Below are 113749 nucleotides of genomic sequence, written 5' to 3' on the forward strand. Positions count from 1 at the left end.
GGAAACGCCCGGTCCCATTCCGAACCCGGAAGCTAAGCCCTCCAGCGCCGATGGTACTGCACTCGACAGGGTGTGGGAGAGTAGGACACCGCCGAACACAATTTCCCAGAACACCCCCAGACCACCCGGTCCGGGGGTGTTCTGCATTTCGAAACCACCAGACACCGCGCCGTCTCGCACACGGTCGCACCCCGGACACCTACCATTTCCCACGCACTCGGCGAACGCGCGCGCATTCGCGGAACGGCGACCACCACCGCAGCCGGCATCAGCCTCCACCCGACCCGATGAGCTCACACCCACAGGGGGGGGCAAACGCGCGCGCAGTCGCCATCCGCGCGCAGAATCTCAGGCCGATCACTGACCATTTCCCGCGCACCTGACGAAGGCGCGCGCATTTGCCATCCGCCGAGGGCTGAACCCAGTACCCCGCATCGTGCCCCGGCCTGTCTTTGTGGGCTCCCACAGGATTGTGTGGCACAGTCGATGTCGATGAAACTCGCCGTCGTTCAGAAGCGTGTCAGCAGAATCCTGCTCGATTTCGATCTGAGTATCGAATTCGACAACGGTGCCAGCATTGCCTTCAGCGAGGTGATGATCGACGGACTCACTGTCGACGAGGACAATCAGTTCGAGGGTCTACGAGCGCTCGCGACACTGCACGGTCTTGTATGCGACGACGCAGACTACGACGAATCCGGTGTTCTCCGTCTTACGTTCGAGGGCCGGCAGACAGTGGTGGCCAGTCCGCGAGACGAGGTCGAATCCTGGGAGTACACGGGTGCGGACGGCTCGACAGTGGTGTGTGGACCGGGAGGGGCTGTCGATTCGTGGCCCGCACCCGAGCATCCGAAGTCGGTGGCCCCGGCCGTCGAGAGGCTTCCTTCCATCGGTGCGACCGTGGTTCGGCTCTCGACCGGCGACGACCCTGCCGTCGAATTCTCGGATGGAACCAAGCTGTTCTTCGACCTCTCCCTCGACGCCGGGTACCTCGTGTTGCGGGAGAGTGTGACGTCGAGTTCCCTCGCCGACAGCGTCGCTGCTGCACAAGGAGATTGGGTCGTCGAACTGTCCTCGGGGCACGTGATCTTCTACCGACCGCGCACTACGTAGGGTCTCCCGAACTGGGTCTCGACACCGGGTGAGTACAGAACCGAGTCCGGTCGCCGGGTACTGACGCCGGGTAGGCCTGCCGCTGCCACGAGCTCGTCGGAGCAGTGGGTGAGTTCTGCGTCGACCAAGGGCCAGTGCCGGTGGACGTTCGGGACGTACAGCAGGCGACCGGCCAGTGAGGTGTGCAATCCCCAACGCGCGGTGAGGAACACCGCGAGCGGATCCTCGGACAGGTCGCGTGATCCTCTGACGACGCCGAAGTCGGTGGTTGCGCCGCGGTGTGGGGGAGCGAGCCGTTTGCTGCGGTAGCCGATCGTGGTGCTGTCGTCGGCGATATCGATCGAGGACCAGCGGTACGGAATGCGAGCAGCGTTGGTGCCCAGCACGACTGCGAGTCTGGTTGCTTCCAGGGATCGGAACACGACGCCGCGTCGCCCCTCCGCGTCGACCGAGTACAGCCGAACGTTGATCTCACCGAAGGTGCCGAAGTACGGGACGGGGTGACGGTAACCGAGGCCGGCACCGACCATGTGGAAGCCGATCAGCCCAACCCACGACGAGCCGTCGTATTCGTCGGGTACGCACCCTCGGGGCAACAGCGGGGCGACGTCGGAACTCGGAACCCGCCAGTGTAGAAAGACCAGCCGTTCCCATCGCTGATCCATCACGATCGGACGAGGCAGTAGCGGTGGCCGCGGCCAGAGGCGTCGGGCATCGTCTCGGTTCATGATTCGAGCCTAGGCGCGAGGCGTCAGGAGGCGGTGAATCGGGCGTGCACGCTCGCCGAGATGGTGATGTTCTCCGGCTTGAGTGCAAATCCGGTAGGCGCTGATTTCGCGGCGAACATACGTGCCGAGGATTCCGGTCCACCGCTCTCCGCGAACCCTGGCAGCAGACCGGGATCGGCCACCGCGACAGCGTGCACGCCCGATCGTCCCAGGCTCGACGCGTAGGCCTCGGCCTTCGAGACGGCGTCGCGCACAGCGAGTTCCCGGACCGCCAAGGTGTGAGCGGTTCTGCTGGATTCGGTGAGGTCCCAATCGAAGTGGTCGATCGACACTCCCTCGAGTGCTGAGGCTGCGTAGACGAACGCGTCCACCAGATCGAGCTGGCTGAACTGCACTTCCACTGACGCCTCGGCTTGATAGACGTACGGTAGTTGCTCTCCGTCGTGGTTGAACGGGCGCTGGCGCGAGTGGCGCACCTGGTCCACCGACCATCGATCGATGGGTCCCCCGTCACTGTTGTAGAGCGGCTCGACCAGTCTGGTGAGCTCCCGGACGAGTTGCTGAGCAGGCTCGGATGCGGACTCTGCAGTGCGACCGTCGGTGCGGACGGTCAGCGCGAGTGTGCACTGTTCGGGTGGGTAGGTGGCTGCGCCGTGACCGACGACGGTGATGTCGAGTGCTTCGGGGCTCATGACACTCAGTGTTGCATCCGGGTCGGGCGGTTTTACCGAACCTGAACACTGCTGGCCGACGCGTCGAGGGAGGAGGACAATCGCGAACATGCTTCCCGTTCTCGATCTCGGTCTGGCCGACCACGACCCCCGCGCGTTCCAGTTGTCGCTGCGCGAAGCAGCTCACGGGTCCGGCTTCTTCTATCTCGTCGGACACGGGATCGAGATCGAACGAATGCACGAGGTACTGCGCCTCGCGCGAGAGTTCTTCGCCGTGCCGGACGGTGTGAAGGAAGAAATCAGTCAGCTGAATAGCCCGCATTTCCGCGGCTACTCCCGGGTGGGTGGCGAGCTGACCAACGGCCGGGTGGATTGGCGAGAGCAGATCGACATAGGTCCCGAACGCCCGGCGATCGAGGGAGCCGAAGGTTACTGGAACCTTCAGGGCCCCAACCTGTGGCCGTCGCAGCCGGCCGGGTTCCGAGAGACGTTCGAGCAGTGGGAGCAGTCCGTGTCGGGTCTCGGGCTCCGGTTGCTCCGGCACTGGGCGCAGTCATTGGGTGCGCCCGAGAACGTGTTCGACGACGCTTTTGCCACTGCGCCCGCGACGCTGATGAAAGTCGTGCGTTATCCGGGCACTGCTGATCACTCGCAGGGCGTCGGAGCGCACAAGGACTCCGGGGTGTTGACGTTGCTGCTCGTCGAACCGGACTCGGCCGGTCTGCAGGTGGAGACGACCGCCGATTCGTGGATCGACGTACCGCCGCTGGACGGAGCATTCATCGTCAACATCGGCGAGTTGTTGGAGGTTGCGACCGGCGGCTACCTACGTGCGACGCGTCATCGGGTGGTCGCGCCGGGACCCGACACCGACCGGATATCGGTGCCACACTTTCTGAGCCCGGCCCTCGATGCCGTCGTCCCGGTGATCGAACTGCCGACCGAATTGGCGCGGCAGTCACGAGGAGTCGAGAACGATCCTGCCAACCCCATCTACAGCACCTACGGCGAAAACGCGTGGAAGTCCCGTACGCGAGCACATCCCGACGTGGCACAGTTGCACCACGGCATCGTTCCGGCCGGTCGGCAGTCTGCCTACTGATTCCTACTGTGGCCCTGACGTGATGCGCGAAACTGCGCCCATGCTCCGGTGCACCACAAGGCCCATACGATCAGCAGTGGCTGGAACAGCAAACGGATCCCTCGGGCCGTATCTGAGTCGAGGCCGAACGCGTCGGTGTGCGTGACGAACTGCGAAATGTTGCCGGGAAAGACCGCGACGAAGAACGCCGCGACCACCCAACCGATGACCGGTGCGCGAGCGGTCCAGAACAGCAGCGCCAGGCCGAGCGCGATCTCGACGACACCCGACGCCAGCACGACGAAGTCGGTACTGATCGGAACCCAGGTCGGCACCTGGGCGGTGAAGGTGCTCCTCGCCCAGAAGAGATGACTGAGTCCGGCGAAGACGAGGAACGCTCCCAGTACTACTCGTCCGATGGTGCGAGAAATCGATTTCGTCATGGCGTCATGAGACACCACGGGCACACTGAGCACTATGACCGGGAGTACACCGACCGACCCAGCGCGGCACCGATGGGTACTGCACGTCGACCTCGATCAGTTCATCGCTGCCGTCGAAGTGCTCCGCAACCCGGACCTGGCGGGTAAAGCCGTCGTGGTCGGCGGTAGAGGAGATCCGACCGAGCGTGGGGTGGTGTCGACGGCCTCGTACGAGGCGCGTGCGAAGGGGGTCGGATCCGGAATGCCACTACGCGTCGCCGCGAAGAAGATCCCGGACGCAGTCTTCCTCCCCGTGGACAAGCCGGCGTACGACGAGGCCTCGGCACTGGTGATGGACACTCTGCGGTCGTTGGGATTCGTGGTCGAGGTGATCGGATGGGACGAGGCGTTTCTCGGTGTGGAGACCCACGACCCCGAGGGCGTGGCAAAGACCGTCCACGACGCGGTGTTCGACGCGACGGGGCTGCATTGCTCGGTCGGCATCGGGGACAACAAGTTACGAGCCAAGATCGCCACCGACTTCGACAAGCCTCAGGGCATCTACCGGCTTACGCAGGACAACTGGTTCGAGGTGATGGGCGATCGCGGTACCGATGCGTTGTGGGGGATCGGCAAGAAGATCTCGAAGAGGCTGACCGCCCTCGGCATCTCGACAGTCCGAGAACTGGCCGATGCCGAGGACGCGGACCTCGCCGCAGCGTTCGGACCGAAGATCGGTCCGTGGCTCGGTACCAAAGGGCGAGGTATCGACCTCGCACCGGTGACGTCCGAGCCGTGGGTCGCACGGTCGCACAGCCGTGAGGTCACGTTCCAGACCAACGTCGCCGATTGGGCGATCGTCCGAGACGAGGTCGCCGCGTTGACGTCGAAGGTGCTGGCAGACATCGAAGCCGAGAACCGGCCGGCCGTGCGAGCGGCATTGAAGATCCGCTACGCGCCGTTCGAGACCCATACCGTCAGTGCACCGATCATCGGAGCGCCCACCTTCGATCCGGAGATCCTGACCTGGGCCGCGGTGGCGCTCGTCGACCTCCTCGACCATACGAGAGAGGTTCGACTGATCGGCGTCCGGCTGGAAATGACTCCGCCGCAACCTCTCTGACTACTTGCGGCCCGCCGCCCAGCGCAGTCCCCAACCGTACTTCTTGTCGAGGTCGGCTTGGCTGCCCTGGATGTACTCGACTTCTCGGGTGACCGTGATACCGGCAGACGTGTTCTCCAACAATGCGATCGAGCAGATGCGCGCAGAGTTCTCGGCCGAGTCGAGGCGTACCTCGACCTGTGGTCCGCTGGTCGGGTACAGCGTCACCACTCCGTCGACTGCGGCCCAGTTCGGTGCGCCGTCGTAGATCATCGCGAAGATCAGGATGCGGGCGAACTTCTCGGGGTGGGCAAGATTGATGTGCATGTTCTCGCCGCCGCTGACCGAGCCGGAGCGGTCGTCGCCGTCGAGCGCGATGAACGGGGCATCCTGCAGCGAACCGAAGCTGTTGCCGAGCGCTTGGACCACGCCCTTGGAGCCGTCGCGCAGTTCGTAGAGGCACCCGAGGTCGAGATCCACACCGCCGGAGCCGTACGACGCAGCAGCCAGCTTGGCCAGAAAGCCCTTCTTCTTCGGCTGCGCTGCGGGTGCCCCGGACGACCAGTTGAGGTTCACCCGCATGGAGCCCTGCTTCTCGCCGGACTTGGTGAGGCTGATGGTCGGCGATGCCTTGGACAGCGTGACTTTGCTCAGACTGACGGGTGCTCCGGCTTGCTGCGCGGGATTCTGCCCCGTAGAGGGCTTGCGGGTGTAGTCGATGGCCATGGTGGAGCCTTCCGGGCGGGGAGGTGCCGGATCGCGATGTCCGGTTTGGGCGGTGTGTCGACAATAACCGCACGACCGACGAGCGCGGTGCCCGCACCGACCTCGGGTTCCCTGCCGATGAAGATCTACGGGCGCGGCACGTTACGCAGATTCGACTTGGCCATCCGAACGGCCTCGCCGACACCGCCGTTGAGCACGACCTTGCTCATCGCGAGTGCGAATCCCTTGATCTGCTCGCCGGTGATGGTCGGCGGGACCGAGAGCGCGAGCGGATCGGTGATCAGCTGTACCAGTGCCGGACCGTCGACGGCGAACGCGGTCTCGAGTGCGCCGCGGATGTCCTCGGGCTTCTCGACGCGTTGTGCATGGATACCCGCAGCCGCCGCGATGCCGGTGTAGTCGACCTGCGGGACGTCGACACCGAAGTCGGGCAGACCGTCGACGAGCATCTCGGCCTTGACCATGCCCAGTGTCGAGTTGTCGAACAGCACGATCTTGACCGGCAGCTTGTACATCGCGACGGTCAAGAGTTCGGAGAGCAGCATCGAGAAGCCGCCGTCGCCCGAAATCGACACGACCTGGCGGCCCGGATTGGCGAACTGCGCACCGATGGCGTGCGGCAGGGCATTGGCCATCGACCCGTGCAGCATCGACGCAACGAATGCCCTTCTACCCGTGGGGTTGATGTAGCGCGCGGTCCACACATTGCACATGCCGGTGTCGGTGGTGAACACGGCGTCGTCGGCGGCGAGGTCGTCGAGTACCGACGCGGCGTACTCGGGGTGGATGGGGACGAGCTTCTCGGCGTTGCGGGTGTACGCACCGACGGTCTTGCCCATCAGGTCGTTGTGCTTGTCCACCCACTTCTCGACATAGCGGCGATCGGCCTTGCGAGTGACCAACGGCTGCAACGCATTCAGGGTCGCCCGAACATCACCGTGAATCGGGTACCGGACCGAGGTCCGACGTCCCAGCTTCGTGGGGTCGATGTCGATCTGCGCGGTGGTGACGCCTTCGGGGAGGAACTGCTGATACGGAAAGTCGGTGCCGAGCAGGATGAGTAGGTCTGCGTCGTGGATCCCGGCGTGCGCAGCTCCGTAGCCCAGCAATCCCGTCATGCCGACGTCGTACGGATTGTCGTACTGGATGAACTCCTTGCCACGCAACGAATGTCCGATGGGAGCGCCGATCGTGTCGGCGAACGCGACCACCTCGTCGTGAGCGCCCTTGACCCCGTACCCGGCGAAGATTGCCACCTTCTCGGCGTCGTTGATGGCGTCGGCCAGCTTCTGGATGTCCGCCGCGGGTGGTGTGACGACCGGTGTCGAGGGAATGGCGATCGGGTCCATCGTGCCTGCGGCCGACAACTCGGCGATGTCGCCGGGAATCGTCAGAACCGATACCCCGCCGCAGGTGACAGCAGCGTTGATCGCCGCACGGAACACCCGGGGTGCCTGCTCGGCAGTGGAGACGAACTCGTTGTAGAGCGAGCATTCGCCGAAGAGACGGTCGGGGTGCGTCTCCTGGAAGTAGCCCGATCCGATTTCGCTGCTGGGAATGTGCGACGCGATCGCCAGAACCGGTGCGCCCGAACGATGTGCGTCGTACAGGCCGTTGATCAGATGTAGGTTTCCCGGTCCGCACGAACCAGCGCAGACGGCGAGTGTGCCGGTGGTCTGCGCATCGGCCGACGCAGCGAACGCCGCGGCTTCTTCGTGGCGTACGTGAATCCAGTCGATGCCGCCCTTGGCCGATCCTCCGGTGCGACGCACTGCGTCGACCACCGGATTGAGACTGTCGCCGACGATGCCGTAAATGCGTTGTACGCCGGCGTCGACGAGTCCTCGAACGAGCTGATCGGCCACTGTGGTGGGCATTGATTCTCCTCAACTTTGCGACGCGATGTTCTCCGATGTTCTTCGGCCGCGTCTCGTCGACGGCTTCCCTGTGCAGAGGGCCTGCCAAACATCCTGGGAGCGCACACGGGAGCCGTCAAGCGAAAAGTGCTGGTAGATGCTGTGGCGATCTCCGTCACGTCGGGATATTTCAGGCAACACCCATAGATGACGGCGGTTATCCGCCTACCGACTAGCTTCGGTGAACGCAGCCCGGGCGATGGTGGAGATCTAGCTGCGTACCGCGTTCGAGATTCTGTCGACGACCATCGCAACGGCACTCGGAACCGGCTCGATGACGTCCACGTCGGTGCGCAGCGCCAGCCGCCGAGCCGAATCGCTCAACGGTCCGCCGCCGATGACGACGGCGCTCGCTCCGGCTGCCACTGCTGCATCGACCGCCGTTCCCAGTTCGTCGACGCTCGACGCGAGGTCCTCGGCCAGGACCAACGGCGATGACGCGGTGAGGAACACACCCGCAAAATCGCCGTCGGGCACGGTGGCACGAGTCAGTGCTTCGAGTTGGCCGGCGAGATCGGCTGTGGTGGTGGCGATCGCGAAGCGGCGACCACCACGTGCGGCGTGCAGGATTCCTGCCTCTCCGATCCCGACGACCGGAATGTCGACGAGGGCTCGGAGTTCGGCCGCACCGGGATCACCGAACGCGCCGACGATCACAGCGGCGGGGCCATGGTGCTCGATCGCGTCGAGGGCCGCCGCTACGACTTCCGGTCCTGCAGCCCGCAGCTGTTCGGTGCCGGTGATCATCGCCGGTCCGGTACCCGCGGTGATTCCGATGACGGTGAATTCCGTGTCGTGGAGCCAACGTCGAGCAACGTCGACGAGCAGCTGCGTCGTTGCAGTGTTCGAGTTGGGGTTGACCATGAGAATCTTCACTGCTCAGCCATCTTCCGGCATGGGTTGTCCGAAGGTCTCTTTCGGGAACTGCACGGCAATGCCGCACACGATGAACAGGCCGGCCAGCATCGCGAACATGGCACCCACGCCGGACGAGTCCAGTACGGCTCCGGCAATGAGCGGGAACAGTCCGCCGGAGAGGGAGCCCAGCGCCAGGATCACCGACGTCGCGAGGCCACGGATTCGCGTGGGGTACTGCTCGGGCGCGAACAGCCAGATCGTCGTGTTGAGGATGATGACCGAGAAATTGAACAGGGCACCGAAGACCAGTACTAGGCCGATCGACGTTGCGAAGAAGCCGAATCCGAGCCCGGCGACGATCCCGAGAACGGCACCACCGGTCAGTGTCACCTTGCGGGGGAGTTTGCGGGCGATCAGTGCGGCGGTCAGCGCGCCGATGAGCGATCCGGATTGCATCACGAGGGTGTACCAGAGCGCACTCGAGATCGACATTCCCCGCTCGGTCAGAATGACGGGAATGAGTGTGAGCATCGAGATCTGCGCTGCGTAGGACATGCAGACGGCAATGCCGAGGGCGAGAGTGCTTCTGCGGTAACGCCGCCCGAACATTTCCGTCCACCGTGCGCGCGGTACGGCGGGATCGTCGACCGAGGTGTCGACGTTCAAGTACTGAACCTCGGAGTCGAGCGTGCCGCGAAGCTTGCCTTGCGCCAAGCGGTTGATGACGGTATTGGCCTCGGCCACACGGCCTGTCGCGGCGAGGAAGCGAGGCGTTTCCGGAAGCGAACGGCGGTAGAACACGACCGCGAGTGCGGGCAGTACGAGTAGACCGAACAGCCATCGCCAGCGGTCGTCACCGGTGAAGATTGCGAAGACGATGACCCCGAACAGTGGGGCGAGCATGTTGCCCAGACCTGCAGCTGCGACGTTGATCATGCCGACCGCGGTACCGCGATGCTTGGCGGAGAAGAATTCGGAAAGCATGATCACCGCTACGGCGATCTCACCGCCGAGTCCGAGCCCGACCAGGAATCGAGCGCCCACCAGCACCTCGTAGTTGGGCGCGAACGCGCACAGCAGCGAGCCGAATGCGAAGACGAGAAGGTTTGCGCCGAGGAGGGTTCGGCGACCGAAGCGGTCCATCACCGCTCCGGCCAGGATGCGCCCGACTGCGACGGCGGTGAACGTCGCGGTGTTCAGCAGCCCGATCTCGGTTCCGCCGAGTCCCCAGGATTCACGCAGGAGCGGTCCGGTGATACCGACGGCATTCTGTTCGATGGCGTCGAAGAAGACACCGAACAGGACCATGGCGACGATGCCGAAGTGCGCTGTGGTGAGGCCGATCTTCGAGTACGACGCCTCGATCTGTTCGCTGAGGCTGCCGGCCTCCGGTGGCGGGTCGATCGGTGACGGCTTCTCGTTCGTGGTCGGGACGCTCATCCCAGTGCCTCTCGCTCAGTGGTATACCAACAGCGGAGAATTTACGGAGCATTGCGCCGCGACAGGTTTCTGGGCGGTAACACTTGCGTTTCCAGATCCTCTCACCTGCTCCTTTCTGTCGAGGTGATCATTGGGCAAAGTCCGCCGATGACCCCTGTGGATACGCGGTATACCTGCGGGTCGCTGGTATACAAGCATCATGGCATCCACGGAAGGTCGCGAATCGCTGTCGCGTTCGGTGTTCGACGCGATCAGAACACGCATCCTCGACGGCCGCCTCCGACCTGGTGAAACGCTGAGCGAGCGCAATCTGGGTACCGAGCTGCAGGTGTCGAGGGTGCCGATTCGTGAGGCACTTCCATTGCTCGAAGCAGCCGGGTTGGTGACGCTGTCGCCGAGACGCCCTGCCGTGGTGACGGGAGTGACCAGAAGTTCGGTCGACGAGTTGTACGACATCAGGTCCGCACTCGAGCCGCTCGTTGCTCGCCGAGCAGCGTCCGCTGTGTCGGCGGGAGCGGACTCGTCATCGTTGGTCGACGCCGTGTCCCGTGCAGGTGCCGCTCTCGAGCGGGGCGATCTACTCGACTTCCATCACGCGAGCTCCGGAGTGCACTCGGGGATCGAGGAATTGTCCGCCAACCGACTGTTCCCGGTCATCATGGAACCACTGCGGGAGCGCAGTAACCGACTCAACATGGCCAATCTCGAACGAGATCCGTCGCTGCGCCACGGGGAGCATGTCTCCCTCGTCGACGCCATCGCCAAGGGGGACCCGGAGTTGGCGGCCGCGGTTGCGTTCGCACACGTGGAATGGGGCAGAGCGCGAACGTTCGAGACTCTGGCGCAAGTTCCGGGCTACGACCCACAGCACTGAGCCGACCGAGCCGTACTCATCGCGATGCGGTCAGTCGGGACACCCGTACGGCCCCGGCGGTCCCGAGGATCAGCACGCCGGTTGCGACTGCGAAGGCGATCGAATAGGAGTCGCCGATCGCAGGTGCAACGATCAGCGGGCCGAGAACCTGCCCGACGCCGTAGAACGCAGTCAGTGTTGCTGCGGTACGCCCGATGGGCAGTGTCTGGGCGGTGCTCATCGTCAACATCGTGATGCCCATGAACGTTCCGCCGAACAGCAGAGCCGAGAACACGGCAGCAACGGTGTTCCCGGTCAGAGCGGGGAGCACCGCTGCGATCGACTGCAACGCGAACGCTGCCACCAGGGCGTTGCGCGAGCTGGTTCGGCGGGCGACTGCCTGCCACAACACACTCGCCGGTACCGCGGCGAATCCGACGACGATCCACACCGCCGGACCCACCGATGTGCTGCCGTGGCCACCGACCGCCGCCACGAGGAACGTACCGACGATGATGTAGCCGAGACCTTCGAGGAAGTACGCGAACAGCAACGTCCGCCATACGGTCCGGGTCCTGCGGTCGATGTCGCCGGGTTCAGCCCGCGCTGCGGGCTCGGGATGCACCCGTAGCGTCCACGCCGGGGCGATGAGGACCGTTGTCAGGAGCGCCGAGCACACCCACAGCGCCTCCCATGACAGGTGCGGTCCGACGAGCAGGGTCAGAATTCCCGACGCCGCGATGCCTGCGCCGACACCGCCGAACGCGATACCGGGGGAAGCGCCGTCGGCGCGATGCTTCGTGACGGTGCTCGCGCACGCGATGAAAACCGCTGCGCTCGCCAGGCCCGCCAGAAACCTCAGTGCGGAGAACGCGGCGGTGGAATGGGCAGCGGCCATGGCCAACTCGCTCGCGACGAGTATGACTGTCCACAGACGGAACGATGTCGTCGTGTTGATCGACGGGCGCACGGACAACACGATTGCGCCGACGAGGTAGCCGGCGTAGTTCGCGGTCGCGATGACGGCACCGCTGCTCGGCGTGACCTCCGATGCATCGACCATGATCGGCAGCAGCGGCGTGAACACGAATCGTCCGACACCCATCGCGGCCGCGAGTCCGGCCGCGGCAGCGAACGACAGTCGACGGCCGTTCATGGCGAGCACCCCCCTATATCGTTAGCCGGGCCAACGGTACCCGCCGCATTCACGACCCCGGAATCGGACCGTACGGAACCGATCCGAGCCCACAGGCGTCAAACCCCATGACGCCGAAACACCGGGCGTCGATACGGTGCGACTCGGGGGAGCGTCATGACAGTGAATGTGGATCCAGTGATCCTGCGGCAGTTCTCGAATATGTTGTCGGCGACCGGCGGCGTGATCCGTGAGTTGGATGCTCTTGCTCCGTTCCGTGAATCGGAGAATGCGTTGCTGGGTAGCGACTTCCACGCAGCTTGCGCGGCGGCGGCGGCTGCAGCGGCCGGAGCTGTTGCAGCTCTGGCCGGGCGCGCGGAATGCGTCGCAGACATCGCCCGCGGCGTCGCGCAGAACTACGAGATCACCGACGACGAACTCGCCCGCCGGCTCGATGCGATGGACCGGCCGAAATGACCCCGACGGTCCCGCATGTCGCGGGGTGGGAGCCGGAGTCCATGCGCAAGACGATGATCGAACTGTCGGAGATCGTCGAGCGCGTCAACGGCCAGCGCACCGGAGTGCTCGAGGAGCAGGACGCGTTGGCCGAGACCTGGACCGGCGAAGCAGCCGACGCCGCAGCCGAACGCGTGGTGACCGAGTGCTCCCGGATGGGCTCGGTGTGCAGTGAGATCGATTCTCTTGGAAAGGCATTCGAGAGCGCAGCCGGAATCGTGGAAGCCGCAAAGGCGCACCTGCAGGCGCAGGTGTCGGCGGCGACGGCCAGCGGGTTCGCCGTACGAGCCGACGGTGTGGTGGATCCCGAGGGAATGATCGCGCTGATCCCCGACGGGCTCGGCGAGGAAAAGGCGCGCCAGGCCGACGAACTACGCTCTGCTGCAGCACAATTGACACGAGACATCCAGGGGGCGCTGTCGCAGGCCGAGCGCGCTGCGATCGACGCTGCGCAGCAGTTGGCCGAACCCACGAAGCACTTGGCCGAGCTCGCGCTCGGCAGCGCGACCGGGAACGTCGTGGAGAATCCGGACGGATCGTTCTCCTGGATGCCGGACTGGCCCAGCACCGTGGCCTCGTCGGTGATCTCGGGTATGAGCGACGTGACGAGAAGGGTGCTCGAATTGCCCGGTGTCGATTCCGTCGACGATGTTGCCAAGAACATCGGACGCGGTCTGGGAGTGTTCGGTTCCGTGGCCGGAGCGATCCCCGGAATCGCCGACAATATCGACGACGGCATGGACCCGACCGAAGCCGTCATCGTCGAGGCCACACCGATTGCCGCGGGAGCAGTTACGACCTGGGCGTTCGGTCTCCTGGGTGGCATGGCGGGTTCCGTCGTTCCGGGACCTGGGACCGCGGTCGGCGCTGCTGCCGGAATCGCACTGGGTGGACTCGTCAGCTATGGAGTAGACAAGCTGTTCGAGGCGGCGGGAAAATGAGCGAATGCAGGGACGGTCGGACGCCGCAGCGTGAGGACGTGCTGAGCAAAAGCGTGGTAGGACAGAAGTATCCACTGTGGGTGAGAACGTGGCGCAGTGTTCACCTGGGGTGGCTCGTAGCTCTCGGCGTTCTGTCTGCCGTCCTTGCGGCGACAATCGTGACTTCCGGGCTGCTGAGAACAATCGACGCGGACACACTCCTCTTCATGTCGTGGCTGACGTTGCTGATGCTCTTGCCGCTCTCCCTCGCAGTATTGTTGTCCGGCATCGGATCTGCCCGGCTTTCACGTTTCGTGCGACCGGTGAACGTCGCCGGAGTCGGCCGAGGCGTGGCAGTGCCGGGGCGGGGAAATGTGTTGTACCGCAGCGGAATACTTGCATTCGCGTTGGTGGCCGGCGTGTCTTACGTCCAATGGAGAGCAGACGAACCCGTAGGTGCTGCGCGTCACCAGCTGAAGATCGTAGTCATGTCGCACTTCGGCGCTCCGATATTGCTGCTGTTCTTCGCCCTCAGTGTGTTGATCGTCAACCGGACCAGAATTTCACTGCATCCCGATGGCATTGTGGAAGAGATCCATCGTCGCCGCGGGTGGAAGGTCACCACAGCCGTCACGGTCGTGCCGTGGGACGGGATCGTCGAGCTGCAACCGCAGACGCATCCGAATCCGGCCCTGTCACATCCGCACTGGTACCCCACTATCCGAGTCGCGTACCGTGCAGCCGACAGCGAATCGGATCAGGAACTGACGCTGATGGTGTGCGAGAAGAAAGTCGAGCCCAACTCGTTGTATGCCCTGTTGCAATGGTGTCGCGACAATCCCTGGGCTCGTGCGCAACTGGGCCACGACGACGCGCGTGAATTGCTGCGTCCACCCGGTCTGGTCGAGCGCATCCGAGCCGACCGCGCCGCGTCGACCTCCGCTGGAAGGGCTGCGGTCCGGTGACGGTTGCAGAAAGGACGATACAAACCTTTCTCCACGAGGAGGGTGTCGAACTGGTGCCGGTGCACCGCGACGAGTGCGACCGGTTCGGGCTCGAGCTCTCGACGCAACCAGACTGGGAGGTCGTTGCCGAGCACCTGTTCCCGCACGCCACCGCGGTGCTGTGCTCGCCGGCCAACACAGTCGACGGATTCGTTCCGAACGTGGTGGTCCTGGTCGGCAAGCTCAGTCGATCGGTTCATCCGGAATCGTTGCTGGACTGCGGCTTCGGTGACTCCCGGGCGCTGCCCGGATGGGTCGAGATCGGTCACGACCGAGACCCGTTCCGTGCTCTACCGGCAGTCTCGATCGCAGGTCGCTACGACTGCGACGGCCGGTTGCTCTTCGCCCGGACCCGCTACGTCGTGGTCCACCACATCGTCGATCAGTATCTGATTCAGGTGACGGTCACCGTGCCGGATTCGCTACGGCAGAAACTGTCCTGCGCCGCGGACGAACTGATCGAGGACATGCGTATCGGGCGACGCTAGTGCCTGGGCAGCTGGAGCAACAGTGCCGCCACGTCCTCCGTCGCACCGAGGGCATCGACGATGTGTTCGAGAACGGTGGTATCGGATTCGCCGACCAAGCGAGAGATCTTGGCTCGCAGCGCGGCGTAGTCCATCGGGAAATGGTCGATGTCGCCGACCGGATTAGGGGTGGTCGCGGAGACCGAACTTCCGTCCTCGAATTCGATCGTCACCTCGGCGGCTCGACGCTCGGGCAGTAGAGCATCCAGTTCGGGGGACGACGCGACGTCGACTCGAGCGCTGAACAACTCGGCCGACGCGAAAGTCGCACCTCGGGGATCGAGCGATTCGACGTCTATCGCGTCGGACACGAATGCGGCGGACACGACGAACGGCAGCGAGAACATAGCGCCCAGCCTGCTGGAAGGATGTCGGCGAAACAGTGGTTCTGCCAACGAATGCGTGCGCACCCGCACACGTTCGATGTCGTCTGCGAACCATTCGGCATTCGAGCGCAGGCTCTGCACGGTGTCGACGGCGGCGTGCGTGTACGAGCAGCTCGCGTGCTGCTTCGTGTAGCCCTCGAGCGTGAGCCATCGATCGCCGAGGTCCTCGGTCAGTCGGGCGATGTTCAATGTCCCGACGATCGCACCCAAGGTGTGCTCGATGGCACCCGAGTTGTGCACCACCCCCGATCGGGCCAGCCTGGCCGCGTTCAAGCCTGCCCGCGCTGCACCGCCGATCCACAGGTTGCGGGAGAAGTTTCCGTCGAGGACCACTGCCCACGGTGCCACCTGCACCAGGGCAGACGACGAGTCGATCGCCGCGGCAACCTCGCTGGCTCCGGCACCGTGGATGAATGCCGCCGCCGTGGCTGCACCGGTGGCACCCCAGTGGCCATGGGTGTGCCAGGAGCTGTTGCGGCTCAGTGCCCAGCCGAATCGAGCGGCGACTTCGTATCCCGCCACGATGGCCGTCAGAAAGGTCGAACCCGAAATCGGCGTCGGTGCCAGTCTGGTGGCAGCGATGGCCGCGGGGAGCACGTGCGCAGCAGGATGACCGGCGGCGTACTTGTTGCCCTCGTCCAGTTCGAGGCAACACGATGCGATCGCGTCGAGCTCGGACGCAGTGTCGACCGTAGTGCCTACGCTCCCGCCGATCGGGTGCGTCGATCCAGTTTCTGCAGTCCAGTTCCTTCGCAATTCGACCATCTCGGCGGAGCGGGCACCGGCGAGCGTGACACCCAGCAGATCGAACAGGATCAACCGGGCCCTGTCGTTCAGCGGTGCGGGCAACGGTGCGCCCCTGAGATCGACCATCACGGCAGCCAGGCGCTCTACCGCGGCAATATGTTCCGTTGAGCGAAACGAATTGGAGCCATTCATTCGTGGACTGTAGAAGGTTGCAAATCGAAGAGTCAATGATCGAGACGGGTAGGCGGAGGACTGCTACGCTCATCCTGCCGCCGGTGCACTTCTCGGAAGCCTCCAAGCGTTCCGGCTAGCGAAACGACATCACGCTGGTGTGAGGTGACTGCTCAGCGTCGAACGAGGAGATGAAGCAATGTCCGATCAACTTCTTCGTGCCGTCCAGGGGGGCGTGCACGCAGTCGATCTCGGTAGGCAACTGAGGGTCGGCATGCCGCAGTCACCCAATCATCCGCAGTTCTGGCACACGTTGCCGCGCAGGCACGGTGATATGACCCGAGCGGATGGCGGCAGTGCCGCGAACGACATGATCACCACCGGAACGCATGTGGGTACCCATATCGACGCTCTTGCTCACGTCAGCCAGGACGGGAAACTGCACGGCGGGGCCGACGCAGGTCAGTCCTGCCTCGGTGGGAAATACGTCGAACACGGAGTACACACCATCGAGCCCATGATCCGCCGCGGTGTGCTGCTGGACATTCCGAGGCTCCTTGGTGTCGGCCGCTGCGAGGGTGGATACGAGATCACCGTCGACGATCTCGAATCGGCATGTGCAGCAGAGGGTGTCGAGATCGGGGCCGGCGATGTCGTCTTGATTCGCAGCGGCTGGGGGCAGTTGTTCGCCGAAGGGCTGCCCTACGTCGGCGGACCGTCCGGTGTTCCCGGAGTCGGAGAAGCAGGCGCGCAGTGGCTGGCGGACAGAGGCGTACACGCTGCAGGTGCCGACACGATCGCGTTCGAGCGGCTCGCTCCCGGCAGTGGCCACGGTCTGCTACCTGCGCATCGAGTTCTCCTGGTGGAGAGCGGAATTTACATCATCGAGGCGCTCGACCTCGAAGAGCTCTCGCAGCAGGAACTCTTCGAGTTCACGTTCCTCCTCGTGCCGCTGAACATCTTCGGCGCAACGGGTTCGCCGGTCCGGCCGTTGGCGGTGAGGTCCGCATGACCGAACGCACACTCGCGCAGCACATAGCGCATTTCGCCGCGACCACCCGCTACCACGATCTCCCCGAGGCAGTCGTCGCCTCTGTGGGGATGCGAGTTCTGGACACACTCGGAATTGCAGTGGCTGCCACCGACCTCGATACCAGTCGGGCCGCGACCGCGTGGGCACGGGAGCAAGGTGGGTCGGCAACGGCGTCCGCCGTCGGACTCGATGTTGCACTCCCGCCTGCCATGGCCGCCTTCGTCAACGGCGTGCTCGCGCACTCGCTCGATTTCGACGACACCCATCTGCCGTCGATCCTGCACCCGAGTGCCAGCGTGGTGCCTGCGGCACTCGCGGCCGCTCAAGAGCACGGAGCCGACGGCCGAGAACTCGTGCGTGGCATCGCGATCGGGCTGGAAGTGTGTGTGCGAATCGGCATGGCGGGGTTCGATCCGGAGACCAAGAATTCGGTGTTCTTCGAGCACGGTCAACATGCCACCTCGATCTGCGGTGCCATGGGCAGCGCCGTGGCTGCAGCCGTCATCGGTGGTGCATCCGAGGAACAGATCGTGGACACGATGGGTATCGCAGCCTCGATGGCGTCGGGCATCATCGAGGCCAACCGCACCGGCGGAACGGTCAAGCGTATGCACTGCGGATGGGCGGCGCACTCCGCTCTGTCTGCAGCCGGGCTTGCGCGACACGGGATCACGGGACCGCCGACCGTCCTGGAAGGACGGTTCGGCTTCTTCCAGGCCTGGTTACACGAACCGGGCCGAGCCGACGAAATCCTGAACGGCCTCGGCTCCGAGTGGGCTGTTCCCGGAATCTTCTTCAAGCCGTACCCGGCCAATCACTTCACCCATGCTGCGATCGACGCGGGAGGAGCCCTTCGCGCGCGTGGAATCGGTCCGGAGCAGATCGAGAAGCTGGAGCTGGGGGTACCTGCGGCGAACCTGCGGACGATCGGCGAACCCATCGACGTCAAGCGCACGCCCGCGACCGGATACATGGCTCAGTTCAGCGGCCCCTACGCGGTTGTGGTCGGGCTGCTGGGCGGGGGAGGACTCGGTGCCGCGCTCGAGGACTACACGGACGAGTTGGCGAAGTCGGCGGATCGACGTGCGCTGATGGCCAAGGTCGACGTGGTGCCGGATGCCCGGTGTGATGCCGTTTTCCCCCATCAGTTCCCGGCGGTGCTGACCGCAACACTGACCGACGGAACGGTCGTGGTCGAAGAGGTGTTGACCACGCGCGGAGGACCAGAACGGCCGCTGTCGTTCGGTGAGGTCTCGACCAAGTTCACCAGCAATGCCGGGCCGTTCCTCTCCGACGTCGAACTGAAAGAATTGGCCGGTCGATGCGATCGGCTCGGGGACCTGACCGACATCGGAACACTGCTTGCTCCGTTGACCGATCTGAAATCGACCACGCAGCAATAGGACAGTCCTCGGGCACCGTCCACTCGTATGGCGGTGCCCGAGCTGCAGTGCGACCGGCTCAGGCCCGGGCGAGGATTTCCCGCGCGCCCCGTACCACTGCTTCGTCGACGAATCTGCCGTTGTCGTCGACGGTCGGACCACCCTGGGCCACGTCGTACAGTTCCACCAGTCGACGGGCTGCAGCCACGTCGTCGATCGACGGCGTGAGTGCGGCATTGATGATCGGAACCTGGCTCGGGTGCAATGCCGTCCGGCCGCGGAAACCCATCTGCACGAAACGTGCTGTGGTGGTGACGAATCCGTCCAGATCACGGAAGTCGGTCGACGTCGGAGCGATCGGTGCGACCAATCCCGCTGCAGCGCAGTCGATCACGACGTTCAACCGAATGGCGTCGATCATCGATTCGGTGTGCTCCGATCGTGTGATCCGCAGGTCGGCGAGGAGGTCGACCTCGCCGACCCCGAAGGTTCGAACCCTGTTGCATCGAGCCATCTCCGGCACAGCGCGCAAGGAGTGAGCTGTTTCGATGAGGCCGATCAGCTCGATGTCGGGGAGATTGCGCATGTCGAGGAATCGGTCCGCACGTGTCAGGGACTCGGTCGAACACTTCGCCACCATGATGCCGGTGACTCCGGTTCCGGCGACGGCCTCGAGATCCTGCGTCATGAACTCAGGGGTGACCCGAATCCAGATCTGGGTGTCGGTGGATGACCTCGACGCCAACCACTGTGCGACCTCGTTGCGCGCTCGGTCCTTGTCCGGCAGCGGAACTGCGTCCTCCAAATCGATGATCACCGCGTCGGTCTCTCCGCGCACCGCCTTGTCGAACAGCTGCGGCTTGTTCGCGGGGACGTAGAGGAACGATCGGGCGGATGTAGGGATCATCGGGCTGCTCGCGCTTCCAGGATGGTGGTGATCGATCGAGCCGCGGCGACGACCTGGCCGGCGTGGACGATGTGCTCGTCGTCCGCTGAGGAGGAGTAGCGAAAGGCCGGACCGGACGAGCTGACCGAACCGAGGACGTGGCCCGCGGCGTCGAAGAAGGGAGCGGCGATCGATGCTGCACCGGTATTGCGCTCGTTCGTCGAGGTCGCGTACCCGTTGGTGCGGATGTCGTCGAGGCGAGCGCGGAAGCGGGTCTCGTCGGCGTCAGGGGTGGTGCTGCGGAGTTCCTGGAAGGCTTCCTCCGCGAATCGGTCGGGGAGGAACGCCAGGATCGCTCGGCTCGACGCTCCCGAGTGCAATGCGTACTGCGGGCCGATTTCGACGACCATCTTCACTTCCTGCGGGCTCTCGTACTGATCGAGATAGACGCGGCGGTGCCCGACGAGTACCGACAGCGTGGCAGTTTCACGTGTGTTCGCACGGAGCGCACGCAATACCGGAGCGGCGATGGACCGCACGTCGAGTTGGCTCCAGGCCTTGGTTCCGAGTCCGATCGCGGCGGGACCGAGGGAATACGTCGACTCGCCCGCGACGGGCTGCACGATCGACCGCGATGCGAGCGATTGCAGAATGCGGTGCACCACAGCCTTGCTCAGCCCAAGCGTTCGAGCGATTTCCGATACGCCGAGTGCGCGATCGGATTGGGCGAATGCGATGAGCACGTCGGCGACACGATCGGCCGACTCGGTGCCGGTCGATGTCTCCAGTACTGGCCTGCTGACCATAAGTGCCACCTTTCGGATGTGCATGCGTTCCGCTGAGCGAACCATACCCGTAACAAGAATTTGACGGAAGAGCCTGTTCTGAGCCCGTGATGCGTGCCATACTCGATTCCAGCGAGATCAATCATCAATCTGATGGTGCGCTCAGCGGAACGGTTGGTTCCGCCCAGTGGTTCGACTCGGCGCCGGTAGGCGCGGAAGGCAGATTCGACAATGAAGAAGCTCGTAGGTGTGCTGACGGCCGTTGCCGTCGTGGGTGCTGCAGCGTGTGGTTCGTCCACCGGTTCGGACGACTCCGGCCCCATCAAGATCGGATCGGTTCATCCCACCACCGGAGCGCTGGCAGGTGTGGGCGGTCTGATGAACGACGGTGCTGCACTGGCGGTGGCCGATATCAATGCAGCAGGCGGCATTTCGTCCCTCGACGGTCGGCAACTGGAGTTGGTATCGGGTGACAGCCAGGGCAAAGCAGAGGTCGGACAGAGCGAGGCGCAGCGACTGATCGACGACGGCGCGGTGTCGCTCATCGGCACGTACCAGAGCGACGTCACTCAGAATGTCGCCTCTGTCGCCGAACGATCGCGGGTACCGCTTGTGATCGACGTGGCGGTGGACGACAAGATCCTGGACCAGGGGTACCAGTACTCCTTCCGCATGCAGCCGAACGCCTCCAGCATGGGAACCGACGGTGCAAAGGCGCTCGCCGCGATCGAAGAGCAGACCGGTCAGGCCATCGATCGAGTCTCCTACCTGCACATCGAAGGATCGTTCGGCGACAGTGTCTTCAACGCATTCGAGGCCGAGGCTGCGAACCAGGGAATCTCGTCGGTGCAGGAAATCACCTATCCTGCAACGAATTTCTCCGACGCCACCACACAGGTGCGTGAGGCTGCAGTATCCAACCCCGACGTCATAGTCGCCACCGGCTACTACCCGGACGGTCTGTTGATCGCCCGCGCCGTCGAGCAGCTGAATCTGAACGTCAAGGGTGTCTACGGAATTGCCAACGGCGCGTTCGACGACAGCTCTTTTCCCGGCGACGCAGGTGCGGCCGGCGACGGTGTGTTGAGCGCCAACTACCACTTCGACGCCACCAGCGACCGCGTCACCGACATTCGTACGCGGTTCGAGGCCCAGTACGGACGCCCGATGGAGACGGCAGCGATGCTGTCCTACCAGGCGGTCGAGGTCATCGCGGCGGGTCTCAACGACGGAGCCTCCAGTGACCCGGAAGATCTGCGCGAGGCGATTTCCGGCGTCTCGATCGACGACCCGCTCCTCGCGTTCAGCGGACCGATCGAATTCGACGAGACCGGTCAGAACAAGAACGCAACCGTCATTGTCATGCAGGTCCGCGACGGTGCAATCGCACAGGTCTTTCCCGAGGAGTTCGCAACGGACGCAATCGAATTCCCCGTGGGAGCCGGCCAGTGACGGCGGCTACCTCGACTGCGGAGAAGACGGGTAAGCGAGGTCTGGCCGGGATCGACCCCGGCATCCCGGTCGCAGCAGCGATCGTCGTCATCATGGCGGTGATCTACCTCGTCGGTGGTAAAGATCAGGGCTTGGTCACGCAGTCGGTCGTCTCCGGGCTTCTGCTCGGCGGCGTGTACGCACTGATCTCGGTCGGACTGACGCTCATCTTCGGCGTTCTCGGCATCGTGAACTTCGCTCAGGGCGCGATGCTGACGATGGCGATGTACATCGTGTACGCGCTATCCACTGCCGGGTTGCCGGTCTACGTCGCGACGCTGCTGGCAGTTCCGGTGATGTTCCTGTTCGGCATGGTCGTTCAGGCAACTCTGCTGACGAAGCTGACCATCAGTGGCAGCCACGACGGCCCTTTGCTCGTCACCCTCGGCCTGTCTCTGCTCATCATCAACGTGCTGCTGATGATCTTCGGCGGGCGACCACAATCGGTCCAGGCACCGATCGACGGTTCCCTCGACGTTCTCGGTGCGGTGGCGTCGTGGCCGCGCGTGGTGGCGTTCATCGGTGCCGCTCTGGTCGCCGTCGCGCTCAGCGCGGTGCTGAAGCGGACGCCGCTCGGATTGTCCATTCGCGCAGTCGCATCCAACTCCGAAGGCGCGAAACTCGTGGGCGTCGACATCGGCAGGGTCTATGCGCTCACCTTCGGTATCGGTGCCGCGTGCGTCGCCGTCGCCGGCGGGTTGATGACACCGTTCACCAGTCTCACGCCGTCGGTCGGAGAACAGTTCACCATCCTGGCGTTCGTCATCGTGGTTCTCGGTGGACTCGGAAGTGTCGTGGGAGCGATGGTCGGTGGCCTCGTCATCGGCCTCGTGCAGACCGTCGGTGCGCTGTATCTACCGGGAACAGGCTCGCTGATCCTCGTCTTCGCGGTGTTCGTCCTCGTCCTGTTTCTCAAGCCCGAAGGATTGTACGGAGCTCGCCGATGACAACGACAACAAGCGCACCCACTCCGGTGCAGCACGATCCACGGTTGAAGGACACCTGGCTCCGACGCCAATTGATCACGCTCGCCATCGGTTTCGTCGTGGTTGCGGCATTGCCGCTGATGCTCGGTGAGCAGGCACAGACCGTTGCCGTTCGCACGCTGATCTTCGCCGTGATGGCCGTGGCGTGGAACATCATGAGCGGGTTCGGTGGCATGTTCAGTTTCGGCCACGCCGCCTTCTTCGGAATCGGTGCCTATACCGGTGCGTATCTCTTGGTCGAACGCGGCGTCTCGCCGTGGATCTCGATGATCCTCGCGGCGATCATCTCGGCGGTGGTGGGAACGCTCATCGCCTACCTGTGTCTGCGCTACCGATTGGCCGGGTCCTACTTCGCATTGGCCACATTCGCCTTCGCGCAGATGTTCCTGCTGCTGGTGCAGAACCTCGAAGTCTTCAACAAGACCGAGGGATTCAACGTGCCGATCCTGCCACGGGATTCGTGGTGGATGCTGCAGTTCGAAAAGGGCAGCCCCAACTACGTCTGGATTCCACTCGTCATTCTGGCCCTCGCCGTTCTCGGCACGATCTTCTACACCCGTTCGCGGGCCGGGCAGTTCGTCCAAGCCACCCGCGACGACGAAACCGCCGCAGCCTCACTCGGTATCGACACGATGAAGTACCGGTTGATCGCCGTAGCGGCGAGTTGTGCGCTGACCGCCGTCGCAGGTGTCTATTACACGCAGTACTACTTCTTCGTCGGACCGGAGCAGGCCTTCGGTTCGGCGGTCTCCGTCGAAGCGATCGTTCCGGCCGTCATCGGTGGCATCGGCACGATCTGGGGACCGGTCATCGGTGCTGCGGTGATCGGGCCGCTGTCCGAGTTGATCAACGAACTGCTACGAAACCCACCCGCCTTCCTCGAATTCCTGCAGGGAACAATCGGATTGGACGTTGCCGCGTACTCGGTGATTCTGATCGCGATCGTGATCTTCCTACCCAAGGGAATCTTCGGCACGATCCGTGAGAGGTGGAACCGATGAGCCTGTTGAGCATCGAGAACCTGAGCAAGTCGTTCTCGGGTATCCATGCGGTGCGCGATGTCAGCCTCGATGTGCCCGAGCACGAATTCCTCGGGATCATCGGCCCCAACGGGGCAGGTAAGACGACCTTGTTCTCCTTGTTGTCGGGTGAACAGCCACCGACCACGGGCCGAGTGATCTTCGACGGTACCGACATCACGGGTTGGCCGGCCAGCAAGATAGCGCGCGCCGGACTGGTCCGCACGTTCCAACTGATGCGCCCGTTCGAGTCGATGTCGGTGTTGGAGAACGTCACCATCGCCGCGTTGTCGAAGCGCAAGTCACGCAGGGATGCGCGGCGTCATGCCCTCGATGTTCTCGATCGTGTGCAGTTGTCCGATCAGGTCGGCGGCAAGGTCTCGGCCATGTCGACCGCGGGATTGAAGAGACTCGAGCTCGCGCGCGCACTGGCCATGGAGCCGCGCGTCGTGCTCCTCGACGAGGTTCTCGCCGGGCTGGTCCCAGCCGAGCGTGCACCGATGATCGAACTGCTGCGCACAGTGCACCAGGAGGGCCAGACGGTGCTGTTCGTCGAGCACATCATGGCCGCGGTGATGGCCCTGTCCGAGCGCCTGGTGGTCATGCACGAAGGTGCCGTGCTCACCTCGGGTGACCCACGCACGGTGGTTGCCGACGACCGTGTCGTCGAGGCGTACCTCGGTGAGGAGAAAACAGCATGATGCTCGAGATCGACAACCTGCACGCCGGATACCGTCGTCTGGAAATCCTGCACGGGCTGAACCTCGCGGTCGACCGACACGAGATAGTCTCTTTGATCGGTGCCAACGGGGCAGGCAAGACGACGACGCTGCGCGCACTGTCCGGTATGGTCTCCACCTCCGGCGGTACGATCATGCTGGACGGCAACGCCATTCACGGAATGCGGGCGGATCGAATCGTCCGGGCAGGACTCGTGCACGTCGCACAGGACCGAGCTCTGTTCGGCAGTCTCACCGTCGCCGACAACCTGGAGATGGGTGCGTACACCCAGAAGCGCAGCGGCGTCAAGGAATCCCTCGACCAGGTCTACGCACTGTTCCCGATTCTCGCCGAACGACGAGAACAGCGGGCCGACACCATGTCCGGCGGTCAGCAGCAGATGCTCGCCATCGGTCGCGCGATGATGTCGAAGCCGCGAGTTCTGACGCTGGACGAACCGTCGGTCGGGCTCGCTCCCAAGCTCGCTGCTCAAGTGCTCGACGCTATCGTGCGAATCCGTGATTCGGGCGTGACCGTGCTGATCGTCGAACAGAACGCCGCACAGGCACTCGCGATCTCCGATCGCGCTTACGTCATCGAGAGCGGATCGATCGTGTTGACCGGCACCGGATCCGAATTGGCACACGACGAGCGGGTCAAAGCTGCCTACCTCGGTATTTAGGAGTTCACTTCACATGCATCTCTTGGCCTTCACCCCGATCGACGTCGACGCGGCAGAATTGCAGCGGCGCCAGGGTCGGTACGACCACCTTTCTCCCGCAGGGATCACCGTCGAGCTCCGCAACATCGGGTCCGACGCGCCGAGCGCACTGGACACCGAACGTGACGTCAGACGGTCGGAGGAGGTGCTGTCTGCTGCATTTCGGTCTGTGCACGACACGGAAGCGGATGGGTTTCTGCCCGACTGCGTGCTCGATCCCTGTGCCGAAGAGGCGGACTCGTTCATCCGGCCCCTCTACGGCCTGACCCGGCTGACGGCATCGTTCTACGCGTCCCAGGGGCATCGAATCGGCGCGCTCGCCCGCAACGATGTGATCGCTGCGGAGATGGATCGCCGGCTCGCGTTCTACGGGGTCGTCGCCGAGGCAACCCAGGTACTCGGGCTCGGTGTGCACGATATCGCCGACACCCGGGCCTGGGGGAGAGCGGTCTCGGAGCACGCGAGGAAGCTCCGGTGCACCATCGCAATCAATGCGTGCTCGGCCGTCGATCTCGTCGATCCACCCGCGTCGCCGCAAGTGGTGGACCCGACCGCCACTGCGCTACGGCTACTGGGTCTGCGATCCGAACTGCAGGTGTCCGCGTGAGCGAGGACGGCCCGGACCTGATCGTGGCCGGCGCGGGCGGCGGCCTCGTTGCTGCGCTCCGCGCCGCCGAGCTCGGCCTCGACGTGCTGGTCGTCGAGGCCAGTGCGCACTTCAAGCGAGGCAACAACACCGCGATGTCGACCGCGATGATTCCCGGCGCGGGGTCACGATGGCAGCGGGAGGCCGGAATCGAGGACTCGCCGCAGCAGTTCCTCGACGACGTGATGCGCAAGACGAAAGGCAGTGCAGACCATCGGCTGGCGTCGGCGCTCGCCGAAGTCAGTGCCACTTTGGTCGAGTGGCTCGCCGATCACGTCCGACTGCCGCTCTCTCTCGTGACCGACTTCTCGTACCCGGGGCACTCGCAATTGCGTTGTCACACAGTCGAAGGCCGCCACGGTAGTGGGATGCTCGAGCACCTCGCGCGAGCGGTCGCCGACGAGCCGCGCATCGATATGTTGACACCCGCGCGACTGACCGACGTGTCAGTCGATTCCGACGGGGTTGTCGACGGAGTGACGATCACGATGCCCGACGGCAGCGTCGACGTCGTTCCTACCCGTGCAGTTCTGTTGGCCACCAACGGCTACGGTGCCAACGCGGCCATGGTGGCGGAGCACGTACCGGAGATCGCCGCTGCGAGGTATCACGGCAGCGAGCACTCCGCGGGCGATGCGCTCACCATCGGCCGTCGTCTCGGTGCCGAGTCGGCGTATCTCGATGCCTACCAGGGGCATGCTGCACTGTCCAAGCAGGCCACGACGCTCGTCGGATGGGCGACGGTGATGCACGGCGGCATCGTGCTCGACACCTCCGGACGCCGGTTCGGTGACGAGACGACAGGTTACTCGGAGTATGCGGCCATTCTGGCCGCCAGACCCGGATCCGAGGGCTGGGTCGTCATCGACCGGTCGATCTACGACAAGTGCATGTCGTTCAAAGACTTCCAACAGACCGTCGACTCGGGTGCGGCAGTATGGGCCGACGATATGGACGGCCTGGCGGCCGCAACGGGGCTCCCACCTGCGGCGGTGGTGGAGGAACTCACCGCTGTGCAAAGGTATGCCTCGGGAGAGGCCTCGGATCCGTTCGGCCGCAGCTCATTCGAGCACACGCTCACCGGTCCGTATGCAGCCATCAAGATCGTGCCCGCCTTGTTCCATACGCAGGGCGGGCTCGTCGTGGACGAGAACGCACGTGTTCTACGAACCGACGGCTCGGCGATCACCGGCCTGTTCGCCTCGGGCGGTGCCGCGATGGGCATCTCCGGCCACGGTGCTGCCGGGTACCTCGCCGGTAACGGATTGCTCCCGGCACTCGGACTGGCCTACCTCGCGGCAAGCTCACTCAGAATCAACGAACTCTAGTGAAGAAATTCGAAAGGACCATCATGTCAACGCTTTTGATCACCAATGCGCGCGTAGTCCGGCCAGGATCCGACGCCCCCGACGAGGGTGAGTTTCTGGATCTGCTGATCGAAGACGGCAAGTTCACCCGTATCGAGGCGAACATCGATGCAGGATCCGCAGAGACCGTCATCGACGCTGCCGGCAAGGTCGCATTCCCCGGTGTGGTGGACGCACACCAGCACTGGGGTATCTACAACTCGCTCGGCGACGATGCCGAGACCGAGTCGCGGGCGTGTGTCCAGGGCGGCGTGACCACCTCACTGTCCTACATGCGGACTGGCCAGTACTACATGAACACGGGTGGTTCCTACGCCGACGTGTTCCCGAAGGTTCTCGACGCCACCGAGGGGCGCCCGTACGTGGACTACGCGTACCACCTCGCGCCGATGTCCAAAGAACACATCGACGAAATCCCCTCGCTGATTGCCGATCACGGCGTCACCTCGTTCAAGATCTTCATGTTCTACGGCAGCCACGGGCTCCACGGCCGGTCGACCGATCAGAGCGAATTCCTCATGACTCCAGAGGGGGAGCGCTACGACCTGGCGCACTTCGAGTTCGTCATGCGCGGCATCCAGGCTGCCCGAGAGCAGATGGGCGACAAGGCCGATCACATCTCGCTGTCGCTGCACTGTGAGACCGCCGAGATCATGAGCGCGTACACCAAGATCGTCGAAGAAGAAGGCACCCTCGAGGGCCTGGCTGCGTACAGCGCGTCACGGCCACCGCACTCGGAGGGCCTCGCCGTCACCATCGCGTCGTTCCTGGCCGACGAGACGCAGCTGCCCAACATCAACCTGCTGCACCTGTCCTCGCGCAAGGCGTTGACTGCGGCGATGCGGATGGCAAAGGCGTTCCCGCACGTCAACTTCCGCCGTGAGGTCACGATCGGGCACCTGTTGGCCGATATCGACACCGCATACGGTCTCGGCGGCAAGGTCAACCCGCCGCTGCGTCCGCGCGACGACGTCGAAGCGCTGTGGGAGCACCTGCTCGCAGGTGACATCGACTGGGTCGTCAGCGATCATGCGTGCTGCAAGGACGAGAAGAAGTTCGCCGAGGACCGCGGCGACATCTTCGCCGCGAAGTCCGGCTTCGGGGGTGCCGAGTATCTGCTTCCAGGGCTGGTCAGCGAGGGACGCAAGCGCGGCCTGAGCTGGCGGCGTATCGCAGAGCTCACTTCGCTCAACCCGGCCCGACGCTACGGCCTACCGGGTAAGGGCGACATCGCCGTCGGGATGGACGCAGATATCGCCCTGATCGACCCGGACCGCACCTGGACCGTCCGTCCGGAGGATTCCGAGTCTGCGCAGGAGTACACACCATTCGAGGGATTCGAGCTAGGTGCCAAGGTGACCGACACGTTCGTCCGTGGTCAGCGGGTACTCGCCGATGGTGCCGTCTCCGGTGCGCCCGCCGGCCGCTACCTGCACCGCCCGTACCTGTGACGGGGCCACTGGAGGGCATCAAGGTACTCGACATCTCGACGATTCTCGCAGGCCCCCTCGTCGCGCAGATCCTCGGCGACTTCGGGGCAGAGGTCATCAAGATCGAGCACCCCACCAAGCCGGACGGTATGCGCGGGCACGGCTTGGACAAGGACGGTCACCCGCTGTGGTGGACGATGATCGGGCGGAACAAGCGCACGGTCACCCTCGATCTCGGAAACTCCCGAGGCGGAGCCATATTCCGACGCCTGGCCGCAGAAGCCGACGTGGTGGTCGAGAACTTTCGGCCGGGAACCCTCGAACGCTGGGGGCTGGGATATGACGTTCTCTCCGAGCTCAACCCTGGTCTGATCCTGTTGCGTGTCACCGGCTTCGGCCAGACCGGACCGTACGCGACCAGACCGGCCTTCGGAACGCTCGTCGAATCGATGAGTGGTTTCGCGCACCTGACCGGCGAAGCCGATGGGCCGCCGACGCTTCCGGCGTTCGGCTTGGCCGATTCCCTTGCCGGGATCGCGGGCTCGTCGGCCGTGTCGATGGCTCTACTGCACCGCACCAACAACGGCGGCAAGGGGCAGCAGATCGACCTGGATCTGTTGAGCCCCATCATGGCTGCGGTCGGGCCGGGCGTCATCTATGCCGATCAACTGGGCATCGATCAGGAGCGAACAGGGAACCGGTCGAGCAACAACGCGCCCCGCAACCTGTACAAGACCGCAGACGGGTATTGGTTGGCGATCTCCACGAGCGCCAACTCGATAGCCGAACGTGTGCTGGTGCTGGTGGGTCACCCCGAGGTGCTGGACGAACCGTGGTTCGCCACCGGGCGTCAGCGCGCCGCCCACGCCGACCTTCTGGACGAGTACGTCGGCGGCTGGATTGCCAAGCGGACCAAGGACGTGGTGATCGACGAGTTCGAAAAGGCAGGAGCGGCAGTCGCTCCCGTCTACAAGCCGAGCGACCTGTTGTCCGATCCGCAGGTGAACGCCATCGAGATGGTGACGACCGTCGAGGACGACGACCTCGGCCCCGTGCGCATGCAGAACGTCATGTGGCGGATGGGTGGCAGTCCCGGCCGGATCAGATACACCGGCCGCAAGCACGGTGCCGACACCGACCAGGTGCTCACCGAAATAGGGTGCAGCGCCGACGAGATCGAGGCCATGCACCGCGACAGCATCGTGTAGAGCGCGGCGGGTGGTCGCGGTGTCCGGTCACCCGCCGAGTTCACTCGGGAATCTGCTGCACCACGGCGGCGACGGCTTCCACCTGGTCCGCGATCCGTGGCCCCCATCTACTCGACAGGTCCTCGTCCATCGGGAAAATCCTGCCGTCTCGGACGGCGGTCATCGAACTCCACCCCGGTCGAGCCGCGACCGATTCGGCTGTGACACCACAGCACTGGGCGTCGGCGAGGAACACAATATCGGGATCCGCGGTGATCACCGACTCGGCGGACAGCTGCGGGTAATCACCCGCCCCGGATCCGTCGGCGATGCTCTGCAGACCGAACAATCCGTAGATCTGGCCGACGAAGCTCTGGCTGCTCACGGTGTACAGGGTGTCGTCGAGTTCGTGGAAGTACGTCAACGGCTGATCGCGTGTCGGCACGCTCGCGACGGCAGCATCGATGCGGTCACGCATCTGCGCGACCACCGCATCACCTTCGGCGTCGTGCCCGGTCGCGTCTGCCACTTGTTCGATCTGCGAGTACGCGTCGTCGAGGCTCGTCGCGGCCGGGACCAGCAGCGTCGGAATGCCTGCCTCGGCCAGGGTGGACGTCACCAGGCCGAGGTCGGTGGAGGTGATCACCAGATCGGGGTCGTACGCGACGATCGCCTCGAGGCTCGGCGTCAACGCAGACAGCCCGGTCTTCGGGGCATCGGCGGGATAGTCCGACTGATCGTCGACGGCCGCCACCTGCTCACCCGCTCCGACGGCGTACAGGGTCTCTGTCGCCGTCGGGCTCAGAGAAACGATCGAACGGGGCATCGCGTCGATGGTGACGGTCTCGCCGTCCGAGCCCGATGCGATCGTCCTCGGGAACTCCCCGCTCGACGCCGTGGTGGAGGAAGCGGTCGGCGGGGAGTCCGTGGTCGTGTTGCCGCATCCGGTCGCGACCAGCGCGATGACCGCGAACCCGGCTGAGATCATTCGTGCCGATCGACGCTGCACTGCCACTCCTGTGTTTCCGGTGCCTCTTGGAGCGCCAACACTATCGGGTCGCGGTCAGCGACCCAGGCTCCGTGCCAGGTACGTGCCGGTGTGGGTGTCGGAGACCACCAACTCGTCGACGGTTCCGGTGAAGGTGATCAGTCCGCCGTTGTGTCCGCCGTCGGGGCCGAGGTCGATGACCCAATCGGCCGCGGCGATGACGTCGAGGTTGTGTTCGATGACGATCACCGACCTGCCCTCGTCCACCATTCCGGACAGCAACGCAATCAGGTTCGACACGTCCGACGGGTGCAGACCGGTCGTCGGCTCGTCGAGTACCAGCACCGGCGACGACCCGACCAGTTCGGTGGCGAGCTTGAGCCGTTGCCGCTCTCCGCCGGAAAGCGACGACAGATTCTGGCCGAGCGAGAGGTAGCCGAGCCCGACATCCCGGCACCGGCGGAGGATGTCACGGATCTTCTTGACCTCGAAGAAGTCCTGCGCGTCCTCGACGGACATCTCGAAGATGTCGGCGATGCTGACGCCGTCGACGGTATGCCGGATCGCACCCGACCGAAAACGCCTGCCCTGGCACGTCTCACAGGTGCTCGTCACCGGGTCGGTGAACCCGAGATCGGTGAAGATGACCCCGCTGCCCTGGCAGTCGGGGCAGGCGCCGTCGGAGTTGGGCGAGAACAGAGACGGCGGCTGGCCGGTCTTCTTGGCGAAGTATGCGCGGATCGGGTCGAGCAGACCGGTGTACGTCGCGGGGGAGGAGCGGCGCGAACCGCGGATGGGTGCCTGGTCGATGATGACGGCGTCCGGCGCTGCCTCCCGGAGGTGGCCGTGGATGAGGCTGGATTTGCCGGAACCGGCGACCCCGGTGACGGCGGTCAGGACTCCGAGCGGGACGTCGACGCTGACGTCGCGCAGATTGTGGGTGTTTGCTCCGGTGATGCTCAGCCAACCCGAAGGGGTACGGGGAGTGCGCAATTCGACGCCCTCGCGACGCAACGCGGCACCGGTCCTGGTGTCGGCGCGGCGGAGTTCGTCGTAAGTGCCCTCGAACACGACTGTGCCGCCGGCCTTTCCCGCGCCTGGGCCGATCTCGACGATCCGATCGGCGATCGCCATGACCTCGGGGTCGTGCTCGACGACGAGGACGGTGTTGCCCTTGTCGCGCAGCGCGAGCAACATGTCGTCGAGGCGGTGGACGTCGCGGGGGTGGAGGCCTGTGGTCGGCTCGTCGAACACGTAGAGCATGTCGTTGAGGGTGGCGCCGAGGTGGCGCACCATCTTGATGCGCTGGGATTCACCGCCCGACAGCGACGACGTCGCCCGGTCCAGGCTGAGGTAGCCGAGACCGAGATCGACGAGTCTTCGCAGTTGCGTGACGATTTCGGCTGTGACGGTGCCCAAGCCGCCGATCTGCCACCCGTCGATGTGGTCGGCGAGTTCGGACACCTGCATCGCGAACGCGTCGGGCAGAGACAGGCCTTCGAGCGTGGCGCCGCGGATGGTCTCGTTGTAGCGGGAGCCGCCGCAGGACTCGCAGACACCGCGCGTGACGATGCGCTCGAACGCGAGCTTGGCCTTGCCTTTGAGGGCATCGGCGTCCTTGGTCAGGTAGCTGCGTCGGAACCGGGACACGATTCCCTCGTAGCTCTTCATCACGGCGTCGGGGTTCAGCACCTCGACCTCGCCGGGCTTGGCGTCGAAGAAGATGTGGCGCTCTCGGGCGGAGTACTGCTCGATCGGGACGTCGAGATCGAACAGGCCCGAGTCGGCGAACACCCGATACGGCCATTTGCCGACCTCGAAGTCCGGGTGCCGGAACGGCCCCTCGCGCAGGGACTTCGACTCGTCTACCAGTTCGCCGATGTCCACGACCTTCGCCTCCCCGAGCCCTTCGCACTCGAGGCACATGCCGGCCGGGTCGTTGAACGAGAACGCGTTCGCGAACCCGATCGTCGGGGTGACGCCGCGGGACCAGAGCATGCGCAGCCAGTCGCCGATGTCGGTGATGGTGCCGACCGTCGACCGCGGGCCACCGAACAGGCGCTTCTGGTCGACGATCACGACGGCCGACAGGTTCGCGATCAGATCGGCGTCGGGGCGACCGTAGGACGGCAGGAAGGTCTGGGCGAACGCGGTGAACGTGGAGTTGATCTGCCGTTGCGCTTCGGCAGCGATGGTGTCGAACACGAGTGACGACTTTCCCGACCCGGAGACGCCCGCGAACACGACGAGCGATCGCTTGGGCAGGTCGAGGTCCACGTCGCGGAGATTGTTCTCGCGTGCTCCGCGAACGATGATCGTGGACAGTTCGTTGCTGGATGGCTGGACTGGGGTGGTCGGCTGGGCCTGGGTCATGTGCGCTGAGGTCGCCTTTCGCCGCCCCCGACGCTGGTTCGTCCGGGGCCGACGCAGTCTACCGTACGGTGTACGGACATGCTACCGGTGATACGAGTGAAGGGATCGGCGGTCGGTCGGTTCGATGTTCGTGATGCTTGTTCTGGCGGCAGCCCGCAGCGCCGATCGGAGCAACTGTCGATCTAGCTGCGAAGGCTGTGCTTGCCTGCTGGAGCCGGTTTCTGCTCGATCGAGCTGTACGCGAGGTGGCCGCCGATGAGGCCGCCGACGCTCGCTGTGGCGAGACCGGCTGCAGCCAGGGCCTTGGCGATGCCATCGGTCTGTTTCCGGCGACGTAGGTAGGAGCCGAGAAAGAGGAAGACGCCGGTCGCGTTGGAGGCCGCGTGGATGATCCCGACTCGTCGCTGGCGGGGGTTCATCGTCAACCAGTCGGCCCATCCGGTGGCGATGGCGGCCGGCGCGGACACGAGCCCGATGGAGATCACGAGCTTGCTTGCTCTCGACTGGTGATTCAGCAGGTCGAGAGCAACGGCGCTGGTCCAGCTGCCGATGGTGACGTTGACCAGAGCCGGGTGGATGGGGTGGCCGATCCACTGTCCGCGGAGCGCGCCGCCGACGGTGCTGTCGTCGAGTGCGGGCTCGAGGACGTCGTTGATCGCGTTGCTCGCTCCGTCGAGGAAAGATGCCGATTCGAGGCTGTCGAGTGCTTGCTTGAGTGTCATACGTTGCCGCATGCCCCGCTGACGCCGCGCGAACCGTAAGGGCAGCCAAACACGGGACGAGATGCTTGGACGTCCTATAACGTCGGGTGATGAGCAGCGGAACACGAGTGAACACCGTCGACGGCGTCCTGCGGCGGTCGGCCGCGAAATTCCCCGACCGTCTCGCCGTGACATTCGAGGGACGCAGCCACACCTACGGAGAACTCGATACCGCCGTCACCCGCGCCGCCCGACGACTGATCGCGTTGGGGTTGAACAAGGGTGACCGCGTCGCGGCGTACGGCGTCAACTCGGATGCGTACGTTGTTGCGTTTCTCGCCTGTGCGCGAGCCGGATTGGTGCACGTTCCGATCAACTACGCGCTGGTGGGCGACGAATTGCAGTACATGCTCGATCAGTCGGGCTCCCGCGTGGTGCTCGTGGATCCGGCTTTGACGGCCACCCTCGACTCCGTTCGTGCAGACCTGACGATCGAGCACGTGGTTTCCCTGCCCGATGTACTGGGCACGGACGGCGACGGCTCCGAACTCGAACCCGCCGCCGATTCGACCGACCTCGCTCAGTTGCTCTACACCTCCGGAACGACGTCGAAACCCAAGGGCGCGATGATGTCTCACGGAGCGCTCGTCGCTGAGTACGTCTCGTGCGTCATCGCGCTCGGGTTCACCCAGGACGACGATCCACTGCTCGTGATGCCGATGTATCACTCGGCTGGGATGCACGTGTTCATGCTGCCGTATCTGTCGGTGGGTGCCACGGTCCGCTTGATGCGCAGGCCGGACGTTCCGGAGATCCTGCGCCGCATCGAAGAGGAGAAGATCAAGTCTCTGTTCCTGGCCCCGACGGTGTGGGTTCCGCTCGCCAATCACCCCGACCTGGCCACGCGCGACCTGTCGTCGCTGAAGAAGGCACAGTACGGTTCGTCGATCATGCCTGTCACCGTTCTCACTCGGCTACGTGAGCGGTACCCGGACATCGAGTTCTACAACTGCTTCGGGCAGTCCGAGATCGGTCCACTGGCAACGGTATTGCAGCCCGAGGAGCACGAGGCGCGGCCGGCGTCGTGCGGCCGTGCGGTGTTCTTCGTCGAGACCCGTGTCGTCGATGCCGACGGCAACGACGTGCCGGACGGCGAAGCCGGAGAGATCCTCTACCGTTCTCCTCAGCTGTGCGACGGCTACTGGGACAAGCCGGAGGCGACGGCAGATGCGTTCTCGGATGGGTGGTTTCATTCCGGTGACTTGGTGACCCGCGACGCCGAGGGGTTCATCACCGTGGTCGACCGGATCAAGGACGTCATCAACACCGGCGGCATTCTCGTCGCGTCACGCGAGGTGGAGGATGCGATCTACACCCATCCGGCGGTCGCCGAGGTTGCGGTGATCGGGACGCCCGACGACAAGTGGATCGAAGCGGTGACGGCAGTCGTCGTGCTCAAGGACGGCAGTGCGCTGTCGTCGCAGGCGTTGATTGATTATGTGAAAGGTCGTATAGCGCCGTTCAAGGTGCCCAAGACCGTCACCTTCGTCGACGAATTGCCACGCAATCAGAGCGGAAAACTGCTCAAGCGTGAGCTGCGCGGTTGACCTGTCGTCAGGCTGCTCGCTGTTTTCGTCGGTGGTAGCTGGGGATGGGTTGGCGTGTGGGGTCGACGGATTCGGGTGGAATGGCGTAGGGGTGTCCGTCGTCGCCCATGAGCAGTTGCCAGTGGCCGTGGTGGACGAGGCGGTGGCATTCGCCGCAGACCAGCGCGAGGTTGTTCAGGTCGGTTCTGCCGCCGTGTTCCCAGAACCTCACGTGGTGGGCGTGGCACCACTGTGCGGGGCGGCCGCACATGACGCAGCATCGGTCGCGGATGGTCAGGGCGATGCGTTGGTCGTCGGTGGCGAGTCTGGTGGTGCGCCCGAGCGCGAGCGGGACGCCGTGGTGGTCGACGATCACCGGGGTGAGGTCTGCGTCGCAGGTGAGAAGTTCGGCGAGGGAGCGACTGATCGGGCCGGTCCAGTCGAGGTGGAACGGCCAGTCCGCATCGCCCGGCTCGGGAACGGACTTCTCCCTCGCATCACTACCACCGGCAGCGACACCGCCGTCGGTGCTGCGACCGACACGACTCTCGGGAGAGTCACCGGTGCATGAACGGTCGCCGGCACCAGAACTCCCTCTGGCGCGTTGACCGCGGCCGGTGGCTCGATCGGGACCGGCGTCGGTGTCTTCGGTTCGTGAACCGCCGTCGATACCAACACTCTCGCTGACGCGGTGACCGCCGTCAGCACCACCATCGGGACCGGCGTCGGCATTACTGGTTCGTGAGTTGCCGTGGGCACCAGCACTCTCGCTGGCGCGGTGACCGCCGTCAGCACCGGTAGCGTGTGTTGTCGAACCCGTTGGTGCGCTGGCAGTTTCCTTGTTTATGCGGTCGCTGAGCAGGTCGCGCAGCGGAACGATCAGGTGCACCGACGCCCGCGAACCACCCGACGCCCCGCGGCTGCCACCGCGGAGGTGCCGGTCGAGAATCCGATCGAGTGCATCGGCCCGGCGTTTCGACGGACTCCGCGGGTCACGTTCCCCACCCGGGCCCGGTTGCGGTGCGGTCAAACTCGACAACACTGTGAGCAGCTTCTCGGCGAGGAGCCGGTCGACGTCGCCACCGAGCTGGAAGCGGCCACTGGCCAGCCGGTGAACATCAAACCGGTTCAGACCCGGGTTCTCCGACACCGGTACCGGCGGCGGCCCCGACGGAACAGGCTCGGGCCCAGCAGGTTCGGGCCCACCCGAACCACCGGCATCATTCGAACCACCGGCATCATTCGAACCACCGGCATCGGCTCGGCCCGCCTGCTCTTGCTCGCGCGCTCGTTCCTGCTCTAGTCGTTTCTTCTCGGCCTGCTCGTGTCGAGCTCGGGCGTCCTCTGCCGCAGAATGCGCGAGTGCCTGAGCACGGGAGCTGACCTGCCCGGCGGTGCCGCGCATCGCGGTCTCGAGCAGTTCCGCGACGACGGCGTCGCGGCGCCGCTCGTCGAGGGTGGGGTCGGCGACCACCACGGTGGCGTAGCCGTCGGCGATCGCCGACGCGTGCGCAGCATGGATCTCACCACCTGCGAGGGCGTCGAGCACGCTCGGCCACTGGGTGAGCCATTGCCCGAGTTCCATCTGACGCGCCGCGGATCCGTCGGTGATGCGCACCGACCTCGCGTACCAGCGGGTGACGGAGGAGTGCCCGAGTTTCATCGCCAGGCCACGCCGGTCGATCTCGGCGAGCAGTGCCAATCTCGCTGCAGCCAACGCGTTTTCGTGGGACGACACGTCGGCGAGCTCGGAGACCAATTCCTGATCCCCGAGCTCGAACACATCCCCCCATGTCTTCACCCCACGAAAGCTATACCCACCCACCGACACGTTTCTGCGACGCCGGTCAACGCTTCCAACGAATACGGATTGGGCCCTTCGCAGTCGAGGGATCGACCACGGATCCCTTCTGGGTGATCTCGACTTCTCCCGCGTCGACCATCCGGCGGGCGGCGCGGCGGACCGGTTCCATCAACTCCCGCCAACCGTCGTCGGACAGGGCTCGTGCGACGTCGGAAGGGCAGATCGTGGAGTCGCGGGACCGGGCGTCGAGCAGAGAACGGATCTTGTCTTCGAGTTCTTTGTCGGTGGCGCTCACCTTGTGTCGCCGGCACGCATCGCTGCAGTACTTGATGTCATTCCAGTTCTTCTCCCACTTCTTGCGCCACTCGATTCGTCGCCCACAGGAGGCGCAGACCTTGTCGGCGGGCTGCGCAGTGGAGGAGCGACGAGAATGAGCCATGCTTCGACAGTAACCTCGTTGCATGGCGATTCGACCCATTCTCGTTGCCGGTGACCCGCGGCTGACGACGGTCGCCGAACCCGTCACCGTGTTCGACGCCGAGTTGGTGGCGTTCGTGAAGGACCTGTTCGAGACCAACACCGCGGCGCACGGGGCCGGACTCGCTGCCAACCAGGTCGGCGACCCGCGTGCAGTGTTCGTCTACGACCTCAGGGACGGCGGGGTCCGTCACCGCGGGCACGTGGTCAACCCAGTGCTCGAGACGTCGGCGATCCCGGAGACGATGCCTGACCCCGGAGACGGTGAAGGGTGTCTGTCGGTACCGGGGGAGCGGTACCCGACCGGCCGCGCGGACTGGGCCCGCGTGACCGGTGTCGATGTGGAGAACGCTCCCGTGTCGGTCGAGGGCCACGGTTACCTGGCTCGGTGTCTGCAGCACGAGTCCGACCATCTGGCCGGTCACCTGTACCTCGACCGCCTGATCGGCCGCAATCAGCGTGCTGCGAAGAAGATGATCAAGGCACGAGGATGGGTCCGCCCCGGCAACAGTTGGCTGCCCGGGTCCGATGCGGACCCGTTCGGCTGGTGAATCGAACCGGCGATCAACACGCGCCGGTGAGTGCGCATGCCGCTGCGCGTTCCAGCTTCCAACGGCCCTCGGAGACAACGAAACCGATCGAGGACGTCGGCCCGACGGACGTGCCGCTCGCCTCCACCCGTCCGGGTGCTACGGCGTCGACGCGGGCGAACGTCACGTCCGACATGACCCCGCTGCTGTCGAACAACGCTGCGTTCTCCTCCAGTGTGCCTTCGAGCGCGTCGGCGCGGTCGGACCGCTCTGCGGTCCAGTCGAAAACGGTACGGAAGATGGCGGTCGCTTCCTCCTGGGTAGGGATGGCTGTGGGCGCGACGGAGGGAGGAGGGGGCGGGAACGACGACGGCGCAACGTTTACCGCGGCGTCGATGCCCGGCTCGGGTTTCGTTGCGGCACAACCGGTGAGCACGACCAGAGCTAGTCCGCAGAGCACACGGCCGACGATCATCAGAACGGGTTGTAGACGTAGAGCATCCGGTAGTCCCACTCCGAGGATCCGGCCGTGATTCGGATCTCCGTCAGGACCCGGCCGTTCTGGGAGCACGAACCGCGGGCGTGAAACGACCAACAATCGATCCGCCGACTCGTGCCGAACGGGCTGACGATCAACGATTTTGTGCTCGCCGCGCCGTATGCCGCAGGGTCGAAGGCGCTGACGAAACTCGAGGTGGAGTCCTTGGGCCCGAACGGGTTGCCGTCGGGAGCGGCGGAGGCTGTCGGCGCGACGAGCACTGCGCCGCCGATCGCCAGCGCGACTCCGGCGAGGATCTTCTTCGGCAATGGTGGCTCCGTTCGTTTCGAGCACGGCTACTCAGTGCTCATGGGATCGGCCGCAACCGACCGCGCGTTACGAACCGGCTCCTTCCTCGAACGCGGCACACTGGAGTCCATGACAGCACTCGAAGCGCCCATCGTTGCCCAGCGGCTCGGCCGTCGTCTCGCGATGTGGGGCGGTGGAAGTGTGCTCGTCGGAACGGTGTTGGCGTTGCGCGGGTCGTCGCCTGCCCGGCGGGCGTTCGGTCAGCAGACTGCGGGGTGGGGTGCGATCGATCTGGCGATCGCGGGTGTAGGCGCGCTGAGCTCGAAGCCTCCGACTGCCGCGAGTTTGAGCCGGCTGCTGTGGATCAATGCCGGTCTCGATGTCCTCTACGTCGCGACCGGCGCGCACATCGCCGTCAGAAAGCCTCGGTTCGGCGGCCGGATCACCGCTGACCAGGCGCTGGGCCACGGCTCTGCCGTCGTCGTGCAGGGCGCTGCGCTTCTCGCATTGGACACGACACACGCCCGCATGATTGCCGGCTAATCACACGAGTGTCATTCTCGCCGTTGGCGTTTTGTCAAGTACCGACACGTCTGATTTGTTGCGCGATCAGTAGATTTGCGTAACACTCGTCCCATCAGTCACATCAGTATCGTGGGTCACACGGGAAACGGTGGGTTCGTCCATGCGTGTACGTAGTCGGCAGATTGCTGTCGGGGCTGTCCTGGCACTGGCAGTGAGCGGACTCAGCGCTCTGACCGCGCCCACCGTGTCGGCCGAACCGTGCGGTGGGCTCGGTGGGCCGGGCTCGTCTCCGCTGTTCGGGTCGTCGGGTAGCGCCGGGATGTCGGGCAAGAACCCGCAAGGCCCTCAGGGGCCGCTGCCTCGGATCACCGGCAACACCCAGAGCATCGCCTGGGTCACCGGTCCGCAGAGCGTGAACAACACCTACAACGACCTCGCGATGTCCGGCACCGACCTCGGAATCAGCTGGGACAACGGGGCCGGCCAGATCCTGATGGCGTTCGGTGACACGTTCGGAGACTGCTCCTCCGGCAATGCGCAGTGGCGCAGCAACGCGCTCTTCCGGTCGGACAAGGCGTCGACGAATCTGGCGCAGGGAGTCGAGATCGGTCCAGCCGACCCCGCGGACAACACCTCCGGTGCCGTCGTGCGGGCCGGTAGTCCCAACTATGCAGCCGAGATCATCTCCAGCGCAAAGCTGCCCAGCGTCGAGGACACGACGATTCCCACGGCGGCCATAGCGATCGGCAACACCCAGTACATCAACTACATGTCGGTGCAGAGCTGGGGCAGCCCCGGGCGCTGGATCACGAACTACTCGGCGACGGCGAAATCCACTGACAACGGTCAGAATTGGTCGACCGACCCCAAGACGATCCGCGTCAACAAGGGTGTCACCATTCCGGGCTTCACCAACGTCCACGAAAGCCAGGGCAAGTTCCAGCAGAGCGCGTACGTGCTGGGTCGAGACGGCAAGTACCTGTATCAGTTCGGCACACCCAACGGACGATTCGGCGATGCCTTCGTCTCACGGGTGGCACCGAGCGAGATCGAGAACCTCGACGCGTACGAGTATTCGACGCAGGATCCGGATCCGACGAAGCAGTGGTCGAAGAACATCGGCGACACCGTTGCGATCGTCAAGGGCCCGGTCAGTGAGATGTCGGTTGCATGGAACGACTACCTCGGCCGCTACGTGATGATGTACGGGGACGAGAACACACGCACATTGGTCGCTCGCACTGCCGACAATCCCGAGGGGCCCTGGAGTGCGCCGAAGACCATCCTCGATGCCAATCAGACCGCCGGCGGAATCTACGCGCCGTTCATTCACCCGATGTCGAGCGGAAAAGACCTGTACTTCAATGCTTCTCGGTGGTCGGACTACAACGTGCTGCTGTTGAAGACGAATCTCGACGCGCTGAAGTGATCTCCGCGGAGCGTTCGATCGCCGCCTGCAGGTAGGCATCCACCTCGAGATCTTCCGGGGCGGAAAATAATCCGCGCCGGATCGTCGAGAGGTATCTGCTCGACGGTTCGCCGGGCTCTCGGGCGATCGAACTTGTCAGCGTGAACGCGGGTCGTCCGTCGATGTCCGGAAGTCGGAGTAGTGCATCGTATTTCCCACGGAAGCTCTCACCTTCGCGATCCACTGCCAGCTGCGACCATTGTCCGATGGCAAGTGTCTCCGTCGCCCCGACATCGATGGACGCGACGACGTTCTCGACGGCAGCCAGGTGAGCGAACTGGACGCCGTCGAGTAGATAGCCATGTGCTACAGACCGATTCGCGGCATCTGCCGTCGTCGAGACGAACGCGGACGCTCCGGTCCAGCGCCGCGAGACTCCGGCGAAGTACAGCGGATAGTCGATCCACAGCCATTTTTCCCCGGCAGGCAACGCTGTCGAGGGTGCCGGTGGGTGCGCACCGAATTCGGAGCTTTCGTCGGATCCCGTCAGGTAGCTGAAAAACCTCTCGCGCAGGAGATTCGACCCGTACGAGACGTACCAGAGCCGACCGTTCACTCGGTCTCGAACAGCTGCCGGTATGCCTCGGCGAGCAGGTCGGCCGCGAGGTCGTGGTTGTGTGACGCTGCGCCCGTCGAGTTGCCGGATCGCATCAGCCTGGCGTTGAGGCCGTAGGCAAGGTCGTCGAACGTGTCGTCGTCGATCCCGAGGTCGACGTCCACGTCTTCTTCCAGCAAGGCACCGAGGTCGATCGACCACGACCACACACGTTCGTCCCGGTAGGGGCCGCGCCCGGCGCTGACGGTCTCGTTGGAGACCTCGAGTTGCTCGTCGGTCCGGTCGCGCGGAACGTTGGTGTTGATGCGCAGGTCGAGTTCGATCGTGTCGTCGTCGTGCACGATCTCGTCGACGCGCAGCGTCTCGAAGCCGCCGCACGTCAGCGTCAGCAAGCGCCGAGGCCCGGTGTCGACGTGTTCGTCGGACAGGGCGGCGATCTGCCACAGGTACTTCGCGGTGTTCGCCGGGTCGGGGATCGAAGAGTTGATGTAGTCGGCCACGATGCTGCGGATGGCCGGGTATGCGATGTGGTCGGACAGTTCCCAGAACTGCTTGCGCGCCTTGCCGACAGACGTGTCGAGCAATGTCGCCCGCTTAGCTCTTTCCTTCGGCAGTGCGGATTTCGCGCTCGGTGCCTCGCCGGTCGCACCGGGCTGCGAGGGGCGTTCACGTAGGCGGGTCAGGCGCGCCACGAGATCCTGCAATTGCTCGAGTTGGTCTGCTGTGCCAGAGGTGAAGTCGAGTGCCTCGATGTCGGTCCACACGTCGAGGTCGGCGATGAACTGTGCCGCGACCGAGTCGGAGTACCCGACGTAGGCCTCGTTGTCGGCGAAGTGCAGAACGTAGAGCCCGGTTCGGTGTTCCTTGGCCGCGAAGACCGTGGCGATGGATCCGGCGTCGGTGACGTCGTATCGCTCGAAGGTGAATCCGTCGGATGTGGAAGCTGTCGGCATGGCTGTGAATCTACCGATGTGAGTCGAAAGCACCTATTTTCGGCCGTGTCCGCAATGTCGGGAATTCGTTCCAGAAACCAATGATTTAGGTGAACCTTCGTAAACTGGATGTTCAGACTTGTTCTGGCACCGCGTGTTCCGCATTGTCCGATGTACCGGAAGTACTTCCGCTACCGTGAACGAAAGTTGAATTCGTGGTGCTATCTTGTGGAATGTCTGTTTCCATCGCTAACGAAACAAGCAGGTAACACGCGGTGTGAACAATGCCGAGAGCAGTGCCATCGGGCACGGCCGTGGTGCTCGATGGAAGGTGGTTGCGCGTGGGCGGTTATCTTGCGCGGAGGTTGCTGAACTACGTCGTCCTGCTGCTCATCGCGACGTTTCTGACCTACCTTCTGGCGTCGCTCACGTTCGATCCGCTGTCCAATCTCCTCAGTCGCAACCCGCCGCCGTCGAGCGCTGTACTCGACGCGAAACGCGCGGCGCTGCATCTCGACGACAACCCCGTGTTGCGCTACCTGAAGTGGCTGTGGGCTGTGCTTCATGGTGACTTCGGTCAGACCATCGCGGCCGGCTCCGTCAACGACGAGTTGTGGCGACGCATTCTCGTCTCGCTGCGTCTGGTGGTGCTCGGCACCGTCCTCGGCGCGGTACTGGGAACACTCGTAGGTGCGTACGGTGCCGTCCGGCAGTACAAGATCTTCGATCACGTCGCGACTGTCGTGACGTTCATCCTCATCAGCACACCGATCCTGGTTCTGGCACCGGTACTCAAATACTTTGCTGTGCAGGTCAATCAGAGCACCGGTAGCCAGTTCTTCCAATACACCGGTGAGACGTCGACAACGCTCGCTCCCGGTCTGATGAACGAAATCATCGACCGTGCTCAGCATTTGCTGTTGCCGACCGTTGTCCTGATGTTGTTCACCATCGGTGGTTACAGCCGCTACATGCGTAGTTCCATGCTCGACGAACTGAACATGGACTACATCCGTACGGCCCGCGGCAAGGGCCTCACCCGCGGCCGCGCGATCTTCAAGCATGGCTTCCGAACTGCGTTGATCCCGATGGCGACGCTCTTCGCGTTCGGGATGGGCGCGGTGATCACCGGCGCGACCTTCACCGAGCGAGTTTTCGGGTGGTACGGCATGGGGGACTGGCTGATCTACGGCATCACCAGTCAGGACATCAACATCACGCTCGCGGTCTCGCTGTTCACCGCGCTGTCGGTCCTCGTCTCCGGAATGTTGACCGACATCTTCACGGCCGCATTGGATCCGCGCGTTCGCTACGCGGACTGACCCACCACTTCGAGTAAGGAAAGGATCGGCGATGGCGACACCTGTGGTTCCCGAGATCGCTGCGGTCGAGGGCCCGAGCGACTCGACGGCTCCGATCACACGCAGGCGCTTGGTGCTGCGCCGGTTCCTGCGCAACCGGCCTGCGTTGGTGGGCATCGTGGTGTTGCTGGCGATGTTCGTCGGCGCATTCGTACTCCCGCACTTCATTCCCTTCACCTACGAGGAACTCGACGCGTACGCGCTCAACTCGCCGCCGACCACACGACACTGGTTCGGCACCAACCAGATCGGGCAGGATGTTCTGGCTCAGACGCTGCGTGGACTGCAGAAGTCGCTGATCATCGGCATGCTCGTCGCGCTCATTTCCACGGTGCTTGCCGGCGTCGTCGGCGCGGTGGCGGGATACTTCGGCGGTTGGACCGACCGCGCGCTGATGTGGGTCGCCGATGTTCTGCTCGTCGTCCCGAGCTTCCTGGTCATCGCGATCTGCTCACCGCTGTTCCGCGACAAGAGCTTCTTCATCCTGGTGTTGCTGCTCGCGGCGTTCGCGTGGATGATCACCTCCCGCATCATCCGTGCGATGACGCGGTCGTTGCGTGAGCGCGAATTCATCCGTGCCGCCAAGTACATGGGTGCGACGCCGACGAGTGTCATCGGGAAGCACGTGCTGCCGTCGATGGCGTCGATCCTCATCGTCGACGTCACGCTCAACGTGGGTATCGCCATCATCGGTGAGGCGTCGCTGAGCTATTTCGGTTTCGGTGTCCAGCGGCCCGACGTCTCGCTCGGCACACTAATCGCGGACGGTACGTCGTCCGCGTTGACGTATCCGTGGCTGTTCGCGTTCTGCTGTGGCGCACTGGTATTGATCGTGCTGGCAACGAACTTCGTCGGCGACGGCCTGCGCGACGCATTCGATCCGAACTCGACGAGGGGACAGGCACGTGGCTGAGACTGTGCCGGTGTTGAAGGTCAGCGGACTCGAAGTCAGCTTCCCGAGTGAGGAAGGCCGCGTCACCGCGGTCCGCGGACTGGACTATCAGGTCGACAAGGGCGAGGTCATGGCCATCGTCGGCGAATCCGGCTCCGGTAAGTCGGTGTCGTCCCTGGCCGTTATGGGGTTGCTTCCGCAGACCGCACGGGTCACCGGGTCCATCGAGCTGAACGGCCGTCAGCTACTCGGACTGTCCGACCGTGAGATGTCCCGTGAGCGTGGGCGTTCGGTGGCGATGATCTCGCAGGACCCGTTGACTGCGCTGACGCCCATCTACCGGATCGGTGATCAGATAGCCGAGGCGATCTCGGTACACAATCCGTCACTGAGCAAGGTGAAGGTCCAGGAGCGGACCCTGGAATTGCTCGATCTGGTCGGCATCGCCGATCCGAGAACACGGGCGAAATCGTATCCGCACGAGTTCTCCGGCGGTATGCGGCAACGCGTCGTCATCGCGATGGCCATCGCCAACGATCCCGACCTCATCATCGCCGACGAGCCCACCACTGCCCTCGACGTGACGATCCAGGCGCAGATCCTCGACCTGCTTCGGACCGCACGGGACGTGACCGGAGCCGGCGTCGTGTTCATCACCCACGACCTGGGAGTCGTTGCCGGCGTTGCCGATCGGGCCATGGTCATGTACGCCGGGCGAGCCGTCGAAAGTGCTCCAGTGGACGAGCTGTACGCGCACCCGTCCATGCCCTACACCGTCGGATTGCTCGGCTCGGTCCCTCGCCCGGATCGTCCCGCGCAGGAGCGCCTGGTGCCCATCGAGGGCACGCCGCCCGCTCTGGTGAATCTCCCTACGGGCTGCCCGTTCGGGCCCCGATGCCCGCTGCACACGGAGGCCTGCGACGAAGGCGAACCACCGTTGATTCAGGTTGCCCCGAATCACAGCGCGGCGTGCATCCGTATCGATGCGGCGACGGCCGAGTCGGTGGAGGCGGAGTTCGAGGGTGCTCCACGTTCGGAGGCACCGGCCGAATTGGTGGTGACCGTGCCGAAGGATGCTCCGGTGTTGTCGGTGACTGATCTGCACAAGAGCTACCCCATGTTCAAGGGTTCGGTACTGCGTCGACGCGCGGGCGAAGTGCCTGCGGTGCAGGGTATCAGCTTCGATGTCCACGCAGGGTCCACCTTGGCGATCGTCGGCGAATCGGGCTGCGGCAAGTCGACGACCCTGCTCGAGATCATGGAGTTCGTGAAGCCGCAGCAGGGCTCGATCAGAATCAACGGAGTCGAGCCTTACGGCCTGAGCCGAGCCGAGCAACGAAAGCTGCGCGCGCACATCCAGATCGTGTTCCAGGACCCGATGGGCTCGCTCGATCCGCGAATGCCGGTGGGGGAGATCATCGCCGAGCCGTTGAAGATCAACGGCGTGCCGGTCGACGAGCGCACCCGCCGGGTTCGGGAACTGATGGACACCGTCGGAATGCGTCCCGAGCTCGCCGATCGGTATCCCACCCAGTTCTCCGGCGGGCAGCGTCAACGTGTCGGCATTGCACGGGCTTTGGCGCTCAAACCGTCGATCCTGGTGCTCGACGAGCCGGTGTCCGCGCTCGACGTGTCGATCCAGGCGGGCGTGCTGAACCTGCTCCAGGATCTGCAGGAGGAGCTCGGTCTGGCGTATCTGTTCGTCTCGCACGACCTGTCGGTGGTGCGTCATCTTGCCGACGAAGTAGCGGTGATGCGCAACGGGGTGTTCGTGGAGAAGGGCCCGACGGCGCAGATCTTCGACGCACCCGAGGACCCGTACACACGGGCACTCCTGAAAGCCATCCCCATCCCCGATCCGGTGCTCCAACGAGCCCGAATCGCCGAGGCCGCACAGCTGGCCGACGCCATCTGACCTTGCAGGTTATGTGCACACTGAGAAAGGTGAATTGATGAGAGCCAAGCTATTTCGGGCACTGGTCCCGATCGCGGTGGCCGTGACTACCGTCGGACTGGTGGCGGGGTGCAGCTCCGGCGACACCGGGCCCAACGCCGATGCGCCTGCGTCGTTCGAGAGCGGAGCGCAGATAAACCCGCATCCCATCAGCGATCTCCAGCAGGGCGGAAACATGAACTTCCCGCTTTCGCAGGTACGTCCCAATTACAACTACTACCAAATTGACGGCACAAGCGTTGATTTGGCACGGATGTACTTGGCGCTGATGCCAACTGCATTCAAGGCCGCCGCCGATGCGAGCTTGACGACGGCAACCGACTTCTTCACCGACATCACCGAGTCGGAGACCGACGGCAAGCAGGTCATCACCTACAACATCAACCCGAAGGCCAAGTGGAGCACCGGCCGACCACTCGACTACACCGACCTTGTTGCGACGTGGACCGCCAACAGTGGGAAAGACCCGGCCTACGAGGCTTCATCCACGGCCGGGTACGACAAGGTCGAATCCGTCGTGCGCGGCGAGAACGATCAGCAGGTAGTCCTGACGTTCACAGAAAAATTCGCCGACTGGCGATCCCTGTTCGTGCCGCTGATGCCGGCGGAATCGGTCAATACGGTGGAGGCATTCAACACCGGCTCGGTCAGCGCAATGCCGGCCACCGCAGGACCGTTCCGCATCAGGACCATCGAGCCGGGTGGCAAGCGGATCGTCGCCGAGCGCAATCCCGATTGGTGGGGTGAGAATCCAGCGGTACTCGACTCCATCACCTATCTGCCACTCGATTCGACGGCCTCCGTCGGGGCACTGCAGAGCGGTGAGATCGATTACTACGAACTCGGCAGCAGCGCTGATGCATTCAAGGTCGCGCAGGGAACTCCGAACATCGACCTGCGCCAGAGCCTCGGTCCGCAGTACCGCCATTTCGATTTCAACGGCGCGCCCGGACGCATCACGTCGGACAAGGCTGTCCGGTTGGCTCTGATGAAGGCGATCGACCGTGATTACCTGGCCACCTCGCAGCTCGGCCAGATCACCTCGAACCCGACGGTGCTGAACAACCACATTTTCGTCGACGGCCAGAAGGGTTACCAGGCGAACAACGGCGACGTCACGTTCGACCCGGAGAAGGCGAAGTCCGAACTCGAGGCCGCCGGATGGACGATGAACGGCGAGTTCCGCTCCAAGGACGGACAGCAACTCGATCTGCACGACATCATTCCGGCGGACACCCCGAACGCGACGCAGGAAGCGCAGATCATCCAGCAGAACCTCAAGGCTGTCGGCGCCAACCTCATCATCGACGCAGTGCCGTCCGACGACTTCTTCGAGAAGTACATCCTGGTCGGCGCATTCGATGTCACCCACTTCACCTGGGAGGGAACGCCGTACACCTCCAGCAGTGACGGCATCTTCCGCCTGACGCCCGGCAGTACGCTGCAGAACTACGGTCAGGTCGGGTCCGAGGAGATCAACGGACTGCTCGACACGGCGGCCGGCGAGCTCGACGACGACGCACGTATTGCCGACTACAACGAGGCAGACAAGGCGATCTGGGCGGAGGGGCACAGCCTCACGATGTTCCAGCGTCCGTCGACGTACGCGACCAAGTCGAATCTCGCGAACTTCGGCGCTCCGGGATTCGGAGACCTCGATATGTCGAAGGTCGGGTTCCTGAAATAGCTCACGGTCTCGGATATCCGGTCGGTGCCGCGGCAGCCACGTTGGTTGTCGCGGCATCGACCGTTGTCGTGATCGCACCGCTGAGTTTCTTCGTTGCGCTCGTCGTCCTCGTCTGGACGGGTTGGTCGGTGGCGTGCGCTCTCCTGTCCGGGCGATCAGCACAGACATCGACCGCCCGAACCACAGTGCGGCGAGTTCGGTTTCAGCACCGCATGCGGTCGCGCGGTTACCTGGAGGTCCACGAGAAAACAGGGCGGGCCTGGTACCCCGTCTACTTCCACACCGGGCTGCTGGCAATCGTTCCCGACGCCGCCGCGACCGTGAGCAGGTCGATCTTCGGTCGGCGTGCTTTCGTCGTGGAACCGGGGATTCTCGCCGTGCCGTCGGGGCGGCATCGCACGTCGTTACCTCCCGGCACACCCCTCGATGCCCCTCGCCTCAACGACGTCGATCTGCAGACGCGCAGTGAAAGATTCGGATCGCTACGCCGCCGAATCATGCTCGACGCCCCTGCTGCAGTGGCCGGCCCGTTCATCGGTCTGCTGTGGCTGGTCGTCGACGGCGGGGGATTGGCCGAGTTCGTAGCCGTCACCGTTCTGGCTGCGGTCACTGCGCTCTGGTGGTCGGCGATCGGTGGAAGCGATCCCAGCTGAGCCGTCCTGCCGAGTACTTCGTCCGACGCATGTTCGTAACTGCCGAGAAACACCCTCGGTCTACGTTCGAGATTCGGACAATTCAGGAGGCATCATGGCGCGGTCGATGGCGGAGCAGGCAGCGGAGACGATCACCAAGGGAATCGGTCGACGTGGATTCATCCAGGCGGTGGCGGCATTGGGCGCAGGCGTCGGAATTGCCGGAACGGCAGCGTGTTCGTCGTCGTCGTCGTCCACCGCCGCCGCGAGTTCGTCGGCACCGGCTCCGGTCGGCATTCTTCAGCCCGGATCAGGCGACATCTCCGGCGATCACTATCTGAGTTCCGAAGTCGACAAGGTCCTGTGGGGGTACGTCCCGACGGTCGAGTCCGAGTCGGTGCTGCAGATGAAGTCCGGCGAGACGGTGACCATCGACGCGCTCAGCCATGAGGGGATCCTCGAAGATCAGGGGCGCGACCCCGTCGAATTCTTCGGCGGCAAGGGTGTTTCCGAGTCCGACGTGCTGCAGGACGCCATCGACATCGCGGGCGGGTACGACCGCACGGTCCGTAACTTCGACGTCGACGGCCCTCATGTGGTGACGGGTCCGGTGTTCGTCGAAGGCGCGCAGCGCGGGGATGTACTCAAGATCGAGACGCTGGAGGCGATCCCCCGCGTTCCGTACGGCGTGGTGTCGAGCAGACACGGCAAGGGCTCGCTGGCGGTCACTGCGTCCGGTGAGGCACCAGCGGGGATCAGCCTGGACGAGGTGATGCCTCCGATCGCGAGCGACGGCAGGACCTCGGGTGACCCGACGCAGTACGGCAATATCTCCACGTTCACCGCCGTCGAGGACGGGCAGGGTGTGATGCGGTACGGCGATGCGGCCGTACGCTTTCCGCTGCGTCCCTTCATGGGCATGATGGGTGTTGCCTTCGCCAGCGACCCGGGCCTGACATCACCGAATGCGAATTCGATTCCCCCGACGCTCGGCGGCGGCAACATCGATGTCGGCCTGCTCGGCGTCGGGTCGACGTTCTACCTCCCGGTGTTCGCAGAGGGTGCGTTGTTCTACGTCGGCGATCCGCACATGGCGATGGGCGACGGGGAGGTCGCACTGACGGCGATGGAAGGTTCCCTGCGCGGCACCTTCCGTCTGACGGTCTGCAAGGCGGGCAGCGGTGATGCCCCGTCCGTCGCATACTCGTATCCCTTTGCCGAGAACGAGGATTCATGGATACCGATCGGCCTGTCCGATCCGGACGGTGCCGTCGGCGGCCAGAGTTCGGACCTGAACGCAGCCATGCGTCGCGCAGTGGTCAACGCGCTCGACTTCCTCGAGACCGACCTCGGCATGGACCGGGCGACGGCCTACGCCTACCTTTCCGCGGCCGCGAACTTCACCGTCTCGCAGGTGGTCGACAAGACGGTCGGCGTGCACGGCCAGATCTCGAAGGCGCACTTCGACCGGTAGGAGTGCGCCTTCGGCGCAGTGGTGCGAATAAGTGCCCTCCGCGGCACCTGAGCACGCCACTGCCGAAGGCGCCTCAGCGGTGCGCGGTAGCGATGAAATGACGTGTTGCGGCGTCGACGATGTCGGCGGGGGCGATGTCGATTTCGTCGTTCAACCACGCGATGACCAGTTCGGCGAGTCCGCCGATGAACAGCAGGCCGTTGATCTCGGATTGTGGCTGCGGCCAGGCCTGTTCGCCGAACAGTTCGCGTGACTGCTCGGCCACCAGATGGGCGAACGCGCGCATGGACTTTCGTCGATAGTCCCGCAGTGAGTCGACGGCCAGTGACTCGATCATCGCGACGCGTCCCTTGCGGCGGTCGTCGGTGAGCACGCCGACGAACGCTGCGATGGCGTTGCGCACCTGTTCCTCGACGGTGGGGGCCGGGGAGTGCAACGCGTCCATAGCCGCTGCCCGGATCTCGTCGGATACCGACTCCACCACCTTCTCCAGCAAATCCTCTTTGCCGGAGAAGCTTTGGTAGAAGTAGCGCTCGGTCAGTTTCGCCTCCGCGCAGATCGCGGTCATGGTCGTGTTCTGGGCACCGGCCGTGGAGAACACTTCGAGTCCGGCTTCGAGCAACCGCGCGCGACGGTCGGCGGTGCGGTCGTCGGCACTCATGCCGTTGTACCTGCGCGTCGGGGAAGCCATGGGTAGATCTTGACAGAGGAAGCAGGTGTGACGCAGACTACATCCCATCTGACAGGACGCTATGTCAGATTGACGGAGGTCGACAATGGCACGTGCTCTGGCTGCTCCACCTGCTGATTCAGCGCTCCAACCGGTATACGGTGACGGCGGCATACCCGTTGTGGGGCACACACTCGAATACATCCGAGACCCCCTGAAACTGCTCGGGAGTCGGTGGGAGAAGTACGGCGAGGTGTCGTGGCTGACGATGGCCGGGCAGAAGTGGATCACCGTTCTCGGTCCGGACGCATGCCAAGAGGTGTTGCAGAACGCCGACAAGGCGTTTGCGAACGGTGACGGCTGGTCCCTGCTGATCGGCCCGTTCTTCCACGGTGGGTTGATGCTGCTGGACTCCGACGAGCACCTGAAGCACCGACGAATCATGCAGCAGGCCTTCACGAGGGACCGGCTCACCAAATCCGTCGAGGCGTTGAATCCTGTCACCGCAACCGGTTTGGACGCGTGGCAGGGCGGGCGCGACGTCCAGGTCTACCCGGCGCTCAAAGCGCTGACCCTGGAGGTGGCGACGAGCATCTTCATGGGCGGTGCCGAGGGCAGCACTGAAGCCGAGATAGCCGAGCTCAACTCGAGTTTCGTGGCGTGCGTTCAGGCTGCGACGTCGATCGTGCGCTATCGAGTTCCGGGAACGCGGTGGAAGCGTGGCCTCGATGGCCGCGCCATGCTCGAGCAGTTCTTCCGGCGCTACCTTCCGTCGCGGCGCGCCACCGAAACCGACGACCTGTTCTCGGTCCTGTGCCACATCGAGGGGAACGACGGCGAGCGATTCTCCGACGAGGAAGTGATCGACCACATGATCTTCCTGCTGATGGCTGCGCACGACACGTCGACGATCACGCTGTCGACGATGATGCAGTACCTCGGGCAACACCCCGAGTGGCAGGACAAGAGCCGCGCGGAGTCCGAGGCCCTCGGCACCGATGCGCCGACGCTCGCGCAGCTCGACGAACTGCACAGTGTCGATCTGGTGATGAAGGAATGCCTGCGGTTGGTCTCGCCCACTCCGGTGGTGGCGCGACGCGCTGTCAAAGACACCGAGGTGCAGGGGAGGTTCGTACCCGCGGGGACGTACGCGTCGGTCGCGCCGCACTTCACGCACCACATGGAGCAGTACTGGCCGGAACCCGAGAAGTTCGACCCCGGCCGGTTCGCCGACGACCGCCGAGAGGACAAGGTGCACCGCTACGCGTGGGAGCCGTTCGGCGGCGGAGTGCACAAGTGCATCGGCATGTTCTTCGCGGGTGCCGAGATCAAGACGATCATGCACCACCTGCTGCTGCGATTCGATTGGTCGGTCGATCCCGATTACGTTGCGCCGCTGAACTTCACGTCGCTGCCCTTCCCGGAGGACGGGCAGCCCGTGCAGCTACGAAAGCGCTAGATCTTTCCGGCGCGGTCGGTGAGCCAGCCGATGATGTTCGCGGTGACCTCGTCACGGTTCGTCTCGTTGAGAATCTCGTGGCGGGCACCGGGGTACAGAGTGACGGTCACGTCGCTCATGCCGGCCTGGCGGTACCGGGCAGCGAGGGTTTCGATCAACTGTCCGCCGTCGGCGAGCGGGTCGTCGGTTCCCGACGTGATCAGGAGTGGCAGGTCGGAGCGGATCTGCTCGAGGTTGTGTGGATCGGCGAGCTTGTCGGCCTCACCGAACAAGGCAGGGACCGTCGACTCGGGGAGGTCGAAGCCGCACAGCGGGTCGGCGACGTAGGCATCGACTTCGGCCTCGTCGCGCGAGAGCCACTCGTACCCGGTGCGGTGCTCGAAGGCGGCGTTGAAGACACTGAGGTCACCAGCTGGAGCGTCGGCCATGCCGGCGGCGAGGATGTCGAGCGTGGTCGAACCCGACAGCACCACGCCCTCGTAGAGATCCGAGCGCTCGATCAGAACATGCTGCGCGGCAAAGGATCCCATCGAATGTGCGAACAGGAACAGTGGCAGGTCCGGGTATTCGTTCAGCAACGATTCGCCGAGTTGTTCGATGTCGGCCCACAACCCGGCGAACGCGGCAGCCCCGAAGTCGCCCGGTGTGTCGACGATCGACTCTCCGTGGCCGCGATGATCGGAGGCGACGACGTGGAATCCGGCGTCGTTCAGAGCGGCGGCGAAGCGGGCGTAGCGGCTGCCGTGTTCGGCGAGTCCGTGTGCGATCTGTACGACGCCGCGAGCCGGATCGACGGACGTGGTCCAGGTGTAGGTGCTGATCTCGATGTCGTCCTGCTTGGATACGAACGACGAAGCGTTGGCCACGACTATCTCCTCGAAACGGCGATGGGAACGAGACTCGAACCTATCTCCTATGCGTTCTCTATCGGGTCGAAATGCGAGACGACGGGGAACGGCTCGTAGAAGTGATGCAGCAGCGTCTTCCAGTCCTGGTACCGGTCTGACTTCCTGAAGCCCTCGGTGTGGTCTTCGAGGCGTTCCCATTCCACCAGCAGAAGATAGACATCGGGCTGCTCGATGCCCCGCGACAGTGTCAGATTCACGAACCCCGGCATCGAGGAAATGATCGATTTCGCGTCGGCGAAGGCGGCCTCGAAATCGTCGGTTCGGTGGGGAATGACGTGCAGCAGGGCGTGTTCGATGATCATCGAGACAGTATGGCCATGCTTCGAACGACGAAACTCCCCGGGCAGTGCGCCCGGGGAGCATCTACGGTGCCGCTTACTTCGCGGAGACGCGGACCAGCTTCTTGTTCACGAACTCGTCCATGCCCCACGGTCCCAGCTCACGGCCGACGCCGGAGCGCTTGACGCCGCCGAACGGCAGGCCCGGCAGGGTGGTGCCGTGCTCGTTGACGAAGGCCATACCGACCTCGAGCTGCTCGGCCACGTCGCGGGCCTTGTCCAGATCGGCGCTCCACACCGAGCCGCTCAGGCCGTAGGCGGAGGAGTTCGCCAATTCGATTGCCTGCTGCGGGCTTTCGACCTTGTAGATCACCGCGGCCGGTCCGAACAGCTCTTCGCTGTACGCACGCATGTCGGGGGTGACATCGGTCAGCAGAGTGGGCTGCACGAATGCACCCGGTCCGTCGATCTTCTTGCCGCCGGTGAGCAGTGTCGCGCCCTTGGCGACGGCGTCGTCGATCTGCTCGATCAACGTGTCGGCCGCTGTCTGTGACGACAGTGGGCCGAGCGTGGTGTTCGCGTCAAGCGGGTCGCCGGTCTGCACGGCCTCGAACGAGGCGGTGAGCTTGGTGACGAAGTCGTCGTAGTGCTCCTCGGCGACGAGGATGCGCTTGGCGGCGTTGCAGGCCTGACCTGCGTTGGAGAGTCGCGCCCTGGTCGCGGACTCGACTGTTGCATCCATGTCGTCGGAGTCGAGCATGATGAACACGTCCGATCCGCCCAGCTCCAGGACGACCTTCTTGAGGTTGCGTCCTGCTGTTTCGGCGACGGACGTCCCGGCTCGCTCGCTACCGGTGAGCGAGACGCCCTGCACGCGTGGATCGGCGATCATGTCGGCGATCTGCTCGTTGGTCGCGAAGATGTTGATGTACGCGTCCTGGGGGAGTCCGGCCTGCTGGAAGATCTCCTCCATCAGCAGCGCCGACTGCGGGCAGTTGGGTGCGTGCTTGAGCAGAATCGTGTTGCCCACCATCAGGTTCGGGCCGGCGAACCGAGCCACCTGGTAGTAGGGGAAGTTCCACGGCATCACGCCGACGAGCGCGCCGACCGGCTTGCGCTGCAGCACAGTATCTTCCGCACCGGGTACGTCGAGCTTCTCGTCCTCGAGCAGAGCGGGGCCGTTGTCGGCGTAGTAGCGGTAGATGTTCGACGACAGCTCCACCTCACCCTGGGATTCGGTGAGTGGCTTGCCCATTTCGAGTGAGATGGTCCTGGCCAGTTCGTCGGAGCGTTCGGTGTAGAGGTCGGCGACCTTGTGCAGAATTTCGGCGCGATGCTTCGGTGAGGTCTTGCGCCACGTCCGGAATCCGGCGTCTGCGTCGGCGAGCGCGCGCTCGACACCGGCCGAGTCGAGGGTTTCGAATTCCTTGACGGTTGTGCCGTCGGCGGGATTGACAGTCTTGTAGGTCGTCATGATTCGTTCAACGGTCGGGGAGGGGTCTGTTGTTCCAATTCGGGCAAATCGGATGCTCCGACGGTGGTCAGGGAGATGTTCGATGCCCGCCGTCGCGGTGACGCGTCCGGTAATCCATCGGTGTGCAGTCGAATTGGCGGCGGAAGGTACGTGTCAGATGCGAGCTGTCGTAGAAGCCCCACCGCGCAGCGATCTCACCGAGCGTGACCGCGGGATCGCCGGCGAGGATGTCGCGTATCGCGCCGTTCATCCGTTCGTGGCGCACGCATTCGGAGAAGGTGGTGCCGGCCGCGTTCAGAAGACGGTGCATCGTGCGCGTCGAGATCATGGCCTCGCGCGCTGCGGCGTCGGCACTGACGCGGCCCGAGGGTAGGGCGGAGCGGATGTAGTGGCGCAGCATCATTCGGGTGGCCTCGTCGCGTGTCTCCGACTCGCGCGTGGTCGTCGTCGACCCGGCCACCGCGGTGAGCACATCGACGAACGATCGGTCGAGGCTCGCGAGAGCGATCGGGTCGAGCGCCGAGCTCTCCTTCCACAGAACCGACATCATCGTCCCCACCAGCGCGCCCGCACCCGTGGTGGTGTCGATGCTGCTTCCCGTCACTCGCTCGGGGTTCCACAGTTCCCGCGGAATGCGGAACGACAGCACCTTCCACAGTGCGTTGCCCTCCGGTTCGCGGTATTCCATCCGGTAGGGGCGGGTGGTGTCGAACACGGTGATCGAGCCGGGAGTGATCAGTGAGCGACGGTCGTCCTGCTCGGCCAGGCAGGTTCCTTCCAGCTGCAGGTTGACGAATACGGCGTCCAATGGCGCTCGCGCGACTTCTCGTCGACCGTGTGCGAGTACCTGTGTGACCGATGATATTTCGGCGCAGTTGATCACCGCCAGTTCCTGCGAGTCGACCCAGCCAGTGACGCCGTCGGGAACGGAACTGCGGTCTCGTTGCGAACGGCCTCGGTGGGGAGTCAACGGTGTGAAGGCCTCGCACACCACGTCACCCCAGTAGCTCACCTGTTCCTGGGGGCTCAGCCCGGACGTGGACCAATGCGGCACGTGGGTCCTCCTCCCGGTGTCGGCGATCCGACCGCTCGACGGTAGATGGCGTGATTGACGGCTGTATTTCCCCGGCGTAACAACCTCGGCCCGGAGGTCGGCGTGTCAGGCCGTTCTGCGATACGACGATTCGAGTCGCGTCCCGGCGGTGCCCAGCAACGGCATCACGTCGTCGAGCACACGGCGTTCCAGTTCGACTCGATGGGCGTCGAGCATGGGAACGATCGTCACGCCGTCTGCCACGTGTGCTGCCTCGATGTCGGCGATGAGACCGGCCAGGCCCGCCGGTGTGCCGATGTAGCAGACGGTCCTGGGGACGTGGACTCCTGCGGCGGCCAGCTCCGCGCGCGCTGTTCTCGCGTCGTGCGCAATATGAACGGCGATGTCGAGGACGACCGACGGCGCATCTGTGCGATACCCGCGGTCGGTGTGCGATGCACGCAGCCGGGCTCGGGCGAGCTGAGCGGCGGCGAGATCGTCTGCCCGGATATGGACGGTGTCGGCGATCGGTGGGTCGGTCAGCCACCGGGGATCCGACGCGTCGGTAGATGAGAGGGCCAGTGCAACAACGATATTCGTGGTGAGCATGAGAGGTCCGTTCGCGTCGAGGTCAGTGAGTGGGTTCGGGTGGGGTCAGGGACCGCAGGGTGGATCCGTGCCACACGAGAGGTTCGGTGCTCGGGTCGCTGCCCATTCGGTGGACCTCCATCAGCACGACGTCGTGGTCGCCGGCTCGAATCTCCGCATGGATGCTGCATTCGAGGTGCGCTGCGGCACCGCCGACGAAATGTGCTCCGGTCTCGTAGGTGAACGTGTCGATTCCGGCGAATCGATCTCCGGACTTCGCGGACATCCGTCCCACCGCGGATCGGTGAAGTCCACTGAGCACCGACACGCCGAGGCGTGTGGCTCGGCGCAGTGTCGGCCAGGTGGTCGAGGTGTGCTGCACTGCGAACAGCACGAGGGGCGGGTCGGCGGAGATCCCGACTTGAAAGGAGGAGGCGACGAGGCCGACCGGCACGTCGTCGATCAGTGCCGAGAGCATGACGATTCCCGACGGAAACAGTGCGAAGGTCGTGCGAAGCAGGCTCGCGTCGTCGGAAACGTCGACGAGTTCGGGTGACATTGTCGTTCGGGTCATGTGGGTGCCGTTCCGAGTGCTGGATGCGTGTGGGCGGAGGGGGATGGACGCCGAGTCGACCATCCCCGTCCTGCTGGGCGATGCGTGAGGGCCGTGGTGGCGTGTCAGACGCCCGCGGTGACCCAGTCGACGTGGGTGCCGCCGGCGCCACTGACTTCGGCGTCGCGCACGAAGGCTCCGCGATATTTGGCAGCGGCGTGCCGATCGGGGAGCTGAGGCCCGATCTCCGGGAACATCCGTTCGCGCAACGTGCCGGATCCGTATTCCTTCTGCGCCAGTCCACGCTCCTGCAGCACCGGGATGACGTAGTCGACGAAATCCTCGGCCGACTGGGGGAAGTACTGGATGATCTGGTTGACGCCGTCCACACCCGCGTCCTGCCACTGCTCGAGCTGATCGGCGATCTGCTCGGGGGTGCCCACCATGCGGCTGGCGTAGGACAGGGCCCCGACGAGATCGGAGACCTTGGCCTTCTGTCCGTTGTTGGAGTCCTCGAACATGCGCGCGTACCCCTGCACTCCCGACATCGAGGTCTGCTCGATCGGCATGTCCGGGTCCAGGCCGGATACGTCGATGCCCATGTCGCGGCCGATGTGTGCGGCCAGGCCCCGGTAGCTGATGTCCTCGTCGATCTCGGCGGACTTGCGCCAGGCCTCCTCCTCGGTGGAGCCGACGACGAACGAGAAGCCCTGGATGAACTTGAGGTCGCCGGCGTTGCGGCCGGCAGCCACCGTTTCCTTGCGCTGCTCGGCAATTCCCTTGCGGGCTCCCTCGATCGTCGGATAGACCACGAACGTGGCCTCGGCATGACGAGATGCGAACTCGCGTCCTACCTTCGACGATCCCGCTTGGTACATGACCGGTGTGCGCTGCGGGGACGGGGATGCCATGTGTGGGCCGAGGACCTTGTACCGCTCTCCCTGGTGGTAGATCCGGTGGATCTTGTCGGCATCGGCGTAGACGCCGGCTTCGCGATCGGCGAGCACCGCGCCGTCGTCCCAGGACCCTTCCCACAGCTTGTAGACGACCTTCATGTACTCGTCCGCCCAGCGGTATCGCTCGTCGTGCTCGACGATCTTGTCGAATCCGAAGTTCTGTGCGGCCGAGTGAGTGGCGCTGGTGACGATGTTCCACCCGATGCGTCCCTTGCTCAGGTGGTCCATCGTCGACATCTTGCGGGCGAAGCTGAAGGGGTGCTCGGTGAGGATCGAGCTGGTGAACGTCAGACCGAGATTGTCGGTTGCCCCGATGAGAGCGGCGCAGAGAGCAGCCGGGTCGTGGCAGGGCATGTGCAGCCCCTCCTCGATGTACGCGTTCCACTTGCCTTCGTACGCGGGATCGATCCCGACGACGTCCGCCAGGAACAGGGCGTCGTACTTGCCGCGCTCGAGTGTCTTGGCGAGGTCGACCCACGTGTCGAGGGTGTCGAAGTGCACCTGGGTGGTCTTCGGATTACGCCACAGGCCGTGGTAGGTGTGCGAGACGGTATTCATCTGAAAGGCATTGAAGATCATTCGATTTCTTGTCATGGACGGAAATCTAAACTCGATGTGTGTCGCGTCCATTAAACGCTGAATCAGTTGCGTTTCCATCGCCTCACCGCGAAGGTGATTTCTCCGTGAGAAAGAATGTTCCGTCCAAATGTCCTGTACAAGAGCAATTTTGAGGGATTCTGGCTCAATGTTTTCATCGCGAAAAGGGCATGGAAAAGCCGCACTCTGCGTGTGGTTTCGGCAGATATGCGGCGGAGTCACGGGAAGTGGAGTTCCCGAATTGTGGAATTACGAGGCAACATGGAAAACGATTATCGGTCGGTGTGCCCGGCGGGGTTCTCTCTCGTGAATTCGCCTACGCTGGGGGAGCGGAGACGGTCTTTGGGGTGTGCGGTCCATGTTGCCCGCGCCGTGCGGTGTCCCGCTTGTACAAATCGGCCATCTTTTTGTACTGGTGCGCCACGGTCGATCCGGAACGGGCATCCAACGAGCACAGCGCGGACCAGCAGATTCGTTACCGGCCGGTAACTTCGAGGCGCAGATGGAGTGATACCCCACTGCCCGGCACAGCGGCCGGTTCAAAGATTAAAGTCGACGGTGGACGCATCCAAAAGACGACGTTGAAACTGAGGCAAAGGCGAAACATGACAGCGAAGAAGCCGACCATCATCTATACCCTGACCGACGAGGCGCCGATGTTGGCGACTCACGCGTTTCTGCCGGTCATACGTTCTTTCGCCAGCGCGGCCGAGATCAACGTCGAGTCGAGTGACATCTCCGTTGCCAACCGCATCCTCGCCGAGTTCCCCGATTACCTGAACGAAGACCAGCGAGTGACCGACAACCTCGCCGAGCTGGGCAAGCTGACTCAGCTGCCCGAGACCAACATCATCAAGCTGCCGAACATCAGCGCATCGGTGCCGCAGTTGCTCGCTGCCGTCAAGGAACTGCAGGACAAGGGCTACGCGATCCCCGACTTCCCCGGCAACCCGAAGACCGACGAAGAGCGCGAGATCCGCGACCGGTACACCAAGTGCCTCGGCAGCGCGGTCAATCCTGTTCTGCGTGAGGGTAACTCGGACCGCCGTGCACCCAAGGCGGTCAAGGAATTCGCCCGCAAGCACCCGCACTCCATGACCGAATGGTCGATGGCGTCACGCACCCACGTCGCGCACATGCGCGAGGGCGATTTCTACCACGGAGAGAAGTCGACGGTCGTCGACGGAGACCGTGAGATCAAGATGGAACTGCTGCCCGCGGACGGCGAGCCGATCGTGCTCAAGGAGAAGGTCTCGCTCACCGACGGTGACGTGATCGACTCGATGTTCATGAGCAAGAAGGCGCTCCTCGACTTCTACGAGGAGCAGATGCAGGACGCCTACGAGACCGGCGTCATGCTGTCCCTCCACGTGAAGGCCACGATGATGCGGGTATCGCACCCCATCGTGTTCGGCCACGCCGTTCGCGTGTTCTACAAGGACGCGTTCGCCAAGCACAACGAGATCTTCGAAGAGCTGGGCGTCAACGTCAACAACGGCCTGTCGGACCTGTACGCCAAGATCGAGACACTCCCGGCGTCCAAGCGTGACGAAATCATCGAAGACCTGCACAAGTGTCACGAGACCCGTCCGGAGTTGGCGATGGTCGACTCCGCGCGCGGTATCTCGAACTTCCACTCGCCCAGCGACGTGATCGTCGATGCCTCGATGCCCGCGATGATTCGCGCCGGCGGCAAGATGTGGGGAGCCGACGGTCGTCCCAAGGACACCAAGGCCGTCAACCCCGAGTCGACGTTCTCCCGGATCTACCAGGAGATGGTGAACTTCTGCAAGACCAACGGACAGTTCGATCCGACGACGATGGGCACCGTCCCCAACGTCGGCCTGATGGCGCAGAAGGCCGAGGAGTACGGCTCGCACGACAAGACCTTCGAGGTACCGAAGGCAGGCGTCGCCAACATCACCGATATCGCCACCGGCGAGGTACTGCTCACGCAGACCGTCGAAGAGGGCGACATCTGGCGTCTGTGCATCGTCAAGGACGCGCCGATCCAGGACTGGGTCAAGCTCGCCGTGACGCGCGCCCGTGAGTCCGGAATGCCGGTCGTCTTCTGGCTCGACCCGTACCGCCCGCACGAGAACGAGCTCATCGGCAAGGTGCGCACGTACCTGAAGGATCACGACACCGAGGGCCTCGACATCCAGATCATGTCGCAGGTTCGCGCGATCCGGTACACGATGGAGCGTCTGGTCCGCGGCCTCGACACCATCTCCGCGACCGGCAACATTCTGCGTGACTACCTCACCGACCTGTTCCCGATCCTCGAGCTCGGCACCAGTGCCAAGATGCTCTCCATCGTTCCTTTGATGGCCGGCGGCGGACTGTACGAGACGGGTGCGGGTGGCTCGGCTCCCAAGCACGTCAAGCAGCTCATCGAAGAGAACCACCTGCGTTGGGACTCGCTCGGCGAGTTCCTGGCTCTGGCAGTGAGCCTCGAAGACCTCGGCACCAAGACCGGCGACGTCAAGGCGACCATCCTCGCCAAGGCACTCGACGCCGCCACCGGCAAGCTGCTCGAGAACAGCAAGGGCCCGTCGCGCTCGACCGGTGAACTCGACAACCGCGGCAGCCAGTTCTACCTCGCCCTCTACTGGGCCGAGGAGTTGGCCGCACAGACCGAGGACACCGAACTGGCCAAGCACTTCGCCGCACTGGCGAGGACGCTGTCGGAGAACGAAGACAAGATCGTCTCCGAGCTCAACGAGGTCCAGGGCAAGGCGGTCGACATCGGCGGCTACTACTACCCGGACCCCGAAGCCACCGCTGCAGTGATGCGTCCGTCCAAGACCTTCAACGAGGCTCTGGAGTCGTTCAAGCTGTAGTTTCTCTGGCTCACCCCCCATCGAATGAATGGTCCATTCACGCGCTCAGACGTTGTGAATGGGCCATTCATTCGTATTGGGGTGCACCATCATTCGGTCCACCGCCCCCCGTTCGGAGCCGGCCCCCGCCCACCCCGTTCGGATCAATGTGACTTTCACGCGCTCAGACGTACTGAATGGACCATTCATGCGTTACGGGGCGGCACCAAGATGCCGAGAAACGCCGTACAGCTCGCACTGTGGCGACGCCCTGGCAGTTGGACAACGGAGATCGTGCGGTGGATCGTCGGCTCGATGGGCAGGTAGACGAGGCTCGCGAACGACATCATCGGCACCACCAATTCCGGGATGACGGTGATGCCGAGTCCCGCCGCGGTCAGGCCCGCCACGGCGGCTACGTTGTGCGCCTGAACCGACGGTCCGACATCGACTCCCGCGTTTTCCAGTGCCAATCGCACGTGCGACGCGATGCTCGATTCCGGGCCGAAGGCTATGAACGGCTCGTCGGCGAGGTCGGTCCATCCCAGGCTTTTGCGCTGCGCCAGAGCGTGATTCGACGGTAGCGCGCACACGAATGCGTCGGTGCTGACTGTCGTACGCATCAAATCGTTCGCTCGCCCCGAGGCAGCAACCACCGCGAAATCCACGGAACCGTCACGGACGGAGGCCACGACGTCGTCGCGCAGGCCGTCCTTGATGTGCACCGAGACGTCGGGATGGCTGTCGCGGAATCCGACGATGTACGGCGGGAGGAACGTCGCTGCGATCGACGGTAGGCACGCGATGGTGACGGTTCCGCGGTCGCCCGAGACGAAGCGCCCGATCTGCTCCAGGCCGTCATCGAACTCGAGCAAGACCCGACGGGCATAGGCCGTCACGTCGTGTCCATCACCGGTGAGGTCGACGCTGCGGGTGGTGCGTACGAACAGTCGCACGCCCAGGCGGCGCTCCGCCTCGGCGACCGTGCGACTGAGGTTCGGTTGTGAAACCCCGAGGGACGCCGCCGCCGAGGTGAAGCTCGCGAGATCGGCCAGCGCCACGATGGCCCGTAGGTGTGCGATGCCGAGATTGATGCTCACAGCGAATGAATCTATACCCAACTGATGTTGGACTGCGTAAGTGATCTGCACAACACTCGATTTATTCGATGAAGGAGATCACATGCTGTCACTGCTCGGCTTCGGGACGATTGCCGTCATCCTGCTGCTGTTGTTCACCCAACGCGTCGCAGCCATCGTTGCGCTCGCGGGTGTCCCACTCGCTGCTGCGTTCCTGGCCGGCAACTCACCGTCCGAGGTGGCAGGGTTCGTCAAGGACGGGCTGGGTGGAGTGGTGGGCGTCGCGGCCATGTTCCTGTTCGCGATTGTCTTCTTCGGGATCATGCGCGACGCAGGTCTGTTCGATCCCATCATCGCCCGCATCGTGCGCTGGGCAGGTAGCGCCCCGCCGACCGTCGCAGTCGCGACCACTGCCCTCGCCGTGGTGGCTCACCTCGACGGTGCCGGCGCAACCACGTTCCTGATCGCCGTCCCCGCCATGCTGCCGATCTACGAACGTCTCGGTATGAGCAGACTCGTTCTGGCCACCTGCGTCGGTCTCGGTGCAGGAGTGATGAACATGGTCCCCTGGGGTGGTCCGACTGCTCGCGCTGCAGCAACTGTGGGTGTCGACGCCAACGAACTGTGGGTCCCGCTGATTCCTGCGCAGATCGGCGGGGTCGTGTTGGCACTGGGTGCTGCCTACTACCTGGGTCGGCGTGAGCGGACCCGTCTGGCCAAGGTTGCCGCGGGCGATGCGTCGGCCGTCGTGGAGGAGTCGACGGCGCGAGTCGCCGAACGCGTATCCGTGGGATCCGGGGATACCGGATCCGCGGTCGGTAACGCGAACGAGGACCCCGGCAGCCCGTCGACCGGCGCGGACGATTCGGACGGTCCGGCAACCGCGTCGAGTGACCGAGCGCTGCTGCGACCGAAGTTGTTCTGGGTCAACGCCTTCCTGGTAGTCGCGACGTTGGCTGCGTTGATCGCCGCCGTCGCCCCTCCGGAAACCTGCTTCATCATCGCCACTATCGTGGCGCTCCTCGTCAACTACCGCGGAATGAAGGCCCAGTCCGCCCGCATCGAGGCCCACGCCGTCGGCGCGATGCTGATGGTCGGCACGTTGTTGGCTGCAGGGGTACTACTCGGTGTGCTCGACGGCAGCGGCATGATTGAGTCGATGGCAGTAAGCGCAGCGAATGCCATTCCGGACGCTATGGCCCCAGCCTTACCGCTCATCGTCGGCGTGTTCGCCGTCCCGATGAGCCTGATCTTCGGCCCGGACGCCTACTACTTCGGCGTGCTGCCGGTCCTCATCGAGGTGGGTGACCAGTTCGGCGTCAGCGCAATCGATCTGGCGCAAGCCTCGATCATCGGTGAGGAAACGGTCGGATTTCCGATCAGCCCGATGACCGGCGCGTTCTACCTTCTGGTGGGTCTCGCGAAAGTCGACATCGGCAAGCACATTCGGCACACGCTGGGGTGGGCGTGGCTGATCAGTCTCGGCATGCTCGGCGTTGCCATGGCCACCGGCGCGATCCCCCTGTGGTCGTCATGAGTCGCGACGGAACGATCCGGCTCGGGGCCGGAGCAGGCTTCGCCGGCGACCGCATCGACCCGGCACAGGTCTTGGCTGAGCGCGGTGGGCTCGACTATCTCATCTTCGAGTGCCTCGGTGAGCGGACGGTTGCAACCGGGCAAGCCCGAAAATTGCTCGATCCCAAAGCGGGCTACGACCCTCTGTTGGCAGCGCGCATGCGTGCAGTTCTCGGGGCGACGACGGAGCAGGGCATCACCGTCGTCACCAACTCCGGAGCCGCGAATCCTGTTGCGGCAGCCGCGGTCGTCGCGCAGGTGGCGGAGCAGGTGTGCTCGCGTTCGGTGCGCGTCGCTGCTGTCACCGGCGACGACGTGCTCGACGCGGTGGGTCGCATCGATCCGGTGGTGTGGGAGACCGGACGCCCGCTGTCGGAGCATTCCGAGGAACTGGTGTCGGCCAACGCGTATATCGGGGCCGATGCGGTACTGCCCGCTCTCGACGTCGGTGCCGACGTGATCATCACGGGCCGTCTCGCCGATCCGGCGCTGTATCTCGCACCTCTGATGCACGAATTCGGTTGGGCCGGGCAGGATTGGGAGACACTCGGTGCAGGGACAGCCGTCGGGCATCTTCTCGAATGCGCGGGCCAGCTGACCGGTGGTTACTTCGCCGACCCGGTCACCAAGCCGGTGCAGGGTCTGGCACATCTGGGATTTCCTTTCGGTGACGTACGTGCCGATGGCGCAGCAGAATTCGGCAAAGTCGACGGTACCGGCGGGGAGTTGACGCGGCGAACGTGCGCCGAGCAGTTGCTCTACGAGGTGGGCAATCCCGCCAGGTATCTGACGCCGGACGTGACCGCCGATTTCACCGGAGTCTCCTTCGAGACCGTCGGACCCGATCGGGTGGCGGTGTCGGGGGCGACGGGCAGCATGCGGCCCGAGGAGCTGAAGGTGACTCTCGGATTCCGCGGCGGTTGGCTCGGTGAGGGGCAGATCAGCTACGCCGGGCCACGCGCACTGCAGCGTGCGGAGCTCGCCGGAGAGATTGTGCAGCAACGACTGTGGGAGGTGCACGGCATTCAGGCCGAGAATGTGGGGATCGAGTACATCGGGGCGGGTGCGGCATTCCGCGGACTTGCTGCCCCAACCGATGTCCCAGAAGTGCGATTGCGCGTCACGGCAAAGGTGCCCAACGCGGAGACAGCCTCGTTGGTGGGGTGGGAAGTCGAAAGTCTGTACACCAACGGCCCGGCCGGGGGAGGTGGCGCACGGAGCAGCAGCGCCGAGGTTCTCGCGATCAGATCGTGTCTCATTCCACGTGCACAGGTAACGACCGCTGTACACACCACGGAGGTGACGGTATGACGACTGTCGACGATCTCGCCGACGTGCGAACCGGGGACAAGGGCGACACCCTGATCCTCGCTGTCTTCCCGCGGACAGACCAACACTACGAGCTACTGGCCCGCGAACTGACTGTAGATGCCGTCGCTACGCATTTCGCACCGCTGGTCACCGGAGACGTGCGCCGCACTGCAATGCCTCTGGTCTCCGGGTTGGTGTTCGAGCTACCCGGCGTGCTCGGTGGGGGAGTGACGGGTAGCCCGGTGCTCGACGGACACGGCAAGTGTCTGAGCTATCACCTGCTGAGTATGACTGTGGGCGAGCAGATCTAGCCGAGTTGCTCGACCTCGGCGTCGGGCAACACCGGTAGCGCAACCGGATACAACTGAAAGGTTCCGCTCATTCCCTTGAGCTCGACGTCTCGGGGCGTCCCGAGAGTCAGATCATGCGCGGTACCGATGGCATTGCGCACCGGTTCGCTGACCAGAATTTCACCGCCGTCGGCCTGTCCGGCGACGCGTGCGGCCATAGCGACGTTGAGTCCGAAGAGGTCGTCGCCGCGTCGCACGGAACTGCCCACGTGTACGCCCATGCGTACGCGGATGCGGTCCCAGCGATCGGGGTTCTTCAGCAACGCCTCTTGGACTTTCACCCCGCAGCGCACCGCTTGGGCAGGGTCGGAGAAGGCGATCATGTAGCCGTCGCCTTGGCTCTTGACCACGTGACCTCCGTGGTCGTCGACGTGTTTGCGGATCAGCTTGTTGTGCTTCTCGAGCAGCTTCACCCAGCCGCGGTCGCCGAGTTCCTCGTTGCGTGCGGTGGACCCCTCGATGTCGGAGAACATCACCACGATGTCGCCGTCGGCCGTCATGCGCGCCAGATCAGGGCGTTCCACCTTGGCCCAGCCGGCGAGGTCTTCGACGGAGTTGCGGACCGTTGCGCCGAAACCCTTGTTGATGAGTAAGTCCGTCGTGTGAAAGGCGGTTCTGATCGCGAAGGGGACCAGGCCTCGTCGCTTACGCCGTTGTTGCGATTCGGCAAGCGCACGGTCCAGGGCACGGCGTGTGCTGCCGAGCTTTCGACGCGAGACGATCAAGACCACGCCGAGAGCGATGATGGCGGCGAGTTCGACTCCGGCAACTATCCACAGGATCACGTCGCTCATCCTTGCCTGTCGGCCGCATCCGTGGGTGCGCAACCGACCGCGAAGTGCCGTCGATACGCCGTCGGGGTCACCGCGAATGCCGAGCGGAAGTTCTGACGCAATGTGACGGGGCTACCGAATCCGCACAGCGCCGCGATGTTCTCGATACTGCGATCGGTGGTTTCGAGCAGGCTCCGCGCTTCCTCGAGTCGTTTGTCCAGCACCCAGCGAGCCGGGGTGGACCCTGTCTCGAGCTGAAACTGGCGGATAAAGCTGCGTCGGCTCATGCGCGCGCGTTCGGCCAGTCGCTCGATGGGCAACGGCTCGTCCAGTCGTTCGAGTGCCCAGCTCTGTACGTCGGCGATCGTGGTGTCTCCGGCTGCTTCGACGACCGGACGTTCGATGTACTGCGCTTGCCCGCCGTCGCGATGGGGTGCGACCACCAGGCTGCGAGCCACCCGCGTCGCCGCAGCCGAACCGAGGTGCTTGCGGACGATGTGGAGGCAGGAATCGATCGACGACGCAGTGCCCGCAGAGGTCATCACGTCACCGTGGTCGATGTAGAGCACGGACTCGTCGACGCCGGCGTGCGCGTTTCGTTCCCGCAGCTCGGGCATTTTCGTCCAGTGTGTGACGGCGGGGCGGCCGGCGAGCAATCCGGTGTCTGCGACGGCAAACGAACCGAGACACAGACCCGCGATCTCTGCGCCCCGCGTATGCGCTCCGCGAAGTGCGTTCGAGAAGTCGGTACCTATGTGCGGCAACGACTCCGGCCAGGACGTCACGATGACGATGTCGGCCCAGTCGACGGTATCGGGCCCAGCGATCTCGCCGACCGGAAACCCCTCCTCGGTGCGGATCGACCCGGCTTCGTCGGACCACACCCGCGTCTCCCAGTCCGGGGCGAGCCCGAGTCGGGTCACCTCGCCGAACACCATCAGCGGCGCAGCGAGGTGGAACATCGTGATGCCATCGAACGCGTAGAGCGCGATGCGCATGGCTGACTCCGATCTCGAACGTTGGCGCAAATCCATCGAAAGTATGCATCCGTGCCACTCGTGCTCGCAAGGCCGCCACCGCAGGATGAGAGGCGACCGAGATCGCCAGTCGAAGGAGAACACCATGACCGCACCGCGTAGAGCCTTGATCGTCATCGACGTTCAGCAGGAGTACTTCGAGGGTGTGTTGCAGATTCAGTACCCGCCCCGCGACGAGTCGTTGGCCAACATCGTTCGCGCGATCGAAGCGGCTGCGGCGCAGGATCTTCCCGTCGCGATCGTCCAGCACGAAATGCCCGAGGGCGCGCCCGCATTCGTCAAAGGCACCCCGACGTACGAGCTGCACCCCGACATTCAGGCGCTCGTGCAGCCGTCCTTCGAGCGGGTCGAGAAGAAGTACAGCAGCGTGTTCGCCGGAACCGGCATCGCGAGGTGGCTGCAGGGCAACGACATCGACACTGTCACCATCGTCGGCTACATGACCAACAACTGCGACCTCGCCTCCAGCGCCGACGCCGAGGTCCTTGATCTGACCGTCGAGATCCTGGCCGACGCCACCGGCGCGATCAATCTGTCGAACGAGGCGGGCACTGTGTCCGCCGAACAACTGCACAAGGCTTTGATGGTGCTCCTGCAGTCGAACTTCGCGGCGGTAGCGACGACGGATCAGTGGATCGACGCCGTCAAGAACGGAAACGAGCTCACCGCAAACAATCTGGTGGTCTCCGCGGCTCAGGGCAACGACGCGGTGGCCTGAGCTTCTACACTTTCCACGTGACTGCGCGGGCGATTACCGATCGGACTCTCGGTGCATGGGTGATCAAGTGCAATCCGCACAAGTCCGATCTCGCACCGATGGTCCAAGCTGGACGTGCGCACGAGCACTGGTGCGTCGCTGACAACTACCGAACGCGTCTGATGGCACCTGGTCATCCGGTGCTGTTCTGGGTCAGTAGTCATCCGAGGCGCGGAATCTGGGGTGCCGGTCGGTTGACCGGCACCCCGGTCCCCGGCCCGCAATGGAAGGTCTCGACGAACATCGCCTTGTTCGACGAGCCGATCCTCGCGTCGGATATTCGGTCCGTCGCATCGTTGTCGAATCTCGAGGTGTTTCGATCGCCGCAGCAATCGAATCCGTCCTGGCTCGACGCGTCCGCGTGGGCGTCGATCCGACCGATGCTGCCTCTCGAATGATGTGATGGCGGTATGGCACTGGAAGACGAGCCGACGCAGCACGGGATGTTGGATGTCGGGGACGGTCAACGCATCTACTGGGAGCAATGGGGTCCGTCCGATGGCGTGCCGGCGGTCTACCTGCACGGTGGACCAGGCGGGACCCTGGATGCCAGTCAGTTTCGTCGCCATTTCGACCTGACCCGTGTTCGCGCAGTCGGATTCGAGCAGCGTGGGTGCGGGCGGTCCACTCCGCACGCGTCGGACCCCTCGACGTCGTTGGACACCAACACCACTGCGCACCTGATCGCCGATATCGAATTCCTGCGCGAGCATTTCGGCGTCGAGGCGTGGATCGTCAACGGCGCGTCATGGGGATCGACCCTCGCTCTTGCCTACGCCCTCGAACATCCGACGCGTGTCCTCGGTGTCGTGTTGTGCGCAGTCACCACGACCGGCCGTGCGGAGGTCGACTGGATCACCGAGGGCGTCGGCGCGATCTTCCCCGAAGCCTGGGATCGGTTCGCAACCTTCGCCGAGCAGTCGGGCGTCGGTTATCGACGGGGCCGAGGCCGAATCGTCGACGCTTACGACCGACTGATGAATTCGCCCGATCTCTCGTTTCGCGACAATGCATCCCGAGAGTGGGCATTGTGGGAGGACGTCCACATATCGATCGGCACCGGCGGTATGAGACGCGATCCCAGGTGGGAGGATGACCGGTTTCGTCTGGCTTTCGTGCGTCTGGCCGCGCACTACTGGTCGCACGACGGGTTCTGCGATCCGCCTCTGCTCGATCGCGCCGACGGTTTGCGGGATGTCCCGGGTGTCCTGATCCACGGCCGAAAGGACATCTCGGGACCCGCTGTCACGCCGTGGCGTCTGCATCGACGTTGGCCCGGGTCGACACTCGTCGTCGATGAGGGGGACGGGCATGGGGGCAGGTCCATGGCGGCGCGCTGGGACGCTGCGAACGATGCATTGACCAACCGGGCCCTGCAGGAGCCGAATGGTGCATGATCGAGAGGTGACTTCCTTCCCGATCATCGACCTGACTCCCGACGAGTTGCTGACCACGACGCGCACCGTTCGCAAGCGCCTGGACCTGACGCGGCCGGTGCCGATGGAGCTGATCAAGGAATGTCTCGAGATCGCTCTGCAGGCACCGTCCGGCTCGAACAAGCAGGGTTGGCAGTGGATCGTCGTCACCGATCCCGATCTTCGGGCTCGCATCGGTGCGATCTACGGCGAACTGTTCACCGCGTATCAGGCGTCCAAGCATTCCGCGTCGGCGCTGTTCGCAGACGACCCGGAACGCGCCTCGGTGCAGAAGCGCGTCGGAGACAGTGCGAGCTGGCTCGGCGAGCACATGGGCGAGGTTCCGGTGCTGCTCATTCCGTGCATCCAGGCCGGCAAGACCCTCCCGGCCGGAAATCAAGCCGGTCTGTGGGGCTCACTCCTGCCCGCTGTGTGGAACTACGCCCTGGCTACGCGGGCGCGTGGTCTCGGAACGGCCTGGACGACAATCCATCTCGCCAAGGAAAGAGAGATCTCCGAGCTGCTCGGCATCCCCGAGGACTTCCATCAGGGTGCGCTGATTCCCACGGCGTACTACACGGGTGAGACGTTCAAGGTCGCTCCGCGGGATCCGATCGAAACGGTGCTGCACGTCGACCGCTGGTGATCTACGGGCAGCCCGTCCCAATCCCGGTAGCGTCGAATGGCAACTACCTGGGCAGCCCCATCCTGTACTGCAGGGCGTAGGCCAGCTTGCCTGGTTTGTCGTCCGAGTACGGTGCCGAGAGCTTTCCGAATTCACCCTTGCCGGCTGCCTTACCGTCGTTCCACGCGTTCAGAGCGCCGAGTTCCGCTGCGGTGCGGCCACTGTCGATCACCGCGTCTTTGGGAGCCGCGACCTGTGCACGCGACACCGCCTCGACGGTGCTGAGGTAGCTCGTCAGGTTGTTGCTGTCCCAGCCGCTGATGTCGACGGCACCCGAGTCGCGAACCCATGCACCCCAATAGAATTCCTGGAAGGGGATGGTTCCGGGGGTGAAGCCGATGTCGCGGGCGAAGTACGTCAGGCTGCGGTACTTGTCGTTCTGGAACTTAGCGAGACCGACTCCCGACGGGAGCTGTTCCACCGGAACCTCGTTGCCGTTGACGTCGTAGTTCCACACCCACTTCTCGGCCTTCATCCGCGCCCAGAAATCGGCTGTGCTCAGGTCACTGAGGTTCGCGACCACCCGCAGGCGAAGGTGCAGATTCGGTCCACCGTCGGCCGTTTCGTAGAAGGAGGTCAGCGTGTGGTGACCGTCGGTCAGGTACGGCACGCCGCCCGGACCGATGACGACAGTCTTCATGGGCGCGATGGTGTCGGGCGTTTCCTGACCGACGGGGACGGTGCAGGTGAACGACGACGGATTGTCCAGTCGTGCATCGGGCAATGCGGACGCGGCCTCTTCCTGGCCGTTGGCCTCGCACCAGTCGTCGAACTTCTTGTTGATCTCGTCCTTGCCGAGTGTGTATCGCCCGAGCTTGTAATACACCTCGTCGTACCCGAGCGAGGGTTGCGTCGCGCGCACCTCACCGATCGGCAGATCGAGAAGCTCGCCCGCTTCGGCGCATCGGTAGCCGAGGCCTGCGGACGATCCGGTGGGGAGCAGGTCTGCGACCTGACATAGCGGCGACGCCGTGCGTGCCGGCGCGGCCGTGGCAACGCTGGTCATCGACGCGGATACGACAGAGATCAATGCGAGCGTGCCCAGCAGGGCTGCTCTACGACGCGAGACCATTCGGTGAAACTCCTCTGAGTTCGAGTGAAGTTCTCCGAGAGTGCAGCCCGCGGGTCACCGGTCGATGTCGCAGAGCCGAACCAGAGGTGTTCGAGAGGTGAACGCAGCGCGCCGGTCAGCGATCTTCACGCAACATCGCGTAGACGAGGGTGTCGGTCCACTCACCCTTGCACCACCAGTTCTGTCGAAAGTGCGCTTCCTGACGCATCCCGACCCGCGCGGCCAGTCGGGCAGAGGCGTCGTTCCGGCCGTCCAGCTGTGCGCTGACGCGGTGGATCTGGGGTAACGAGAACACGTGCTCGATCAAGGCGGTGACCGCCTCGGTGGCGTACCCGCGGCCCGCAACGTCGGGGGAGAACGTCCAGCCGAGTTCGACGAGAGCCGGGGAACCGTCGACCAACCACGCCTCGACATTTCCCACCACCGTTCCCTCGTGCTCGGCGACCATCGCGAGTGCTTGGGTGTGCAGTCCGATTCGCTTCATCCGTTTGCCCACCGCAGCAACCGCATCGGTGTGTGTCCACGCTTCGTGGAGCAGATAGCGGCAGACTTCCGGGTCGCTGTAGTAAGTGAGGATCCTGTCCGCATCGGCGGTTTCGTACAGACGAAGGGTCAGGCGCTCGGTGTGGATGGGCTCGACGGTCATATGTCCGATTCTGCCCGACTTGTATTCACGCTGATTCGAACCCTGGTCCAGGACCCGACGTGTGATGGATGGTGGTGAGTCGAACCTGCCCGCACTCAACCGGAAGGCCTGTACCCATGGTCATGACGTCGTATGCCGCTCCCGCGGGACCCGTGGACGCGAGCGACAGCGATGCCTCCGACATCGGCTCCACACCCGTCTCGCCGAAAGGGTCTGCGTGGCAGCGGTACCGCTGGACCGTCGTGCGGGCTTTGTCGCCGGTCGTCCTCCTCGTTCTGTGGCAGATCGCCAGCGCTGCCGGAGTTCTCTCCGAACGAGTGCTGCCTGCACCGTCACTGATCTTCGATGCAGGTCTGGAATTGCTGCGCAACGGCGAACTGGCGAACGCCCTGGCCATTTCCGGAACTCGCGTAGTCCAGGGGCTCGTGCTCGGTGGGGTGATCGGGGTGGCGCTCGGAGCGCTCGTCGGACTGTCCAAACTTGCCGAGGCAACCGTCGACCCGCCGCTGCAGATGCTGCGCGCGTTACCGCACCTCGGTCTCATCCCGCTGTTCATCCTGTGGTTCGGAATCGGAGAGACTCCCAAGATCCTGCTCGTTGCTCTGGGAGTCGCATTTCCGTTGTACCTGAACACGTTCTCGGCGATCCGCCAGATCGATCGCAATTTCCTCGACACGGCCGTCGTACTCGGTTTCTCGTGGCGTCAGCGGTTCACCACGATCATTGCGCCGAGCATCGCCCCGCAACTGCTGGTGGGACTTCGTCAGTCGTTGGCCATTGCGTGGTTGTCGCTGATCGTGGCCGAGCAGATCAACGCCGAATCCGGGCTCGGCTACATCATCAACAATGCGCGCGATTTCCTGCGGGTGGACACCATCATCTTCGGGCTCGTCGTCTACGCCCTGATGGGAATCGCCACCGACGGCATCGTCCGAATCCTCGAAAAACGATCTCTCCGTTACCGATTGGATGCTTGATTCATGACCTCGACGACGACCTCGGTCGCCACGCTGCGCGGCATCGACAAGTTCTACGGTGCCAGTCACGTGTTGAAGGGTGTCGACCTGTCCATCGAACGCGGCGAGATCGTCTCGCTGGTGGGACGATCCGGCTCCGGTAAGTCGACGATTCTGCGTGTTCTGGCCGGCCTGTCGACGGACCACACCGGGGAGCGGCATGTCGCCGGGCATCCCGCGGTGGCGTTCCAGGAACCGCGGCTGTTTCCGTGGCGCTCGGTCCGCCAGAACGTCTCCTACGGGCTCAACACAGCCGGCGTGACGGGGAACGAAGCGTTGACAGCTGCGGATGCGACCCTCGACGAAGTCGGCCTCGCCGACAAGCGCGACGCATGGCCGATGACGTTGTCCGGCGGGCAAGCTCAGCGCGCCGCATTGGCCAGAGCATTGGTGGGCGAGCCGGAGCTGCTGCTGCTCGACGAACCGTTCGGCGCTCTCGACGCGCTCACCCGGCTGTCCATGCAGTCGCTGTTGCTCGACCTGTGGGGTCGGCACCGATTCGGCATCCTCCTGGTCACGCACGACGTCGACGAGGCAATTGCGTTGGGAGACCGGGTGTTGGTGCTCGACGGGGGTGGCGTGGCCGAGACCGTCACCATCGACCTGCCTCGTCCACGCGACCGAGGAACAGCCGGATTCTCTCGCATCCGCACTCATCTGCTCGGGGCGCTCGGCGTCCACTGAACCGATCGATTTCACCGAACTCATCGATTTCACTGATACGAAGGATCGTTCACGCATGTCGTCATACGCTCGTTCCCGATCGCTGCGCGCCGTCGGGATACTCGCTGCCCTGTCCCTGACGGTTGTCGGACTCACCGGCTGCGTCTCCCGCGGTAGCGACACCACTTCCACCGAAGCGCCCGAACTCGTCTCGAACGATCAGCTCGCCACCGTCACCCTCGACGTCGGTGACCAGAAGGGTGGCACCGAAGCCCTGCTTCGTGCGTCCGGTGAGTTGGACTCCGCGCCATACGATGTCGCGTTCTCCACCTTCACCTCCGGCCCGCCGCAGGTGGAGGCCGCAACGGCCGGTCAGATCGACTTCGCGGTCACCGGCAACACACCCCCGGTATTCGGAGTCGCAGCCAACGCGCGCATCAAGGTCGTCTCCGCCTACAGCAACGACGCGAGCGGGGATCAGATTCTCGTGCCGCCCGATTCGACTCTCGCCACGTTCGCCGACCTGCGCGGCAAGAAGATCGCCGTCGGCAAGGGAAGTTCCGCGCACGGCCATGTCCTGCTGCAGTTGCAGAAGGCAGGGTTGACCACCGATGACGTTCAGCTGGTCTTTCTTCAGCCAGCCGATGCGCTGACGGCGTTCACCTCGGGTGAGGTCGACGCCTGGGCGATCTGGGATCCGTTCACCGCGATCGCGCAGGTCCAGAACGGTTCGAAAACGCTCACCACCGCAGAGGGCGTCGCCAACGGCTACGGCTTCGGCATCGCCTCGCAGCAGGCGCTCGACGATCCCGCGAAGAACACTGCCCTGCAGGACTTCGTGGTTCGTCTGGCCAAGGCGTCCGCCTGGGCGAACGCCAACCCGGCCGAGTGGGCGGCGGCGTACTCCACGGCCGTCGGCATCGACCCCGCCGCCGGTGAATTGGCTCAGGGACGAAGCCAGCGACCCGCAATTGCGCTCGACGACACGGTGATCGAGTCCGAGCAGGCACTCTTCGATGCCTTCGTCGAGAGCGGAAGCATTCCCGGCGGCAACACGTTCGCGGACTTCGTCGACACGCGGTACGCCGACGCCATCGCCGACGCCACCCTCTCCAGCAACTGACGAGCCACCAACTGATCACCCACCACGTCGTAGGAGTTCGCTCGTGACCGCACGCATCTTCTGGTTCCTTCCCACCGCGGGCGACGGCCGTTCCATCGTCGGCGCCTCCCACGCATCCGGTAACCTCCGCGAACCCGCCGGGTTTCGTCGCCCGTCGCTGCGCTACCTCACCGAGGTGGCGCAGGCTGCGGACCGACTCGACTTCGAGGGCGTGCTGACTCCGACGGGAACCTGGTGCGAGGACGCGTGGCTGACCACGGCTGCTCTACTGCAGAGCACCCGACGGCTGAAGTTCCTCGTCGCCTTCCGTCCCGGCCTCACACCGCCCACGTTGGCGGCGCAGCAGGCGGCGACGTTGCAGCGCTTCTCGGAGGGACGTGTGTTGTTCAACATCGTCACCGGCGGCGACGACGTCGAGCAGCGTCGGTTCGGGGACTGGATAGACCACGATCGTCGCTACGCTCGCACCGACGAGTTTCTCGAACTCGTTCAACGCATCTGGACCGAGCCGTCGGTCGATTACAAGGGCGAGTTCTTCGAGGTGGCCGATGCACGGGTGTCCGAGGCACCGGATCCGTTGCCGGAGTTCTGGTTCGGTGGTTCGTCCGAGCCGGCTCTCGAGGTCGCGGCCAAGCGAGTGCAGACGTACCTGACGTGGGGCGAGCCGCCGGCCGACGCTCGCGCCAAGATCGAGAAGGTGCAGGCGCTCGCGGACGCCCAGGGCCGCAAGCTCACTTACGGGATTCGCCTGCACACCATCAGCCGTGACACGTCCGAGGAGGCCTGGGCCGTCGCACAGAAGCTTCTCGACGAGCTTCCCGAGGATCAGGTGTCCCAGACTCACGCACTGCACTCGTCCTCGCAGTCCGAGGGGCAGCGCCGGATGGCCGCTTTGCACGGCGGCAGCAAGGATTCGCTCGAGATCTACCCGAACTTGTGGGCGGGTGTCGGACTCGTTCGCGGCGGAGCCGGGACGGCCCTGGTCGGTTCGCACGAGGAGGTCGCGAACCTGATCGGCGAATACCACGATGCAGGCTTCGACGAGTTCATCCTCTCGGGCTACCCGCACCTGGAAGAGGCGTATCACTTCGCCGAGGGCGTGCGTCCGATCCTCGATGCGCGCGGAATCACGGTGCCCGCTCGTCGGGTGTAGCCCTCGGTTCGAGGTGGCGGTTCACCACCCCTGCGCAATACCCTGGGGGAGCAGGTGACCCATCTGGGAGCGTTTCGTTTCCAGGTATCGGATGTTGGCCCGCGCGGCACCGACGATGATCGGCAGTCGTGCACTCACGTCGACCCCGTGCGCTTCGAGGCCACGAATCTTGTCCGGATTGTTGGTCAGCAGGCGGACTGTGCTCAGACCGAGATCTTTCAGAATGGCTGCGGCGCCGCCGTATTCGCGTCCATCTGCCGGCTCGTCGAGCTCGAGATTGGCTTGTACGGTGTCGAATCCCTCGTCCTGAAGTCGATATGCAGCAAGCTTTTTCAGCAAGCCGATGCCGCGACCTTCGTGCCCGCGGAGGTACACCAGCACGCCGCCCTCCGCAGCGATTCGTTCGAGGGCAGTCTCGAGTTGCGGACCACACTCGCAGCGCTGCGAGAGGAACGATTCACCGGTGAGGCACTCCGAATGCACTCTCACCAACGCGTTGTCGGTGACGTCTCCGGAGACCAGCGCCACGTGCTCGGCCCCGGTCTCGTGATCGGTGTAGCCGAACATCGCGAACGTGCCGTGTGGCGTCGTGAGGACGGTCTCCACCACCCGCCCGACGCGAGCGGGCCCGGCAACCGGTGCAGGGTCCCGAAGTTGGCGGTACGCGATGAGCTCCTCGATGGTGAGTACCGGAAGGTTCAGACGGGTGCCCAGGTTCTCGATCTCGGGAAAGCGCATCATCGATCCGTCGTCGGCCACCAGCTCGGCGATCACTCCCACGGCGGGCAAGCCGGCGAGAGCACACAGGTCGACGGCGGCCTCGGTGTGTCCCGGTCGTTCCAGAACCCCACCCGGGCGAGCGCGCAGAGGGAGAACGTGCCCTGGCCGGATGATGTCCGACGCCACTGCGCCCGGATCTGCCAGCACCTGCAAGGTCTTCGCGCGGTCGGCCGCGCTGATGCCGGTGGTGATCCCCGCGGCCGCGTCGACGGTCACGGTGTAGGCCGTCTTCTTCGGGTCCTGATTGTTCGACACCATCGGGGGTAGCTCCAGGGCATCTGCCCGTGCGTCGCTCATCGGAGCGCACAGCAACCCCGAGGTGTTGCGGACGGTCCAGGCCGTCCACGCGGGACTGACGCGGTCCGCCGCCAAGATCACGTCGCCCTCGTTCTCCCGATCGGCCGAATCGGTGACGAACACCGGCTTTCCGGCCCGGAGGGCATCGAGGGCATGTTCGACGGTACTCATCAGAGGTCTACCGCCAGTCGGCGAAACTTACTGCCGTGGAACACCATCGGTGCGACGCCGTCCTTGATTTCCAGTTCGTTGATGCGCATCAGAACGATGTCGTGGTCACCGGCTGTGACCTGCTCGGTCACCGAGGCGTCCAACCACATGCTCGCACCGTCGATGAACAGGGCACCGTCCTCCGTCGTCACGGTCGTCAGCCCCTCGAAGCGGTTACCCGTCTTCGCCGCGAGTGTGCGCGCCGCGACGTCGTGGAGTTCGCCGAGCACGCTGATCCCGATTCGCGGTGCTGCCGCGAACTTGGGCCACGTGGTCGAGGTGTCCTGAACACAGAATGCAACGAGAGGTGGATCGATCGACACCGCGACGAAGCTGCTTGCCGCCATCCCGACCTGTACTCCGTCGATCTCGGCGCAGACGGCGACGACGCCGCTGGGGAACTGTCCGAACGCGTTTCGCAGCACGGACTGGTCGAAGCTTGTGGTGCTCAGGGTCATGATGCATCCGTTCGGGTTCGGGCAGCGGCGAGAATGGTGTCGCCCCAGCGAGTTACGTAGTCGGTGATTCGGGAATCGGTGGTGTAGGTCGAATCGATGAGGTAGAGGCCGGGTGCCGGTGTGACCGCGCCGAGTTCGACGAGAACGTGTTTGAGAAACAGATCGGGCGCCATGGCGTGGGCGGGACCGGCACCCAACATGAGCGGAACGGCAACGACATTCTTCAGTCCGGTGTCGCCTGCGAACTGGTCGAGGAACAACTTCAGCACTCCGGTGTACGTCGCCTTGAAGGTCGGACTTGCGAAGACGACGAGATCGGAGGACGACACGGTGTCCACTGCAGCCTGAACTGCGGCGTCACCCCATCCGAGGAGCCCGGGTCCGAGGGTGATCACGTCGACGGTTCCGCCCGGCTCACCCGTCAGTGCGGTGGCGAGAACGCGGGCGGCGTCGAGTGTTCGTGACTCGGGTTTCGGATTGCCCGCCACTACGGTGATTTTCATACGTGAACCTTTCGTTGGGGCGATGACACCAGCAAACAGCACGTGCGTAGCACCCTCGAGACTTCCCGGTTGCATGTCGATTGCGCCGTGTCGTGCTCGGCGATGCAGACCGTCGAGCTGGGGAAACGCCGAAATCCATGGGGCACAACGCCACCTGCATCAGAAGGCAGCGAGGTTCTCTCGGAACGTGGTTCGCGAATAACCGTCGCGAATCGCTCCGCGACGACGCAGCGCCGGAGCGAGACCGTCGGAGACTTCGGCGATGGCTTTGCGTGTGACAGGAGATGCGATGAGGAAGCCGTCTCCGCCGATGAATTCCATTGCCTCCTCCATTTTCTCGGCCACTGTCTCGACCGTTCCGACGAGCTCCATCGATTCCGTGGTCGGATAGTTCGCCACGATCTCGCGCAGGGTCTTGCCGGTTTTCGCCATGTCCGCGAGCGTGCTCTGGTGCCCGTTGTACTGGGTCAGATCGGGAACCGGCGCGTCGATGTCGAACTGTGAGAAATCGGTGCTGCTGAAGTACGACATCGCCGACAGGATGCCGTCGATGTTGTTTCGTTGCACTTCGCGCATCCGATCGCGTTTGACCAGAGCTTCCTCGTCGGTATCGGCCATGATGGGGCTGACCAGGAACAGCACTTTGACATCGTCGGGCTTGCGGCCGTACTCGACGAGCCTGCGGCTGATGTCCTCGCGGTACTCCTTCATGGCATCCAGTCCGCGGACATTGGCGATGATGGTGTCGGCGTGTTTTGCACCGAATGCGCGGCCGGCGGGAGAACCTCCGGCTTGGCAGATGACCGGACGACCCTGGGGGCCGCGCGGGACGTTCAGCGGACCTCGCGAGGCGTAGTACTTGCCCTCGAAATCGATCGTGTGAATCTTTTCGTGATCGGCGAACACTCCGGATTCCGAGTCCAGAACCAGGGCGTCCTCGTCCCACGAATCCCACAGTTGCGTGACGACGTCCACCCATTCGTCGGCCATCTCGTAGCGGAGATCGTGTTCGATCTGCTTGGCCAGTCCGTAGTTCTGTGCGGCTCCGTCGGCGCTCGCGGTGACGAGATTGATCCCGACCCGCCCCTCGGTCAGGTGGTCGAGAGTCGACATCAGTCGGGCGGCCAGGAACGGCGGATAGAACGTCGTGGCGACGGTGGCGATGATGCCGATGCGCTCGGTGGCGTCCGCCATCAGCGGGACGAGGGGCATCGGGTCGAAACGCACCGTGGTGCCGCGGCGTACGGAGCTTTCGAACGTCCCACGGTAGACGTTGGACAGTACCGACGAATCCTCGAGCATGATGTAGTCGAAGCCTGCACGCTCGAGGCTTCGCGCAGCATCGACGAAGAGATCGGGTCGACCGACGTCGGACGCCACGTTGCCCGACCACGGTTGGTTCCAGCCGTAGACCCCGAAGCCCGTCGTGAAGAACCAGCCGAGATGCATCATGCGGCGACGCCTGCGTCGATTCGACCGGTGGACGACTGCGTCGACACGACGCTGTCGGCGGGAGCGTGGTTGTTCATGCCAATCCCTCTCGTGATGGTTGGGCAACGTGCGGGTTGCCGATGAAGGAAGCCTCCTGCAAACGCATTACCGAACGTGGCGCAGGCGTAAATGAGTTATTACGCCGCAAACATCACCTGCTCGGGCGGTTTGTCGGTTCCGATAACGCCGCCGAGCAGCGCTGCAGAGGCGGGCCGAGACCTATGTCACTCCGGCGTTAATTAATTTCGGATCCCTCTGACCAGGGGATTCGAACGGCGTAATACTTCAGTTACGCCGAACGTCCCTTCCAGTAACGCGTGCCGAGAATGCTGTGCGCATCGAGCAATAGCTCTGCTGGAGACAATCGGCTTGGAGGATCGTGATGAGTGGCAACCTGCGCGCAGCGTATGCCGAGATCGACGCCGAACACGTGTGCAAGAGCTTCGACCGTCGTGGGTCCGGGTCGCCGGCCGTGGACGACATCAGCATGAAGGTGACGTCGAGCTCGGCCATCGGAATCGTCGGCGAGTCCGGCTCCGGTAAATCGACATTGGTTCGCATGATGTGCGGATTGCTCTCGCCCTCGGCGGGATCGGTGTCGTACAACGGTGCCGAGTTGTCCGGGGTGCTCTCGACCCGTGCCGGTAGGCGCGAGTTCAGAGCGAAGGTGCAGTACGTCGCACAGGACACGACGTCCTCGTTCGACCCACGCAGAACGTTGCGTGACGCTGTCCGGTTGCCTGCCATGCGTCTTCTCGGGATGGACGCGAAAGCTGCCGACGCACAGGTGAACTCGACACTGGAATCACTCGAACTCGATCCGGCCATGGCCGATCGGTTTCCCACCGAGGTATCGGGCGGTCAGCGTCAACGGTTCTCGATAGCCAGGGCGCTGGTGGTCCGACCGCGAATTCTCCTGTGCGACGAGGTGGTATCGGCATTGGATGTATCGGTCCAGGGAGCAATCCTGAACATGTTGCGGCAGTACTGCATCGACGCGGACTGTGGCTTGGTGTTCGTCTCGCACGGACTACCCGCGACGGCGTTCATCGCCAGGGACATGGTGGTCATGAGAAACGGTGTGATCGTGGAGCAGGGCACTACCGACGACGTGGTCGAACGTCCCCAGGACCCGTACACGGCGGAGCTTCTCGAGGCCTACCGCGGTGCCGAGGACATCGAGCAACTCGCCGTGGCGGCAACGCGATGACCGGGTTTCTCGGACGGCAACGGTGGTGGCTCGGCCGAATCGCTGTGCTTCCGCTGCATCTGCTCGTGTTCGCGATCGCGGCGTTCTTCCTGGTTCGCGCGATCCCCGGCGACCCCGCACGTGAGGTGGTCGGTCCCGAGGCCACGGAAGCGGACTACCTGGCCACCAAGGCCGAACTCGGCCTCGACGGAAGCCTGTGGTCGCAGTTGACGACCTACCTGGGCAATCTGCTGCACTTCGATCTCGGCAACGCGATCATGACCGGCAGACCGGTCACTGCGGACATCGCAGACCGCCTGCCCGGAACCCTCGAATTGGCGGGCATCGCCTTCGCCTTTCTGTTGGCGATCACGCTGGCGCTCTCGACCGTCGTCGTTGCCCGCCCGAAGTCCCTGGCTGCACGGATGGTGCGCGGGTACGCCCAAGCCGCCGGTGCCGTGCCGGAATTCGTCGTAGGAGTCGTCGGCATCTTCCTGTTCTACGCCACCCTGCAGGTGGTCCCGGCCCCGTCGGGTCGAGTCAGGGCAGGACTGACCGAGCCCGAACCGATTACCTCCCTTCCGCTGCTCGACGCCGTTCTGCGGGGCGACACGGTCGTGGTGTCCTCGATGGTCTCGCACCTGTTTCTACCGATCGCCGTGCTCGTGCTCTCGGTCACTCCGATTCTGCTCAAACAGCTTTTGACAGCACTCGATTCGAGTCTCACCGCGCAACCGACGATGTTCAAGATCGCGACCGGTTCGGCTCGCAAGTACATCTACGCAAGTGCATACCGTCGGGCCTTGCCGCCGACCGTCGCCCTGTTCGGCATGGTGTTCGGGTCCCTGCTCGGAGGAGCGGTCATTCTCGAGACCCTGTTCGGGCTCGGCGGCATGGGGCGGTACGCCGTCGAGGCCGTTGCAGCGACGGATCTGATTGCGCTGCAGGGATTTCTGCTCGTCGTCGCGGCGATCTCACTGATCGTGTTCCTGTGTGTCGATCTCGTCAACATGTTGCTCGACCCTCGGCGCAAGCCGGGCCGAGCCGGAGGTGGTTCCTGATGGTTGCTCTGGTTCCGAAGAAGGCCGTCTCCGACGCCCGCACCGGCCCACGTCGTCCGCGAAGGTCGATGTCGATCGGCACCGTGGCACTGTTCGTTCCACTGGCCCTGATCCTGCTGATCACCCTGATCGGACCGTGGATCGTCCCGTTCGATCCCACCAAGGTCGTCGGCTCGCCGTCCCAGTCTCCGGACTCGGAGTTCTGGTTGGGAACCGACTCCAACGGACTCGATGTCTTCTCGCGCACCATTGCCGGTGCCCGCATCGATGTCACCATCGCGCTCGCGGTCACGATCGCCGCAACCGTGGCAGGCATCCTGATCGGGTTGACCATCGGAATGAGCGAGTCGGGCCGCGGTCTCGGCGGATTCCTGGCCCGCGGGGCCGCACGTTTTCTGGATCTGCTCGAGGCCGTTCCCACGGTGATCGTCGCGCTGGTCGTCGTCTCGTTCTTCGGAACGTCCTCGATCACGATGATCTTCACACTGTCGATCATTCTTGCGCCGATTCAGGCGCGTCTGGTCCGCACCGAGGTACTGCGGGTGCGCGGCGACGCGTATCTCGACGCGGCCCGTCAGGCTGGACTGTCCGAGACCCAGTTGGTGTTCCGGCACGTACTGCCCAACTCCTCGGTGCCCGCATTGCAGAACGCGTCGGTGGTGTTCGGCATGACGATCATTCTCACCGCCGCGCTCGGCTTCCTCGGCGTCGGCCTGCCGCCGCCCACCCCCGAATGGGGCTCGATGATCACGCGCGGCGCAGGCGATGCCGCTATCGGGAAGCTGTGGTCGGCCGGCGCACCTGCCTTCGCGTTGTGCCTGACTGTGGCATCGGTTGCCGTCGTCGGCCGCAAGCTCACCGAGGGCACCCGCCGCTCGCACTGACATCGGCCCTCTTTCCTACGGCCCTCTTTCGTATCGGACAGTGCAGTCCGCGAATACCACTCTCGTGCATGGTCTCCCACGATCGAAGCCTCAGGGCTCGATCGGCGATGACACCTGCACTCGTGCACCGAACAAGGAGAACAACCTGTCATGAAAGCTTCTCATCGATTGCCCGTCGGACTCAGATGGGCGGTGCCGTTGCTCGTCGGTGCCCTTGCACTGACTGCGTGCTCGGACGGCGGAGGCGAGACCTCGGCGTCGAGCTCGGGGGAGATCATCGTGGTGACCCCCGACCAGGCGTCGAACGTGGTTCGGGACTACGGCTACACCGCCGGCACCGACAACCAGGACGTCACCAACAACATGCACGCCCAGCTGATCCGTAAGCCGTACGTGGAGGAGGAAGGCTCCGACGCGCTGGTGCAGGACTTCTACGATTTCGAGCCCTATCTCGCCGAGAGCTACGAGGTGAGCCCCGATCAACTCGTCTACACCTTCTCGCTCCGACAGGGTGTGATGAGTGACCACGGCAACGAACTCGATGCCGACGACGTCCTGTGGTCCTTCGAGCGCAAGTTCGCCACCCCGGGCGGAGGCATGGCCGGCTACTACAAGCCGATGTTGACCGACCCGGCAACGCAGATCGAGAAGATCGACGACTACACCGTCAGCTTCACCGTCGAGAAGGCCGGCTACGGTCTGACCCTGCTGGCCAATCTGGCGGAGAACATCGGGTCGATCTACGACAGCAACTATCTGATCGAGAACGCCACTCCCGAGGATCCGTACGCGGTTGCATGGGGTGCCGAGGACATGATGCGCGGCAATTTCGGTTACGGCGCATACATGTTGGAGTCGGTAACCCCGGGCCAGGAGATCGTCATGACGGCCAATCCCAACTTCGTGTTGGGTGAGCCGGAGATCAAACGGATCATTCGACGCGTCGTGGCCGACCCCGCCACTCGGGCCAACATGGTCACGCGCGGCGACGCAGACGTGGCCCTGGCGTTGCGCTCGTCCGACCAGGCGAGCTTGGCGAGCAACGATGCCGTGACGGTTCCGACGACCACCTCCAATCAGTACCTGTTGCTCTCGATGAACACCACGAGCGCGCCGTTCGACGATGTGCGTGTGCGCCAGGCGATGGCGTACGCGATCCCGTACGACCAGATCCTGTCCGACGTGTTCTTCGGTCGCGCGTACAAGTACAACCACGTGCTCGACGACAAGGCGCCGAACTGGGACGGCAGCGATCTTCCCCAGTTCGACAGCGACCCCGAACGTGCGAAGTCGCTGCTCGCCGAAGCGGGACTCGACGGTCTCGCCTTCACCCTCAGCGTCAACAACCAACTCCCTGCCGCTCAGGACACGGCGATTCAGATCCAGTCCAATGCAGCCGAAGCAGGCATCGACGTGACGATCGCGGAAGTGCCTGCAGCGCAACTCAATGCCGACACCCTGGACGGCAAGGTCCAGGCAAGCCTGACCATGGGTGCCTCGGTCACCATGACCCCGCCGTATTCGCTGCAGCTGCTGACGCAACCGGGCGGTGGTTCCAACATCGCTCTGTGGAACGATCCCGAGTTCCTGTCGATGGTGGATCGAGGCCTCGATGCCGGTGACGCGTTGAGCCCCGAGGCCGGAGTGTTCTGGAATCAGGCCGAGCTGCGCATGACCGAGCAGGCCCCCTACATCTTCATCGCCAGGGTACGGCCGTCGGTGGCGCTGGAGGCAGGTATCGGCGGGTTCGTGCAGCGCACCGACTTCCGCATCGACTACTCCAACCTGACTCTGGGCTCGTAGGTTCCTCTGCCGCAGGCAGTTCGGTCGGTGGTCATATCCGCCGCCCAGACCGAACTGCGTGCGGAAATGCCGCCGAACGACGGCGAAATCGGACGGCTACCGAGAATGCGGCTCGTCGAAACATCGAGGCGGTGTAGTCGTCAAGACACAGCGCGAACGAAAAACCAGCGAGGACACTATGACAGACAACAGATTTCATCTCGGTTGGTTCGGCAGCTTCGTACCGACGACCTGGAACGCGGCCTTCGAGGGCACCGACAGCGGGGACTGGCTCAACGGAGACTTCTATGTCGATTTCGCCAGGACTCTCGAGCGCGCGTGCTTCGACTTCCTGCTCCTCGAAGATTCGTCGATGGTGTCGGACACGTACGGCGGAAGTTCGGAGGCGACCCTGAAGACCGGCGGATGGGCCCCGAAGGGAGATCCGATGGCGTTGGCTCCCTTGCTCACTCGTGCCACCAGTCACCTGGGCGTCGCGCTGACGGCATCGACGTCGTTCTATCCTCCCTACCTGCTCGCTCGGTCCATCTCGTCTCTCGATCACCTGTCCTCCGGACGTATCGCGTGGAACGTGGTGACCTCCAGCGAGAATCGTGCCGCACAGAACTTCGGCATGGACGCGCTGCCGCCACACGACGAACGGTACGCCCGGGCAGACGAATACGTCGATCTGGTCGAACAGCTGTGGGATTCGTGGGACGCCGACGCCGTGGTGATGGACCGCGAGACGTCGACGTACGTCGACCACACCAAGGTCCGTACGATCGACTTCCAGGGTAAGTACTACTCGTCCCGCGGCCCACTGAACACCCTGCCCTCCCCGCAGGGCAGGCCCGTCATCACCCAGGCCGGCGGGTCGCCTGCCGGACGCGACTTCGCGGCCAAGCACGCGGACATGATCATGGCCCTGCCCAAAGGTGTTCCCGCGATGAAGGAGTACCGAGCCGACATCCGCCGACGGATGGAGCTGCACGGCCGCGATCCCGACTCGGCGAAGGTGATGTACGTCGTCTCGCCGATTCTGGGGGAGACGCACGAGGAGGCCCTCGAACGCCAGGAACGCAAAGCCCAGGCGGTGCGCGCCAACCCGGCCGGTGTCCTGGTCGGCTGGTCGGCGAGCATGGAGATCGACTTCTCCACGTTCGATCTGGACAAGCCGATGCCCGAGGACGTGCACACCAACGGACATCAGTCCACTCTCGAGAACTTCCGGAACTGGGCCGACGGCCGGACGCTTCGTGAAGCATGCGTGGCGTACCGAACGGAGTCGATGGAACTGGTCGGCACCCCCGATGCTGTTGCCGCACAGATGGGCGAGGCCATGGCAGAGGTCGGCGGAGACGGGTTCCTGATCTGGAGCCAGCCACACAATCGGCGCTACATCGGTGAGATCGCCGACGGACTGGTGCCTGCGCTGCAACGACGTGGGCTGATGCGCACCGAGTACACCGGCGAACACCTGCGTGACCACCTGCTCGAGTTCTAGATACCCACCATCCGCTCGTCTGGAGAAACGTTATGACTGCCAACAAATTTCACCTCGGTTGGTTCCTCGGAGCCGGCTTCGGCGTCCAATCCTGGAACCAGCCGTGGTCCGGTACCGGGGCAACCGACTGGATGATGCCCGATCAGTACGTCGACCTCGCACACTCACTCGAACGCGCCTGCTTCGACTTCCTCATCATGGAGGATTCGGTTCAGGTCTCCGATACCTACAAGGGATCGATGGAGTACTACCTGGCGACGGCATCCGCTGCGCCCAAACATGATCCGGCCGTACTCGCCGGGATTCTCTCGTACACCACCAAGCATCTCGGCATCGTGCCCACGCTGACGACCACGTTCTATCACCCGTACACCGTCGCGCGGTTGATGTCGACACTCGATCACATCGCCCAGGGACGCATCGGCTGGAACATCGTCACCGGCAGTAATACTCGCGCAGCGCAGAACTACGGATTCGACATGCCCGAGCACGATCTGCGCTACGACATCGCCGACGAGTTCGTCGAGGTGGCCTGCAAGTTGTGGGACTCGTGGGAAGACGGAGCGGTGCACGCGGACACCTCGCCGGGCGGCATCTACGCCGACCACGAGAAGGTCAACCGGATCGACTTCGAGGGGAAGTTCTTCAAGTCCCGCGGACCCCTCAACACCATTCCCAGCCCGCAACGCCGCCCGGTCTTCCTCCAGGCAGGAGGCTCCGACAAGGGCAAGGAATTCGCGGCCAAGCACGCGGACGCCATCATCTCCAATCCACACGGCACCGACAAGATGCGTCGGTACCGCGAGGACATTCGCCTCGGTGCCGCCGAAGCCGGCCGCAACCCCGACGACGTCAAGGTGATGTACCTGATCTCACCGATTCTCGGTGAGACGACAGCCGAGGCGAAGGCCAAGAAGAAGCGTCGCGCAGATGCCGCGTCGAGCAACATCGATGGACTTCTCGCCGGTCGTTCACACCTCTCGGGGATCGACCTGAGTCGGTTCGACCTGGACGAGCCACTACCGGTCGACCTCGAAAGCAACGGCCATAGAAGCAGTTTCGCGGAGTTCAGGGGAGACGGAACGCAGACTCTGCGTGAGCGCCTCACCGGACACAGTGCCATCGACACCCTCGATTTCGTCGGCACGCCCGACGACGTCGCCGACATGATGGACGGTGTCATGCAGGAGGTGGGCGGCGACGGGTTCCTCATCGCCGGAGCTCCGATGAACCGGCGTTACGTCGCCGAGATCACCGACGGGCTCGTCCCCGCTCTCAAGCGTCGAGGTCTGACGCGAACATCATACGAGCACAGCCACTTCCGTGACAATCTGCGCGCTTTCTGATCGCGCCGGTTCCGGAGAAGAGGAGAAGACATGTTCCACCTTGGTTGGTTCCTGAGCTGGCAGGTGCAGTCGTGGAACCAGATGTGGTCGGGGGAGGGCGGGACCGAATGGAACCACCCCGAGCTCTACATCGACATGACGAAGGCGCTCGAGCGCGCCGGCTTCGACTACATCATGTTCGAGGACGGCTCGTTCGTTCCGGACTCGTTCGGTGGCTCATCGCAATGGTGGTTGGCCAATGCCCGTTCGGTTCCCAAACAGGATCCGAACTCGTTGCTGCCCATCCTCAGTCAGCACACCGAGCATCTGGGACTCATCGCGACTATGACGACGTCGTTCCACCCGCCCTACATGGCGGCGCGCACGTCTGCCACGCTCGATCACCTCAGCAACGGGCGAGCAGGCGTCAATCTGGTGACCTCGCACAACGTTCGGACAGCGCAGAACTTCGGCTACGCGGACATGTTCGAGCACGACCACCGGTACGAGATGGCCGACGAGTGGATCGATCTCGTCAAGCAACTGTGGTCGTCGTGGGAGCCGGATGCGGTTCGCCTCGATCGTGAGGCGGGTGTGTTCGCAGATTTCGAGAAGGTTCACAACATCGATTTCGCGGGCAAGTACCACTCCTCCCGTGGACCGCTCAACACCACACCGACGCCGCAGGGTCGACCGGTGATCTGCCAGGCCGGTGGCTCACCTGCAGGTCGTGCTTTCGCAGCCAAGCACGCCGAGACGATCCTCGCGCAGGTCGAGAGTGTCGAGGCCATGAAGTCCTATCGCGACGACGTCCGTGCCCGCATGGTCGTCGAGGGCCGCGACCCGGATTCGTGCAAGATCATGTTCATCGTCAGCCCGGTGCTCGGGGAGACCGAGCGCGAGGCGCAGGACAAGAACGAGCGGATTCTCGACGGGTTCCGCAACAACATCGAGATCAACCTCGCCTCGATGTCCTATGCCAGTGGCATCGACTTCTCGAAGTTCGATCTCGACGCCCCGATGCCGACCGTCGAGACCAATGCCGGCAGAGCATCGATGGAGTTGATCGGTGCCAACGCCACCGGAATGACGCTGCGCGAAGCGGCGAGCTCGGACATCAGGAAGTCCGTCCAGCTGATCGGTACGGCCGACGCTGTGGCCGAGCAGATGGGCGACATCGCCGCCGAGGTCGGCGGCGACGGGTTCCTCATCTCCGCGAACGTGAACCGGCGCTACATCAGCGAGATCACCGACGGGCTGGCACCCGAGCTGCGCAAGCGCGGACTGATCCGTGACGGATACGCGCACAGTCTCTTCCGTGACAACCTGATGGACTTCTGATCGCCACTGCGAGGGTCGATCCGGTGACGGAGGTGCGGCCCGACTCCTATCCCTGGCGCGTGCTGTCCGTCACCGGCCTCGGGATGAGCCTGACGTTCGTATCGGTCTCGATGCTCCCCGTCGCGCTACCGGACATGAGCGCGGGACTCGGTGCGTCTGCAGCACAGACGGATTGGTTCATGCTCGCGTATCTGCTCACCACAGCGGTGTTGATCCTGGTGCTCGGCAAGCTCGCAGACATCGTGGGCCGACGCCCGGTCTACCTCGCCGGACTGGCATGCCTGACCGTCAGTGCCGCGGTCATCGCGCTGGCGAGCGATCCGAACATCGTCATCGGACTTCGCATCGTCCAGGGCATCGGTGCAGCAGCGGTGATCACCAACACGACGGCGTTACTCGTCGAGGCGTTCGATCCGCAGAAGCTCTCGATCGGCATCGGCTGGAACATCACGATCATGTCGCTCGCCGTTTCGATCGGACCGTTGCTCGGCGGTGTGTTGACCGAGACCGTCGGATGGCAAGGGGTGTTCGGCGTCCTGGTACCTCTGGGCATCGTGGGGACGGTATGGGCCGCGATCACGTTGCGTCGTAGCCCCCTTAAGGCCCGTAACACATCGTTCGATCTCGCCGGTGCCGTCGGCTCGATGGTCATCCTCGGGGGACTGGTCTACGGGGTGAACCGCGGTGGCAGTTCGGGTTTCGGCTCGTGGAACGCGGTGCTGCCGCTCGTGGCCGTGATCGTCGTGCTGCCGGTGTTCTGGTGGTGGGAGAAGCGCGCAGCGGACCCGATCGTGGATCCGACGTTGCTGATCGATCGCTTCCGGGGCAGCGCATACACCGCCTCCTTTCTGGTCACCATGGCCGAAGGCGCTGTCGCGGTGACGATGTCGCTCTACCTGCAGAGCGTCGAAGGGGCGAGTCCCGTCCATGCAGGCCTGCAGATCACTGCACTCGCGGTCGGAACGACGGTGATGTCGCCGATCGCCGGTGCCCTCTCCACTCGCGTCTCGACGCGGACCCTGACCACGGTGTCCACGCTCGGTACCGCCGCCGTTCTGACAATGCTCGGGTTGCACATCGCGGGCCCGGCACAGTCCGTGCCGATCGTGGTGATCCTGTTTCTGCTCGGCCTCTCCGGTGGCATCTTCAAGACGGCCAACGCGTCGGCGATCAACGTGGGTGTGCCCGCCGACCGGTCGGGCATGGCCAACGGTCTTCGCGTGTCTCTGGACAACACGGCGGTGACTCTCAGCACCGCGCTCGCGCTGGTCTTGGCCGTCTCTGCAATTCCGCCTGCTCTGCGCGAGGTGGTGTATTCCGGTGACGCACGGATGTCCACGGAGATCGAACTCGGAGCGCTGACATCGGGATTCGTCCTGGCCGTCGCAGTGATGGCCGTCGCCGCACTGCTTGCCGCTGTGGCATCGGTGTGGCGTGGAGTGCACCCACACGAACCCGCCGAGCTGACTCGGCTGAACACAAGTACCGGACCCGTATCGAGAACAAGGAGCACGGCATGACCAAATTTCATCTGGGATGGTTCACCAACTTCTCCAACCCGCCGTGGAACACGACCTGGGCCGGCGACGAAGGACGGACCTGGGCCAACGGAGAACTGCACGTTGATTTCGCGCGGTCTCTCGAGCGGGCCTGCTTCGACTACATCATGCTCGAGGATTCCTCGATGGTCTCCGATGCGTACGAGCAGACGTCCAGGGTCGACCTCAAGTACGGCCTGTATGCGCCCAAGCACGATCCCGTCACCCTGGTGCCGATGCTGACCGCAGCCACCGAGCACATCGGCGTCATCGCTACCTGCTCCACGTCGTTCTATCCGCCGTGGTTGCTGGCTCGACGGTTCTCCACGCTCGATCATCTCAGTGGAGGTCGCGTCGGCTGGAACGTCGTGACGTCGAGCGAGGATCGCGCTGCGCAGAACTACGGCATGGACAAGCTGGCCGAGCACGACCAAAGGTACGAGCGCGCAGACGAATTCGTCGATCTGGTCAAGCAGCTGTGGGCATCGTGGGAGGACGATGCCATGGTGCTCGATCGAGAGAGCGGTACCTACGTCGACCACACCAAGGTGCACGTGACGAACTTCCGAGGCAAGTACCACGCGTCTCGCGGGCCGCTCAATCTTCCTCGATCGCCGCAGGGCGAGCCGGTGATCTGCCAGGCAGGCGGGTCACCGCGCGGACGCGAGTTCGCCGCTCGCAACGCCGAAACGATCCTCAGCGCAGCCAAGGACCCGGCCGCGATGAAAGCCTTTCGCGACGACATCAGGATGCGGATGGAGAAGGCCGGTCGTGACCCGGACAGCTGTAAGATCATGTTCATCACGCAACCGGTGCTGGCGGATACCGAGGCGGACGCTCGCGCGAAGGTGGAGCGCATGGCAGCCGATGTCGATTCACGCATCGAGTCCGCGCTCGGCCACATCTCTGCGCTCACCGAAATCGATCTCTCCACATATCAACTCGACGAGGAGTTCCCCGAACTGTCCACCAACGGACACCGAACCACGCTCGGTGATTTCCTCTCGTACGGCAACACGCCGCGTTCGGCGGCATTGGGTTGGTCGATGAAGAACGTGCACTACGTCGGTACGCCGGACTCCGTTGCCGAGCAGATGGGCGAGACGATGGACTTCGTTGGGGGCGACGGATTTCTCATCACCGGCAGTATCGGTCGCCGGTACGTCGGGGAGATCACCGAAGGCCTCGTCCCAGCGCTGCAACGCCGCGGACTGGTGCGTACCGAATACGAACACGAGATGTTCCGTGAGAATCTCATGTCGTTCTGATGCGGTTGCTGCGCAGAGACTCCGTGGTTCCCGGGCCGGTGTACGCGTTGGCGTTCGTCAACGTGTGTATCGGACTCGGGTACGGCGTCGTGGCCCCGGTCATCCCGGTGTTCGCACGAGACTTCGGAGTCTCCGATCTCGCGGCGTCGTCGGTGGTGAGCATCTATGCGTTCACCCGGGTGCTGTCCTCCTTCGGTGCCTCACGGTTGCTCGTGCGATTCGACGAGCGGTCGGTGCTCACCGCAGGCCTGCTGCTGGCCGCAATGTCCTCGCTCGCTGCAGCATTCGCGCCGACATTTCTGTTGCTGCTGATCCTGCGGGCCGTGGGCGGAGTCGGCACGGCGATGTTCACCGTGGCCGGTCAACAGCTGCTGTTCCGCTACAGCACCCCCGACACCGGAGGAAGAACCGCGTCCGTCTTTCAATCGGGATTCCTGATCGGCGGCGTCCTGGGGCCGGTGATCGGCGGTGCCGTCGCATTGCTGTCGCTCCGCGCGCCGTTCCTGACGCACGCGGTGACGTTGATCGTCGGTGTCGCCGTCGTCTGGTTCGCCTTCCGGTCGAGCGACAAGAAGGACGCCGCGAACGGCGTCGTGCACGATCTGTCGACGCGACCGGAGATCATGACGCTACGAAGCGCCATGCGACACCGAGGCTTTCGTGCGTCGATCGCGTCGAACTTCGCCAACGGCTGGGTCGGGAACGGTGTGCGTTTCACACTGGTTCCACTGTTCGTCGCCACGGTGATCGGCGGCAGCCCGTTCGTGTCGGGCCTCGTACTCGTGGTCGGGGCCGTAGTGCAGATCGTCGTCGTCAAACCTGCGGGCAAGCTGGTCGACAGCTGGGGCAGGCGACCCATGCTGGCGTTCGGGTCGGCGGCGATCCTGCTCGGAATCTGCGCTCTCGCCGCCTTTCCGACGCTGCCGGTCCTGATAGCGACGATGGTGCTCTGGGGAGTGGGCGGTACGTGCGCCATGGTCGCCAGCGCAGCGACGGTCGGCGACGTTCTCGAGGGCAAAGGTGGCAGTCCTGTCGCCGTCTATCAGGTCACCTTCGACGTCGGCACCATGCTCGGTCCGCTCGTTGCCGGAGCGGTTGCAGCACAGGTGTCGTACTCGCTCGCCTTCACCGCGAGCATCCCGGTCGCGGCGCTGGCACTGCTGCTGGCTCTGCGACCGTGGCGCACCACCGCGATCTCGACGCCCGAAACGAAAGTGGTCGTCAACGAGGAATCTGCGGTGCCTGCACCCACCATTCGCAATCACTCCATGGGAAAAGAGGATCGATGTCACAACCGTTCACACTCGGGTGGTTCACCAACTACCTCGTACCGGACTGGACCGGCCCCTTCGCCGGTACCGGCGGAACAGACTGGGCCGACGGCTCTTTCGCTGTCGACATCGTGCGCAGGTTCGAACGAGCGGGAATCGACTTCGTGATGTTGGAGGATTCCACCGCGCTGACCGACATCTACGGCGGCACTTTCGAATCCGAACTCAAGTGGACGCCGCGTGCCCCCAAGCACGATCCGATGGCGCTGGCCTCGCGCCTGGCGTACGAGACCGACAGGATCGGCATCGTCGTCACCGCGTCCACCAGTTTCTACCCGCCATTCCTGCTCACCCGGTTGCTGTCGACACTCGACCACCTCAGTCGAGGCCGAATCGGCTGGAACATCGTCACCTCCACGGGTGATCGTGCAGCGCAGAACTTCGGCCGGGACACCTTGCCCACTCACGACGCGCGCTACGAGATCGCAGAGGAATTCGTCGACGTCGCGAACAAGCTGTGGGCGTCATGGGACGCCGATGCCGCGTCGCCGATCGTGCCGAACCTCGAGTCCTATGTGGACCACAGCAAGGTCAGGACCATCGACCACGACGGCGAGCACTTCTCTGTCCGTGGACCGCTCAACACCCTGCCCAGTCGACAGGGCAAGCCGGTGCTGTGCCAGGCCGGCGCGTCGAAGTCCGGTATCGATCTCGCCGCCAGGGTGTCGGATCTGGTGGTCGCTGCGCCCAAGGGGCGTGACGCGATGCGTGAGTACCGAAAGACGGTGCGGGCCCGCGCAACGGAGTTCGGGCGCGACCCGGACGCCGTCAAGGTCTTGTACATGGTGACTCCGATCCTGGGGGAGACCGAGGACGACGCGCGGCGCAAGGCCGAGCGCTACTACGAGGCGACCGATGCGGCCATCGCGCGACGGCTGATCATGTTGTCCGGTGACATCGACTTCTCGATGCTCGACGTGGACAAGCCGATTCCGGACGACCTACGTACCGAGGGCAGTACCAGCATTCTCGACAACCTACGTAAATGGGCCAACGGCCGGTCCATTCGCGAGACCGTGGCCACCGAACGCACGGAGTCGCTCCGGCTCGTCGGGACGCCGCAGACAGTGGCCGACGAAATGGAGAGTGTCATGGACGACGTGGGTGGAGACGGATTCCTGTTCTTCGGGGGCGGCGGTGGCGTGCTGAACCGCCGATACGTCGACGATGTCTGTGACGGGCTGATGCCCGAGCTCTCTCGTCGCGGTGTGGCAGGCACCGGATACCGGGGCAGCAACTTCCGCGAGCATCTGGCAGGTGCGCGATGAGCGCACCTCGGATTCACCTGGCCTGGTTCACCAGCTTTCGGCCACCGGTGTGGAGCTCGCACTGGACCGGGTCGGACGCCGATACCTGGGCAGACGGACGGTTCCACGTCGAGATGGCCCGCGCACTGGAACGGGCGGGCTTCGACTATCTGATGCTCGAGGATTCGGCAATGGTGTCCGACAGCTACGGCGGCACGACCGAATTCGATCTTGCGAAGGCGCAGTACGCCCCGAAACACGATCCGGTGGCACTGGTTCCGATGTTGGCCGCTGCCACGTCGCGGCTCGGGATCGTGGCCACGATGTCCACCAGTTTCTATCCGCCGTACCTGCTGGCGCGTACCGTCTCCACTCTGGACCACATGTCGCACGGGCGGGTCGGGTGGAACGTGGTGACCTCCAGTGAGGACCGCGCGGCCCAGAACTTCGGGATGGCAGCGCTGCCGCCGCACGACGAACGATACGAGCGCGCAGAGGAATTCGTCGAGGCAGTCGATGCGCTCTGGGGTTCCTGGGATGCCGACGCAGTGGTGATGGACCGAACGACCAACACCTACGCCGACCACACCAAGGTGCACGACGCCAATTACGTCGGCAAGTATCACCGCACTCGTGGTCCGCTGAACACGCTGCCGATGCCGCAGGGCAGGCCGGTGATCTGCCAGGCAGGCGGGTCCCCTCGGGGACGGATGTTCGCTGCTCGCAACGCGGACACGATCATCTGCCAAGCCCAGGGCATCGAGGCGATGAAGGCCTTCCGCGACGATGTTCGATCCAAAGCTTCCGACGCAGGACGTGATCCGAACTCGATCAAGATCCTGTACATCGTGGCCCCGGTGCTCGGCGACACGGATCAGGAGGCGCGGGAACTCGATGCACGCTCTCGTGAAGCCACCGACGGCCGCGTCCATGCGGCGCTCGCGCACATCTCGGCGGTGACGGGTAACGACCTGTCGACCCTCGACATGGATGCACCGCCGCCGGAGATGTCCACCAACGGTCACCGGACCACGCTGGCGGACTTCCTCGCGGGTTCGGGCAGTAGCAAGTTCAACGACGACGGCACTCCCAAGACGCTGCGCCAGCTGGCTGCGACATGGTCGATCACGTCGGTGCCGCTGGTGGGAACGCCCGATACCGTTGCCGAACAGATGGAGGAGGTCATCGACGCTGTCGGCGGAGACGGCTTCCTGATCACCGGAAAGTTGGGGCGTCGGTACTACACCGAGGTCACGGATGGTCTGGTGCCTGCACTGCGTCGGCGCGGGTTGGTACGAGAAACCTATGTGCACAACCAGTTCCGCGATAATCTGTTGGACTTCTGACATCCCCTCCGAAGAAGGGGGTCGGTGTTCGCACCGACCCCCTTCTTCAGTTCAGCGTGGTGGTGCCGGCGGTGACGGTCGATCCGATGATCGCTACTCGGTCTGCTCGGAAGTGAGTGAAGCTGAGCTCGGACGGCCGGCCGTCGGTATCGCGAGTGATCAACTCGCGCAACAGTACCGGTGATCCCACCTGCATTTCGAGCAGCTCGGCTGCTCGTTCCTGACACGAGATGGCTTCCACGACGGAACTACTGCCACCGTAGGTGGTGCCGAAGATTCGGTGATGGGCAACTGCGATCGGCGGGAACTCCGAGTGGTTGCTCTCGATGCGCTCGGTGAATTCGTCGATGTCGAAGTCCGTGATGCAGTAGCCGACCCGCAGATAGAGCGGCTTCCCGTTCATCCGGCCGATCTGCTCGAGCAGGATCACCGATTCCACGTCGGCACCGATGAACTCCTGAATCACCCCAGGTGCAGTGATGCGCCTGCATTCGAGGGTCTCCACCGTCAGCCGGCCTTCGTCCGGCATCCCGGCCCACGCCCTCGGACCCACTTCGCCGTCGCGGACGGCCACGATGTCGTGGGCGATCGACGTTCCTGCTCGACGCGCCCGCAGGACGACGCCGTCATCGGCGAGCATCTGAAGCGCCTTACGCACAGCGTTTCTCGTCGCGCCCAATGTCTCGATGAGATGCTGTTCGGAGAGAACCTCGTCGTGGGGCATCGTGCCTCGCCGGATTCCCGAGCGAATCAGCTCGTACACACGGCGGGGCGAGGTCACGAACTTTTCGCCGCGGTTCGACTGCGCACGAATGTATCTGGTTCGTTGTTCATCTGCTCGTCTGCGCAGATGGGCTGCAACAGAGCCGGATTCGTCGTCGAAGAAGGGGCGGGTCATTCGTCTGGGCCTTCCGATGATGCGCACATGGGAGTGCACAAGAATGTGAGAAGGGTGGCCGCCACGTCGAGATCACCTGTACCGACATCGAGTCTATCGGAGATCGGGTCGTGGACCCCGGTGTAGGTTGCGGCCTTTATGTCGGAGTTGCGGGAAGAACTGCTGGTCGGAGCCGCGCGTTGGTGAACGAATCGTGCGTAATGCGCTGTTTACCGTTTTCGTGGCCGCGGGAAACACCGCGGCGCAACCATGGGAGGCGTCCATATTCGACGGAGTCTCGGTGGGAGACAAACATGACGACAACTGCAGAGCCCGAGGCTCTTTCGCTTTCGATCCGCCCGAGCGATGCGCATAGGGATTCGGGGGCCGCAGATCACACGTCGGTGCTCGATGTCGAGAATCTCAGTGTGACGTACGGCTCGGGAGACAGTGCAGTAGTGGCGGTGAAGGATGTCTCGTTCGCTATTGCGCCCGGTCAGCGGGTTGCGCTGGTGGGCGAGTCGGGTTCGGGGAAATCGACCCTGGCCATGACGATCGCAGGTTTGCTCGACGTGTCCGCGGGCGCAACGGTGAACTCGACGCGGCTGGAGTTCGAGGGCAGGCCCGCGCAGCCGGAAACGGGACGCAGTGTCCCTCGGCGTACCGAGGGAATCGCGATGGTGTTCCAGGACGCGATGACGGCCCTGGACCCGGTGTGGACCATCGGGGGCCAGTTCAAGCACGTGCTCGCGGGAGCGGGAATCAAGGGCAGGCGTGAGCGTGCGGATACGACCGCGTACTGGCTGAACAAGGTCGGGCTCTCCGACACGAAGCGGGTGATGCGGAGTCGGCCGTACGAGTTGTCCGGCGGAATGCGGCAACGGGTGATGACGGCTCTGGCGTTGTGCGGGTCTCCGCGACTGCTGATTGCCGACGAGCCGACCAGCGCGCTCGATGCATCTCTTGCTCGCGGAACGATGGAGCTGCTGCAGAACCTGACCCAGGAGCAGGGGACTGCGCTGCTCATCGTCAGTCACGACATCAAGCTGTGCCTCGAGTTCTCCGACACGATGCTGGTTATGTACCGGGGTGAGTTGGTGGAGCAGAAGGCGTCCGCGGAGATCGTCGCGACCGCGACGCATCCGTACACCAAGGGGCTGCTGGGTTGCGTGCCCACGCTCGCGAATCGCTCGGCGTCGAGACTTCCCGTGCTCCGGGATTTCATGCCGGCCTGATCCTGTCGGGTCAGTTCCAGGTCGCCCGCTGCTCGACAGCACAAATCCGTGCAATTCCGATTCTGCAGGAGATGTCTCCCCACGGAGCGGCGAGCGCCACCGGGGTTTGCGTGGTCTCTATTGCTCCGGCGCGAGAACGATGTTGAATTGCACTCTCGACCAGGTGTTTTCTCCGAGGTCGCGACCGTCGGGCGTGCGGGTTCCGGCAGGCTGTTCCACGAAGTCTTTGACGAGGGAGTCCTTGACGCCGAACACCGAGTCGCGATCGAGCAGTTCGTCGCCGCGTACGAAGATGTGGGTGATCAGTGTCCGCTGCCCCTCGGCGGTGACCATGAAATGCAGGTGCGACGCCCGCATCGGCGAGCGTCCTGCGGCGTCGAGCATCCGCCCGACGGGTCCGTCGAACGGGATGGGGTACGGAGTCGGGGTGAGGCCCCAGAACGCAAACTTTCCGTTCTCGTCGGAGAGCAGGTGACCGCGGGCGGCGACCCGTCCGTCGGAGTACTGGACGTCGTAGAAGCCGTCGTCGTCGGCCTCCCATACTTCGATCCGAGCATTCGCAACGGGATCGCCTGCGATATCGGTGACGGTTCCCTCGACCCAGCAGGCCTGGCCCGGTGCGCCGTGGGAGATGTCCCCGCCCGACTCGATGGCGGGGGCGTCGTCGACGAAGAACGGACCGAACACCGTCGCCTCCGTCTCGCCTGCGATCGCTTCGTTGTTGACGGTCACGGTCTGCATCGAGGCCCCGAAAACGTCGGAGAGCAGAATGAATTCCTGACGTCGGTCATCGGTGATGTGACCGACCTCGGTGAGGAACTCGATGGCCGTGTTCCATTCGTCCTGCGTCAGCCGGACCTCTCGGATGAACGCGTGGAGATGCTCGGTCAATCCCGTGAGCAGTTCTCGCAGTCGCGGATCGGGGGTGTCGGCGAAACTGGCGACGACCTTGTCGGTCAGTGCCCGCTCCCGGCTGCTCTGCTCGGCGGAGATGTCGGTGCGACTGTCGATACCCATGTCAGCGTCCCTCGTTCTCGGAAGTCGTTCCGGCCCAGGCGTTACGGAGCAGTATCATGAGCGATTCAGCAGTGACCGGCCGCGGATTGGAGGCGGGAGCCGCGTCGAGAACGAGTGCGACGGCCTCATCCAGATCGGACTCGTTCATCCCGTAGTCGCGCAGCGCGGTAGGTGCGTCGAGTTCGGTTCGGAGCGACCACAGTCCCTCGACTGCAGTGCTGCTCCCGAAGGCACTCGCGATGCGCTGCTCGGCCGTCGGTGCATACGGAGCGTTGTATTCGAGTACGTGTGGCAGCACGATCGCATGGGTTTGGGCATGCGGCATGTTGTACGTGCCGCCGAGCACATGACAGATCTTGTGGTGCAGTCCGGACCCTGCGGACGCGAAGGCGACCGCGGAAAGGTAAGCGCCGTACAGGGTTTGCTCATGGCCGGATTGGCTGGCGGAATCTCGTTTGATGTCTCGAAGTCCGCTGGACAGTGCAGTGATGGCCTCCACCGCGAGCGTCGAGTTGATCGGATCCGCGCGCGGAGCCCACATCGAGTCGACGGAATGCGCCAGAGCGTTGAGTCCCGACGCCACGCTCAACTCCACCGGCAGGGTCAACAGCGAGAGCACGTCGTAAATCACGGTGGTGGGGAGCACCCGCGCGTCGACGCCGGTGGTCTTGCGCGAGGACTCGGTCAGTCCCCACACGTTCGTGGCTTCCGAGCCCGCGTACGTGGTGGGAACGGCGACGATGGGGATACCGCTGGTGAGGGCGACGGCTTTCGCCAGGCCGGTGGTCGACCCGCCTCCGATGCTGACCAGCAGATCGATGTCGTGCTCGTGAGCTGCGGCTCGCGCCTTCTCCGCCGTCTCGATCGGAACATGCTGGACCACTTCGGAATACATCAGTCGCGGCTCGATCTCGCTGCATACCGAGTTGGCCAGATCGGTCTCGGCGGGGCCGGCGATCACCATGACGGAGGTGGCACCGAGTCGAGCGACCTCGGCAGCGAGATTCGATGCTGCTTTGCCTGCTCCGAACAGAACGCGTTGTGCGAGTGAATCGTGCTCGAATTCGAGCATCCGTGCCTCCGGTGTGTCAGTGAGCCGAGTGAGTGTCAGTGCGAGGGGCGCGGAGTCGGCTGGTAGGCGAGGAGCAGCCACTGGTCGTTCTCCTTGACCCACACGGCGATCGAGTTGTTCACCAGTTCCTTCTCGGTGCCGTTGGCGGTGATACTCGCGTTCATCTCACCGACCACCACTGCGGTGTCGCCCGAGACCAGAATGTCGTCGGTGGGGTGGTCGATGCGGTGGTAGACGTAGAAGCCCGAGGTGACCTTCTTCAGGTACGACTCGACGGTATCGCGGCTGCCGTCGGAGTGGGTGTAGACGAGGTTCGGGTGGCAGCAGCTGGTGAAGGCATCGAGGTCGCCGTCGACGATCGCCGTGTAGCGCTTGTTCTCGAGCTCGGAGATCGTGGCCTTGATGGCGTCGATGTCGAGTTCCTGGGCCTGTGTCATGGGTTCTCCTGAAAAGTCGAGCGGCTGCAGGTGTGCCGGTGGTGATGACGGTAGGCAGCCGGACGGTGAGTGTCAACTGTCACAGAACACTCCCGACCGTGACGAAACGGTCTTCCTGTACTTCGGTCGGTGCGAGACCGCCACATTTTTCGCCGAGTAAGTGCAGCTAGAGGCATCTGCATGCCCGTCAGAAGTGGCCCACAGCATTGCGTGCTTGACAAAGTGACCCACTGCACAGTTCAATCAGGACAGGACATTAATGCAGCACTGGTGGACATTCTGAGGCTCTATGTTCGCCTGCTTGTGCACAGCCGAGTTTCACGCAGCGAAACATCCCTATGGATTCACAACCCTCATCGCCCGATCAACGGAGAACTCTCGTGACATCACATGGTCAATCGGCTGGGGGACCCGCGCCCTCGACGGGAATCGGGCCCACTCCCGGCAACGAACGATCGACGGCAGGCGGACTGCGCACGGCCCTGAGCGGACGAGCCAGAGGTGCCGTCGCGATCGGAATCGCCACCGTCGTTCTGTTCCTGATCAGCGCAGTACTCGCGCCACAGAGTGTCAGCGGTGGGGCGATCTCCGCGATGCTGCCGTTCGCCGCGATCCTGGCGGTCGTCGCGATCGGGCAAACCCTGGTCGTGCAGCAAGGCGGTATCGATCTGTCGGTACCGGGCGTGTTCTCACTGTCCGTCGTCGTGGTCACCAAACTCGCGAGCAGCGGCACACCCGGCGCGATCTTCCTGGCAGTAGCCGCGGCCTTTCTCATCGCTGCGGTGGCCGGAGCCGTGTCGGGCTTCGTCGTCGCGCGGTTGAACGTGGCACCAATCGTCGCGACCCTCGGTATGAATGCGCTCCTCATCGGTGCGACCTGGGCGGTCTCCGAGGGTGCTGCACGTCGTACCCCCACCGGACTGTCCGATGTCATCGGATCGACGCTGCTCGGAGTTCCGGTGACCGTGGTCGTCGCGATCGTCCTGACCGTCGTCGTCGGGGTCGTCGTTCGACTCACCCCGACCGGACGCATCTTCGAGGCCGTCGGTGCCAATCCGCGGGTCGCCGTCGCGGCAGGTATTGCACCGTTGCGTTACACACTGGGCGCGTACTCCGTTGCGGCAGTGCTGTATGCCGTCGCCGGCGTGTTGCTGACCGGCATCGTGAACACCCCGGGAATCAGTGAGGGCAACACCTACCTGCTGCCGTCGGTGGCTGCCGTCGTTCTCGGTGGTACATCGCTGCTCGGCGGTAAGGGCAGTGTGCTCGCCTCGTTGATCGCTGCAGTCTTCTTCACTCAGGTCGACCGGTTGGCCTCGACTCTGGGACTCGCCTACGGCTGGCAGATCCTCATCCAGGCTCTCGCGCTCGGTCTCGGTGTCGCTTTCCACAGCGGTTTCCGGCCCGGCGGCAAGCGTCGCGCCCCGGCCGTCGAGGAACCCAGAAAGCCGGTCGAGGTGGCATGACCGCCGGCACACGGCACCTGGCCCGTTACGACATTCGTTCTTCCCCCTTGACTCGAGGACATCATCGATGAAGCTCACGACCTACACCCTGCGGATGCTCACGCTGCTGCCCGTTGCCGCCCTGATCGCGGGCTGTTCGGTGGGCGGCTTCGAGACCGTGTCCAGTAGCGAGCCACGGCCGGACTGGTGTGGCCCCAACGAGGCCGTCATCGGGTTCGCCGACGGTAGCGGCGGAAACAGTTGGAAGCGAACCAATTTCGCCGAGTTGCAGGACGAGCTCGCCAAGTGTTCGTCCGTCACGGACTTCATCACCACCGATGCCCAGGGTGACACTCAGAAGGCGATCGCCGACATCAAGAGCCTCGGCGCTCAGGGCGTCGACGGCATGCTGGTGTTCCCCGACGCAGGACAAGCGATTCTTCCGGCGCTGCGCTACGAATACAAGGCCGGTGTCGCCGTCGTTCCCTACCGGATATCTCCCGGTGGGTCCGAGGGCTCGGAGTACACCACGTTCGTGGCCGCCGACTTCGGCGCGATCGGCCGGTTGTACGCCGAGTGGCTGGTGAAATCGCTGCCGAACGGGGAAGGCAATGTCCTGTTCCTCGGCGGACCGCCCGCGAACTCCCAGGATCTCGCGGAGTACGAAGGCATGCAGGAAGTCCTGGTCGATCATCCGGGCATCAAGTTGATCGGCGACCAACCGTTCACCGTCACCAACTGGACGCCCGCGGAAACCCAGCAGGCCACCTCGACCATGCTCTCGCGTTTCCCCCAGATCGACGCGGTGATGACCGACTTCGCCGCGACCAGCATCATGACGGCATTCCAGCAGGCCGGACGTCCGCTGCCGCTGATCGCGTCGGCCGACTCCAACGGACTGTCCTGCCAGTACGCGCAGCTCAAGGACGCCAATCTTGGGTTCGAGTTGTTCACGGTCACGTCGCAGACCTACATGGTGCGCCTCGCCGTCCAGCACGTCGTAGCCGAAGCAACCGGAGGCATCGCACCCGAGTCCAAGGTCGATGTGCCGGTGGCGTTCGAGGATTCGATCAGCGCCGAACCGAGCGCGCCGATCTGCAACCCGGCTCTACCCGAGGATGCCCTCCTGTCCAGCACCCTCGATCCGCAACGCATCGGAGAGGTTCTGCAATGACACGTCCGATCACACCGCAGCCAGTGCTGTCAGGAGCTTCGATGAACGAGACATTCACGTCCACAACCGTTCTCGCCGAGCCGTACCTTCAGGTTCGCGGCATCGGCATGACCTTCGGCCCCGTCACCGCACTGTCCGGTGTCGACATCGACATCAGACCGGGACAGGTGCACGCTCTTCTCGGCGAGAACGGCGCGGGCAAGTCGACGCTGATGTCGATCATCTCGGGAACCCAGACGCCCACATCGGGATCCGTCGTCGTCGACGGCGTCGAGCGGACCGCTCTCACCCCGGCCGACGCGTTGGCTCTCGGCATCTCCATCGTTCACCAGACTCCGGCCCTGTTGCCGGACCTGACGCTCGCCGAGAACCTCGTGCTGGCCATTCCTCGGACCATGCGTCCCTCGGTGTTCGAGATGGGCCCGTGGGTCACCGAGAAGTTGGCGGTGGTGGGCTGCACCGTCCATCCCGACACCAAGTGCGGTGACCTTCCCATCGCGGAGCGTCAGCTGATCGAGATCGCCAAGGCGCTCGCGACCGACACCAAGGTGCTCATCCTCGACGAGCCGACCGCGCCGCTGGTACAGGACAAGGTGGATCTGCTGTTCGAGCAGGTGCGCCGATTCGCCGCAGCCGGGGTGGCGGTCGTCTACATCACCCACCGCATCCCCGAGGTCCGGGAACTGGCGGACACGATGACCATTCTTCGCGACGGACGGGTGCGCGGCTCCTACGATCCGCAGTCGCTCACCGACGACGAGATCATCACGCTCATCGCAGGCCGCGACGTCGACGCCGTGTTCCCGCCCAAGGGAACCGGGCCGAGCGCAGACGGTCTCGTGGTCGAGAACCTGTCGAGCCCGGATTTCGACGACGTCTCCTTCACGGTCGGCGCAGGCGAGATCGTCGGACTCGCAGGCGTCGCGGGCAACGGCCAGGTGGCACTGCTTCGCGCCCTTGCCGGATTGACCGAGTCCACCGGGACCGTGCGGTTGGGTGGTGATCGGTTGACACTGAAGTCCTCGGCGGACGCCCACAAGGCCGGCATCGCCTTCATGCCCGCCGACCGCGCGGGAGAAGGGGTACTGCCGGACTTCTCGATCCGGGAGAACTCCGCGCTCGGTGCGTTCGGTCGCTTCGTCCGCCACGGGATCATCGACAAGAGCCGCGAGCGAAAACTGACGTCGGCGATGGCCGACTCGCTGACGGTGAAGGCACCGAGCGTCGACACGGCGGTGGGAAATCTATCGGGCGGAAATCAGCAGAAAGTGGTGTTGGCCCGAGCGCTGCTGTCGAAGCCCGCGTTGATCCTGGCCGAGGAGCCGACTCAGGGCGTCGACGCCGGTGCGCGCGCCGAGATCTACCGCGAGCTGCGCGACGCCGCCGACGCGGGCATGGCGATCGTCGTACTGTCCTCCGACGCCGTCGAACTCGAAGGACTGTGCGACAGGGTTCTGGTTCTCTCCCGCGGCACCGTGGTCGAATCGCTCAGTGGTGATGCGGTGACCGAGCACAACATGATGCAGGCGATGGTGTCGGCGACCGGTCACCGAAACAGTGCCGCGACATCCGGTGCCGGCGCGGTGGACACGCCGCCCAACAAGCTCGTTCGATCGTTGCCCGCGTACATCCTGCTCGGAGCCATCGTCCTGCTGTCACTGATCGCCACGACGCAGAACGTGCGGTTCCTCGGTGAGGCCAACATCGTGTCGGTTCTGCTCACCACCACGGCGCTCGGCTTCATCGCGCTCGGCCAGATGCTGGTGGTGATGACCGGCGGTATCGATCTGTCGGTGGGACCGCTCACCGGATTGGTACTGGTCATCATGTCGTTCTTCTGGTTCGACGGGGCCTCGGTGGTGAGTCTGGTTGCCGGTGTCGCCGTCGCGGTGGCGGCAGCGATCGTCGTGGGTGCAATCAACGGCGGACTGATTCGGGGCCTGGGGTTCACCGCCGTCGCAGCAACTCTGGTGACATACATCGGTATTCAAGGAATATCGCTGCTGCTTCGGCCGGAGATCGATGGATACGTCGACTTCGCGATTCTCGATGCGATCAACTACAGCATCGGTCCGATTCCGGTGGCGTTCCTGATCGCGGTACTCGCCGCCGTCGCGCTCGGCGCGGTTCTGCGATACACGCGACCCGGAATGGCCCTGCGCGCGTCGGGATCCGACAGCAGCATCGCGGAGAAGATGGGCGTGCGCAACGGTCTCACCGTGACCGCGGCCTACATCGGCTGCTCGTTGATGACGATGCTCGGCGGGATCATGTTGGTCGGTCAGGTCGGCGTCGGTGACCCCAACCAGGGGATCGGTTTCACCCTGTCGGCCATCACCGCGGTCGTCGTGGCCGGAACACTGTTGCGTGGCGGTAGCGGTTCGCCGGTAGCGGTACTGCTCGGCGCGCTTCTGCTGCAGGTGATTCTGGCCCTCGCCAACTTCCTGCGTCTGGGCACGGCATGGCAGTACTGGTTGCAGGGCGCAATCGTCATCGTGGCCGCCGTACTGTATGTCGCTTTGCAGCAACGTAATTCGGCCCGCAAGCACTGATCGCCCGCACACCAACGTCATACAGAGGAGACAACAGTGAAAGCACTCAGGTTCGTCGGAGAGAATCGGGCCGAGGTCGCCGACCTCGACATCCCGACCATAGCGGCGGACGAGGTTCTGATCGCCGCACGATCGGTCGGCGTCTGCCATTCCGATATCGAACTGCTCGAGGGCCGCTACATCATCCCGTTCGAATACCCGATCATTCCCGGACACGAATGGTCCGGTGAGGTCGCGAAGGTCGGTGCCGACGTCGACGGCTTCCAGGTGGGCGACCGTGTCGTCGGAGAATGCGTCATCGGCGATGACCACTTCGGGTTCTCCATCAGCGGAGCCGCGGCAGAGTTCTTCGTCGTCAAACCCGCATGGCTGCACAAGCTTCCCGACGAGGTCTCGTTCACCAGCGGCGCGCTCGTCGAACCGTTCAGCTGCGGCTACTACGGACTGATGCGCGCCGGAAACGTCAACGCGAGCGACGTACTCGTCGTACTCGGAGCCGGGCCGATCGGCCTCGGGGTGGTGGCCGGCGGCGCAGCACTGGGGGCGACGACCATCGTGGTCGAGCCATCCGAGGGACGTCGGCAGGCTGCGCTGAAACTCGGTGCCGCCCATGCGGTCACCCCGGAGGAGGTCGACGAACTACTCGACCGAGTCAGTGGCGGCCGAGGTGCCGACGTCGTCGTCGAGGCAACCGGCCGACCCGAGGTGATGGCCAGTGCACTCGAACTCGCCGGGCACCGCGCACGGGTGGTGTACATCGGCATCGACGTCGGACGATCGGCACCGGCCAAACTGGGGCTCATCCAATCCAAGGAGCTCGACATTCGCGGTGCGATCGGCTCGCCGGGCGTGTGGCCTGCGACCCTGCGTTTCATCGCCAGGAGTGGGCTCGATCTCGGTGGACTCGTGACGCGCGAAATAGCGGCCGACGATGCCGTGACCGCTCTCGACGAGGCACAGAAGCCGGCCGAGAACATCAAGGTGCACATCACTTTCGACGCAAGCCTCTGATTTCCGAACCCATACGACACCGAGGACCCTTCATGTCTCGTCTGACCGACAAAGTCGCCATCGTCACCGGATCCGGCAAGGGAATGGGTCGCGCTATGGCGACGCTGTTCGCTGCCCAAGGAGCCGCCGTCGCGGTCACCGACGTCTCCGAGAGCGACGGACTCGAGACCGTCCGGCTGATCGAGGAGCAGGGTGGCCGGGCGGCGTTCTGGCGATTGGACGTCAGTGACGAAGCCGAGGTGTCCTCGGTGTTCGAGCAGGTGACCGCGACGTTCGGAAAGCTCGACATCCTCGTCAACAACGCCGGCATCTCCGGTGTCGACAAGCCAACCCACGAGGTCACCGAGGCCGAGTGGGACGCAGTGTTCGCGGTCGATGTGAAGGGCGTCTTCTTCTGCACCAAGCACTCCATCGGGCACCTGCGGGCCAACGGCGGTGGCAGCATCGTCAACATCTCGTCGATCTACGGGCTCGTCGGCTCGCACGAGATGGCCCCGTACCACGCGGCCAAGGGCGCGGTCACGATCATGACGAAGAAGGATGCGGTGACGTACGGACGCGACGGCATCAGGGTCAACTCGGTGCACCCCGGCACCATTCTGACTCCGTTCGTGCGTGAGCTGGCCGAACGTAGCGAGGGTGGATTGCGCGGCTATCTCGACATCATGGAGCCCAAGCATCCGATCGGTCACGTCGGTGAGCCGGAGGACGTCGCCAACGCGGTGCTGTTCCTGGCCAGTGACGAGGCGCGTTTCGTGCACGGCGCGGCACTGGTGGTCGACGGCGGTTACACGGCGGTGTGAGACCGCATCACTTCTGTCGGCCGACCACGAACCAGATTGCGACGCAGGTCTCGTCGTGTGGGTTGCTCAACCGGTGCGGAATGGACGAGTCGAAGTGGAGACTGTCGCCCGGGCCGAGCACCTGGCGAGCGAAGGCGACCTGAATCTCCAAGCGTCCGGACAGGATATGGATGTATTCCTTGCCGCCGTGGTTCATCAGGTTGTCCGCGGGGCAGGATTCGGTCCCGGCAGGGTAGGTGACTCGGAGGAACTCCACGTCCGGATCGTCGTCCGGGGTCAGGCGTTCCCACCGGACTCCGCCGAGGTACAACTCGGGCCGTTCGTCGGCACGCTGGAGACCCGGGAGCACTCCCACTTCGGGGAGCGGCTGAACCGAGGATGTTCGCGAGCTACCGTTCGCATGTGCCACCTCGGTGCGGTCCGTGAGCGTCGGCCGTGCCGAGGGCGTGGGCTGTGGGGTCTCGAGGTCGTGTGGTGCCACGTCTTCGGCCATCAAGGAGTCGAGGGACAGACCCAGCTCGGTGACCATGGCATACAGCGTGCCCACCGAGGGTGCCGTTCGGCCGAGCTCGACCTGGGAGATGAAGCTGGGGGACAGGTGAACTCGACGGGCCATCTCGCGCAGCGACATGTTCGCCTTCTCACGCGCTCCGCGTAGACGCAGGCCCATCTGCGCGTTCATCTGAACAGCCGTCTCGGTCGATTCGACCTGGACAGTTTCTTCGGTCATTCTTTCGCCGCCTCCCACCTCTGCCTTCACCGTCTCCCCCTGCTGCCGGGTGTACGCACTCACTGGACGGACGGTAGTGCATCGATTGTCTCATTGCTCGGTCATTCCGCTGTTCCGCGTTCGTACAAAGGTTTTCACGGTGTGACGCTTGGCACTGAACATGTGCAGTGTTACTCTACACTCAAGAAGTAGCGTGCATCACATTCAATGTTCGTCCAGGAGGAATCGTGCCCGACACCATGCAGGCCGCCGTGTACCACGGCGCGCGCGACATCCGCGTCGAGGAGGTTCCCGTTCCCCGACGCGGGTCGGGTGAGGCGCTCGTACGCGTTCTACGCTCGGGTATCTGCGGTACCGACGCCTCGGAATGGGTGGCCGGACCCAAGACCTTTCCGGTACTGCGCCGGCATCCGAACAGCGGGCATCAGGGCCCGTTGATCCTCGGCCACGAATTCGTCGGCGAGGTGGTGGAAGCAGACCCCGACTCCGAGACGAAGATCGGAGATCTGGTGGCCACCGGAGCCGGAATCTGGTGTGGCACATGCCGACGCTGCCGGGAAGGCCGCACCAACCAGTGCGCGACCTACAAGACCTTGGGACTCAACGTCGACGGCGGCATGGCGGAGTACGCGAGCGTCCCGTCGAAGACATTGCGCGCGCTGCCCGAGGGGCTGTCCATCGACCACGCCGGACTCGCTCAGCCCTTGGCCGTCGGGATTCACGCTGCCCGGCGCTCGGGTGCCCGTGACGGGGACAACGTCGTCGTCATCGGTGCCGGTGCCATCGGCTCCTTCGTCCTCGCCGGACTGCAGCACCTGGCCGACGTCGAGGTCACCGTCGTCGACTTTCCGGGGAAGAGACTGGATCGCGCCTCGCGCCTCGGAGCACACCGCACGATCACCCCGTCCGACGACCTCGGCGCGGACATCGTCGAGGCTCTGGGCGGAAAGAAACCTGATGTCGTCATCGAAGCGAGCGGAGCGCCCGGCCAGCTGGTCTCGGCGTTGACCATGGTGGCCGACGGTGGCCGCGTGCTCGCAGTAGGAATTCCCAAAGAGAAACCGGAGCTGGATGTGCATTCGCTCGTCTTTCGAGAGATCACTCTCGAAACCACCTTGGCCCACGTGTGCGACACCGATCTGCCTGCCGCACTGGATATCCTGAACACCGGACCGCTCGGCGCAGAGCTGGCCGAGACGCCCGTCGGACTGGCGGCACTGCCCTCGGAGTTGGACAGGCTCTCGACCGGCAAGGTCGAAGGCAAAGTCCTCGTCGATCCGGCGATCCGATGAGCGCGCCCAGCAGAGCGGCACTCGTCATCGGTGCCACCGGCATTGCCGGCCAGACGATCTCGCGTCAGCTCGTCGACGCAGGGTGGACCACCTACGGTCTGGCCCGCGGCACGACCAATCCGGTCGACGGCGTGGTGCCGGTCTCGGCGAATCTGCTCGATGCGGAGTCGTTGACTGCAGCACTCGACGGCGTCGACCCGGAGATCGTGTTCGTCACGGCCTGGATGAAGCAGGACTCGGAGGCCGAGAACATCGAGGTCAACGGGAGCATCGTCCGCAACGTTCTCGGTGCGATGAAGGGCAAGTCCGCACTGCGTCACGTCGCGCTGATGACCGGCCTGAAGCACTATCTCGGCCCGTTCGACGACTACGCGACCGGTGTCATGGCCGAAACCCCGTTCCACGAGAGCGAACCCCGGCTGCCGAACCCGAACTTCTACTACACCCAAGAGGACGAGCTGTTCGCGGCGTCGGAGAAGCAGGGGTTCACCTGGAGCGTGCACCGAGCGCACACCGTCTTCGGCTACGCGGTGGGCAACGCGATGAACATGGCACTCACCCTCGGGGTCTACGCCGAGATCTGCCGCGAGACCGGAGCTCCGTTCGTGTTCCCCGGCTCGGACACCCAGTGGAACGGGCTGACCGACATCACCGACGCAGACCTTCTCGCCGAGCAGATGATTTGGGCGGCAACACATGTCGAGGGCGAGAACGAAGCGTTCAACATCGCCAACGGTGACGTGTTCCGCTGGCGCTGGATGTGGCCGCAGATCGCGGAGGCGTTCGGCGTCGAACCCGTCGGATTCTCCGACGCCCCCAAGCCGCTCGACGACCGCATGGAAGACGCCCCGAAGGTATGGGCGGAGATCGCCGCGAAGCACGATCTGGTCGAAGGCGATGTCGACCGCCTGGCGTCCTGGTGGCATACCGACGGCGACCTGGGCCGCGACATCGAATGCCTGACCGACATGACCAAGAGCCGCAAGGCCGGCTTCCTCGGGTTCCGATCCACGTTCGAGAGTTTCATGGACAAGACCGAAAGCTACCGCGCGGCCGGGATACTCCCGAGGAGTCAGCGATGAACGAGCAGTCGCAGTTCTCGAACAAAGGTGCCATCGTCACCGGTGCCGGCAGCGGTATCGGTCGAGCGGTGGCGCATCGGCTGGCATCCCTGGGTGCGCGGGTGCTCGCCGTCGACATGAACATGGCGGCCGCGGAGCGCACCGCCTCTGAGTCGGACGGCGAGATCCATCCGTTCGCCGCAGACGTGTCCGTCCACGATCAGGTGAAGGCCTATGCGGATGCCGCGACCTCGCTGATCGGTGAACCACGACTGTTCTTCAACAACGCCGGGGTCGAGGGAGTGCACAAGTCCATCGTCGACACCACCGAGAGCGAATGGCGATCGGTGGTCGACGTCAACCTCAACGGAATGTTCTTCGGGCTCAAGCACGTACTCCCACTGCTGCGTCGGTCCGGAGGTGGAGCGGTGGTCAACACCGGTTCGATTCTCAGCCTCAAGGGTGCTCCCGATCGCTCCGACTACGTGGTGACCAAGCATGCCGTTCTGGGTCTGACCCGCAGTGCTGCAGCCGAATCCGCCGCTCACGGCATTCGAGTGAACTGCATCTGCCCCGGGCCGGTCGACACCCCGTTGATGTCGAGGTCCGAAAGTCTGGTCAACCCGGACGATCCGAACTTCGAGCGCGACCGATTCATCGAAGGCACACCACTTCGGCGCTACGGATCACCCGAGGAGATCGCCGAGCTGGTGGTTTTCCTCCTCCGCGAGGACGTCGGTTACCAGACCGGTTCCGCGGTCACCATCGACGGTGGAATCACCGCGGTCTGACGCGGACACCCCCTGCACACAGAACATCGACTACAGGAGAAAGCTATGCGCGCCGCGGTATTTCACGACCGACACGATGTACGGGTAGAAGACGTTCCGGCCCCGAAGGTCGGCCCCGGCGAGGTTCTGCTTCGTCCGTTCTTCTGCGGCATCTGCGGAACGGACCTGCACGAGTACGCCTTCGGTCCGATCGTCATTCCGACCGAACCCCACGCACTCACCGGTGCGAAAGCCCCGCAGGTGTTCGGCCACGAATTCTCGGCGCGCGTGGTCGAGATCGGCTCCGACGTGGCGTCGGTCGCGTTGGGCGATCGCGTCTCGGTCATGCCGCTCGTCACCTGCGGCAAGTGCTACTACTGCCGACGCGGGCTCAACCACCTGTGTGTGATCATGGCCTGCACCGGGTTGAGCTGGGGCGGCGGAGGAATCTCCGAACTGGTTGCGGTGCAGGAACAGCAGGTGTCGGTGCTCCCGGACAGCGTCAGTGACGTCCAGGGCGCTCTCATCGAGCCGGCAGCGGTGGCCGCCTACGGTGTCGACTGCACCGGCCTGAGAGCAGGCGACACCATTCTCATCACCGGTGCGGGACCGATCGGTGCCCTGTCCGCTCTGTACGCACACGCATCGGGTGCGGCGAAGATCATCGTGTCCGAGCCGAATGCCAAGCGCCGAGCGCTGATCGAGGCCTTCGGCATCGCCGAGGTACTGGACCCCACCGTGCAGGACGTGCCCGCCACGGTCCACGCACTGACCGGCGGTATCGGGGTCGATGCCGCAGCGGAATGCTCGGGTCACCAACACGGACTGACGGCCGCACTCGGCAGCGTTCGCTCCGGCGGAACCGTCGCCCAGGTCGGTCTGCACGTGAAGCCGGCCACGATCGATCCGATGGCCATGTCCAACAAGGACCTGACCCTGGTGGGTACCTGGTGCTACCCGGTGTACGACTGGCCGCGCATCATCGCGCTGGTCGCATCCGGGCGCTACCCGGTGGAGAAGGTCGTCAGCGAGATCATCGACGTCGAGAACATCGTCGCCGACGGATTCGAGCGGCTGCTCGACCCGAACGGTGACGCCCAGAAGCTTCTGGTGCGGGTCGGCGACGCACCGACGTCCTGATCGACACGACAGTACTTGCAGCGACCTTTCGTCCCACGCTAGGAGAAACAATGCACATCGGATTCGCCGGAGTCGGCCGCATGGGTACCCACATGGTGCGCCGCCTCCTCGAGGCAGGCCACACGGTCACCGCCTACGACATCTACCTGACGCCGGAGACCGCGCCGGCCGAACTGGTCGAGCGGGGCATGACGATCACCACGACCCCCGCCGACCTGGCCCGCGCCGAGATCTCCTTCAGCATGTTGCCCGATGCGGCAGCGACCGAACAGGTCTTGTTCGGTGAGCACGGAATCGCCACGGCCGGTGCGTCGGAGCACCTTCATGTGGTGATGGGTACGGTCGGTCCGACGGCCGTGCGCGAGTTCGCCGAGCGCGCAGCAGGTTCGGGCACCGCGGTGGTCGACGCCCCGGTCTCGGGCAGCGTGAGCCTGGCCGATACCGGGCAGATCACCACCATGGTCGGGTGCGACGACGAACAGTTCACCTACCTCAAGCCCATCCTCGAGGCGGTGACGCGCGCGCAGTTCCACACCGGTCCGGCCGGTACCGCCTCGGTGGCCAAGCTCGCGGTCAATTCGGTTCTCGCAGCACTGAATCAGGCTGTCGCCGAGGCGTTGATTCTCGGTGAATCGGCCGGCTTGGCCCCGTCCGCCCTGTACGAGGTGCTGGGCTCGAGTGCGGTGGCTGCGCCGTACGTCGGCTACAAGAAGGAGCACTTTCTCGATCCGGACGCCGCGGGTGTGGCATTTCCGTTGTCGCTCTTGCACAAAGACGTGGGCCTCGGACTTGCATTGGCCCGCGATCATGCCCTCGACCTTCCTCAGGCCACGACCGTCGGGAACGTTCTCGACCGGGCGTTGGATTCCGGGCTCGGGGCGAAGGA

The 113749-nt window shown here is 64.2% G+C and carries 107 protein-coding genes, 1 rRNA gene and 1 pseudogene (1 of these 109 cut by a window edge); 66 read left to right on the plus strand and 43 right to left on the minus strand.

The genetic code is table 11. The features are described 5' to 3' along the window. A 5S ribosomal RNA gene (gene rrf / locus CH274_RS15900) occupies nucleotides 1-97 on the plus strand; the annotation flags it as partial. Between the two features lie 395 nt (nucleotides 98-492). Further along, nucleotides 493-1113 carry a DUF6188 family protein gene (locus CH274_RS15905; RefSeq protein ID WP_179275771.1) on the plus strand — a complete coding sequence of 207 codons (621 nt, stop codon included), beginning with the start codon at nucleotides 493-495 and terminating at the stop codon, nucleotides 1111-1113. Here the strand turns inward: CH274_RS15905 and CH274_RS15910 are convergent. Beyond that, nucleotides 1092-1841 carry a YqjF family protein gene (locus CH274_RS15910; protein ID WP_254923928.1) on the minus strand — a complete coding sequence of 250 codons (750 nt, stop codon included), beginning with the start codon at nucleotides 1839-1841 and terminating at the stop codon, nucleotides 1092-1094. The two genes, CH274_RS15905 and CH274_RS15910, sit on opposite strands and share 22 nt — an antisense overlap. 23 nt (nucleotides 1842-1864) lie before the next feature. Continuing rightward, a complete protein-coding gene (locus tag CH274_RS15915) occupies nucleotides 1865-2533 on the minus strand; it encodes an SIMPL domain-containing protein (protein ID WP_094658066.1) in 669 nt (222 codons plus the stop codon). Nucleotides 2534-2621: 88 nt separating this feature from the next. Between CH274_RS15915 and CH274_RS15920 the strand changes: the two genes are divergently transcribed. Next, nucleotides 2622-3614, plus strand: coding sequence for an isopenicillin N synthase family dioxygenase (locus CH274_RS15920; RefSeq protein WP_094658067.1), 993 nt, complete (start codon nucleotides 2622-2624; stop codon nucleotides 3612-3614). Here CH274_RS15920 and CH274_RS15925 read toward each other — a convergent pair. Next, nucleotides 3608-4036, minus strand: coding sequence for a DoxX family protein (locus CH274_RS15925; RefSeq protein ID WP_094658249.1), 429 nt, complete (start codon nucleotides 4034-4036; stop codon nucleotides 3608-3610). The two genes, CH274_RS15920 and CH274_RS15925, sit on opposite strands and share 7 nt — an antisense overlap. Before the next feature lie 34 nt (nucleotides 4037-4070). On the opposite strand from CH274_RS15925, the gene CH274_RS15930 reads away from it, so the two are divergent. Beyond that, on the plus strand, nucleotides 4071-5138 hold the full coding sequence (locus tag CH274_RS15930; RefSeq protein ID WP_094658068.1) for a DNA polymerase IV: 1068 nt from the start codon (nucleotides 4071-4073) through the stop codon (nucleotides 5136-5138). Here the strand turns inward: CH274_RS15930 and CH274_RS15935 are convergent, their stop codons facing one another. From CH274_RS15935 to CH274_RS15950, 4 genes are all read right to left on the minus strand, one after another. Further along, nucleotides 5139-5843 carry a TerD family protein gene (locus CH274_RS15935; RefSeq protein WP_032394937.1) on the minus strand — a complete coding sequence of 235 codons (705 nt, stop codon included), beginning with the start codon at nucleotides 5841-5843 and terminating at the stop codon, nucleotides 5139-5141. A gap of 125 nt (nucleotides 5844-5968) precedes the next feature. Next, nucleotides 5969-7720 (minus strand): pyruvate dehydrogenase, encoded by a 1752-nt coding sequence (locus CH274_RS15940; protein ID WP_094658069.1) that lies wholly within the window; start codon nucleotides 7718-7720, stop codon nucleotides 5969-5971. A 249-nt stretch (nucleotides 7721-7969) separates the two neighbouring features. After that, nucleotides 7970-8635: an aspartate/glutamate racemase family protein gene (locus tag CH274_RS15945; protein WP_256993599.1), complete on the minus strand. Its 666-nt coding sequence runs from the start codon at nucleotides 8633-8635 to the stop codon at nucleotides 7970-7972. A gap of 3 nt (nucleotides 8636-8638) precedes the next feature. Continuing rightward, nucleotides 8639-10057, minus strand: a complete 1419-nt coding sequence (locus CH274_RS15950) for an MFS transporter (protein WP_094658070.1) — start codon at nucleotides 10055-10057, stop codon at nucleotides 8639-8641. A gap of 199 nt (nucleotides 10058-10256) precedes the next feature. Between CH274_RS15950 and CH274_RS15955 the strand changes: the two genes are divergently transcribed. Continuing rightward, nucleotides 10257-10931 carry a GntR family transcriptional regulator gene (locus CH274_RS15955; RefSeq protein WP_094658071.1) on the plus strand — a complete coding sequence of 225 codons (675 nt, stop codon included), beginning with the start codon at nucleotides 10257-10259 and terminating at the stop codon, nucleotides 10929-10931. Nucleotides 10932-10947: 16 nt separating this feature from the next. Here the strand turns inward: CH274_RS15955 and CH274_RS15960 are convergent, their stop codons facing one another. Continuing rightward, nucleotides 10948-12066 (minus strand): YbfB/YjiJ family MFS transporter, encoded by a 1119-nt coding sequence (locus CH274_RS15960; protein ID WP_094658072.1) that lies wholly within the window; start codon nucleotides 12064-12066, stop codon nucleotides 10948-10950. Between the two features lie 156 nt (nucleotides 12067-12222). Here CH274_RS15960 and CH274_RS15965 point away from each other — a divergent pair, with 156 nt between their 5' ends. From CH274_RS15965 to CH274_RS15980, 4 genes are all read left to right on the plus strand, one after another. Beyond that, nucleotides 12223-12522 carry a type VII secretion target gene (locus tag CH274_RS15965; RefSeq protein WP_094658073.1) on the plus strand — a complete coding sequence of 100 codons (300 nt, stop codon included), beginning with the start codon at nucleotides 12223-12225 and terminating at the stop codon, nucleotides 12520-12522. Beyond that, the gene (locus CH274_RS15970) at nucleotides 12519-13502 is read left to right on the plus strand and encodes a WXG100 family type VII secretion target (RefSeq protein WP_094658074.1); all 984 of its coding nucleotides are present in this window, start codon (nucleotides 12519-12521) and stop codon (nucleotides 13500-13502) included. The genes CH274_RS15965 and CH274_RS15970 overlap by 4 nt, the downstream gene beginning before the upstream one ends. 206 nt (nucleotides 13503-13708) lie before the next feature. Next, the gene (locus CH274_RS15975) at nucleotides 13709-14446 is read left to right on the plus strand and encodes a hypothetical protein (RefSeq protein ID WP_143546591.1); all 738 of its coding nucleotides are present in this window, start codon (nucleotides 13709-13711) and stop codon (nucleotides 14444-14446) included. Next, nucleotides 14443-14973, plus strand: coding sequence for an LpqN/LpqT family lipoprotein (locus CH274_RS15980; protein ID WP_179275772.1), 531 nt, complete (start codon nucleotides 14443-14445; stop codon nucleotides 14971-14973). Before CH274_RS15975 ends, CH274_RS15980 begins: the two co-directional genes overlap by 4 nt. Here the strand turns inward: CH274_RS15980 and CH274_RS15985 are convergent. Further along, nucleotides 14970-16337, minus strand: coding sequence for an MmgE/PrpD family protein (locus tag CH274_RS15985; RefSeq protein WP_094658077.1), 1368 nt, complete (start codon nucleotides 16335-16337; stop codon nucleotides 14970-14972). The two genes, CH274_RS15980 and CH274_RS15985, sit on opposite strands and share 4 nt — an antisense overlap. A gap of 178 nt (nucleotides 16338-16515) precedes the next feature. On the opposite strand from CH274_RS15985, the gene CH274_RS15990 reads away from it, so the two are divergent. After that, nucleotides 16516-17328, plus strand: coding sequence for a cyclase family protein (locus CH274_RS15990; RefSeq protein WP_045199325.1), 813 nt, complete (start codon nucleotides 16516-16518; stop codon nucleotides 17326-17328). Then, nucleotides 17325-18752 carry an MmgE/PrpD family protein gene (locus tag CH274_RS15995; protein ID WP_094658078.1) on the plus strand — a complete coding sequence of 476 codons (1428 nt, stop codon included), beginning with the start codon at nucleotides 17325-17327 and terminating at the stop codon, nucleotides 18750-18752. The genes CH274_RS15990 and CH274_RS15995 overlap by 4 nt, the downstream gene beginning before the upstream one ends. 58 nt (nucleotides 18753-18810) lie before the next feature. Here CH274_RS15995 and CH274_RS16000 read toward each other — a convergent pair whose 3' ends face one another. Together CH274_RS16000 and CH274_RS16005 are read right to left on the minus strand one after the other, a co-directional pair. Next, nucleotides 18811-19638 carry an HpcH/HpaI aldolase/citrate lyase family protein gene (locus tag CH274_RS16000; protein WP_094658079.1) on the minus strand — a complete coding sequence of 276 codons (828 nt, stop codon included), beginning with the start codon at nucleotides 19636-19638 and terminating at the stop codon, nucleotides 18811-18813. Beyond that, nucleotides 19635-20423, minus strand: a complete 789-nt coding sequence (locus CH274_RS16005) for an IclR family transcriptional regulator (RefSeq protein ID WP_045199332.1) — start codon at nucleotides 20421-20423, stop codon at nucleotides 19635-19637. Before CH274_RS16005 ends, CH274_RS16000 begins: the two co-directional genes overlap by 4 nt. A gap of 210 nt (nucleotides 20424-20633) precedes the next feature. Here CH274_RS16005 and CH274_RS16010 point away from each other — a divergent pair, with 210 nt between their 5' ends. Genes CH274_RS16010 through CH274_RS16050 form a run of 9 tightly spaced genes read left to right on the plus strand, consistent with a single transcriptional unit; the run spans nucleotide 20634 to nucleotide 29990 of the window. Beyond that, nucleotides 20634-21854, plus strand: a complete 1221-nt coding sequence (locus CH274_RS16010) for an ABC transporter substrate-binding protein (protein ID WP_094629323.1) — start codon at nucleotides 20634-20636, stop codon at nucleotides 21852-21854. Then, nucleotides 21851-22840: a branched-chain amino acid ABC transporter permease gene (locus CH274_RS16015; RefSeq protein ID WP_045199335.1), complete on the plus strand. Its 990-nt coding sequence runs from the start codon at nucleotides 21851-21853 to the stop codon at nucleotides 22838-22840. The genes CH274_RS16010 and CH274_RS16015 overlap by 4 nt, the downstream gene beginning before the upstream one ends. Then, complete coding sequence (locus tag CH274_RS16020; RefSeq protein WP_052049407.1) at nucleotides 22837-23880, plus strand: branched-chain amino acid ABC transporter permease; 1044 nt, start codon at nucleotides 22837-22839, stop codon at nucleotides 23878-23880. Before CH274_RS16015 ends, CH274_RS16020 begins: the two co-directional genes overlap by 4 nt. Next, nucleotides 23877-24599 carry an ABC transporter ATP-binding protein gene (locus CH274_RS16025; protein ID WP_032395095.1) on the plus strand — a complete coding sequence of 241 codons (723 nt, stop codon included), beginning with the start codon at nucleotides 23877-23879 and terminating at the stop codon, nucleotides 24597-24599. The genes CH274_RS16020 and CH274_RS16025 overlap by 4 nt, the downstream gene beginning before the upstream one ends. After that, complete coding sequence (locus CH274_RS16030; RefSeq protein WP_032394949.1) at nucleotides 24596-25300, plus strand: ABC transporter ATP-binding protein; 705 nt, start codon at nucleotides 24596-24598, stop codon at nucleotides 25298-25300. The genes CH274_RS16025 and CH274_RS16030 overlap by 4 nt, the downstream gene beginning before the upstream one ends. 13 nt (nucleotides 25301-25313) lie before the next feature. Next, entirely contained in the window at nucleotides 25314-25946 is a 633-nt protein-coding gene (locus CH274_RS16035) for a hypothetical protein (protein WP_094629320.1), read from the plus strand. Further along, nucleotides 25943-27313 carry an FAD-dependent oxidoreductase gene (locus CH274_RS16040; RefSeq protein WP_032394951.1) on the plus strand — a complete coding sequence of 457 codons (1371 nt, stop codon included), beginning with the start codon at nucleotides 25943-25945 and terminating at the stop codon, nucleotides 27311-27313. Before CH274_RS16035 ends, CH274_RS16040 begins: the two co-directional genes overlap by 4 nt. A 23-nt stretch (nucleotides 27314-27336) precedes the next feature. Further along, entirely contained in the window at nucleotides 27337-28803 is a 1467-nt protein-coding gene (locus CH274_RS16045; protein WP_094647123.1) for a dihydroorotase, read from the plus strand. After that, nucleotides 28800-29990, plus strand: coding sequence for a CaiB/BaiF CoA transferase family protein (locus CH274_RS16050; RefSeq protein ID WP_094658080.1), 1191 nt, complete (start codon nucleotides 28800-28802; stop codon nucleotides 29988-29990). The genes CH274_RS16045 and CH274_RS16050 overlap by 4 nt, the downstream gene beginning before the upstream one ends. 40 nt (nucleotides 29991-30030) lie before the next feature. Here CH274_RS16050 and CH274_RS16055 read toward each other — a convergent pair whose 3' ends face one another. From CH274_RS16055 to CH274_RS16065, 3 genes are all read right to left on the minus strand, one after another. Next, complete coding sequence (locus CH274_RS16055) at nucleotides 30031-30957, minus strand: ABC transporter substrate-binding protein (protein WP_094658081.1); 927 nt, start codon at nucleotides 30955-30957, stop codon at nucleotides 30031-30033. 75 nt (nucleotides 30958-31032) lie between these two features. After that, the gene (locus CH274_RS16060) at nucleotides 31033-33330 is read right to left on the minus strand and encodes an ATP-binding cassette domain-containing protein (RefSeq protein WP_094658082.1); all 2298 of its coding nucleotides are present in this window, start codon (nucleotides 33328-33330) and stop codon (nucleotides 31033-31035) included. Nucleotides 33331-33512: 182 nt separating this feature from the next. After that, nucleotides 33513-34052, minus strand: a complete 540-nt coding sequence (locus tag CH274_RS16065; RefSeq protein ID WP_094658083.1) for a DUF2231 domain-containing protein — start codon at nucleotides 34050-34052, stop codon at nucleotides 33513-33515. Nucleotides 34053-34141: 89 nt separating this feature from the next. Between CH274_RS16065 and CH274_RS16070 the strand changes: the two genes are divergently transcribed. Continuing rightward, nucleotides 34142-35638, plus strand: coding sequence for an acyl-CoA synthetase (locus CH274_RS16070; protein WP_094658084.1), 1497 nt, complete (start codon nucleotides 34142-34144; stop codon nucleotides 35636-35638). 7 nt (nucleotides 35639-35645) lie between these two features. On the opposite strand, the gene CH274_RS29720 is transcribed toward CH274_RS16070, so the two are convergent. From CH274_RS29720 to CH274_RS29730, 3 genes and pseudogenes are all read right to left on the minus strand, one after another. Then, entirely contained in the window at nucleotides 35646-37418 is a 1773-nt protein-coding gene (locus tag CH274_RS29720; RefSeq protein WP_256993600.1) for an HNH endonuclease signature motif containing protein, read from the minus strand. A gap of 46 nt (nucleotides 37419-37464) precedes the next feature. Beyond that, nucleotides 37465-37716 carry a DUF3253 domain-containing protein gene (locus tag CH274_RS29725; protein ID WP_235387273.1) on the minus strand — a complete coding sequence of 84 codons (252 nt, stop codon included), beginning with the start codon at nucleotides 37714-37716 and terminating at the stop codon, nucleotides 37465-37467. A 15-nt stretch (nucleotides 37717-37731) separates the two neighbouring features. Beyond that, nucleotides 37732-37899: pseudogene (locus CH274_RS29730) on the minus strand (DUF2256 domain-containing protein); the annotation flags it as partial. Between CH274_RS29730 and CH274_RS16090 the strand changes: the two are divergent. Beyond that, nucleotides 37883-38449: a peptide deformylase gene (locus CH274_RS16090; RefSeq protein WP_094658086.1), complete on the plus strand. Its 567-nt coding sequence runs from the start codon at nucleotides 37883-37885 to the stop codon at nucleotides 38447-38449. The pseudogene CH274_RS29730 and the gene CH274_RS16090 overlap by 17 nt on opposite strands. Nucleotides 38450-38462: 13 nt before the next feature. Here the strand turns inward: CH274_RS16090 and CH274_RS16095 are convergent, their stop codons facing one another. Together CH274_RS16095 and CH274_RS16100 are read right to left on the minus strand one after the other, a co-directional pair. Beyond that, complete coding sequence (locus CH274_RS16095; protein ID WP_094658087.1) at nucleotides 38463-38903, minus strand: hypothetical protein; 441 nt, start codon at nucleotides 38901-38903, stop codon at nucleotides 38463-38465. Then, a complete protein-coding gene (locus CH274_RS16100) occupies nucleotides 38903-39235 on the minus strand; it encodes a hypothetical protein (protein WP_094658088.1) in 333 nt (110 codons plus the stop codon). Before CH274_RS16100 ends, CH274_RS16095 begins: the two co-directional genes overlap by 1 nt. 40 nt (nucleotides 39236-39275) lie before the next feature. Here CH274_RS16100 and CH274_RS16105 point away from each other — a divergent pair, with 40 nt between their 5' ends. Together CH274_RS16105 and CH274_RS16110 are read left to right on the plus strand one after the other, a co-directional pair. Further along, nucleotides 39276-39758, plus strand: coding sequence for a DUF6992 family protein (locus CH274_RS16105; RefSeq protein WP_218829219.1), 483 nt, complete (start codon nucleotides 39276-39278; stop codon nucleotides 39756-39758). A 142-nt stretch (nucleotides 39759-39900) separates the two neighbouring features. Continuing rightward, nucleotides 39901-41169 (plus strand): DUF4185 domain-containing protein, encoded by a 1269-nt coding sequence (locus CH274_RS16110; RefSeq protein WP_094658253.1) that lies wholly within the window; start codon nucleotides 39901-39903, stop codon nucleotides 41167-41169. Here CH274_RS16110 and CH274_RS16115 read toward each other — a convergent pair. Then, nucleotides 41102-41764 carry a hypothetical protein gene (locus CH274_RS16115; RefSeq protein WP_094658089.1) on the minus strand — a complete coding sequence of 221 codons (663 nt, stop codon included), beginning with the start codon at nucleotides 41762-41764 and terminating at the stop codon, nucleotides 41102-41104. The two genes, CH274_RS16110 and CH274_RS16115, sit on opposite strands and share 68 nt — an antisense overlap. Next, nucleotides 41761-42717, minus strand: coding sequence for a hypothetical protein (locus tag CH274_RS29735; RefSeq protein ID WP_256993601.1), 957 nt, complete (start codon nucleotides 42715-42717; stop codon nucleotides 41761-41763). Before CH274_RS29735 ends, CH274_RS16115 begins: the two co-directional genes overlap by 4 nt. A 320-nt stretch (nucleotides 42718-43037) precedes the next feature. Here CH274_RS29735 and CH274_RS16125 point away from each other — a divergent pair, with 320 nt between their 5' ends. From CH274_RS16125 to CH274_RS16150, 6 genes are all read left to right on the plus strand, one after another. Beyond that, entirely contained in the window at nucleotides 43038-44018 is a 981-nt protein-coding gene (locus CH274_RS16125) for an ABC transporter permease (RefSeq protein ID WP_094658090.1), read from the plus strand. Between the two features lie 31 nt (nucleotides 44019-44049). Continuing rightward, a complete protein-coding gene (locus CH274_RS16130; RefSeq protein ID WP_045199361.1) occupies nucleotides 44050-44970 on the plus strand; it encodes an ABC transporter permease in 921 nt (306 codons plus the stop codon). Further along, complete coding sequence (locus tag CH274_RS16135) at nucleotides 44963-46864, plus strand: dipeptide ABC transporter ATP-binding protein (protein ID WP_094647129.1); 1902 nt, start codon at nucleotides 44963-44965, stop codon at nucleotides 46862-46864. The genes CH274_RS16130 and CH274_RS16135 overlap by 8 nt, the downstream gene beginning before the upstream one ends. 37 nt (nucleotides 46865-46901) lie before the next feature. Next, nucleotides 46902-48590, plus strand: coding sequence for an ABC transporter family substrate-binding protein (locus CH274_RS16140; RefSeq protein WP_143546592.1), 1689 nt, complete (start codon nucleotides 46902-46904; stop codon nucleotides 48588-48590). A 68-nt stretch (nucleotides 48591-48658) separates the two neighbouring features. Continuing rightward, nucleotides 48659-49243 (plus strand): hypothetical protein, encoded by a 585-nt coding sequence (locus tag CH274_RS16145; protein WP_094658092.1) that lies wholly within the window; start codon nucleotides 48659-48661, stop codon nucleotides 49241-49243. A 94-nt stretch (nucleotides 49244-49337) separates the two neighbouring features. Then, nucleotides 49338-50696 carry an acetamidase/formamidase family protein gene (locus tag CH274_RS16150; RefSeq protein ID WP_094658093.1) on the plus strand — a complete coding sequence of 453 codons (1359 nt, stop codon included), beginning with the start codon at nucleotides 49338-49340 and terminating at the stop codon, nucleotides 50694-50696. Between the two features lie 73 nt (nucleotides 50697-50769). Here CH274_RS16150 and CH274_RS16155 read toward each other — a convergent pair whose 3' ends face one another. Beyond that, a complete protein-coding gene (locus tag CH274_RS16155) occupies nucleotides 50770-51387 on the minus strand; it encodes a TetR/AcrR family transcriptional regulator (RefSeq protein ID WP_032394963.1) in 618 nt (205 codons plus the stop codon). Between the two features lie 85 nt (nucleotides 51388-51472). Between CH274_RS16155 and CH274_RS16160 the strand changes: the two genes are divergently transcribed. Further along, entirely contained in the window at nucleotides 51473-52825 is a 1353-nt protein-coding gene (locus CH274_RS16160; protein ID WP_094658094.1) for a cytochrome P450, read from the plus strand. Here the strand turns inward: CH274_RS16160 and CH274_RS16165 are convergent. The 7 genes from CH274_RS16165 to CH274_RS16195 all read right to left on the minus strand — a co-directional run bounded on the left by CH274_RS16165 (nucleotide 52822) and on the right by CH274_RS16195 (nucleotide 59209). Then, a complete protein-coding gene (locus tag CH274_RS16165) occupies nucleotides 52822-53691 on the minus strand; it encodes an alpha/beta fold hydrolase (protein WP_094630820.1) in 870 nt (289 codons plus the stop codon). The two genes, CH274_RS16160 and CH274_RS16165, sit on opposite strands and share 4 nt — an antisense overlap. A 47-nt stretch (nucleotides 53692-53738) precedes the next feature. Then, nucleotides 53739-54035: an antibiotic biosynthesis monooxygenase family protein gene (locus CH274_RS16170; protein WP_094647130.1), complete on the minus strand. Its 297-nt coding sequence runs from the start codon at nucleotides 54033-54035 to the stop codon at nucleotides 53739-53741. Nucleotides 54036-54108: 73 nt separating this feature from the next. Further along, nucleotides 54109-55485 carry an NAD-dependent succinate-semialdehyde dehydrogenase gene (locus CH274_RS16175; protein WP_032394972.1) on the minus strand — a complete coding sequence of 459 codons (1377 nt, stop codon included), beginning with the start codon at nucleotides 55483-55485 and terminating at the stop codon, nucleotides 54109-54111. Nucleotides 55486-55552: 67 nt separating this feature from the next. After that, entirely contained in the window at nucleotides 55553-56539 is a 987-nt protein-coding gene (locus CH274_RS16180; RefSeq protein WP_256993602.1) for a helix-turn-helix domain-containing protein, read from the minus strand. Nucleotides 56540-56644: 105 nt separating this feature from the next. After that, on the minus strand, nucleotides 56645-57127 hold the full coding sequence (locus CH274_RS16185) for a hypothetical protein (RefSeq protein WP_094658095.1): 483 nt from the start codon (nucleotides 57125-57127) through the stop codon (nucleotides 56645-56647). A gap of 22 nt (nucleotides 57128-57149) precedes the next feature. Beyond that, entirely contained in the window at nucleotides 57150-57680 is a 531-nt protein-coding gene (locus CH274_RS16190; protein WP_094658096.1) for a flavin reductase family protein, read from the minus strand. A gap of 104 nt (nucleotides 57681-57784) precedes the next feature. Next, the gene (locus tag CH274_RS16195) at nucleotides 57785-59209 is read right to left on the minus strand and encodes an NtaA/DmoA family FMN-dependent monooxygenase (RefSeq protein ID WP_094658097.1); all 1425 of its coding nucleotides are present in this window, start codon (nucleotides 59207-59209) and stop codon (nucleotides 57785-57787) included. 608 nt (nucleotides 59210-59817) lie between these two features. Between CH274_RS16195 and CH274_RS16200 the strand changes: the two genes are divergently transcribed. Continuing rightward, nucleotides 59818-62055 carry an NADP-dependent isocitrate dehydrogenase gene (locus CH274_RS16200; RefSeq protein WP_094658098.1) on the plus strand — a complete coding sequence of 746 codons (2238 nt, stop codon included), beginning with the start codon at nucleotides 59818-59820 and terminating at the stop codon, nucleotides 62053-62055. A gap of 185 nt (nucleotides 62056-62240) precedes the next feature. Here CH274_RS16200 and CH274_RS16205 read toward each other — a convergent pair whose 3' ends face one another. After that, complete coding sequence (locus CH274_RS16205) at nucleotides 62241-63134, minus strand: LysR family transcriptional regulator (RefSeq protein ID WP_094658257.1); 894 nt, start codon at nucleotides 63132-63134, stop codon at nucleotides 62241-62243. An 82-nt stretch (nucleotides 63135-63216) separates the two neighbouring features. Between CH274_RS16205 and CH274_RS16210 the strand changes: the two genes are divergently transcribed. The 3 genes from CH274_RS16210 to CH274_RS16220 are packed head-to-tail and all read left to right on the plus strand — an operon-like array spanning nucleotide 63217 to nucleotide 66310. After that, on the plus strand, nucleotides 63217-64650 hold the full coding sequence (locus tag CH274_RS16210) for a CitMHS family transporter (protein WP_094658099.1): 1434 nt from the start codon (nucleotides 63217-63219) through the stop codon (nucleotides 64648-64650). Next, nucleotides 64647-65999 carry an acyclic terpene utilization AtuA family protein gene (locus CH274_RS16215; RefSeq protein WP_094658259.1) on the plus strand — a complete coding sequence of 451 codons (1353 nt, stop codon included), beginning with the start codon at nucleotides 64647-64649 and terminating at the stop codon, nucleotides 65997-65999. The genes CH274_RS16210 and CH274_RS16215 overlap by 4 nt, the downstream gene beginning before the upstream one ends. Next, complete coding sequence (locus CH274_RS16220) at nucleotides 65996-66310, plus strand: AtuA-related protein (RefSeq protein ID WP_094647144.1); 315 nt, start codon at nucleotides 65996-65998, stop codon at nucleotides 66308-66310. The genes CH274_RS16215 and CH274_RS16220 overlap by 4 nt, the downstream gene beginning before the upstream one ends. On the opposite strand, the gene CH274_RS16225 is transcribed toward CH274_RS16220, so the two are convergent. Beyond that, nucleotides 66307-67143, minus strand: a complete 837-nt coding sequence (locus CH274_RS16225; protein WP_179275773.1) for an adenylate/guanylate cyclase domain-containing protein — start codon at nucleotides 67141-67143, stop codon at nucleotides 66307-66309. The genes CH274_RS16220 and CH274_RS16225 overlap by 4 nt on opposite strands. Beyond that, nucleotides 67140-68120 carry a GlxA family transcriptional regulator gene (locus CH274_RS16230; protein ID WP_094658100.1) on the minus strand — a complete coding sequence of 327 codons (981 nt, stop codon included), beginning with the start codon at nucleotides 68118-68120 and terminating at the stop codon, nucleotides 67140-67142. The genes CH274_RS16225 and CH274_RS16230 overlap by 4 nt, the downstream gene beginning before the upstream one ends. 124 nt (nucleotides 68121-68244) lie before the next feature. On the opposite strand from CH274_RS16230, the gene CH274_RS16235 reads away from it, so the two are divergent. From CH274_RS16235 to CH274_RS16250, 4 genes are read left to right on the plus strand one after another with little or no spacing between them, the layout of a single operon-like run. Beyond that, nucleotides 68245-68877, plus strand: a complete 633-nt coding sequence (locus CH274_RS16235; RefSeq protein WP_094658261.1) for an isochorismatase family protein — start codon at nucleotides 68245-68247, stop codon at nucleotides 68875-68877. A 17-nt stretch (nucleotides 68878-68894) separates the two neighbouring features. Further along, complete coding sequence (locus CH274_RS16240; RefSeq protein ID WP_256993603.1) at nucleotides 68895-69314, plus strand: EVE domain-containing protein; 420 nt, start codon at nucleotides 68895-68897, stop codon at nucleotides 69312-69314. A gap of 12 nt (nucleotides 69315-69326) precedes the next feature. Further along, nucleotides 69327-70313 (plus strand): alpha/beta fold hydrolase, encoded by a 987-nt coding sequence (locus tag CH274_RS16245; protein ID WP_094658101.1) that lies wholly within the window; start codon nucleotides 69327-69329, stop codon nucleotides 70311-70313. A gap of 7 nt (nucleotides 70314-70320) precedes the next feature. Further along, complete coding sequence (locus CH274_RS16250; protein ID WP_094658265.1) at nucleotides 70321-70977, plus strand: nitroreductase family protein; 657 nt, start codon at nucleotides 70321-70323, stop codon at nucleotides 70975-70977. Between the two features lie 43 nt (nucleotides 70978-71020). Here the strand turns inward: CH274_RS16250 and CH274_RS16255 are convergent, their stop codons facing one another. Beyond that, nucleotides 71021-72088, minus strand: coding sequence for a ParB/Srx family N-terminal domain-containing protein (locus CH274_RS16255; protein ID WP_094658102.1), 1068 nt, complete (start codon nucleotides 72086-72088; stop codon nucleotides 71021-71023). Between the two features lie 115 nt (nucleotides 72089-72203). Continuing rightward, nucleotides 72204-72734: a GNAT family N-acetyltransferase gene (locus CH274_RS16260; protein ID WP_094658103.1), complete on the minus strand. Its 531-nt coding sequence runs from the start codon at nucleotides 72732-72734 to the stop codon at nucleotides 72204-72206. A 122-nt stretch (nucleotides 72735-72856) separates the two neighbouring features. Here CH274_RS16260 and CH274_RS16265 point away from each other — a divergent pair, with 122 nt between their 5' ends. Genes CH274_RS16265 through CH274_RS16280 form a run of 4 tightly spaced genes read left to right on the plus strand, consistent with a single transcriptional unit; the run spans nucleotide 72857 to nucleotide 76689 of the window. Then, nucleotides 72857-73711: an ABC transporter permease gene (locus CH274_RS16265; protein WP_094658266.1), complete on the plus strand. Its 855-nt coding sequence runs from the start codon at nucleotides 72857-72859 to the stop codon at nucleotides 73709-73711. Between the two features lie 3 nt (nucleotides 73712-73714). Then, nucleotides 73715-74434, plus strand: coding sequence for an ABC transporter ATP-binding protein (locus tag CH274_RS16270; protein WP_032394980.1), 720 nt, complete (start codon nucleotides 73715-73717; stop codon nucleotides 74432-74434). 55 nt (nucleotides 74435-74489) lie between these two features. Further along, nucleotides 74490-75536, plus strand: coding sequence for an ABC transporter substrate-binding protein (locus CH274_RS16275; protein ID WP_094658104.1), 1047 nt, complete (start codon nucleotides 74490-74492; stop codon nucleotides 75534-75536). 43 nt (nucleotides 75537-75579) lie between these two features. Further along, on the plus strand, nucleotides 75580-76689 hold the full coding sequence (locus CH274_RS16280; protein ID WP_094658105.1) for an LLM class flavin-dependent oxidoreductase: 1110 nt from the start codon (nucleotides 75580-75582) through the stop codon (nucleotides 76687-76689). Between the two features lie 21 nt (nucleotides 76690-76710). Here the strand turns inward: CH274_RS16280 and ribA are convergent, their stop codons facing one another. From ribA to CH274_RS16300, 4 genes are all read right to left on the minus strand, one after another. Beyond that, entirely contained in the window at nucleotides 76711-77937 is a 1227-nt protein-coding gene (gene ribA, locus CH274_RS16285; protein WP_094658106.1) for a GTP cyclohydrolase II, read from the minus strand. Further along, entirely contained in the window at nucleotides 77937-78434 is a 498-nt protein-coding gene (locus CH274_RS16290) for a flavin reductase family protein (protein WP_094658107.1), read from the minus strand. Before CH274_RS16290 ends, ribA begins: the two co-directional genes overlap by 1 nt. Then, the gene (locus CH274_RS16295) at nucleotides 78431-78937 is read right to left on the minus strand and encodes an NADPH-dependent FMN reductase (RefSeq protein WP_094658108.1); all 507 of its coding nucleotides are present in this window, start codon (nucleotides 78935-78937) and stop codon (nucleotides 78431-78433) included. The genes CH274_RS16290 and CH274_RS16295 overlap by 4 nt, the downstream gene beginning before the upstream one ends. A 159-nt stretch (nucleotides 78938-79096) precedes the next feature. Next, nucleotides 79097-80389: an NtaA/DmoA family FMN-dependent monooxygenase gene (locus CH274_RS16300; RefSeq protein WP_094658109.1), complete on the minus strand. Its 1293-nt coding sequence runs from the start codon at nucleotides 80387-80389 to the stop codon at nucleotides 79097-79099. 421 nt (nucleotides 80390-80810) lie between these two features. Between CH274_RS16300 and CH274_RS16305 the strand changes: the two genes are divergently transcribed. From CH274_RS16305 to CH274_RS16360, 12 genes are all read left to right on the plus strand, one after another. Beyond that, nucleotides 80811-81638 (plus strand): ABC transporter ATP-binding protein, encoded by an 828-nt coding sequence (locus CH274_RS16305; protein WP_045199396.1) that lies wholly within the window; start codon nucleotides 80811-80813, stop codon nucleotides 81636-81638. Next, nucleotides 81635-82678: an ABC transporter permease gene (locus CH274_RS16310; protein ID WP_094658110.1), complete on the plus strand. Its 1044-nt coding sequence runs from the start codon at nucleotides 81635-81637 to the stop codon at nucleotides 82676-82678. The genes CH274_RS16305 and CH274_RS16310 overlap by 4 nt, the downstream gene beginning before the upstream one ends. Beyond that, nucleotides 82678-83562 (plus strand): ABC transporter permease, encoded by an 885-nt coding sequence (locus tag CH274_RS16315; RefSeq protein WP_256993604.1) that lies wholly within the window; start codon nucleotides 82678-82680, stop codon nucleotides 83560-83562. Before CH274_RS16310 ends, CH274_RS16315 begins: the two co-directional genes overlap by 1 nt. 150 nt (nucleotides 83563-83712) lie before the next feature. Then, nucleotides 83713-85365 carry an ABC transporter substrate-binding protein gene (locus CH274_RS16320; protein WP_094658111.1) on the plus strand — a complete coding sequence of 551 codons (1653 nt, stop codon included), beginning with the start codon at nucleotides 83713-83715 and terminating at the stop codon, nucleotides 85363-85365. Nucleotides 85366-85543: 178 nt separating this feature from the next. Then, complete coding sequence (locus CH274_RS16325) at nucleotides 85544-86851, plus strand: NtaA/DmoA family FMN-dependent monooxygenase (RefSeq protein ID WP_094658112.1); 1308 nt, start codon at nucleotides 85544-85546, stop codon at nucleotides 86849-86851. 32 nt (nucleotides 86852-86883) lie between these two features. Further along, entirely contained in the window at nucleotides 86884-88197 is a 1314-nt protein-coding gene (locus CH274_RS16330) for an NtaA/DmoA family FMN-dependent monooxygenase (protein ID WP_094658113.1), read from the plus strand. 30 nt (nucleotides 88198-88227) lie between these two features. Further along, the gene (locus tag CH274_RS16335) at nucleotides 88228-89517 is read left to right on the plus strand and encodes an NtaA/DmoA family FMN-dependent monooxygenase (RefSeq protein ID WP_045199406.1); all 1290 of its coding nucleotides are present in this window, start codon (nucleotides 88228-88230) and stop codon (nucleotides 89515-89517) included. Between the two features lie 23 nt (nucleotides 89518-89540). After that, a complete protein-coding gene (locus CH274_RS16340) occupies nucleotides 89541-91037 on the plus strand; it encodes an MFS transporter (protein ID WP_094658114.1) in 1497 nt (498 codons plus the stop codon). Next, nucleotides 91034-92323 carry an NtaA/DmoA family FMN-dependent monooxygenase gene (locus CH274_RS16345; RefSeq protein ID WP_094658115.1) on the plus strand — a complete coding sequence of 430 codons (1290 nt, stop codon included), beginning with the start codon at nucleotides 91034-91036 and terminating at the stop codon, nucleotides 92321-92323. The genes CH274_RS16340 and CH274_RS16345 overlap by 4 nt, the downstream gene beginning before the upstream one ends. Beyond that, the gene (locus tag CH274_RS29740; protein ID WP_094658116.1) at nucleotides 92323-93762 is read left to right on the plus strand and encodes an MFS transporter; all 1440 of its coding nucleotides are present in this window, start codon (nucleotides 92323-92325) and stop codon (nucleotides 93760-93762) included. Before CH274_RS16345 ends, CH274_RS29740 begins: the two co-directional genes overlap by 1 nt. Beyond that, the gene (locus CH274_RS16355; protein ID WP_256993605.1) at nucleotides 93726-94922 is read left to right on the plus strand and encodes an NtaA/DmoA family FMN-dependent monooxygenase; all 1197 of its coding nucleotides are present in this window, start codon (nucleotides 93726-93728) and stop codon (nucleotides 94920-94922) included. The genes CH274_RS29740 and CH274_RS16355 overlap by 37 nt, the downstream gene beginning before the upstream one ends. Beyond that, nucleotides 94919-96247 (plus strand): NtaA/DmoA family FMN-dependent monooxygenase, encoded by a 1329-nt coding sequence (locus CH274_RS16360; RefSeq protein ID WP_094658118.1) that lies wholly within the window; start codon nucleotides 94919-94921, stop codon nucleotides 96245-96247. Before CH274_RS16355 ends, CH274_RS16360 begins: the two co-directional genes overlap by 4 nt. Before the next feature lie 46 nt (nucleotides 96248-96293). Here the strand turns inward: CH274_RS16360 and CH274_RS16365 are convergent, their stop codons facing one another. Continuing rightward, nucleotides 96294-97145, minus strand: a complete 852-nt coding sequence (locus CH274_RS16365; protein WP_045194160.1) for a GntR family transcriptional regulator — start codon at nucleotides 97143-97145, stop codon at nucleotides 96294-96296. A 293-nt stretch (nucleotides 97146-97438) separates the two neighbouring features. Between CH274_RS16365 and CH274_RS16370 the strand changes: the two genes are divergently transcribed. Next, nucleotides 97439-98359 (plus strand): ABC transporter ATP-binding protein, encoded by a 921-nt coding sequence (locus CH274_RS16370; RefSeq protein WP_094658119.1) that lies wholly within the window; start codon nucleotides 97439-97441, stop codon nucleotides 98357-98359. A 117-nt stretch (nucleotides 98360-98476) separates the two neighbouring features. Here CH274_RS16370 and CH274_RS16375 read toward each other — a convergent pair whose 3' ends face one another. Genes CH274_RS16375 through CH274_RS16385 form a run of 3 tightly spaced genes read right to left on the minus strand, consistent with a single transcriptional unit; the run spans nucleotide 98477 to nucleotide 100885 of the window. After that, a complete protein-coding gene (locus CH274_RS16375) occupies nucleotides 98477-99376 on the minus strand; it encodes a dioxygenase family protein (RefSeq protein WP_094658120.1) in 900 nt (299 codons plus the stop codon). A 1-nt stretch (nucleotide 99377) separates the two neighbouring features. Continuing rightward, the gene (locus CH274_RS16380) at nucleotides 99378-100448 is read right to left on the minus strand and encodes a maleylacetate reductase (protein WP_094647365.1); all 1071 of its coding nucleotides are present in this window, start codon (nucleotides 100446-100448) and stop codon (nucleotides 99378-99380) included. Between the two features lie 35 nt (nucleotides 100449-100483). Continuing rightward, nucleotides 100484-100885 (minus strand): nuclear transport factor 2 family protein, encoded by a 402-nt coding sequence (locus CH274_RS16385; protein ID WP_094619629.1) that lies wholly within the window; start codon nucleotides 100883-100885, stop codon nucleotides 100484-100486. 380 nt (nucleotides 100886-101265) lie between these two features. On the opposite strand from CH274_RS16385, the gene CH274_RS16390 reads away from it, so the two are divergent. The 5 genes from CH274_RS16390 (at nucleotide 101266) to CH274_RS16410 (ending at nucleotide 107870) form a co-directional block, all read left to right on the plus strand. Further along, the gene (locus CH274_RS16390; RefSeq protein WP_094658121.1) at nucleotides 101266-102351 is read left to right on the plus strand and encodes an ABC transporter permease; all 1086 of its coding nucleotides are present in this window, start codon (nucleotides 101266-101268) and stop codon (nucleotides 102349-102351) included. Nucleotides 102352-102418: 67 nt separating this feature from the next. Beyond that, entirely contained in the window at nucleotides 102419-103504 is a 1086-nt protein-coding gene (locus tag CH274_RS16395; RefSeq protein ID WP_094658122.1) for an ABC transporter substrate-binding protein, read from the plus strand. 41 nt (nucleotides 103505-103545) lie between these two features. Continuing rightward, the gene (locus tag CH274_RS16400; protein ID WP_094658270.1) at nucleotides 103546-106056 is read left to right on the plus strand and encodes an ATP-binding cassette domain-containing protein; all 2511 of its coding nucleotides are present in this window, start codon (nucleotides 103546-103548) and stop codon (nucleotides 106054-106056) included. Between the two features lie 36 nt (nucleotides 106057-106092). Continuing rightward, nucleotides 106093-107067 carry a zinc-dependent alcohol dehydrogenase gene (locus CH274_RS16405; protein ID WP_094619632.1) on the plus strand — a complete coding sequence of 325 codons (975 nt, stop codon included), beginning with the start codon at nucleotides 106093-106095 and terminating at the stop codon, nucleotides 107065-107067. A 32-nt stretch (nucleotides 107068-107099) separates the two neighbouring features. Further along, a complete protein-coding gene (locus tag CH274_RS16410) occupies nucleotides 107100-107870 on the plus strand; it encodes an SDR family NAD(P)-dependent oxidoreductase (RefSeq protein WP_094658123.1) in 771 nt (256 codons plus the stop codon). A gap of 7 nt (nucleotides 107871-107877) precedes the next feature. Here the strand turns inward: CH274_RS16410 and CH274_RS16415 are convergent, their stop codons facing one another. After that, nucleotides 107878-108663, minus strand: a complete 786-nt coding sequence (locus CH274_RS16415; protein ID WP_256993606.1) for a helix-turn-helix domain-containing protein — start codon at nucleotides 108661-108663, stop codon at nucleotides 107878-107880. A gap of 164 nt (nucleotides 108664-108827) precedes the next feature. Between CH274_RS16415 and CH274_RS16420 the strand changes: the two genes are divergently transcribed. The 5 genes in view from CH274_RS16420 to CH274_RS16440 are tightly spaced (at most 50 nt apart) and all read left to right on the plus strand, a layout consistent with a single transcriptional unit that may run on beyond the window. Next, nucleotides 108828-109892 carry a zinc-dependent alcohol dehydrogenase gene (locus tag CH274_RS16420; protein WP_094658124.1) on the plus strand — a complete coding sequence of 355 codons (1065 nt, stop codon included), beginning with the start codon at nucleotides 108828-108830 and terminating at the stop codon, nucleotides 109890-109892. Then, the gene (locus tag CH274_RS16425; protein WP_094658125.1) at nucleotides 109889-110974 is read left to right on the plus strand and encodes an SDR family oxidoreductase; all 1086 of its coding nucleotides are present in this window, start codon (nucleotides 109889-109891) and stop codon (nucleotides 110972-110974) included. Before CH274_RS16420 ends, CH274_RS16425 begins: the two co-directional genes overlap by 4 nt. Further along, the gene (locus tag CH274_RS16430) at nucleotides 110971-111744 is read left to right on the plus strand and encodes an SDR family NAD(P)-dependent oxidoreductase (RefSeq protein WP_094658126.1); all 774 of its coding nucleotides are present in this window, start codon (nucleotides 110971-110973) and stop codon (nucleotides 111742-111744) included. The genes CH274_RS16425 and CH274_RS16430 overlap by 4 nt, the downstream gene beginning before the upstream one ends. A 45-nt stretch (nucleotides 111745-111789) precedes the next feature. Further along, the gene (locus CH274_RS16435) at nucleotides 111790-112863 is read left to right on the plus strand and encodes a 2,3-butanediol dehydrogenase (protein ID WP_094658127.1); all 1074 of its coding nucleotides are present in this window, start codon (nucleotides 111790-111792) and stop codon (nucleotides 112861-112863) included. Nucleotides 112864-112913: 50 nt separating this feature from the next. Continuing rightward, on the plus strand, nucleotides 112914-113749 hold the 5' portion of the coding sequence (locus CH274_RS16440) for an NAD(P)-dependent oxidoreductase (protein ID WP_094658128.1). The gene runs 43 nt beyond the window's last position; 836 of the gene's 879 nt are visible here — the first part of the coding sequence; it begins with the start codon at nucleotides 112914-112916; the stop codon falls past the right edge of the window.

The organism is Rhodococcus sp. 06-418-5, from assembly GCF_002258285.1.
Classification (GTDB): domain Bacteria; phylum Actinomycetota; class Actinomycetes; order Mycobacteriales; family Mycobacteriaceae; genus Rhodococcoides.

What these genes read in the sequence shown, in the direction of transcription:
- CH274_RS16310 (WP_094658110.1), top strand. Translation starts at nt 81,635, where the DNA reads ATGACCGGGTTTCTCGGACGGCAACGGTGGTGGCTCGGCCGAATCGCT.
- CH274_RS16020 (WP_052049407.1), top strand. Translation starts at nt 22,837, where the DNA reads ATGACAACGACAACAAGCGCACCCACTCCGGTGCAGCACGATCCACGG.
- CH274_RS16185 (WP_094658095.1), bottom strand. Translation starts at nt 57,127, where the DNA reads ATGCTCACCACGAATATCGTTGTTGCACTGGCCCTCTCATCTACCGAC.
- CH274_RS16140 (WP_143546592.1), top strand. Translation starts at nt 46,902, where the DNA reads ATGAGAGCCAAGCTATTTCGGGCACTGGTCCCGATCGCGGTGGCCGTG.
- CH274_RS15990 (WP_045199325.1), top strand. Translation starts at nt 16,516, where the DNA reads ATGTCCGATCAACTTCTTCGTGCCGTCCAGGGGGGCGTGCACGCAGTC.
- CH274_RS29740 (WP_094658116.1), top strand. Translation starts at nt 92,323, where the DNA reads ATGCGGTTGCTGCGCAGAGACTCCGTGGTTCCCGGGCCGGTGTACGCG.
- CH274_RS16360 (WP_094658118.1), top strand. Translation starts at nt 94,919, where the DNA reads ATGAGCGCACCTCGGATTCACCTGGCCTGGTTCACCAGCTTTCGGCCA.
- CH274_RS16260 (WP_094658103.1), bottom strand. Translation starts at nt 72,734, where the DNA reads ATGACCGTCGAGCCCATCCACACCGAGCGCCTGACCCTTCGTCTGTAC.
- CH274_RS29735 (WP_256993601.1), bottom strand. Translation starts at nt 42,717, where the DNA reads ATGCCGACAGCTTCCACATCCGACGGATTCACCTTCGAGCGATACGAC.
- CH274_RS15995 (WP_094658078.1), top strand. Translation starts at nt 17,325, where the DNA reads ATGACCGAACGCACACTCGCGCAGCACATAGCGCATTTCGCCGCGACC.
- CH274_RS16035 (WP_094629320.1), top strand. Translation starts at nt 25,314, where the DNA reads ATGCATCTCTTGGCCTTCACCCCGATCGACGTCGACGCGGCAGAATTG.
- CH274_RS16380 (WP_094647365.1), bottom strand. Translation starts at nt 100,448, where the DNA reads ATGCTCGAATTCGAGCACGATTCACTCGCACAACGCGTTCTGTTCGGA.
- CH274_RS16130 (WP_045199361.1), top strand. Translation starts at nt 44,050, where the DNA reads ATGGCGACACCTGTGGTTCCCGAGATCGCTGCGGTCGAGGGCCCGAGC.
- CH274_RS16275 (WP_094658104.1), top strand. Translation starts at nt 74,490, where the DNA reads ATGTCGTCATACGCTCGTTCCCGATCGCTGCGCGCCGTCGGGATACTC.
- CH274_RS16385 (WP_094619629.1), bottom strand. Translation starts at nt 100,885, where the DNA reads ATGACACAGGCCCAGGAACTCGACATCGACGCCATCAAGGCCACGATC.
- CH274_RS16215 (WP_094658259.1), top strand. Translation starts at nt 64,647, where the DNA reads ATGAGTCGCGACGGAACGATCCGGCTCGGGGCCGGAGCAGGCTTCGCC.
- CH274_RS16305 (WP_045199396.1), top strand. Translation starts at nt 80,811, where the DNA reads ATGAGTGGCAACCTGCGCGCAGCGTATGCCGAGATCGACGCCGAACAC.
- CH274_RS16230 (WP_094658100.1), bottom strand. Translation starts at nt 68,120, where the DNA reads ATGCGCATCGCGCTCTACGCGTTCGATGGCATCACGATGTTCCACCTC.
- CH274_RS15930 (WP_094658068.1), top strand. Translation starts at nt 4,071, where the DNA reads ATGACCGGGAGTACACCGACCGACCCAGCGCGGCACCGATGGGTACTG.
- CH274_RS16410 (WP_094658123.1), top strand. Translation starts at nt 107,100, where the DNA reads ATGTCTCGTCTGACCGACAAAGTCGCCATCGTCACCGGATCCGGCAAG.
- CH274_RS16425 (WP_094658125.1), top strand. Translation starts at nt 109,889, where the DNA reads ATGAGCGCGCCCAGCAGAGCGGCACTCGTCATCGGTGCCACCGGCATT.
- CH274_RS16370 (WP_094658119.1), top strand. Translation starts at nt 97,439, where the DNA reads ATGACGACAACTGCAGAGCCCGAGGCTCTTTCGCTTTCGATCCGCCCG.
- CH274_RS16155 (WP_032394963.1), bottom strand. Translation starts at nt 51,387, where the DNA reads ATGGCTTCCCCGACGCGCAGGTACAACGGCATGAGTGCCGACGACCGC.
- CH274_RS16105 (WP_218829219.1), top strand. Translation starts at nt 39,276, where the DNA reads ATGGGATCGGCCGCAACCGACCGCGCGTTACGAACCGGCTCCTTCCTC.
- CH274_RS16025 (WP_032395095.1), top strand. Translation starts at nt 23,877, where the DNA reads ATGAGCCTGTTGAGCATCGAGAACCTGAGCAAGTCGTTCTCGGGTATC.
- CH274_RS16005 (WP_045199332.1), bottom strand. Translation starts at nt 20,423, where the DNA reads ATGGTCAGCAGGCCAGTACTGGAGACATCGACCGGCACCGAGTCGGCC.
- CH274_RS16060 (WP_094658082.1), bottom strand. Translation starts at nt 33,330, where the DNA reads ATGACCCAGGCCCAGCCGACCACCCCAGTCCAGCCATCCAGCAACGAA.
- CH274_RS15960 (WP_094658072.1), bottom strand. Translation starts at nt 12,066, where the DNA reads ATGAACGGCCGTCGACTGTCGTTCGCTGCCGCGGCCGGACTCGCGGCC.
- ribA (WP_094658106.1), bottom strand. Translation starts at nt 77,937, where the DNA reads ATGAGTACCGTCGAACATGCCCTCGATGCCCTCCGGGCCGGAAAGCCG.
- CH274_RS16055 (WP_094658081.1), bottom strand. Translation starts at nt 30,957, where the DNA reads ATGATCTCAGCCGGGTTCGCGGTCATCGCGCTGGTCGCGACCGGATGC.
- CH274_RS16295 (WP_094658108.1), bottom strand. Translation starts at nt 78,937, where the DNA reads ATGAAAATCACCGTAGTGGCGGGCAATCCGAAACCCGAGTCACGAACA.
- CH274_RS15955 (WP_094658071.1), top strand. Translation starts at nt 10,257, where the DNA reads ATGGCATCCACGGAAGGTCGCGAATCGCTGTCGCGTTCGGTGTTCGAC.
- CH274_RS16345 (WP_094658115.1), top strand. Translation starts at nt 91,034, where the DNA reads ATGACCAAATTTCATCTGGGATGGTTCACCAACTTCTCCAACCCGCCG.
- CH274_RS16270 (WP_032394980.1), top strand. Translation starts at nt 73,715, where the DNA reads ATGACCTCGACGACGACCTCGGTCGCCACGCTGCGCGGCATCGACAAG.
- CH274_RS15950 (WP_094658070.1), bottom strand. Translation starts at nt 10,057, where the DNA reads ATGAGCGTCCCGACCACGAACGAGAAGCCGTCACCGATCGACCCGCCA.
- CH274_RS15975 (WP_143546591.1), top strand. Translation starts at nt 13,709, where the DNA reads ATGTCGTGGCTGACGTTGCTGATGCTCTTGCCGCTCTCCCTCGCAGTA.
- CH274_RS15925 (WP_094658249.1), bottom strand. Translation starts at nt 4,036, where the DNA reads ATGACGAAATCGATTTCTCGCACCATCGGACGAGTAGTACTGGGAGCG.
- CH274_RS16300 (WP_094658109.1), bottom strand. Translation starts at nt 80,389, where the DNA reads ATGATGCATCTCGGCTGGTTCTTCACGACGGGCTTCGGGGTCTACGGC.
- CH274_RS16325 (WP_094658112.1), top strand. Translation starts at nt 85,544, where the DNA reads ATGACAGACAACAGATTTCATCTCGGTTGGTTCGGCAGCTTCGTACCG.
- CH274_RS16255 (WP_094658102.1), bottom strand. Translation starts at nt 72,088, where the DNA reads ATGGTCTCGCGTCGTAGAGCAGCCCTGCTGGGCACGCTCGCATTGATC.
- CH274_RS16150 (WP_094658093.1), top strand. Translation starts at nt 49,338, where the DNA reads ATGGCGCGGTCGATGGCGGAGCAGGCAGCGGAGACGATCACCAAGGGA.
- CH274_RS16095 (WP_094658087.1), bottom strand. Translation starts at nt 38,903, where the DNA reads ATGATCGTCGGCCGTGTGCTCTGCGGACTAGCTCTGGTCGTGCTCACC.
- CH274_RS15970 (WP_094658074.1), top strand. Translation starts at nt 12,519, where the DNA reads ATGACCCCGACGGTCCCGCATGTCGCGGGGTGGGAGCCGGAGTCCATG.
- CH274_RS16290 (WP_094658107.1), bottom strand. Translation starts at nt 78,434, where the DNA reads ATGACCCTGAGCACCACAAGCTTCGACCAGTCCGTGCTGCGAAACGCG.
- CH274_RS16395 (WP_094658122.1), top strand. Translation starts at nt 102,419, where the DNA reads ATGAAGCTCACGACCTACACCCTGCGGATGCTCACGCTGCTGCCCGTT.
- CH274_RS16375 (WP_094658120.1), bottom strand. Translation starts at nt 99,376, where the DNA reads ATGGGTATCGACAGTCGCACCGACATCTCCGCCGAGCAGAGCAGCCGG.
- CH274_RS15940 (WP_094658069.1), bottom strand. Translation starts at nt 7,720, where the DNA reads ATGCCCACCACAGTGGCCGATCAGCTCGTTCGAGGACTCGTCGACGCC.
- CH274_RS15915 (WP_094658066.1), bottom strand. Translation starts at nt 2,533, where the DNA reads ATGAGCCCCGAAGCACTCGACATCACCGTCGTCGGTCACGGCGCAGCC.
- CH274_RS16265 (WP_094658266.1), top strand. Translation starts at nt 72,857, where the DNA reads ATGACGTCGTATGCCGCTCCCGCGGGACCCGTGGACGCGAGCGACAGC.
- CH274_RS16220 (WP_094647144.1), top strand. Translation starts at nt 65,996, where the DNA reads ATGACGACTGTCGACGATCTCGCCGACGTGCGAACCGGGGACAAGGGC.
- CH274_RS16335 (WP_045199406.1), top strand. Translation starts at nt 88,228, where the DNA reads ATGTTCCACCTTGGTTGGTTCCTGAGCTGGCAGGTGCAGTCGTGGAAC.
- CH274_RS16195 (WP_094658097.1), bottom strand. Translation starts at nt 59,209, where the DNA reads ATGACAAGAAATCGAATGATCTTCAATGCCTTTCAGATGAATACCGTC.
- CH274_RS16235 (WP_094658261.1), top strand. Translation starts at nt 68,245, where the DNA reads ATGACCGCACCGCGTAGAGCCTTGATCGTCATCGACGTTCAGCAGGAG.
- CH274_RS15905 (WP_179275771.1), top strand. Translation starts at nt 493, where the DNA reads ATGAAACTCGCCGTCGTTCAGAAGCGTGTCAGCAGAATCCTGCTCGAT.
- CH274_RS15910 (WP_254923928.1), bottom strand. Translation starts at nt 1,841, where the DNA reads ATGAACCGAGACGATGCCCGACGCCTCTGGCCGCGGCCACCGCTACTG.
- CH274_RS15985 (WP_094658077.1), bottom strand. Translation starts at nt 16,337, where the DNA reads ATGAATGGCTCCAATTCGTTTCGCTCAACGGAACATATTGCCGCGGTA.
- CH274_RS16435 (WP_094658127.1), top strand. Translation starts at nt 111,790, where the DNA reads ATGCGCGCCGCGGTATTTCACGACCGACACGATGTACGGGTAGAAGAC.
- CH274_RS16430 (WP_094658126.1), top strand. Translation starts at nt 110,971, where the DNA reads ATGAACGAGCAGTCGCAGTTCTCGAACAAAGGTGCCATCGTCACCGGT.
- CH274_RS16065 (WP_094658083.1), bottom strand. Translation starts at nt 34,052, where the DNA reads ATGACACTCAAGCAAGCACTCGACAGCCTCGAATCGGCATCTTTCCTC.
- CH274_RS16245 (WP_094658101.1), top strand. Translation starts at nt 69,327, where the DNA reads ATGGCACTGGAAGACGAGCCGACGCAGCACGGGATGTTGGATGTCGGG.
- CH274_RS16030 (WP_032394949.1), top strand. Translation starts at nt 24,596, where the DNA reads ATGATGCTCGAGATCGACAACCTGCACGCCGGATACCGTCGTCTGGAA.
- CH274_RS16160 (WP_094658094.1), top strand. Translation starts at nt 51,473, where the DNA reads ATGGCACGTGCTCTGGCTGCTCCACCTGCTGATTCAGCGCTCCAACCG.
- CH274_RS16045 (WP_094647123.1), top strand. Translation starts at nt 27,337, where the DNA reads ATGTCAACGCTTTTGATCACCAATGCGCGCGTAGTCCGGCCAGGATCC.
- CH274_RS16330 (WP_094658113.1), top strand. Translation starts at nt 86,884, where the DNA reads ATGACTGCCAACAAATTTCACCTCGGTTGGTTCCTCGGAGCCGGCTTC.
- CH274_RS16365 (WP_045194160.1), bottom strand. Translation starts at nt 97,145, where the DNA reads ATGACCCGCCCCTTCTTCGACGACGAATCCGGCTCTGTTGCAGCCCAT.
- CH274_RS16070 (WP_094658084.1), top strand. Translation starts at nt 34,142, where the DNA reads ATGAGCAGCGGAACACGAGTGAACACCGTCGACGGCGTCCTGCGGCGG.
- CH274_RS16110 (WP_094658253.1), top strand. Translation starts at nt 39,901, where the DNA reads ATGCGTGTACGTAGTCGGCAGATTGCTGTCGGGGCTGTCCTGGCACTG.
- CH274_RS16000 (WP_094658079.1), bottom strand. Translation starts at nt 19,638, where the DNA reads ATGATCCCTACATCCGCCCGATCGTTCCTCTACGTCCCCGCGAACAAG.
- CH274_RS16190 (WP_094658096.1), bottom strand. Translation starts at nt 57,680, where the DNA reads ATGACCCGAACGACAATGTCACCCGAACTCGTCGACGTTTCCGACGAC.
- CH274_RS16400 (WP_094658270.1), top strand. Translation starts at nt 103,546, where the DNA reads ATGAACGAGACATTCACGTCCACAACCGTTCTCGCCGAGCCGTACCTT.
- CH274_RS16010 (WP_094629323.1), top strand. Translation starts at nt 20,634, where the DNA reads ATGAAGAAGCTCGTAGGTGTGCTGACGGCCGTTGCCGTCGTGGGTGCT.
- CH274_RS16225 (WP_179275773.1), bottom strand. Translation starts at nt 67,143, where the DNA reads ATGAGCGACGTGATCCTGTGGATAGTTGCCGGAGTCGAACTCGCCGCC.
- CH274_RS15965 (WP_094658073.1), top strand. Translation starts at nt 12,223, where the DNA reads ATGACAGTGAATGTGGATCCAGTGATCCTGCGGCAGTTCTCGAATATG.
- CH274_RS15920 (WP_094658067.1), top strand. Translation starts at nt 2,622, where the DNA reads ATGCTTCCCGTTCTCGATCTCGGTCTGGCCGACCACGACCCCCGCGCG.
- CH274_RS16090 (WP_094658086.1), top strand. Translation starts at nt 37,883, where the DNA reads ATGGCGATTCGACCCATTCTCGTTGCCGGTGACCCGCGGCTGACGACG.
- CH274_RS16170 (WP_094647130.1), bottom strand. Translation starts at nt 54,035, where the DNA reads ATGATCATCGAACACGCCCTGCTGCACGTCATTCCCCACCGAACCGAC.
- CH274_RS16210 (WP_094658099.1), top strand. Translation starts at nt 63,217, where the DNA reads ATGCTGTCACTGCTCGGCTTCGGGACGATTGCCGTCATCCTGCTGCTG.
- CH274_RS16315 (WP_256993604.1), top strand. Translation starts at nt 82,678, where the DNA reads ATGGTTGCTCTGGTTCCGAAGAAGGCCGTCTCCGACGCCCGCACCGGC.
- CH274_RS16320 (WP_094658111.1), top strand. Translation starts at nt 83,713, where the DNA reads ATGAAAGCTTCTCATCGATTGCCCGTCGGACTCAGATGGGCGGTGCCG.
- CH274_RS16200 (WP_094658098.1), top strand. Translation starts at nt 59,818, where the DNA reads ATGACAGCGAAGAAGCCGACCATCATCTATACCCTGACCGACGAGGCG.
- CH274_RS15935 (WP_032394937.1), bottom strand. Translation starts at nt 5,843, where the DNA reads ATGGCCATCGACTACACCCGCAAGCCCTCTACGGGGCAGAATCCCGCG.
- CH274_RS16175 (WP_032394972.1), bottom strand. Translation starts at nt 55,485, where the DNA reads ATGACGACCTACAAGACTGTCAATCCCGCCGACGGCACAACCGTCAAG.